The sequence below is a fragment of the Yersinia rochesterensis genome (assembly GCF_003600645.1).
In the GTDB taxonomy this organism is placed as follows: Bacteria; Pseudomonadota; Gammaproteobacteria; order Enterobacterales; family Enterobacteriaceae; genus Yersinia; species Yersinia rochesterensis.
In genome coordinates, this window is record NZ_CP032482.1 from 2476379 (window position 1) to 2591721 (window position 115343).

The following is a 115343-nucleotide window of genomic DNA, read 5'->3' on the forward strand; positions in this document are numbered from 1 at the left end:
GCGTTAGTAGGCCAATTCAACCCCGTCAGCCAAAATATCACTCTCACCTGCACTAAAGGCTCGACCTTTAATACTTATGTCACTGCTGGGGATAACCCCGTGACCAATTGGCGGCAAATGAAACTGAACTCCACGACCGTCACTGACTATTTACAATATCAGTTGTATCAAGGCGCTTCTGGCACCACATTATGGGACTCAACCTCAATGCAACCTGGCTCAGGAACGGGTGCCGCTCAACTTGTTCCTTATCACTCCGCTATTAACGCCAGTCAGAACCAACGAACTCCAGGCGACTATCAGGATAATGTAAGTCTGGTACTTGTGTATTAATTGTTAATTATGGGGATGTCGTATTTATCCTGCATTGCCGTGGAGAGCTATATATTTCCCTTTATTTTTCAGTGCAATAATCGTTAAGAAACAACTTAAAGATAAGAAAATTCCGAATGAGCTGTACTAAATCTGTCCCTGTTATACAATCTGCGGGCTTAAATAATAGCCGAAAGACTTCTACCTAAGGAAAGCCGCGATTAAACAGGAGTGGGCACCATGACTGATTATGATAATCGGGAGAAATCAGCTGACATTACTCTGCTAAAAGAAATGAACAGCTTACGGGATATCATCGAAAATAATTCAGACTGGATCTGGGAAGTTGATGTTGCCGGCCGTTATACCTTTTCATCTGCAAAATCTATCGAGCTGCTAGGTCGTCTCCCGCATGAAGTAATTGGTAAAACCCCATTTGATTTTATGCCCGAAGATGAAGCTAATCGAGTGGGTGCGATATTTGCCAATATCGCGGCTGCGCGTATTCCTTTTGCGGGTATACAAAATCGTAGTATCCGCGCAGATGGCAGCGAAGTATTAGTAGAAAGCAGTGGTATCCCGCTTTTTAACCATAATGGAGAATTCAAAGGTTATCGGGGAATAGACCGTAATCTGAGCAATTTACCTTATGATGCCAATAAACGCCTTTTTGAGTTGGAATCGATTTATTCCAGTGCTCCAGCAGGACTGTGCTTTATCGATACAACCTTATGTTACCTTACAGTCAATGACTATCTTGCTGAATTATTAGATAAAAAAACCGTAGATGTTAATGGCCGTAAAGTGGCTGATTTCTTGCCCAGCATCATCCCTATTCTGAAAAATGCCCTGCTCAAAGCCTATTGTAACGATAGCATCCCAGATGCTGAGTTTCAGATGCCGGATAAACAACGGGTATTTTTCATGCGCATCAATGCCGCCAGATATCCAAATGGTCAGGTCAGTGGCCTGTCTGTCGCGATGATCGATATCTCTGCACTGAAAAAGATGGAAGAAAAGCTGCGCAGCAGTAAACAACATTATCGCAATATGGTGGAACTGAACCCACAGATCCCCTGGACAGCCTCGCCAGATGGCATGATCACCAATATCAGCTCTCGCTTTGAAAAAATCACGGGGTTAACCCGCGAAGAAGCACTGGATGACAGATGGCTGCGAAGTATTCATGTGGATGACCGCCACCCCACATTAATAAGTTGGGAACATTCTCTGCAAACACAGGAACCACTCGACGTCGAAATACGTTTTTGCCATGTAGAAAAAGGCTGGAACTGGATGCGTATCCGCGCCGTCCCCAGCACTGACGATCAGGGTAATGTGGAGTGCTGGTACGGCACCGCAGAAGATATCCATGAACGTAAGCTACTGGAACTTAAGCTGATTAAGGCTAACCGACGTCTGGAAATTCAAGCCAGAACTGACTCGCTAACCAAATTACCTAATCGCCGAGAGTTCAAGAAAGTATTGGCCCATGAATTTATGCGGGCAAGGCGCTCAAACTCGCCATTGGCCATTTTAATGATTGATATAGATTATTTTAAGAATTTCAATGATTGCTACGGCCATATTTCTGGTGATGCATGTCTGCGGTTGGTCGCCAGGACATTGCGTAAATCATTGAAACGCAGCACCGATATTGTCGCCCGTTATGGCGGAGAAGAATTCGCCGCTATCTTGCCAGACACGGACCAAAAAGGTGCCAGTTTAGTGGCAGAACATATTCTGCAATCTATCAGGGCGATGGGTATCAAACACGGCGAAAGCAAATTCCGCAAAGTGACCATCAGCCTGGGGGTCACCGTCTATCAATCTCAACTGCACAGCAATATTACTGATCAGGCTGATTTGGTGCAGACTGCTGACCAGGCACTTTATTATTCTAAAAAGAATGGTCGTAATCAGTTTAATTTGGCCGAGCTTCCCCGCTAGCGGCTAGCGGCATTTTTTTCGCGCCACCTTCTGGCGCTTTTTTTTAGCTCGGCTATTCTCAATAAGGCGACCAGTCTGGTCATACCTCATACCACTCGGTAAAGAAGGAGTCTTTATGGGAAAAACCGTGGTAAAAATCAGAAGTTTCGAAGTGGATGACGCGGTATTATCCGCACCATTGGAGAAAGGCGAAAACACGCTCAGTATCCCGTGCAAGTCAGATCCTGAATTGTGTATGCAGCTAGATGGATGGGATGAAAATACCAGTATTCCTGCAACATTAGACGGTAAAGATAAGCTGCTCTACAAAAAACATTATGACCGACATCAAGACGCCTGGGTGATGAAGGTCACTTGACGGTTTAAAGATCCGTCACCCATAGCTAAAATTTATGAGTGGCGGTTTCTTCATTTTACATTCGATAAAGCTGGCTGCTAAACAGCGCTTGCTGCTTGCATCACAAACTCTGCTATCAGAATGTTTCCAACAGTTTGAATTGCATACAAATCAGCATCATATCTGGGGAGAATAGTTCGTATTCTTCAAAAAACCGCTGATGCTCTTTACGCCAATAAGCCAACGAACGATCGCCCTCACCTTCAGCAAAAGCATGCGCCTCATCAACCTGGGCAAAAGTTTTCAGCTCAACATCCGTCAACTCGACTGCACAAACTGGTTCATTACGGCCATTGACCACAACAAAAACATCACCCGCCTGCGGGACACCTTCTTCATCTAATGCAGCACAAGTTGCCGTTTTAGTACCATTGAGAACCAATGCCAATAAATCATCCGCGACTTGTTCAGTATCACCAAAAGCCCAACGTTCAGCGTTTTCATATTTTTGTGGAATTGCAGCCATAGTTTCATTATTCCTATTCGTAATATTATTGATGCAGCGCATATTATACTTTAACGCTACGAACTCACTCTCGCATCAACATAAATTTTCGCTACTATACCTAAATTGTGGTAAAAAAATAAATCCCGTAAAACAATTTCAAATCAAACAATTTCAAATCAAACAAATCTATTGAGGTAAAAATAAAGGCCGATGGTGACCAAACGCTTACATACAAAACATTGGAAAATGTTTTTGGTGTTACTTTGCATCTGTGGCGCATTAATGCTGCTGCGGTGGGCGTCTATGATTTTTGGCTGATTGAACCGCCACTACTGTTTGTCTTTAGGCAAAAATAAACAGCCACATTTTGGGCACACTAACGCTGTATTTTTATGCACTTTTTCTGTGCTTTGTTCAGATGCTGCGCCGCAATCTGGGCACTTAATGTTCACTTTGGCACTGCTAACCAGTTTTCTGATGCTATCAAGAAATGACATATACTCGCCTCTCAGTTGTACAACCTCATTAGATTACGTTAACCAACGCCCCTAAACCGTGGCGTGGTCAGCGTTACTCAGATTATCTTTACCGGATGAGATCTCACTCAGTGGAAATAACCGGTTTTGCAGGAGACAATGGAAAGAAACAAGCAGAAAATGGAAAGATACGAGGGGGAAACATTCACCACGCTGCATGGCTGGCATGCTTGGCGTAGTGAAATGGTAGGCAGGTTATTGGAAACCCTTGGTCTGGGATCAGTGATTCCATAATTCTTGGATCAACCCTCTGACCCGAACCTTGGAAGCACCAGCAACCAGGCTGATAATACGGTTCGCACTCAACGTAGAAACATCCGTATTCCATTCATCAAACGAATGATCGGAATAACTGTCGTTGAAAACCTTTTTTATCGAGGATTCAGCTTCGGACATCTCACTGAAACTCTTAGCGTTTATTAAGCACTGAGCAATGATTGAGACTTTTTTCATGTTTTATCCTTGATTATCGGTCGCATAGTGTAGCACAATCTCACTCTCTCTGCTCGTATGCTGCTTAAATTGTTTTCTATTTAGGCTAACCGATTGATAAAAAACGAAATCCAACAAATATTATCAGTGACTCTTACCTCTAGCTCGTTTGACCCATGCGCTTATTGGCCCGAAAAGTCTGATCTGCAATCTCGATATTTTCTAAAAAAAGTCGATTTTGTCGCAAATCAGTCACAATAAATTCATTATTTATTCATTTGCTGTGCGCTTTTTATTCAATTAAAGTCTATAGTGTAATGGATCTGACATGGTCACATGTTTTACTCGCGTAGGTAACCGAGGTATCAAATGATCAGTAATTTCTTTCTCTATTCACTTTTTATTATTTATATCGGTGCCGCAGTTGTTGATGGCTCGCTGCCTCTATTTAGCCAGATGTAGCCAGATGTCGTTATATTCAGTCTAATGTGAGTCTGTTGCCACGTTCGCGTTAGAGATTGCATCTTGCAATAAGGTCCCCATCTCAATAGCACCCGGCGGCCGTAACGCCCACTTAGGCCCCTGTAAAGCCTCGGCATAACCCGCCTGATATAAATGCTCCATCTTCACCGGATCAAAAATCTCTGCGCCGTTAATATCAATATCCGGTGGAATAGTTATCCAGTGAAATCCTGATTTTTCAGCCAATGAGAAAGCATAAATTCGGTATAAATCGCCGACTAATGCCGCTTTACTGGTTGAATCCAGCGTGCGCAAAGCAATATTTCGGACCAATCGCGGGGTGGGTGCCGGTTGTGGGCCTAGCTGACCATTGTGAATAATATAAATATCTTCTTTACTCTCGGCTAAGCCCGCTCTGGCACGCACCACTTTGGAACTGTATACCCCACCATTGTAAAAAACTCGCGCCGCAACACCGCCATCGACATGCATTTCATCATAATGTTTACCTTTAGCCACCACATCAAAAAATACGGGTGAAAAAGCGACGGGGACGGAGGAGGAAGCAAGCATCACTTTACGGAATAATATTAAAGCTTCCGGAGTCCCTTTCGTGGCAATCATCCCCATGTTCCACACAATAAAGCGCTGCGAATCAAGATCAACCGTGCCCATATACAACCGCCGCCCTTGTTGATGGGCCTTGGCTATTTCACTCAGTAATTGAGGTGTTATATGACCATCAATGAGCTGAGATAATGGACTGGTATCCGCCAATGACTCGCGGAAAAATAGACGAAAGAGCAGATTATCCAAATGGAAAATATCTTGGGTGGTCGTCGTAGTATAAAAGTCATGCAGCGCCTGGTCATAATCACTGCCTAAAAAGGCAAAAGGCGCGATCAGGGCGCCGGTTGATACCCCACTCACCACTTTAAAAACCGGCCGTTTGCCCGTTTTAGTCCAGCCATTCAAAAAACCGGCACCGAAGGCGCCATTAGGGCCTCCGCCTGATAAAGCTAAATGAGGATAAACATGAGTTCCATCAGCCACGTGGAACATCTCTTTCGGCTCATCTTGATAGGATTGCAGTAAATCAGCTTCAAATATTGGGCTAATATGCCCGGCTCCCGCGCGAATATTGGGCATTCCAGGGATTTCGGCCTCCGGCATTAGCGCCACAGGTACTGGATTTCTGGGTAATTGACTACAAGCGCCTAATAAAAAAAAGCCCGTCAGTAGCACCGAGACACGTATTAACTTCCCACTTTTTATCATTATTTTTTCCAGCAACTCGGCCATAGGTAACTCACTAACTTTATATTATTTTCATGACAATCGCCTAAAACCGAGCTACCGATTAAGCCACTGTTACTGTGAGGGATTAGAGTAATAACCAGCCGTACTATGCTGGTTTCAAGAGTTTCTCCCCACCGTCTGGGATTCACTATTTTTGTGACAACGCACGCCATTGCTGTACTGAAGGCCGTTGCCATTGATAACTTGCATACTTACGCAAATATGCCGGCAGTTCGTCACTATTGAGCGCCAGCCGGTTAAGCATTAACGCCAAATCAGTATCTGCAATGCACCATTCACTGAATAAATTCTTCCGACCATCCTAAGGGCTGAAAAAATCCGCACCTGTATACAACGTAATGGCTTGCTGATTCATAGTGGCTCCACCAGGTTATTACTAAAAGATGACGTTAATCGATTTTACTGTTCGCTGAAGTTTCCGGTTGCTCTGTATTATTTTCGATATAAAGTGTTCGGCTGGGAAAAGCAAAGTCTGCGCCATGCTGATGCACTATATCGATAAATTTCAAATAACAGTTTTGCTGAACTGCCAGCCATTCAGCCCATACTTTGGTCTTAGTAAAGCAATAAACCATAATATTGAGAGAAGACTCGCCAAACCCATTGAAATAGACCAATAAGGTCTGTTGCTGATCAATATCATCATTATTGGCTAAAAAATTGTGCATTTCATCCACAATTATTCCTATTTTATCCGCATCCTCATAACGCAGCGCCAGAGTGGTTTTTATTCTGCGGTTGGTCATGCGTCCGGGGTTTTCAACACTAATATCGGTGAATATGGAGTTAGGAACATACAGTGGACGATTTTCAAACGTCATTATTTTTGTCAGCCGCCAACCTATTTCAACAACAACACCCTCAATATGGCGATCAGGTAAACGTATCCAGTCTCCAATATTAAAAGGGCGATCAAAATAAAGCATCACGCCAGAAAAGAAATTACTCAAAATATCTTTTCCAGCCATACCGACAGCAAGCCCCCCAATACCGCCAAAGGTAACTAGCCCGGAAAAACTCATGCCCAGATGTTCACCATAGAGTAGAACGACCACCACCACGAAGGTAATTTTCAGCATGCGCGAGATGATTTTAGCGCTGGTGATATCACTCCCTTTTGCCACCTGTCGCTTTTCCAATACATCAAATAATACAAACATCCTACGCATCAACATCAGCAGGATAACTGACATACAGATAAAATTAACTGTCTTGGGCGTGATAAAGTTTATCTTTATGTCAACAAGTACATTATTGATGATCTTTCCCACCACAATTACCATGACAGACCACAGCAGGAAGCTTACAAATTGTAATATAAACCTATAACGAGAATGGTGCCGTCTCATTCCCCACACTGAGACAATTAATAAGGCAATGATGCAACTGATGACCAAAATCAGCCCGACAATGTTTTCCATAGTAAATTGAGCAACCATATGCCTTATGCCCTCAAACCTATCTCATGTGCTACTTCTCGCCTGTACATAGGCTGCGAATAACATTTATATCGCAGCCCAGAGCCGAAAAACACACTAACGAAGATTAATCTTCTGCGGGTGTATCATCTAAAATCGTCAGCAAAATATCCGCATCCGGGGTTGTGATATGTTTCCCTTCCAGGAAACCTGCGAGTTTAGCTTCAGCATTATGCTCGTACACTTCATAACCTGCAATTCGATAACCCGGCACACCATCCTGACCACGAATATACTCATCGCCGTCAATATAGTACTCAACAACACCGTTGGCATCTTCAATCTCGTAACGTTTATCAAACGGGAACTGTTTCATCACTCATCCTAAAAAACACTGCATACCGATATAATGCCAAAATACCGCTTTTTTAGGAAGCACTAGCCGCAACGCTATTCAGTCTCATTTTCAATACCTTTTTATATCGAGGATGCTCGGCATATATACTCCTTTTCATTAAATCTTAAACGCCTCTAATCCTAATGTTAAAAATCCTATTTGATTTTACACCACTAATTTTCATGCCAAACAAAGCCATCCAAGGTAAACTAATACGCCTAAATAAGGGGATGGGATGAGCACGGAAATATTTATTGCGGTATTGGGTGCGGCGTTATTGCATGCTAGCTGGAATGCTTTAGTCAAATTTGGTGCTGACCGTTTAGTGGCCATTTCGGTAATGGCTTTTTTTTCCGGTGTCATCTCATTTTTTGGTATTTTCTTTGTTGGTTTACCCTCACTTAGCGCGATCCCTTGGTTACTCCTGTCTGTCGCTTTTCACACCGGCTATTGCCTCTTTCTCAGTAAAGCCTACGAGCAAGCAGAGTTTGGGCAAATTTATCCGATTGCCCGCGGTGTGGCACCATTATTAAGCGCCCTGCTGTCGTGGTTAATTTTGTCTGAAATCCCACGAACAATGGCTTTATTAGGGGCCGTTATTTTGGTTTCTGGGGTCATCATGATGACATTTGATGGTCGCCATGGCCCAAATAAACTTAATCTCAGGGCCATCCTCTACGCATTAACAACTGCGGTATTTACCGCCTGTTATACCCTATCCGATGGAGCAGGAAGCCGTGCCAGTATTGAACCGCTCAGTTATATTTTATGGCTATTTATGTTCAATGGCATGACCATGTTTGGGCTACTTTGGGTTCTGCATCGCAATGTGGTTTTTCGTGAAATCCGACAACATTGGCGTCACGGCATCATCGGGGGGGCCATGCAATTACTGGCTTATGGCATTGTCATTTGGGCCATGAAAAGTACGCCAATTGCCTTGGTAGCCGCACTCCGCGAAACGAGTGTCCTCTTTGCAATGATTATTTCTATCTGGATGTTAAAAGAAAAACCCTCGGTGTTACGGCTTATAGCCAGTGCCATTATTATGGCTGGAGTGGCTATTACCAAATTTGGTTGATTTTTCATCTCCCAAGGAAACGCCTATTGCCTCGATAAAAACGAGTGTGCGACCTCTTCTGTAAATACGCTATACTCATATAAATCCTATAAATAAGGAGAATATATGCTCATAGGATTTGCTTTACTGGTTAGCACCTGCGGAATGGATGCTTGCGAGGCTCTGCCCGTCACTGACGATATTTACGCAACACGCCATGAGTGTATGGCTGTAGCTGCTCGTCTTCATCAAAGAAGACCCGATGTAGTATTGATTTGTGGTGAAGTCTACCGCCACTCTGATAGTGATAAATCTGAGTAATACATGTAGAGTTAGTTTTACTGCCTAAATTTAACTCTCCCAACAGTCATAACCCCGCGTGCTCTCTTCATTGTGTAAACAGTCTGTTATGCGAAAAAAAATTATTGCGACAGGAGTAATCAAATAGAAAGTCCTGCTACGCTTTAATTAAGTATCAAAGGCAATATGAGTATTAAATTATGGCATATAAACACTTATCAAAAAATAGGCCATAACAATGAGTAAACATCCGTTCACCAGGAGATTTACAATGAATCATCCTTCATGCGATATCTGAATATGTGTAAAGAACACCGTAAATAACGGGTTATTGCTTTTACATATAAAGGATTCCAAAAATGCTCCAATTCGATGCTTATAGCACACTCGTCGCTGCAAGCCTGGTTCTATTACTAGGAAGGCAGTGCATCAAAAAAATTCCTTTATTACAAAAACATGCCATTCCTGACCCCATCGCTGGCGGCTTACTGGTTGCATTAATATTTCTACTTATACACCAAACCACAAGTTGGGAAGCTCACTTTGATACGTCATTACGTGACCCATTGATGTTGACCTTTTTTGCCTCAATTGGTCTTAACGCTAATCTCGCCAGTTTAAGGGCGGGTGGAAAGGTATTAATAAAATTTATCGTCGTCGTTATTGGTCTGTTGTTATTACAAAATACAATTGGCATTGGTATGGCTAAAATGCTCGGGCTGGAACCTTTAATGGGATTATTGACCGGGACTATTACTCTGTCTGGCGGACATGGTACTGGGGCCGCCTGGAGCAGTGTGTTTGTTAAGAATTATGGGTTAGTTAATGCTACTGAAGTTGCGATGGCCTGCGCGACCTTTGGTTTGGTATTAGGTGGGTTAATCGCCGGGCCTGTTGCACTTTATCTAATTAAACATTCTGCGACACCTAATGGAAGACCAGAGGATGCGTTGCAACCGACAACTTTCGAAAAACCTCAGTCAGGGCGAATGATCACCTCATTGGTTTTGGTCGAAACCATCGCCATGATTACCATTTGTCTGATGGTCGGTGGCTATATTAGAGAACTGCTGGCGGGATCAGTATTTGAATTACCTGTATTTGTTTATGTCCTGTTTGTTGGGGTTATTCTCAGTAATATACTCGCTTACACTCGGTTTTATCAGGTATTTGACCGTGCAGTCTCTATATTGGGTAACGTCAGTCTTTCCCTTTTTCTGGCAATAGCGTTGATGAGCTTAAAGTTATGGGAGTTAGCCTCACTGGCCCTCCCAATGTTGGCTATTTTACTGGCGCAAACACTGCTGATGGTATTATACGCAATATTTGTAACTTACCGGGTTATGGGGAAAAATTACGATGCTGCGGTTCTTGCCGCTGGGCATTGTGGTTTAGGTTTAGGTGCTACACCCACGGCAATTGCCAATATGCAGGCGGTTACCGATCGTTTCGGGCCATCTCACGTAGCCTTTCTTATTGTTCCGATGGTCGGGGCATTCTTCCTGGATATAGCCAATGCTATCGTAATTAAGTTGTCTTTATTACTCCCTATGTTTATCCCATTAAGTTGATTTAATTAAGCGCCCGACTAAAAATAACTCAAAATTTGGCGTTGTTATAAAATACAACGCCATTAGGTTCACAAAAAATACGATTAATTAACCACAAGGAGAGTAAAAATCACGCGTAATTAGCGCCCTTTCTTCTTACGTCCTGGTTGAGTGAAACGCTTACGGGCAGCAGAGTTACCTTCTGATTTCTCAGTGTTTTTAGCTCGGACAATGACGGTTTTTTTATCTGCAGCAACTTTAACTTTCGGCTTTTTTGACGGTTTTTCATCAGACGACGAATTCTCAATCAGCTTGAATAATTCTGTCAGTTCATCGTCGGTCAAATCTCTCCACTCGCCTTGCGGCAAGCCTTTCAGATTGACGTTCATAATACGGGTGCGCTCAAGCTTGGTCACTTCATAACCGAAATGCTTACACATACGGCGGATTTGGCGATTAAGACCCTGCACTAATGTGATGCTAAACACAAAGGCGGCTTCTTTTTTCACTTTACATTTTTTGGTCACAGTTCCCAACATCGGCACACCCGCACCCAAGCCGAGAATAAACTCGTCAGTCACCGGTTTATTAACCGTCACCACGTATTCTTTTTCGTGATCATTCCCAGCGCGCAGGATCTTGTTGACTAAATCGCCGTGATTCGTCAGGAAGATCAATCCTTGCGAGTCTTTATCGAGACGCCCGATAGGAAAAACGCGTTTACTATGGTTAACGAAATCAACGATGTTATCGGATTCACCATCCTCCGTGGTGCTTATGATGCCAACTGGTTTATTTAATGCGATCAATACTAAGTCGTTTTCGTCACGCGGTTCGATAAGTTGGCCATTAACTTTCACCACATCCCCGACATATACCTGATCGCCAACCGCAGCCCGCTTGCCATTAATAAAAACATTTCCTTGTTCGATGTAACGATCAGCATCGCGGCGCGAGCAGACACCGCTCTCGCTAATGTATTTGTTAAGACGAATGGATGAGTTAGTCAGCATAATTTTCCATAAAAATCGGACTATACCACGATACGTTACAAATTCTACAAGACTGCTTAGCTGGGAGACAGCGGAGTAATACCAACATCACAGATAGTCCTTAAAGGTTGGCGCTAACAACGCATCCATTACGTGGTAACTTGAATTCAGTTATTCTTTTTCTGACCAGTGGTCAACGGCGTACAGTGCGTTATAATATACAAGCTAAACTAGTTACGGACAGAAGTGACTGTTTGCCATTTAATAACCCATGGAAGATATCTTCACAATGAAAACCTCGATTATCAGTTCTTTTATTTTTACCACTCTTGCAGCATCGCCTCTTTATGCATCTGAACAAAAGATTCTCACACAACAGCAGATAGCGACTATTGTCAATAACACCCTGACTCCATTAATTGAAAAACAAGATATTCCCGGCATGGCCGTTGCTGTGTTTTATGACGGCAAACCCTTGTTCTTTAACTATGGCTTTGCCGATATAAAAAATCGCCGCCCGGTAACGGAAAATACCTTATTCGAACTTGGCTCAGTCAGTAAAACTTTCACTGGGGTAGTCGGTGGATATGCTGAGCAAACAGGTATTCTTAACCTAAGTGATTCTGCAACAAAATATAGCCCAGAACTAACTGGCCTTCAGTGGAAAGATATTAGCATGCTGAACTTGGCGACATATACCGCAGGTGGTCTGCCTCTTCAAGTTCCTGATTCTGTCACTAGCATGAAACTATTGTGGCAATACTACCAGCAATGGCAGCCACAGTGGGCACCCGGTGTGATGCGAAACTACTCCAACGCCAGTATTGGATTATTCGGCACACTGGCAGTGAAAAAAAGCAATTTGTCGTTTGAAGACTATATGACCCAAAATGTTTTTCAACCTTTAAAGTTAACACACACCTTTATAACTATTCCCGATTACATGCAATCAGACTACGCGTGGGGATATAAAGACGGTCAGCCGGTTCGTGTCACTCCAGGGGTACTGGCGGCTGAAGCCTACGGAGTAAAATCTACTGCACAAGATATGGTAAAGTTTATGCAGGCAAATATTGAGCCTGAAAAACTTCTGGCTGATAATGATAAATTAAAGAAAGCCATCATCGCCGCCCAATCACGTTATTACCGATCAGGGAACATGTTCCAAGGGCTGGGATGGGAAATGTATGACTGGCCTATTAATTCACAAGAAGTCATTGCTTCCAGTAGCAATGAAATTGCCTTGCAACCTCATAAAATTAACGCATTGATGCCTCCATATTCTGCTGTTCCAGCATCTTGGGTACACAAAACGGGTAGTACTAATGGTTTTGGCGCATATATTGCTTTTATTCCAGAGAAGAAGATCGGAATAGTGATGTTAGCTAATAAAAATTACCCTAATCCTGTCCGAGTGGAAGCAGCAAATCATATTCTTCAGTCATTGTATTAATAATACTGCCGAATAGCTAAATATAAAAATTGTCTCTTGATACAGTGTTCTGTTCAAGAGACAATTTTCACCTTTTTCCCAAAAACCAATACACGGCTATTTAAGTAAAATATTATCCCAAGCACCTTAATAAAGCCGGAAATTCATTGGCTGGTCTAATTGCCAACCTTACTCCCAAAGTGCGAAATGTTTGCCCAGTTGCGCACCGCGCTATATCAAAACCAACAGCAGACGTGATGAGGCCATAGTCGAACTTGCCGGGCGCGTAGGTTATTGACCAAATCATCCAGCTTTGCTGGCCATCATTTTATGATGCCAGTTCACCAATAACCGGTCACTCTGCAACAGCTCAAACCAAATACGGGTGAAATTAAGAAATGATTTTTCCGATCGGGATTTCAGGGCGACACGCGACGGGAAATCCAGATTTTCCCATTCGAGAATATCGCTCATGTGGTGATCCTGCTATCGCGCCATGGTTGGGTGATTTATCGCCATTATTCCCCTTGCACTTTTTGCCCGATAGGGACAAAATGACATTTGTAATTACAGATGTCATTACATAAGTGAGGTTCAAAGATGGGTAACATTAATATTCGCATTGATGATGACTTAAAAGATCGTTCTTATGCGGTACTGGAAAAGCTGGGGGTCACCCCCTCTGATTTGCTGCGCCAGACACTGGAATATGTGGCACAAAGTGGCAAACTGCCCTTTAAATCCGTGTTGCTGACCGATGAAGATCAAGCACTGGTCGCCGTAGTCAGAGAACGTTTAGCCAATCCACAACCGGTCAGGGTGTCACTGGATGACTTATAATCTTGATTTTGATCGCCGGGCGCTAAAGGAATGGCATAAGCTCGGCGATACCGTACGCCAGCAATTTAAGAAAAAGTTGCTCGAAGTGATTAAAAATCCACGCGTTGAAGCCAATAAACTGCGCGACTTACCTGATTGTTACAAAATAAAACTACGCAGCGCCGGATACCGCCTGATTTATCAGGTGCAAGACGAAAAAATCACGGTTTTTGTGGTTGCCGTGGGTAAACGGGATCGTGAAGAAGCCTACAGTGAAGCTGGCAATCGCGTCTGATTGTCAGTTTTCAATCCAACCCCGGCAATTTACCCTCTAACATCTGCTGTACTTTTGCATAATCTTCTGGCGTGTAACTCACCTGGCTAATGGCACCACCATCAGGGCCGCTGATTTCGGTCTTATTTTTCAGCATACCCAAATGCTGACCCACCATTTTTAGCGCGTCGTCCTGATTTCGAGTAATGACTTCTAAGCCAAACTTGCCTTGCTTAACACCGGCATAAAGGCGGCGTGCCGAAATCGATAAATCCCGCGAATCATGAAAATGCGCCCTGCCTTCCCTCACCATTACAACGTGGGCAATCTGGATTAGGATCGAGCGTACTGTCAAAACCGTAACCGCCATCATCCAGTGGTGCAGGTTTTCCGTTATTGGTTCTTTTCTCTGACTCTTCCTGATATTCCTGCTCGTTAATCCACTGGTATTTATTTTCAATCCCCCAGCAATGACGGCAACATAAACGACGAAACTCTGAAATTTCGTTGGCGTTGGCCGTGGCAATATCCCACCACCAATTTAACACAGCATCTTGCGTGATATGCGTCCGTTTCTCTCTGGCTTCCATAGCATCGCGTATGGCTTTGTTTACCGATACATGGCGATACAACCGACGGGCAGCGGCAGCACCGGTTAGCCAATATCTGACTAACTGGCGATATGTGCTGACGTAATGCCACACGGGTAAAAGACACCTTAGACGGCCTTGGTGGAATGCTTGAAGATAAATTCGACGCCACTATGTCATTTATCAGAACTCTTGATGGTCATGCAGACGTTTGTGATAAAGAAGCTAAACGCTATACGTGATGCTATAAAAGACCGAATATCAAAATTCGTGTAATTTTCGTGTATTTTCGTTTTTACTAAAAAATAACCATTAAAATCAACAAATTAAAAATAGACCGAATACGATTCCTATATTCGGTCTAGGGAAATGGCTCTTGGGAGAGAGCCGTGCGCTAAAAGTTGGCATTAACGTAGGCTTACTCAGCCATACTCTTTAAGAATAGTCGAGTACATGTGTTTCGCCAACTTAGCAACAGAAGTAATTAATCACAGTTGCAAACTAGTTTGGATGATAAAAGTCAGTTCATAAAATGAACAACGTAATTATCTGTTAAATAGAGACAAATATCTGTGTCCGCCAATATTCTCGAGTTTACTTTTGACATAAGGTCGTGGCGCGCTGCTGGAAAGGCTCCAGACTCATCTTTTGGCCCGGTTTCTCACTGTCATCCAATAATAAAATATCTAACGGTTTTGCCAGGACATGCCCCGCTTTCATCTGTTCAGTCGCAACATCATTGAGTGGATATTGTGCTAATGTGCTTGGATTTATCACAAATAAAGCCCCGCCTGAGCGGCACTCCAACATCACTTCTTCTCGATTAAATGCCCATTGTTTGCCAAACTCAAACTTACTGACGGTCACTATCTTCCCGGCAGCAATAGCGTTTACCGATAACATCAGTAATGATAATGTCAGCACAAAACCTTTCATTCTAATTATCCTCAATTAACTGATTGCCTTGATTTTCTCGTATATCGAGGCGTCGATGCAAGCTTACTGCCACTATCTATCAGGTATAACTTCACATTATATCGGTGCCATCGTCGCAAAAAAACTCACCAAAAGCAGTACCGTTGCACCAAGGATAATTTCAGCACAGCTGTTTACAACCAACCAATAATGGGCTTTTGTGGGCAATTTTCGCAACATAGGGACAATGAGGTAGCGGTTAATCACAGCAATAACAATCATAAACAGCACCAATATTACTTTACTGAGTAATAGCATCTGATAAACAGATGTCAGTGTTAAAGAAGTCTCACGCAATATAATAATGCTATTAATAATTCCGGTGGACAATACCAATGCCACGGCCAAATGACCCCAACTTGAAAATCGAATTAACGTAGTGATAGCTTCGCGTTTAACATCACCATGGCGGGTATATGCAAGGCAAACCAGCAATGCGGGCAAACATCCTATCCAATAACCTGCACTGAGCAGATGTATAACTTGATTGATCTGATGAATCCATCCCAGCACACCCTCGTGCATCGCCGCGTGCCCGATAAAGGCCAGACTGGCTAATAGCAACGTTGAACAGCCTACCATCAGCCGATAATAAACACGGATTGTGCCGAGCAAAGCTATCCACATGCTCAATATGGATAAACCGAGATGCCATTGCCATATCTGACCAAAACGGGTGCCCAATACCGCCCACCACACGTTTAGTCTGTAGGTATCAGCCCAACCATCACCCATCATGCCAGCTTGGATAGCTAGCAGCCCGATAGCGGAGGCTAATCCCACAAATGTACTGAAGACAAGGAGAGGCGATAAGCGGTTTTTGAGTATCGAAGAGAAGCGGTCTGGTGCTAATAAGGCGGTGAAAACACTGATGCCAAACATCAGCATCACCGCCAAAAAATGCAGAAAGCGACACAGAACGAATAGAGTCGCCAGAGACATATTATTTCACTGTGAAGCTGTAAGTGCCTTTGGTTTTATGGCCATCAACAGACACCACATGCCATGAAACGTCGTATTTCCCAGCTTTCAATGCACTATCGATCGGCAAGATTAATTGTGTGTTATTGACCGGGTCCAATTTAAGCTCGCCTGTTTTGACAACATTTTTATCTGGGCCAGTCACTTTCACTCCACTGAAACCCAATTCAATTCCTTCAGAGAAACCCAGTGTCACGGCTTCTGGCGCTGAACCAATGGTCGCATCGGCAGCAGGAGATTCAATTTTCAGGTGGGCGTGAGCCAAGGCTTGCTGGCTGGATAACCCAACAAATAACACAATAAGTGCCGAAAGCATGCGGCATGAAGAACGTACTTTGCGAATAAACATAATATCCCTTAATCGATGGGGGAGAAGAATCTGTCTGCTACCAACCATATCCTATATTGGCAGCGCGAACCCCTATCACTTCCAGTCAATTGCACTACCTGTGAGGTAGGGCACAAAATAAAACGCCAAATTATGAATGGCGATTGAAATATCACCAATAGTTGAGTAGCAATTAAGCTCAGCTAGCGCTTTTAGCTTGGTTGCAAATGATAACGATTTCAATATGGCAAGTCGAGAAACCATAGCTAAACAACATGTTGTTAGCACGAAACAATAAAATTAAGAGAAAAGGGAGGGACGAGTATGGCGAAGAGACAATAAAAAGCCGCAATTTCTATTTCCACTAAGAGTGGATAGAAACTGCGGCGAGTTCAAATCAAGCCAAAAAATTACGCCTGAACGTGGCTCTGTGCAGCCATGGTTTTCAGATCTTTATCGACGAAGAACAATGAATTGCCGCTATTACCCACCAGCGCCAGTTTATCCAGAATAGATTTGAACAGTTTTTCTTCTTCATGCTGTTCAGACACATACCATTGCAGGAAGTTGAATGTAGAGTAATCGTGAGTGGTCATTGCGACATGGGCAAGCTCATTAATTTGAGTCGTAATAAGTTGCTCATGCTCATAAGTCAGTTTGAATACATCAGCCAGTGATGCGAAATCTGTCGGCGGCGCACTGATTGTACCCAATACCGGCATAGCGCCCGTTCCGCTCAGATATTCAAATAAACGCTGCATATGCTGCATCTCTTCTTGAGAATGCTCTTTTAAAAATGCTGCCGCGCCTTCAAAGCCTTTATCACTGCACCAAGCACTCATCTGTAGATAAAGATTGGCAGAGTAAAATTCCAGATTCAGTTGCTCATTAAGCTTCTGAGCCATTTCTGTTTTCAACATGATAATTCCCTAATTTTTATAATGCAGGTAAGCAACGATTAACTTAGCTTATTATGCCAAGTTAAAAACAAAATAAGAACACCCTATTCACATTAATATTTAATAAAATCACAAAATAACTTAACCAACTGATTATTAATGATATTTTTTAAATTTAAACATGAGATTAATTATTATAAGAATCATTTACATTAACACCAGAATACTAAAAAGAATGATTCTTATTTGAGGTTTATTTCAATAAATAATAACCTTATGACTTTGAGGTCATATTATCTCACTGCAAAAACGTTTAATTAGATATTATTAGGGTACATTAGCCTCTTGCCAATATCTGCCAGCTGCATTACCTTTTGCGCCATAACTGCCGATGCGCCACGAAGGAGAGGAAAAATGGGATATAATCTGGCTGAGTTTTCTGATGAAGAAACAGCAAAAATGAATGTCGATCTGGCCGCTTCTGGGGTTGCATTTAAAGAGCGCTACAATATGCCGGTGATCCCTGAAATGGTTGCTCGAGAACAGCCGGATGAGCTACGTGAATACTTTTTACAGCGGTTGGCACACTACCGCAGTGAATCAAATAAATTCTCTCGCTTGCCGTATGAACCCAAAATGAAGTCATGAGTAAGAGACTCCCGCACCAGGGTCTGCGGGAGTTTGGCGATGAGAATCGCTAGGATTTTCGAGCAAATTTGTCGGTTGCAAGAATTAGTTGGTGCAAGATTCCTGGTTCGTCAAAGGAATGTCCGGCACCTTCGACAATATGCAGTTCAGCCTCTGGCCATGCTTTTGCTAAATCCCACGCATTCTGTGGCTGACAAGCCATATCATATCGGCCATGAATAATTACCGCAGGAATATGGCGAATGCGCGTGACGTTATCGAGCAGTTGGTTATCGCTATCCAAAAAGCCCAAGTGGGTAAAATAGTGATTCTCAATGCGGGCAAATGCCAGAGCAAAGTCATCCTCACCGAAAGAAGCCGCGCTTTTGGTTGGCAGTAAAGTGACTGTTTCTCCCTCCCACAAGCTCCAAATTTTTGCGGCCTCCAATTGTACCGCTTTGTCCGGTGAGGTCAGCCGCTTGCGGTAGGCCGCAGTGACATCGCCCTGCTCTTCTGGCGCTAACAGGGATAACACGCGCTGCCATTTATCGGGGAAGAAGCGGGAAGCCCCGTCCTGATAATACCAATCCAACTCTTTTTTACGCAGAGTGAATATCCCACGCAAAACCATTTCACTGACCCGTTCGGGATAGGTTTCACCGTAGGCCAATGCTAGTGTCGAACCCCAAGAGCCGCCAAATATCAACCAGTTATCTACGCCAGCCATCTCACGCAGCCGTTCAATGTCATCAACTAAATGCCAGGTTGTGTTGTTATCCAAGCTGGCATGGGGCGTCGAACGCCCACACCCGCGTTGATCAAAAAGTAATACTTTGTATTTCTTTGGGTTGAAAAGTTGCCGGTGATAAGGCGCGATCCCGCCACCAGGGCCACCATGAATAAATACCGCGGGCTTACCCTCAGGGTTGCCACAGAGTTCCCAGTAAATCTGGTGACCATCACCTGTGTCTAGTAAGCCACTATCGTAAGGTTCATACGCTGGATAAAGCCCACGTAATTGTTCCATTATTTTTCCATGTTTGTTGAGACAATAAAGTTATCAAAGCTTATACAGCCCGCAGGGTCAACGATAAAACATTACATTTACGCCAATCAGCACATTAATTCCATCAACCGGTGATAAATACACCATAACTTAATTAATTTTCAGGTCTTAGCTCAAAACATGGCGCGTGCCAGAACATAACAAGAGAGATTAATATTTAATAATATACTTATTAAACAATGAATTAAGTATATTCATGTTTTCTTCCCTTGCAACTCCCCCCCATTAGGTGGTTAATAGGTGGGCGTACCAACCTAACCGAAGGTAAAGAGAGGCAAGCCATGAGTAAGGGAATGGACAGCAAAAAGAACGCGAAGAAAAAGCCACTAAAAACACCAGCTGAGAAAAAAGCTGAGAAACGCGCTAAAAAGTCATCTTCCACTAGCGCAGAATAACGGACTTTTCGTCTCGTCAGTCAACCCGCCACGATAGGCGGGTTTTTTGTTGCTAATATTTAGGTATTACGGGGAAGAATAAGAATGTATTTTCGTGTCATCGATACAGAAACTTGTGGTTTGGAGGGGGGTATTGTCGAAATCGCGTCTGTCGATATGGTGGACGGATTATTGAGCAACCCTATGAGTGACTTGGTTAGCCCAGACAGGCCAATCAGTCTCGATGCCATGGTAATTCACCATATCACGGAAGAAATGGTGGAAGGTAAACCGCGAATTGCCGTTGCAGTTAGAAAATATCAAGGGAGCCCGTATTATGTCGCTCATAACGCCCCCTTTGACCGCGGTGTGTTACCGGAGATGGGTGGTCAATGGATTTGCACCTTAAAGCTCGCCCGTATGCTCTACCCTGATATTAAGCACAGTAATCAATATCTGCGTTACGCTTTGCGCCTGAATGTTTCAGTGCCAGATAATCTTTATCCACATCGTGCTTTGTATGATTGTTATGTCACCGCCGCACTGTTGCAACGCATCATACGAGACTCTGGGTGGAACGCCGAGCAGATGGTGGAAATGACGCAACAACCGCTGTTGTTACAGACATTTAAGTTCGGGAAATATCGTGGAAAAAGTATTGAACAGATAGCCCGGCAAGATCCGGACTACCTGCGCTGGATGCTGACCTCAATTGCCGACCTTACGCCAGATATGCGCCATACCCTGACACATTATCTGACATAACCGATTTTGTGAATCAAGCTAGAGAGAGAATAAAAGCATATTCCAAAGCAATATCTTCATAAGCTTTGAAGCGCCCTGATTTACCCCCATGGCCCGAATCCATATCGGTATAAAGCAATAATTGGTGGTCATCAGTTTTCATTTCTCGCAGTTTCGCGACCCATTTTGCGGGTTCCCAATATTGAACCTGAGAGTCATGCAACCCGGTAGTTACCAGCATGTGCGGATAATCTTGAGCTTTAACCTGATCGTATGGGCTATATTGCTTCATGTAATCGTAATAGGCCTTATCATTTGGATTGCCCCACTCGTCATACTCGCCAGTCGTCAGAGGGATAGATTCATCCAGCATAGTGGTGACCACATCAACAAATGGCACCTGCGCCACAACACCTTTGTATAATTCAGGCGCCTGATTAATAACAACGCCCATCAACAAGCCGCCCGCACTACCGCCCATAGCGAAAACACGATTAGCATCGCCATAACCCTTGGCAACCAATGTTTTGGTAACATCGATAAAGTCATTGAATGTGTTTAATTTCTTGAGCAACTTGCCATCTTCATACCATTGCTGCCCCAGTTCCCCACCACCCCGAATATGCGCCAGTGCAAAGACAAAACCACGATCTAACAGACTTAAACGGCTACCACTGAATACCGGATCCATGCTGCTGCCATATGAGCCGTAGCCATAGACCAACAGCGGGTTACTGCCTGGGGCAAAATGATCACGATGATAAACCAATGAAACTGGCACTTTGACACCATCCGATGCGGTGACCCAAATCCGCTCACTACGATATTTTTCTGGTGTGAAGTTTTTGACTTCCTGCTGCTTGAGCAACTGACGAGCGCCGGTATCCATATTAAGTTCATACATGGAGCTTGGCGTGGTCAGGGAAGAATAACCATAGCGCAACAGTTCAGTTTCTGGCTCTGGGTTATATGCCAACCAAGTGACATAGGTAGGGTCATCAAAAGTCACCGACTTCTGTTCATCGGTGACCCAGTGAATTTGCCGCAAATGCGTCAATCCCTCACTCCGTTCTTCCACCACCAGCCAATCGCGGAATAGGCTAAAGCCTTCCAACATAACCTCTGTTCTTGGCGTAATTAAGGGTAGCCACTGAGATTCATCAGCGAAATCAACGGGCACTTTAGCTGCATCGGCGATTTTATATAGACCGAAATTTTTGCCATCTTTATTCGAACGTAAATAAAAATGCTGCTTATAGTGATCTAAACCATATTCATGGTCTTTGCGGCGTGGCGCGAACATTTGCGGCAGCGGCTCGTGCTGATCGGCATCCAACAGTAAAATTTCAGATGTTGTGGTGCTACTGAGATGGATGACAATAAAGCGCTCAGATGTGGTTTTTTCCAACCCGACATAGAATGTATCGTCCGCTTCCTGATAAATCAGCTGGTCCGATGCAGGGTCAGTGCCCACGACATGGCGATAGACTTGATAAGGCAGCAACGTTTTTTCATGCTTACGCACGTAATACAGTGTTTTTGAATCATTGGCCCATTCAAAGCTACCCGACGTATTGCTGATAACTTCCTGCTGCCAGCTATCACTTTGTAAATGTTTTACCCGGATATCATATTGACGCCGTGATAAGAAATCCTCAGCCACTGCCAGTAGTTGATTATCTGGGCTAACATCCAGGCCCCCCAAGGTGTAGAACTCGCTTTCCGCCGCGCGTTGATTACCATCAAGTAAGGTTTCCCAACTGCTATCCGCCCAAACCGGTTGGCGAACGTAAATGGCATATTCATTACCCGGTTCAAAACGTGTTTGATAGCGGTAGCCATTGCGGGTATAGGGGACGGACTCTTCTTGGGGCGGAATGCGGGAAACCATTTCCTGATACAAAGTTTCGCGAAGCGGTTGCAGCGGCTTCAACACCGACTCGGTGAACTCATTTTCAGCTTGCAGATAGTTCAGGACATCAGCATCAGTGCGCTCATCATCACGTAGCCAATAATAATCATCTGTACGGATATCACCGTGCATCGTCATCGGATAAGGGCGTTTATCTGCCTTTGGAGGTATGGTCATTAGTTGAAGTGTCCATCAGTGTTCGTTATCGCGAGAGTGACACGATTACCTGTCGATGCCAAGCGGCAGCATCTGCTTAAATTTGAGTTGAAAGAGTGTAATTCAATGATAAGCAACATGATAAACAGGTGCAGGATACCTTTACGCCAGCACCTGTTGTGATTAGCTTAATTCCACCCCTGCGGCCTCAAGCACGCAAGGTATAGGCGATAGTGCCAGCTTTACAATCAAGCACCACTTGGTAGTTTTTATCGCCTTTTTTACCACGAGCGGTCAATGGAACCTGCCAGATATCATCTTGGCCTGTAATGTCTACCGCGCTAATCCAGACAACCGGGCTATCAGTACCCAACCCTTTTTTATCCGCTTCCCAACGTGTTATACGATTTTGTAGAAAATCACGTTTAACTTGAGTCGCAACCTGAGATTGATTTAACCCAGTACAAGTAGGGACTTTTGCTACCCGCGGTTCCTGGGCCTGTACACTACTGATGGCACCGGCTAAAGCGACGGCCACTACTAAGGCGAGTCCTGTCTTTCTCATCATTCCTCCAGATATTATTATTTCTATCCTCTGGCTGGAACAATGATTGAAAGGGGGGTTACAGAACGAATAGCGCTAAAAATTAATATGTTAACGCTATTTAATTAACACTGAGTAAATTCAATCACGTAAAACTGTTCCAACCCCGGATAGATCTCCTTAATCACTTTTTTCAGTTCATCCAGCGACATATTTTCTTGCTCGGCATGGTGTTGCGTCAGTGTATCCAAGGTGATTGGAGTGACGGATTTAACCAAAATATGGCAGAAAAATACGCCGTCTTCATTGCGACATACACGCAGGGTTTCCCTTGGGCGAAAATCGGATTCACTGCTATCCCGGATAGTGATCGTTTTGCGATCGGCCAGAATATCCGCCTCAAACCGGCGAAAGAAGGTGATTTCACGATTCATTTTAGATCCCTTTTTCACTTCCTGCCGAAATCAGGCAGATTAAGCCGCTTGATTTTCATCAGGTTTGGATTTTTTCTCTGATGCGATTTTTTCAACTTTCGCTTTTGGCTGCCCCTCGGCGGAGGCCGCTGGCTGGGCACCCCGCAGAATTTGCCCTAATGCATCTTTGTTCTCTGCAAGGAAGAAGCTCAGAGCCTCGCGTTGATCTTCTTCAAGTGTTAAAGGTGACTGTGCCAACCATTCAGACAAATTGTCAGCCAAATCCAGCATTTTATCGTAGGCATCGGCTTCTTTTTTGGTTGTGAAAGTCATTTTTTCCTCACCCTGTCTTACCACGACGAATTTTATTTCAACGGCCATTGATACGCGTCCTCTTCACTTACAGATTACTGTACATAATCACAGTATAATGTGATTTGTCGGGGCGATGCAACCACCATCGCCCTCTACTGTGATTATTTTAATAAACGGGCTTTGCAGTTTTTGCCTTTGATCTTGCCTTGCTGTAACTGCTGAAGAGCCCGTTTGGCACTCGCCTTGCGAATAGCAACATAGGCATGAACCGGGAACATATCGATTTTACCCACATCCGCGGCGGTCAGACCGGCTTCACCCGTTAAAGCCCCCAAAATGTCGCCAGGGCGAATTTTAGCTTTACGGCCACCATCAATACATAAGGTGACCATTTCAGGTTCCAGCATGGTGTTAGCACTGCGGCTTACCTGCTCGGCTGGCGTCCATTTCAGTTTCATTTGCATATAATCTTCAATGGCATGGGCGCGGGTCATTTCCTGTGGGGTACACAGGCTCACCGCCAGACCGCTCATCCCTGCCCGCCCGGTACGGCCGATGCGGTGCACATGAATTTCGGGATCAAATGCCAGTTCGAAATTGACCACCAGTTCCAAGTCTTTAATATCCAGACCCCGCGCAGCAACATCAGTTGCGACTAACACCCGGCAACTGCGGTTGGCAAAACGCACCAGCACTTGATCACGGTCGCGCTGTTCTAAATCGCCATGTAAGGCCAACACGCTGATGCCACGGGACTCCAGCGCCTCATAGACACTCTGGCAATCTTTCTTGGTGTTACAAAACACCACACAAGAAGCGGGCTGATAATGACTGAGGGCGGAGATCAACAGCGGCAAACGTTTTTCGCGTGTGGTTTCGAAAAATACCTGCTCAATCGCGGGCGCTTCATCACCATCATCAACTTCAACATTGACTGGCTGGCGCTGAACCCGCGCACTGATTTGCTCAATACCCGCCGGATAAGTCGCCGAGAACAGCAATGTCTGGCGCTGCGGTGGGGTATAGGCAATGACATCATCAATGGCATCGGTAAAACCCATATCCAGCATGCGGTCGGCTTCATCCAGCACCAGAATTTTGAGGTCATCCAGCACCAGCGTTTTCTTGCGCAAATGCTCCTGAATACGGCCCGGAGTGCCGACGACAATATGCGGGGCATGCACCAGAGAATCTAACTGATGGCCCATCGGCTGGCCGCCACACAGGGTCAGGATTTTAATATTTTGAGTAAATCGCGCTAACCGGCGCAATTCTTTACTGACCTGATCAGCCAGTTCACGTGTTGGGCACAGCACCAAAGCTTGAGTCACAAACTCACCCACAGCAATTTTGTCCAGCAAACCAATGCCGAAAGCCGCAGTTTTACCACTGCCAGTTTTGGCCTTTGCCCGAACATCCTGCCCATTGAGGATGGCCGGTAATGCTGCGGCCTGTACCGGTGTCATCTCGGTATAGCCAAGTTCATTAAGATTGGACAACTGCTCAGCAGGCAGTGTCAGGGAAGAAAAGGACGTTGTGCTCACGGCAGTAACTCTTATAACGGAATGGAATGGCAGCGATGGCCTGAAGGCGAGCGCAAGATTTTGGCGCGATAATACCAGATATAGGGCTATTGCCGGAACTATACCGCATCAATACCGATAAAATGGTCTGATTCTCTGCTTAAGAGCCAATACGCAATCGTTTTCGTCGCCATTTTGCCTTATACTCATGCCCGTAAAATTCATCGCGTGTCAAAATTTCCCACTGATGTAGGTACCTAACTATGCTGACTATTGGAACCGCTCTGCGCCCGAATGCCACCCGTGTCATGTTGCTTGGCTCTGGAGAGCTGGGTAAAGAAGTGGCAATTGAATGCCAAAGGCTGGGGCTGGAAGTGATTGCGGTTGATCGCTACGCCGATGCACCCGCGATGCATGTTGCTCATCGCAGCCATGTGATTAACATGCTGGATGGCGCAGCGCTCAAGCAGTTGGTCGAGCAGGAAAAACCGCACTATATCGTGCCGGAAATTGAAGCTATCGCCACAGATATGCTGGTTGAGTTAGAGAATATGGGCCAGAAGGTTGTGCCCTGCGCCGAAGCCACTCGTTTGACCATGAACCGCGAAGGTATTCGCCGTCTGGCTGCCGAAAAGCTGCAATTGCCCACCTCCAGCTACCGCTTTGCCGCTACCGAGAGTGCATTCCGCCAGGCGGTCAGTGAGATAGGTTACCCGTGCATTGTCAAACCGGTGATGAGTTCCTCTGGTAAAGGCCAGAGTTTGATTCGTAATGAACAGCAACTTCAGGCCGCATGGGATTACGCGCAGCAAGGTGGCCGCGCGGGCGGCGGTAAAGTGATTATCGAGGGATTGGTACACTTTGATTTTGAAATCACCTTGCTGACCATCAGCGCGGTTGATGGCATCCACTTTTGTGCGCCTATTGGTCATCGTCAGGAAGATGGCGATTACCGTGAGTCCTGGCAGCCACAAATGATGAGTGATATTGCAGTGGCGCGGGCGAAAGAGATTGCTTCCCAAGTGGTCACGGCGCTAGGTGGCTACGGGCTATTTGGGGTGGAATTGTTTGTCTGTGGCGATGAGGTTATTTTCAGTGAAGTTTCACCGCGCCCTCACGATACCGGCATGGTGACGTTGATTTCGCAAAATATGTCTGAGTTTGCCTTGCATGTGCGCGCATTTTTGGGCTTGCCCATTGGCACCATTCGTCAGTATGGCGCAGCGGCATCGGCGGTTATTTTACCCGAATTGACCAGCCATAATATTGCTTACCATGGGTTGGAAACCGCCTTGGTCGGTGACACGCAAATTCGTCTATTTGGTAAACCCGATATTGCGGGTAAACGGCGGTTGGGTGTGGCGTTGGCGGTAGCAGATGATATTGATAGCGCGATTGAAGTGGCAAAACGTGCCGCAAGCGCAGTCGTCGTGACTGATAAATAGTTGTGACAGGTAGATAGTTGTAACAGGTAGATAGTTGTGACAGGTAAATAATCTGGCACTGATGAATAAACCCGCCATCACGGCGGGTTTATTGGCATTGAACAGCACAAAACCGGAGCTTACCCTTCGTACGGATCTTCTATTTCGTCCGCATCCTGCTCATTATCACGACGATAATCAGACTCATCACTCTCATCAAAGTCAGAATCTTCAAAGATAGGCATGGCTTGTGGATCATTCTCGTGCCGCTCGCGAATTTCTGCGGCGACCAAAGCAATCGCCTCACCACTGCTCATTCCTTCCGACATGAATTGGTGAATACGTTCGACAGCTTCTTGCTGTTCCTCATGAGAAAGTGAAGGCATACCCGCTAACATTGATTTATCTCCTGCATATAATTGATTCAGTATACCTGTTTATTGTTATTTAAAGTGAATAGCTATTTATGGTGGATTGACTGCCACTGGTGAACAGCCCCCAAACACTGGGTAATTTATGCTAATCTTGCCCAACTTTGGTGGTGAAAATACCTTTCTACCGCCTAATATGTTCAGCCGAAAGAAAAGAATCGTGACTCATGAGTGTGAAAACCCTGACCTGCAAAACCTTGCCTTATCAACCAGATGCCCTGCTCCAGCAATTCGCCCCCCTTGCCCATCAAGCTTGGGCCATGTTGCTGCACTCCGGATTTGCTGAACACACCCATAACCGTTTTGATATTCTGGTCGCCGACCCGCAAGTCACTCTCACCACGCGGGGCGAGCAAACAGAAATTATCAGTGCGCAAGGCCAGGAGCTTTCCCTCGAAGATCCATTCTCTTTATTGCAGCAGCAATTGGATAAGTTTTCTCCCGCTATTTCGCCCCACCCTGACCTACCTTTTTTGGGCGGAGCATTAGGGCTATTTGGTTATGATTTGGGCCGACGGGTTGAGACACTACCGGTGCTGGCCGAGCCAGATATCGCCTTACCGGACATGGCCGTCGGCCTGTATGACTGGGCCTTGATTGCCGATCATCATTTGCAAAAACTGACACTGGTCTGTCATGGCGATGCTGAACAGCGCTTGCAGTGGTTGCTGCAACAAAGAAACCCCGAAGCCACTTTGCCATTTAAGTTAACCAGCCGGTGGCAGGCCAATATGTCGCGAGAGCAATATGGTGAAAAATTCCGGCAAGTTCAGGAATATTTGCACAATGGCGACTGTTATCAGATTAATTTGGCCCAAAGATTCAGTGCGGAGTATCAGGGTGATGAATGGCAAGCTTTTCTGACATTGAGCCGCAGTAATCAAGCGCCTTTTTCGGCTTTTATTCGCTTAGAAAAAAATGCAATTTTGAGTGTGTCACCGGAGCGTTTTCTATGGTTGGAAAATCATCATATTCAAACCCGCCCGATTAAAGGTACTTTGCCGCGGCTGGATGACCCCGAACAAGATCGTTTGCAAGCGGAGCGGTTAGCTAATTCCACTAAAGATCGCGCTGAAAACCTGATGATTGTTGACCTGCTGCGCAATGATATTGGCCGAGTTGCACAGCCGGGCACCGTGCGGGTTCCGGAGCTGTTTGTGGTCGAGCCTTTCCCGGCGGTGCATCATTTGGTCAGCACCATTACCGCAATTCTGCCCACCGAATCACCGCCAACCGCATTATTGCGCGCCTGCTTCCCCGGCGGCTCGATAACGGGTGCGCCGAAAATTCGGGCCATGGAAATCATCGAACAATTGGAACCCCAGCGCCGCAACGCCTATTGCGGCAACATTGGCTATATTAGTTGCTGTGGCACGATGGACACCAATATCACCATCCGCACTCTACTGACTGAAAACGGCAAAATATATTGTTCTGCCGGCGGCGGAATTGTGGCTGACAGTCAGGAACAAGCTGAATACCAAGAGACATTTGATAAAATCGCCCGAATATTACCCTTACTGGGAAAGAGTTAATTTATGAATGAGTGGATTCTGTGAGTGCTATGTCTGTGAATGATAAGTTGATGAATGACCCGCTTGTGAATGACAAATTTGTCAGCCAATCGGGGCAAACTTTGTCTGACTTTATTAGCCGATTCCAGCTGCAACGGCCTCAACCTGGCAGTTTTTCTGCCAATGGCCGCCATGCTGCGGTATTAATCCCTATTGTTTGCCGACCAGAACCTACATTGCTGCTCACCCGGCGCTCCGATCATTTACGCAAACATGCAGGCCAGGTCGCCTTCCCCGGAGGCAAAGCCGACCCACAAGATTTTTCACTGATTGATACCGCGCTACGAGAAGCAGAAGAGGAAGTGGCGATCCCTACCTCCGCGGTACATGTTTTAGGGCAATTGGCTCCGCTCGACAGTTCCAGCGGTTATCAGGTTACACCGGTCGTCGGTTTGGTTCCCGCCAATATCGCCTTTCAGGGTAATGAAGAAGAAGTCGCCGGGTTATTTGAAATTCCCTTACGTGAAGCTCTCAGATTGTCGCGCTACTATTCACTGGATATTCATCGCGGGGGAATCAATCACCGGGTCTATCTTTCATGGTATGAAAGCCAATTTATCTGGGGGCTGACTGCGGCAATTATTCGCCGTCTGGCACAGCAGGTCAGTATTTGACACTAATAGGCATATGAATAGCACGGGTAATGAGTGAACTGCTTCACAGCATGACGGTTAAAAAAGCTGAATTACAGCATAAAGCGATCCCTATCACCCCATCATCTCGATTTTTACTCTACTTTCTCTGCACAACCATTTTAAAAAAACTGTAAACTGACCTGTCAGCGTTATGAAATATCTGTAAAATATCTTTCATCACTATAAACCACTAAAAATGTAAGGTTAAAAGCTGATAGTGATAATGATTCATTGGTAGCGAAATGTCATGGTTGCGATATCAAATTGATAGCGCCAACACCAGTAGAAACCCAATTTACAGGGCCCGGTGATAGCAATACTTAATACGAAGTAACCTGCAGCTATCTACAGGCTCTTTACTTAATACAGATATTCTCGGCCGTCCGGGAATAACAAAAAGCGTTGTTAAGGAGTTTTAGCGTGATTAGCGTTTTTGATATGTTCAAGATTGGTATCGGCCCCTCCAGTTCTCATACTGTTGGGCCAATGAAAGCCGGCAAAGAGTTTGCTGATTTGCTGGTCACTCAAGGGTTAATGCCGTCGATCACGCGAGTAGCCGTCGATGTTTATGGCTCACTGTCACTGACTGGGAAAGGCCACCATACTGATATCGCCATTATTATGGGGTTAGCGGGCAACATGCCCGATACCGTGGATATCGACAGTATTCCAGCGTTTATTCGGGATGTGGAATTACGTCAAAAACTGATGCTGGCCAATGGGTTGCATGAAGTTGACTTCCCGCGCGAAGGCGGGATGGTATTCCGCAGTGATAATTTACCATTGCATGAGAATGGTATGCAGATCCACGCCTATGCCGGTGATGAAAAGGTGCTTAGCAAGACCTATTATTCAATTGGTGGTGGTTTTATCGTTGATGAAGAGCATTTCGGTAAAGCCGCGGTTAATGCCGTTAGCGTGCCTTATCCATTCAATTCCGCTGAAGAAATCCTGGCTAACTGCGAGCAAACCGGTATGTCGATCTCCGGCATGGTAATGCAGAATGAGCTGGCGATGCACAGCAAAGAAGAGATTGAATCCTACTTTACGGCGATTTGGCAAACCATGCGCGCCTGTATTGATCGTGGCCTGAATACCGAAGGGGTTCTACCAGGCCCGCTGCGGGTGCCGCGTCGCGCCTCAGCATTACGCCGTCTGTTAGTTTCCTCGGATAAACTGTCCAGCGATCCAATGAATGTTATTGACTGGGTCAATATGTTCGCACTGGCGGTTAACGAAGAAAACGCTGCGGGTGGCCGCGTGGTTACTGCGCCGACCAATGGTGCCTGTGGCATCGTGCCAGCAGTCTTGGCCTATTACGACCACTTTATCGAGCCTGTTACCCCTGAAATCTTTATCCGCTATTTCCTGTCATCCGGCGCTGTCGGGATTTTGTACAAGATGAATGCGTCGATTTCTGGTGCTGAAGTGGGCTGCCAGGGTGAAGTGGGCGTTGCCTGTTCAATGGCGGCTGCCGGCTTGGCCGAGCTGCTGGGCGCAAGCCCGGTTCAAGTATGCATCGCCGCTGAAATTGGCATGGAACATAATCTAGGTCTGACCTGTGACCCGGTTGCAGGTCAGGTGCAAGTGCCGTGTATTGAGCGTAATGCGATTGCCTCGGTAAAAGCCATTAACTCTGCACGGATGGCCATGCGCCGCACCAGTGAACCGCGCGTTTCACTGGATAAGGTTATCGAAACCATGTTTGAGACCGGTAAAGATATGAATGCTAAATACCGCGAAACCTCCCGTGGTGGTTTAGCCATTAAAGTGCAATGTAATTAATTTATTGTATTGAAAAGACGTTTTCATTAAGGGGAGCTACGGCTCCCCTTATGCACAGTGAAAGATGAGTAATGATTTTTATGTCTAGCAACCAGCACACGCGGGATTGCAGCATACCTCACAGCACCAATCAGAGGGCGGCAATTCAGTATCGCACGCTTTTTTGTTTACCTCAGCGGCGATAGGTGTCGAGAATGCATCACCAAACTGCCTCGAAGCTGTCTCTTGGCCGAATGTTCCAAATGAAGACAGCATTAACACAAGAACAAAAACTATCTTTTTCATAAAACCTCCATCACTAATAGGTAGAGTGCTACAAAAATATAGGTTGTGCGGTGTCAAAAGCAGAAAATGAATTTCTATTTTGAATAACAGACCAAACAAAATAGATCAGAGCAATATTAGGATTTTTAGATGCACCCAAGCTCACGGTAAATATTAATATGACTGTTTGAGCACCTCCTTACTTAAGTGAATTTAAGCATAAACCAAACTTATCAAGTTGGCATTTCCATTTTGTATAATTATATTTTTATTTTCCAATTCATACGAAAAAAAACAACACAACATTTTGATTATTAAGCAATTTAACTGCATTTCATGTTTATGATAAATATCATTATTTACTGTTATTCTTATCACTGTGATTTTTATAGTTTTATATATTTATTTAATTTAAATTATGTGAAATATAAATAACTGAATATTCGCACATTAAACAATAAATATAACAAACATTATAATGCGTGTTATTTGTCTGAGTAATTATTTCAAGCTGATTATTATGAAATGAAAATAAACGGATGACAAAGCGTTGGAATATCCATTAAAAAATGCGGGCCACCTTAAGATGACCCGCATTAGCTGAAACTCTTTTAGTTGTCAGAGTGTTACTCTTCCAATTCATTACTCAGCTTGGTAATACGCACTAATTCAATGCGGTAATCTGAGACTTCGATAATCTCAAAGCGCAGGTTATGCAGTTCAACCACATCCCCCGCCGTTGGCATATGCCCGGAGTGAGACAGCAACATGCCCGCTAATGAAGCATAATCAGCCGTCGGGCTGACCAACTCCTGGCAATCCAGCGCCTGCTCCAGAGAGTGCAAATCAGCCCCCCCTTTCACTAACCAGCCATCACCATCGGCAATAATATCTGGCGTTTCATCTTCATCAGGGAATTCACCGGCAATAGCTTCCAGCACGTCCAGCGGTGTAACCAGCCCTTGCACCACACCAAATTCGTCATTGACTACCACTAAGCGCCCTTTTGCTTTGCGCAATACGCCCAGTAAATTAATCACGTCCATGGTATCAGGCACGACTATTGGTGGTGTCTGTGCAGCAAACTCACAGATAGAGCCACCGCGTTCAATCGCTACTAACAAATCTTTAGCTCGCACCACACCGATTATCTGATCCAATGAGTCACGACAGACAGGGAACAGGCTGTGTGGCGTATCTAATAATTGTTCACGGATTTCAGCTTGTGAACGATTACAATCTACCCAAGAGATTTCTGTGCGCGGAGTCATCACACTGCGCAATGATCGGGAGGCCAATGTCAGCACGCCGCTAATCATATAGCGCTCTTCTTCAGCAAAGGCCTCGGCTGGCAATGCCAACTGCGCATCACCATGTTGCGGCTCTTGCTGACGACCGCCCATCAGACGGATAATAGCTTCCGCCGTGCGCTGACGCCGTGGCAAGCGGGACTCCTGCTTAATGAAGTTACGGCGCGCAATCTGGTTAAACAGCTCAATCAGGATAGAGAATCCGATGGCGGCATACAGATAGCCTTTCGGAATATGGAAACCAAAGCCTTCCGCAATCAGGCTCAAGCCAATCATTAACAAGAAGCTCAGACACAGCACCACGACTGTCGGGTGTGCGTTAACAAACTGCGTCAGTTTTTTCGATGCCAGCAGCATCACGACCATGGCGATAATGACCGCCGTCATCATGATGGCCAAGTCGTTGACCATCCCCACGGCAGTAATCACCGCATCAAGGGAGAAGACCGCATCCAGCACCACAATCTGCGCAACCACTGCCCAGAAGCTGGCATATCCGCGGCTTGCACTGTCATCGTGCTGGTTACCCTCCAGCCGTTCATGTAGCTCGGTGGTGGCTTTAAATAGCAAGAACAGCCCCCCCACCAGCAAAATTAGATCTCGCCCGGAGAAGCTAAAGCTGCCGACACTAAACAGTGGCGTGGTCAGCGTGACCATCCAGGAGATAACCGACAACAGCCCCAAACGCATAATTAATGCCAGAGATAACCCGATAATTCGAGCTTTATCTCTTTGTTTAGGCGGTAGTTTGTCGGCCAGAATGGCAATAAATACCAGGTTATCGATACCCAGAACAATTTCCAGTACCACCAACGTCAATAACCCTGCCCAGATTGAGGGGTCCATTAGAAATTCCATGTCAGACTCCGATAATAAGAACACGATTTAGGTGATGTGCGACTGGCAACAGACGCAGCAAAACGCCGCAGTACGGTTGTCAGTATAGATACGCAGAAAGATCGGGTGAAATTATACGCAGTAAATGTGCGTGATTGGATAACCAGATTTAAACCCACTGGTTGGGTGTTAACGCTAGAGAAACAGTAACTTCGGTGACAGTCCATAGGGAGAGCTGAGGCCCTTAACTCCTGACAATTAATAGAGCCGTTAACTTTATCAGGAATCTTTTTAACAGCATAGTCGGATTTAGGGCCTGACACGCGATAAAACCAAATTTCAGCAAGTTAAGTGATGTCAGCCATCAGAATACTTATTTTTATGGCTAAAATTTGTTCCCTGCCAAAAGTAGATTATCAGTCAAAATTCACACGGATCGCACAAATATTAAGCACAATAATCATACTGCTATGAATGAGTTAGCGGATAACCTATCAATATCATTGATGTGATTGTTTAATAATTATCCAAACAAGTAAAATCATTCATAACATGTCTCAATAACTGAGCAACGTCACATAATTTATTTTTTCACTGACTAAAATAAATCACATCCAGCACATTTAGATATGTTCCTGAATCGATTCATTGTCGTTACGAATAAATCGTCAGCAGTACGCTGATATTGTGACTATCATAATAGATTCAATATGTACTGAAGTGTGGTTGGTGATTACTGGTTTTCTGTTACGTGCGAGAACTCAATTCTGAGTTAACAGAGGGGGTAGCGAGTGAGTATAGCTATTATCATTGGCACACATGGGGCTGCAGCAGAACAACTGCTGAAAACAGCTGAAATGATTTTAGGCGAACAAAGTAATGTCGCTTATATCGATTTCGTCCCAGGTGAGAATGCCGAAACGTTGATTGAGAAATACAACGGTAAATTGACCGGGCTTGATACCAGCAAAGGTGTCTTATTCCTGGTTGATACCTGGGGTGGTAGCCCGTTTAACGCCGCCAGTCGAATTGCTATTGATAAAGAGAATTATGAGGTCGTCACCGGGGTTAACATTCCGATGCTGGCTGAAACCTTTATGGCGCGTGATGATGATCCATCATTTGCTGAACTGGTCGCAGTCGCCGTAGAAACCGGTCGTGAGGGCGTAAAAGCACTAAAAGCGCCTGAAATTAAGAGTGATAAGCCCGAGACGCGACAAACAGCTCCAGCACCCAAAGCCAAGGCCCCGACCGTCGCTTTAGGCCCGAATGATCATATGAAAATCGGGTTGGCGCGTATTGATGACCGCTTAATTCATGGTCAGGTCGCAACGCGCTGGACCAAAGAAACCAACGTAAGCCGCATTATTGTTGTCAGTGACGAAGTCGCTGCTGACAAAATGCGTAGCACCTTGCTTAAACAGGTTGCTCCTCCCGGCGTAACCGCACACGTAGTTGATGTTGAAAAAGCTATTCGCGTTTATAACAACCCGAAATATGCCAAAGACCGGGTCATGCTGTTATTTACCAACCCAACTGATGTCGTGCGTATGGTTGAGGGTGGCGTGGATATTAAGTCAGTCAATATCGGTGGTATGGCCTTCCGTCAGGGTAAAACCCAAGTGAATAACGCCGTCTCCGTTGATGAAAAAGATATTGAAGCTTTTAATAAATTAAATGCTCGCGGTATTGAATTGGAAGTTCGAAAAGTCTCTTCGGATAGCCGGCTCAAAATGATGGATTTAATTAACAAACTTAATAAATAGCTTTACTGAAAACTACGGACACCTTAAATAATTTGAGTTGCAGGATAGCGGCAATCGAATGAGTCCCGATGAGTGGGCAGCCAGTCAATGATTCGGGTGAGTGAGAGCAGCCAACCACATGCAGCTTGAAGTATGCCGGGTATAGAAAGGTTATGCCCTGTTCTGTTTCAGGACTCGGTTATCTTTGCACAGCTTTTTTGGTCATAGGAGAAGTACAATGGAGATCACAACTCTTCAGATTGTGCTGATTTTCATCGTTGCCTGTATCGCCGGGATGGGTTCCATTCTGGATGAGTTCCAATTTCACCGCCCCCTCGTCGCCTGTACCTTGGTAGGTTTGGTTTTAGGTGATATGAAAACCGGTATTATTATCGGTGGTACCTTAGAAATGATCGCGCTTGGCTGGATGAACATCGGGGCTGCTGTAGCACCTGATGCCGCGCTGGCGTCAATTATTTCGACCATTCTGGTTATTGCTGGTGGTCAAGATATCGGTGCCGGTATTGCACTGGCTATCCCGCTGGCCGCCGCCGGTCAGGTATTAACCATTATCGTGCGTACCATTACCGTGGCTTTCCAGCACGCCGCCGATGGTGCTGCCGAACGTGGCAGCCTACGAGCGATAACTTGGATCCACATTTCTGCCCTGTTCTTGCAGGCGATGCGTATCGCTATCCCTGCCCTGATCGTTGCTCTGTCTGTTGGGACATCCGAAGTTCAGATGCTGCTCAGCTCGATTCCTGATGTGGTTACCAGTGGCTTGAACATCGCCGGTGGTATGATCGTCGTAGTCGGTTACGCCATGGTTATCAACATGATGCGTGCTGGCTACCTGATGCCATTCTTCTATTTAGGTTTCGTGACCGCCGCTTTCACCAACTTCAACCTGGTAGCTCTCGGTGTTATCGGCGTGGTTATGGCACTGCTGTATATCCAGCTCAGCCCGAAATACAACAAATCTCAGGTTGTACAGTCTGGCCCGTCCAATAACGATCTTGATAACGAATTAGACTAGGAAAAGGTGAGAGAAATGGTTGATACAACGATTGTTGATAAAACAACTACAGGTGAAAAGAAACTCACGCCCGCCGATATCCGCGGTGTGTTTATCCGCTCTAACCTCTTCCAAGGGTCGTGGAACTTCGAACGTATGCAGGCGCTGGGTTTCTGTTTCTCAATGGTACCGGCAATTCGTCGCCTGTATCCGGAGAATTCAGAAGAGCGCAAGCAGGCAATCAAACGCCATTTGGAATTCTTCAACACCCAACCCTTCGTTGCCGCCCCGATTTTGGGTGTCACGCTGGCGATGGAAGAGCAGAAAGCCAATGGTGCTGAGATTGACGACGCGGCAATAAACGGGATCAAAGTTGGTCTGATGGGGCCGTTGGCCGGTGTGGGTGACCCGATATTCTGGGGTACTGTGCGCCCGGTATTGGCAGCTCTTGGTGCCGGTATCGCGATGAGCGGGAGTTTACTTGGCCCATTGCTGTTCTTTGTTCTGTTTAACCTGGTACGCTTGCTGACCCGTTATTACGGTGTTGCTTATGGCTACAAAAAAGGCGTCAATATCGTCAGTGATATGGACGGTGGTCTGCTGCAAAAACTGACGGAAGGGGCGTCTATTCTCGGCCTGTTTGTTATGGGGGCCTTGGTTAACAAATGGACGCACGTCAATATACCGGTGGTGGTGTCCAAGATAACCAACCAAGCGGGTGAGACCACAGTTACCACAGTGCAAACCATTCTGGATCAGTTGATGCCGGGCTTGGTACCTTTACTGTTAACTTTTGGTTGTATGTGGTTGTTACGCCGCAAAGTTAACGCGCTGTGGATTATTATGGGCTTCTTCGCCATCGGTATCTTCGGTTACTGGATTGGCTTCCTGGCACCATAATTTTCTGATTAGATTTAACGAAAACCGGGGGTTTACTCCCGGTTTTTTATTTCGGGAGTGTTTGCATGTCGGTCACAGATATTATTCTTATTGTTTTTATTACCCTACTGCTTGCTTATGCTATTTATGATGAATTCATCATGAATATAATGAAAGGCAAAACCCGGCTACAAATTCACCTGAAACGTAAAAACAAAATCGACTGCGCAATTTTTGTCGGGCTGATTGCCATTCTTGTTTACAATAACGTGATGGCGAATGGCGAGCCTTTAACCACATACTTATTAGTGGGTTTAGCATTAATCGCATTTTATATCTCTTATATTCGCTGGCCAAAATTGCTGTTTAAAAATACCGGGTTCTTCTACGCCAATGCTTTTATTGAATATAATCGAATAAAAAGTATGAATTTATCTGAAGATGGTATTTTGGTGATTGAGCTAGAGCAGCGTAGATTACTTATCCAGGTTAACCAATTAGATGATTTAGAAAAAATTTATAACTTTTTCCTTGAAAATCAATCATAAAGAATATTCCGGGGAAATGAATCTTTTGATTATTCAGTTAACTGATTAATTTCCCGACACATCTTCTCTAATCGTCTCCTGCTTATTTCCACACCATTACTGATGCTTATATCGGCTATTCCCACTAAAAGTCCGATAATGAAAATCATTATCAACAATAGTGGGTCGCCATATTATTTTTGGGGTTGTCTGTTTTGGAATATATATGTTAAGGTTGCGCCGTTCATGGGGAGTAGCCGGTTTTTGTGCAATATGTCAGCCGATATATTGATAAGCAGAAACGCCCGTATCAACATACTCGTTTCGTTATTAGAAACGTGGTACGGGTAGCCAGGTAAGGTTGGCGAGACCATAGACACGTAGCTCCGTCGTTAGGTTGGGGGTGGGTTACGTGTATATGGAGCCGCCCGGCCGAGACTATTTCTATGAATTTATCTGCAACATTAGTGCTTGCTTTTGCTATGTCTATGGATGCCTTTGCTGCATCTATTGGTAAAGGCGCCAGTCTACATAAACCCCGTTTTCGAGAAGCGCTGCGCACCGGTCTTATCTTTGGTGTGATAGAAGCAATTACCCCGCTAATTGGTTGGTGCATTGGCCTATACGCCAGTCAATATATTCTGGAGTGGGATCACTGGATTGCCTTTAGTCTGCTGTTCATTCTGGGCTGTCGGATGATTTTTGAAGGTGCGAAGCAGCAAGTCGAAGAAACCGAAAAAATGCGCAGTCACAGTTTTTGGGTTTTGGTCATGACCGCTATCGCCACCAGCCTTGATGCCATGGCCATTGGTGTTGGTCTGGCATTCTTGCAAGTCAATATTATTCATACCGCCATGGCTATTGGGTTAGCCACCATGATTATGGCCACGCTCGGGATGCTGATTGGCCGTTATATTGGCCCGCTGTTAGGTAAACGTGCAGAAATAATCGGCGGTATCGTGCTAATAGGTATCGGCTTTAATATTCTTTACGAGCATATGTATCGCGTCGCGGCATAATAAGCGGCCAATTTTATTTTCTCGTGAAATAAAGCCGTCCAGATTAAAACGCAAAAAAAAACCGCATTCAAAAAGAATTGCGGTTTTTTTTTGGTTTAAATACCACTTAGCGGGCGGACATCAACCGCTGATTAGAAGTCCATTGAGACGGATAGTTTCAATGCCCGTGGGTCGCCCTGATACATATAGACACCAGCGTCCTCAACCGACTCCCAGTAACGTTCATTAGTGACGTTCTCTACATTTGCTCGCCAGATCAGAGTGCTATCTTTCATTGGCATGGTATAACGCACGCCCAGATCCAAACGAGTCCAAGGTTTCAGCTTCAAGGTATTGGCTTCATTGGCATACTGTGAACCCGAACGTACTACAGTGCCGGTCGCCGTCAAGCCTTCAACTGTTGGGATATCATACTCGCCACCGAAGACTAACTGATAACGCGCCACCCCCACTGCATCATTACCATTATGGGTGCCATTCTGAGTTTGCGTCAGTTTAGGATCCAACCAAATGGCGCTCCCTAACAGACGGGTACCAAAGACCGGCTCACCAAACACATTCAACTCAACACCGCGGTTACGCTGCTCACCATAGAAACCATAGACGTTAGTGACAGGATCAACCGTGCCAGTCGGGCGGGTTATCTCAAACAAAGCCAACGTGCCACCATAGCGCTGGTTATCAAACTTCACGCCAATTTCATTCTGTTTTGAATGAATAATTCCTGGAATTTGGCCTTTGTTAACCACAGGTTTGCCATTAAATTCACTCGGTGCAGCCTTACCCGGCCCTAATGCTTCAATGTGGTTGGCATACAGAGAAACCTTTTCCCACGGCTTCACCATCACACCGTAAATCGGCGTGACTTTCATTGCATCCAGTGAACCCGCACTATTCGGCACCCCACTGTCGAAGTTACGAATGCTCACTTCCTGACGGCGTACCCCTAACATGACCAACACTTTGTCATCCATCATTGATAAGGTATCAGACAATGAAAGGCCGGATGCCCGCACTTGGCTGGTCAGTTGTGGATCTTGGCTAGCGCTAGCAGAATATGGGCCACTCCCAGTTGGTGGGAAAGGGATTACGCCCGGATTATAAATATTTGTATTGACGGAATCTGAGTAATTATAGGCCGATTTGGTCGTACGGTAATTAGCCGCATAACCCAAGTTCACTTTATGAGTAATAAAACCGGTATCAAAGTGGCCACGAACCCCTCCTAAGCCAGCAATAGAATCGGCCACATACGGCACATACATACGAAAAATGGTGGCATCACCATTATTGGCGCTAGTCAGGGTTGGCGAACCATACTGGCCCGTTTCTTCATTACGGCTGGCACCAATGGAGCCATATACTGTCCAATCCTGACTAACATCATATTCACTGCGCAGCATACCAAAGGTCGTTTCCAGATCGGTATACACCCACGACTGACCATAATTCAGAGTAGATGATGGCGGTTCTGGAATCTCAGTCGCGCTACCAATACCAACGCTAGTCCGCATATGATGAATAGTTTGCTTCTGGTAGCCGATATCCAATGAGGTACGAGCGCGGTCACCACGGTAATCAAGCCCAGTGGAAAGTGCGGTTAGGCGATTCTTCTCATCTTTAATGGCCGTTTCACCTTCACGATGCAATACGTTAACTCGAGCACCGAATTGATCCTCATCACCGTAACGGCGACCCACATCCAGCGCCCCGCCCACTTGTGATGCTGAACCATAATCTACCGTAACGCGAGTCAACGGAGTATCACCGGCACGTTTAGGTTCGAGGTTGATCATGCCGCCGACACCACTGCCGCTCGGGGAAATACCGTTAATAAAGGCATTTGCACCTTTAAACACTTCAACCCGCTCAACCATGCTGGTAGAAACAATCTGACGTGGCAAAACGCCGAACAGACCACCAAATGAGATATCATCGCCATCAAGGTTATAGCCGCGAATGCGGTAGTTTTGTGATGGATTGCCGAAACCGCGCACATTTTGTACTGAAGCATCGTTTCTGACCACATCAGCAATAGTATTAGCCTGCTGGTCTTCAATCATTTTTGAAGTATAGCTAATCACGTTGAATGGCACATTACGCGCATCTTGCTGCCCAAGGAAACCGATGCGGCCCCCATTAGCGACCTGACCATCCAAATAGGTTGGGATTAAATCATTACCACCGGCACGGAAAGTATCCTGCGTCCCAACGACCGTGATGGTGTCATTTTTTTTGCTCTCATCGGTGTTTGCAGTGTCAGTGATTGTGCTGGTTTTTTTGACGTTTTCAGCTGCCGTATTGGTTGCGGTGGCCGCCCATGAGGAAGCAGATAAAGTCCCTAATGCGACACCGATCATGACGAACAAAAGACGCGGGGCAAGCCGGTTCTGATGCCCGCAAGTGGAGGTTATTTTATCCATTGTATTGATACCCCTGATTTTAACAAATCATTTACTAATGAGAATGCTTATTATAAGGATTCGGAATTATCCGGATAACCCTTGTCGATGCAAGCATTTCTGTACTTCGAGGAGATTATTTTTTATCTCGTAAAAAAATCAGGTGGATTGTGTGATAAATATGATCTCTGGTGGTAGCGTTATTGTCCGAGGCGTAGAGAAAGAAACTAAAGTGAAATTATTCTGAGAATTTATTTATATAACGCGGGATTAATTCTGAATTCCCTACTTAAGTCATTTGTTTATACAATTTACATACTGATTCCCCCTATTATTAATGAGGTAAACCATTATTCATCACTGTATAGCACTCTTCAAAAAGACCGCCACAAGGCCCATCAACCGCGGCCTTACTGAAAATAGGCGCTACTACTATTAGGCTTTTGAATTCCTTAGATTTATTAATAATAATAAAAATCTTATTACCTAATTTTCGATGTTAGCGATAAACTAGCGCATCACATTTATCGCGATAACAGATTAAACCGTCTGGGTTGTGCAGCGACAGACTACTCAATAAAAAATTCAAGGAATACAGGAATGGCTTTGCATCCGGCATCATTTGATGATCATCTTTTTCGGCTATTAATCGAAGCCGTAGATGACTACGCCATATACATCATTGATGCCCAAGGACATATCCTCACCTGGAACAATGGCGCTGAACGCAATACGGGTTATAAAGCCGAAGAGATCATTGGCCAATCTTTCGAACTGTTTTACACCCCCGAAGATTTAGCCAATGAATTACCCGCAAAGGGCCTGCGCCACACCAATCAGTTTGGCCATTATGAGATTCAAGGTTGGCGAGTTCGCAAGAATGGTAAACGCTTTTGGGGCCACCTCACCCTCAGCGCATTGCACGATTCAGACAATAATTTGCAGGGTTTTGTACATGTTACACGCGACCTGACCGACAAATGGCAGCGGGAAAATGCTTTGCGCAAAAGTGAAGAGCAGTTTCGCCATCTGATCAGTGAAGTCGAAGATTACGCCATTTACATGATAGACACCAATGGGCGAATTCTGACTTGGAATAAAGGTGGAGAGCGCCATGAAGGCTATACCAGTGATGAAATCATTGGTGAACATTTTGCCCTGCTGTTTACCCCCGAAGATATTTCTGCGGGCCTGCCAGAGAAATCACTGGCGAAAGCTATTGCAGAGGGCAATTTCCAGACTGAAGGCTGGCATGTGCGTAAAAATGGCATCCGCTATTGGGCCAGCGTAGCCATTAACCCCATGCATGACGATAGTGGGAAGCTGCTGGGGTTTACTAAAATTGTCCGTGACTTAACCGAACGGCGTCAGCGCGAAGAAGCTTTACGGATCAGTGAAGAACGTTTTCGCCTTATGGTCGATACCGTCGAAGACTATGCCATTTTAATGCTTGATCCCTGGGGTCGGGTAACCACCTGGAACCACGGCGCAGAACGCAATATTGGCTATGCCAGCAATGAAATAATTAGCCAGCATTTCGGCTGTTTCTTCTTACCTGAGGATATCGCCGCTGGGCTACCGGAAAAACTACTGAAAACGGCAGCCTCCTCCAGCCGAGTGGAGCGCGAGGGCTGGCTGGTTCGTAAGGATATGACCCGTTTTTGGGCCGTCACCATCATTACTGTGGTGCATGACAACAGCGGAAAACTGCTGGGGTATGCCAAAATAATCCGGGATATGAGCGAGCGGAAACAGCGCGAAGATGCTCTGCGAGCCAGTGAAATTGCGCGCTATGAAGAGCGCGAGCAACTGCATCGTGTGCTGTCATCCATTCAGGAGGGAATTATTTCTCTCGATACTGAGGGGCGCGTTGTATTAATGAACCCCAAAGCCGAAGAGATGACGGGCCGAAGCCAGAATGAGTCCTGCGGCTTACCCATTGAAGAAATTTTTATTTTATGGTCCCCTTTACAGGATAAAAATCAATTAGTTGCTATCAATCAGTGCCTAACTCAAGGGCGTAATACCTTATTGCCCGAGGGCAGTCAGCTGTTGTCGAGTCAGGGGGAACGCCAAGAAATTCGCTGTTCTATTTCACCGATTCGCGATCGTGACAATCTACTCACGGGTGCCGTTGTAGTCTTCCAGGATGTCACCCGCGCGCGCCATGAACAAAGGGAACTGCAATATCAAGCCAATCATGACATGCTGACCGGTTTGATTAATCGGCGAAGATTGGAAGAGCGGCTTAATCAGGCTATCACCCAATTGGGCAAGGATGAGCAGCATATTCTCTGTTATGTCGATTTAGACTATTTCAAGGATGTTAATGACAGTGCGGGTCACGAAGCTGGCGATATGGTGCTGCGAATGGTGGCGCAAACCATGCAACAGGCCGTGCGTGAAAATGACATTGTGGCGCGTTTAGGCGGGGATGAATTTGCTATCGTGCTGTTAAATTGCCCAAACAAGGCCGCGACAGAGGTACTCGAAACAGTGGTCGCCGACATAGCTTCAATCCAATTCCATTGGCACGGTCAATCTTATTCCTTTACCGCCAGTTTAGGGGCCGTATCATTGACCCAAAAAACAGAAACGGCGGCACAAGCTATGCGTCAGGCCGATATTGCCTGTTACGCGGCAAAACATTCCGGCCGTAACCGCTTATCTCTTGCCCTATAACCCGCGTTCTTTCGCAGGTGACCTCCGCCGTCACCTGCTCCTCTAATGATACAGACAACGTTATATTAGCGGTATGTCCAGCAATTAGACCCCGGTCAAAATATCGGCATCAACAGTATGATATATAAATAGCATCATCTGGTTAACTGGAAAAATAACTATGCCGTACTTTACGGTCAGTGTCGTTTTGCACAATGCGGTGGAAGGCGATTACGAGACCCTTAATAAGAAAATGATTGATGCAGGGTTTACTCGCCATATCGGCAGGGAGAAAATTTATAAATTACCTGAAGGAGAATTCAATTACGGGAGTGGTATCTTGAATAAGCAGGAAGTTGCTGATTTAGCGCTACAAGTTGCTGAAAAAATACGGTTTATCCCCTCTATTTTGGTGACTGAATCAGGTGGAAGAACCTGGCGAAACTTAGATCTAAAATGAATTTTTTCATTATAAATATAATACTCTAAAAATTTGACTTAAGTTAACTATCAATCCCACACCAGGGAATTATTACAATATCTATTAAAATAACATTCCCCTCAGGGGAGTTATGCGCTCGTCATTTATTTGAATATTATTAAATAACGAGCGGCCACTTATATTTCTTTCTCGTCATTGCTTAACACCAGACTCTCAAGATCTTCTCGGCGGCGATGAACCGCGATAACAAAATCTGTTTCACAGACAAAGGAGTGCAGTGCGGCAAGCCCTTGTCCGGTTTCAATTGATGCGCGCCAGGCAAAAGGTGTCATTTGCAATAAATTAAAGCTCTGTTTACCGGTTAACTTCATGTCGTAGGCCAATTTTTCACTGCTGACCAGAGAGAAACCGTCTAAATGCTCGGGCGTATCGTCATGAAGTTGTACTTCAGCATAAATCAGTGCTTTTAACTGATAGAGATGACGTGGGCCAGGAGAGACAGTGACCACAATTCCACCGGGCTTCACGGTGCGAGCTAATTCGGTGGCTTTGCATGGGGCATAAATACGCAATACCGCATCCAAGGCTTGATGGGAAAAAGGCAACCGATGGCTGGATGCAACACAAAAGCTGACCTGAGGATAGCGTTTTGCTCCGTATCTTACCGCCACTTTGGCGACATCTAAGCCGAAAATAGACATCTGCCGCTGCCGATTTAACCGGTCTGCCACTGCGGCGGTATAATAGCCCTCGCCACAACCAATATCTAACAGCATGGTGGCATCCAGTGGGAGCGCCTTATCCAGAATTTCACAGATCCGCTGCTGCAAAGGTTGGTAATAACCCGCATCCAGAAAGGCCCGCCGGGCCTGCATCATCTCAGGGCTATCACCGGGTTGCTTCGAACCTTTATGCTGCACCGGCATTAAATTGACGTAACCCTCTTTGGCACAATCAAACTGGTGATTATTGCTGCAACGCCACTGTTGCGGACTTTGCTGCAAGGCTTGATGACAAAGGGGGCACTGATAAGACATGGTTGGATCCCAGATAACTGATTAATAACCGCCAGAAATGCCGGCAGACGCGGCATTAGTCTAAAGAAGCGCTGATAGGGTTGCAAGCCACGGTTTAACTCCGCGAATTAGCTATGCCGAATCACATTGGCGGGGATTGCATCCGGCTCCACATTCATAGTTCGCAAAATTTGCCCCATAATATCGCTAAAGACCGGGGCTGACACCGCGCCCCCATAATATTTGCCGCCCTGCGGGTTGTTAATCACCACCACTAAAGCAAAGCGCGGTTGGCTAGCGGGAGCAACACCGGCGGTGTAAGCCACATACTTATCAATATATTGGCCATTTGGCCCAATCTTCTTAGCTGTCCCGGTTTTAACCGCCACCCGATATCCCCGCACCGCCGCTTTTACCCCCCCACCACCGGGCAATGCCACGCTTTCCATCATATGCTCAACTTGGCGCACCAGCACTTCAGGGAATACCCGCTGCCCCAGCACTGGTGGGTCAACCTTGGTAATCGATAATGGCCGATAAATACCGAAACTCCCGATAGTGGCGTAAACGCGGGCCAATTGCAGCGGCGTCACCATTAAACCGTAGCCGAACGAGAAAGTTGCGCGGTCTAAATCACTCCAGCGCTGCCGATGCGGCATCAGCCCGCTGCTTTCCCCCGTTAGCCCTAACTGAGTCGATTGGCCCAAACCAAACTTGGTGTAGGTCTGTACCAATGCAGAGGCGGGCATCGCCAGTGCCAGCCGCGACACCCCCACATCACTGGATTTTTGCAACACGCCGGTCAGTGACAGCGCAGGATAAAGCGCCACATCTTTGATTAAATGCCCACTTAATATATAGGGGCGAGTGTCCAGCACCGCATCAGGTTTAACCAAGTGACGTTGTAACGCAGTCATGACTACCATAGGTTTGACGGTCGAACCGGGTTCAAAAATATCGCTAATTGCCCGATTGCGAAAATTCTCTTCCGGAGTGTCAGCCCGATTATTGGGGTTAAAGGTCGGATAATTGGCCATCGCCAAAACTTCACCCGTATTAACATCAATGACCACGGCAGAGCCGGAATCTGCCTTATTGAACACCACTGCATTGCTCAACGCGTGGGAGGTTTCCACCTGTAGCCGCTCATCAATACTGAGTTCAACATTTTGCCCTGGATGGCTATCGGTCGAGGAAATATCCTCAACCACTCGGCCAAAGCGGTCTTTCCGCACCACCCTGCTGCCGGCAGTCCCGCAGAGGAGTGAATTAAAACTCTTTTCAACCCCTTCAATGCCCTGATCATCAATATTGGTGAAACCCACCAGATTCGCGGCAATATCTCCCGAAGGATAAAAACGCCGTGATTCCTCTTTTATGGCAATACCGGGCAATTTCAGCCGTTGAATATATTCAGCGACATCCGGCTCCACTTGCCGGGCAAGATAGATAAAACGGGCGCTAGGATTTTGATGAATACGGCGATTGAGTTGGTCAAGTGGTATGTTGAGTTCCTGAGCCAATGCCTGCCAACGCGCCGAAACACTGACGCCACCTTTCTCCAGCACCCTGGTGGGATCAGCCCAAATAGCCTCAACCGGCACACTGACCGCCAGAGGATGTCCATTTCTGTCGGTTATCATGCCGCGTGTATTCGGTGTGGCCACCACCCGCACTGAGCGCATATCTTCTTCTTTTACCAATGGATCAGGTTCAATAATTTGCAACCAAGCAACCCTGGCGAGTAAACCAAAAAATGAAAGTAAAATACCGCCGCATAGCAAGCTAAAGCGCCAACGAATAAAGTTGCTGGCGTCATTTTTGGGTTTAGAAATCACGGAGATCAATCCTGGATGGTCGCTTGAGTTATAGCAGCCATTAAACCCTATCCATTACATCAATAGGTGCCAAAACAATGATACAAGATGCATTATTTTGCAACAATTCGCTAACAGCAATTTAAAAGAAAAGGCGGCTGGTCAATAAGTTAAAAAACGGCTTACACTGAACAGCATCTTTTTTCCTTAGGTAAGCCCTATGACTGACTTTTCACCACAACTCAGCCGAATTTCCGCTATTTGCCATGGTTTTGGCAATAAATCGGCCCTATTACCTGATAACCTCCGGCCCTATCAAACATCACAAGCTAACAAAAAACAGGTTCATGGCACGGCAATTGTCGATGTAACACATCCGGGACAAGAGTGTGGCGAAGCTGACGGGCTCTACACCACTCAATCTGGCATTCTATTAACCGTTTTGACGGCGGATTGTTTACCCGTGATTTTCAGTCAACAGCACGGAAAAGGCATTGCAGTGGTTCACGCCGGTTGGCGCGGTTTGTTAGATGGCATTATCTTAAGGATGGTTGAGCGCATTGCCCGCGATGACGACCCGGCAAATTGGGTTGCCGCCATTGGGCCAGCCGCCCGCTCCTGCTGTTATGAGGTCAATGAAGAACTGGTGGAACGGTTTGTTAGCGAATTGCCACTGGCAGAAAATATTATTTCACCCCGATTTCGCCACCTTAATTTGGCCGCTATAGCTGAGCACCAATTGCGCGGCGCGGGCATTCATCAAATTGATAGGGTCGGCAGTTGTACCATCTGTACTGCCGCACCACATGGCGGAGATGATGCTCAGCATCATTTCAAATACACCAGTTTCCGCCGTACCAGCCAACAGCAGGCAATTGATCCCGCCCACCCTGGTATCAAAGGCCGTAATCAGTATTCGGGATTAATTATTTTACCTTAGCTTACGGTTTGGTCGGAGCGGCATCTGAAACAAAAAAACCCGCACAAAGGCGGGTTTTTAACAGCAAAAGAGCTGATTAGATTGCAGTAACGTTTACTGCAGACGGACCTTTCTGACCGTCTTGGATTTCGAACTCTACGTTCTGGCCTTCAGCCAGGGTTTTGAAGCCATTACCCTGGATTGCAGAGAAGTGTACGAACACATCTTTGCTGCCGTCAGCTGGAGTGATGAAACCGAAACCTTTAGACTCGTTGAACCACTTAACTTGACCTTTGATCTTTGCCATCTTGAGTATTTCCTTTGGATTGTTTAACTTGCCCGTAGGCATTTACATAGACAAACTAGAGTCGTTACTGCTTGAGGCACTAAGATAAGGATCGGCAGAGAAGCGGTATTCAACGCTAACGTCTTTACTCAGAACTTCTTTACTGAAAATGCCACACATATACAGAACTGTACCTCGTTTTACCCATATGCGTTATCACATACTCTGTATTCGATGGCAAGCCATTTTTAATGAAGGGTGAACCTGTCGCACATATTTGAAACGGTTGCTCATAAAGAGTGCGTGAATATGCTAAAATTTGTTGAAGGTCATCGTATTTTCTGCTCTATTTTCGTATACTGTCTTATCCCGCTTTCTTACTGGTTTTTAACATTTTGGCTAACTCTTTTTATAATACTTCTTACGCAAAAAATCCTTGGTTTCCATCTCTATCCTGTGACCTAAAGCAGAGTTAGTATAAAATTTATTAGTATTAAATATATAATAATTGAATATACTCACCTTCCGTTTTGCTGCTTTTCCGGCCTCGCCACGATATCATTACCCATTAGATTACGAGACTAACCCCTTACTTAGTCTCAGATTATGTACAAAAAACCATTTGTACATAAAATACATAAACATCTTATTTACTGACTTAATACTTAAGGAGAATGAGATCTAAAAAAACAATAAAAAAATATCAAGATGCTAAAAAAACAAAACCAATATAAATACACATTCATAAGTATGAGAAATGGAAATATTAATAAAACCTCATCATGTCATGTTAAGTAAAATAATATTTTAAACACGAAGCAAAAATCATCGAAGAACTAAAACCTCTCATTCTTCAACGCGGATAAATATAAGAAAAATCGTGCCATTTTAGTCAACTTATGACAACGGAATATCACTCAATCTGATAGAGCATTATGTCATAAAAATAAATTAAGATATTTCTTGGTTTTATGAATTACATTTACACTGCTCTGAAGACAATTTAAAATGCTGTATTACCTCCTCGTTATAGAACTGTTTAGGTTTTAGGCTATAACATTTACGCATTTGAATAACGTTTATTAGTGATTAATTTTGATAGGTATAAGGATTATCTGATGCAAGGAAATCTTATTTCACCTTATCAGCATCAGAGAGTTATACCATGAATTATAAATACATTGTTAACGTGCTCTTTCTGAGTAACCTATGGCTGGGCCAGGCTAACGCAGTTCTGGCAGAAGATAAATCACCCGCTGCCAATACCGGCATCGACCAACAAAGCATAGCGTCTGTAGATAATGACAATCTGTGGCAACGCCTGATGCGCAATATCTCTCTCGCGTGGGATTCGCCCAACCAAGAGCTGTATATCCCATTGAATACGTGGCACAACCGCTGGACTTATGATGATGACAAGATCGAGTCATACAATGAACGTCCTTGGGGCATCGGTTATGGTAAGTATCGCTATGATGAGAATAACAACTGGCATTCAGTATATGCGATGGCCTTTATGGACTCACACAATGAAGTAGAGCCAATTATAGGTTATGGCTATCAAAAGATGTGGATTCCGGGGGAAATGGACGGCTGGCGTTTTGGGGTCGGTTTTACTGTCAGTGTTACCGCACGTCATGAATATCATTACATTCCAATTCCATTACCCTTGCCGCTGCTGTCTATTGAATATAATAAATTTGCCCTACAAACCACCTATATTCCCGGCACTTATAATAATGGTAATGTGTTGTTTACTTGGATGCGTTGGCAGTTTTGATTGAATATATTTCCCAACGCATTTAACCACATTTCTAAAATGGTTATATTGGGTTATTAAGAATTAATCTCAATTAGCTTGGGTGATTCCAGAAAGAAACAATAGTCTCTAGCTATTATAATACTGTCGTTACCTATCTTATTTATTGCTGACAATTTAAACAATAGATAGCGCCATGAGTAATACGAAAGAAAGCAATCGCCGGGCATAATTTGTTTCTGCCCAGCGATTTTAGCGTTATTTCACAGCCTAATCAGACTGTGTCACTGTCGCTGGATTAGTCTTACCTTTGCGGCGAGTCAGCATGAAACCGCACCACAACAGTGCAATCCATGCGGGCATCATCAGCACCGAGATCTGAATCCCATCAGTAAAATACATAATGACCAAAATCAGCATCAGAAACACCAGACACAGATAATTGCCGTAGGGATACCATAATGCTTTGAAACGCGGTTCAACGCCCTCTCGCACTTTAGCCGCTCGGAATTTCAAATGAGCCAGGCAAATCATGACCCAGTTGATAACCAGGGTAGATACCACCAGCGCCATCAATAATTCAAACGCTTTTCCCGGCATAACATAGTTAATCACCACACCGGCTGAGGTCGCCAATGCTGAAAGCGCGATGGATAAAATTGGCACACCACGCCGATTAACCTTGGTGAGCAATTTGGGCGCATTCCCCTGCGATGCCAAGCCAAATAGCATGCGGCTATTGCAGTAAACCCCGCTATTGTAGACCGATAATGCCGCGGTCAAAACCACCACATTCAGGATTGTTGCTACCAGATGGCTATCCAAGGCATGGAAAATCATCACAAAAGGACTCCCCCCGTCCACGACTTTGCCCCATGGATAAAGAGATAAAAGCACCGTCAATGAGCCGATATAAAAAATAAGGATACGGTAGACAACTTGATTGGTTGCTTTAGGAATACTGTGATGTGGGTCTTCAGCCTCTGCGGCAGTAATGCCGACCATTTCTAACCCGCCGAAAGAAAACATAATAATGGCCATCGCCATCACCAACCCACTAAAGCCATGAGGCATAAAGCCGCCCTGTGCCCAAAGGTTAGTCACAGAAGCATTTGGCCCGCCCGATCCCGACGCCAGCAGATACGCCCCAAAGACAATCATACCAATGATGGCAACAACCTTGATGATAGCGAACCAGAACTCAGTTTCGCCATACATACGCACGTTAACAAGGTTGATGGCATTAATCAGGACAAAGAATACTGCGGCTGAAACCCATGTTGGGATTTCCGGCCACCAATATTGAATATAAATACCTACTGCAGTCAATTCGGCCATACCGACCAAGATAAACATCGCCCAGTAGTTCCAGCCAGACAAAAATCCGGCGAAATCACCCCAATATTTATGGGCAAAATGACTGAATGAACCGGCTACTGGCTCCTCAACAACCATTTCACCCAACTGACGCATAATAAGGAATGCAATAAAACCGCCGATAGCATAGCCCAGTATCACTGAGGGGCCAGCCATCTTAATAGTTTGTGCTATCCCAAGAAATAGCCCAGTGCCGATCGCTCCACCCAGAGCAATCAGCTGAATATGTCGGTTTTTTAAACCGCGTTTTAATGTTGAATCCTGCAACTGCTGTTCCATCCTGTCCTCTGCCGCACTTTTACTCACTATCGTGTTAAAAAGCGCCTTTCGTAAATGAATCTGCGGCGTTTTTTTAACACTTAAACCTGATGGCGGCAAGGATTAAGGTCATTAGTGGGCGACAAGATAAAAATCAATCGGCCAGCTATATATATGTAGAATGCATTATTGACTGAAACTATGAATATCTCTCAAAGATGTAATCCCGATATACCACATAACTTGCTTAAATTTCGAGCGCCAATCATTAATGTGGCCACATAAGACTGACGTCGGGTGACCACTTCGACGGCAACTCGATTATTTTTGTAGCGAATAAGATAAGTTGAAGGCCAGCCCTGACGCCGCTCGCCGTAGGATTTTTGATGGTGGTCAATCGCTGCATGGGCAATAACCTAGTGTGACAAATTTGAATCACCTTTAATGATACGTTTCATCATCAGCCCCACGAAAGCAGTCAAAAAACTTCTTACCGTTTATCATTCCCGCTATACGAGTTTCACGGGATATTCACTTTTGCTGAAAATTATCGGGATGGATTATCACACGTCCTGGCTGAGTAGATAGCAGATCATCGCTGCACGCAGCGGGCTTTGGCTATAAGCTTGCCATTCTCCTTGCGGATTGGTAATTTTGGCATTCCACTGATTATTATCATCAATTTCGGGTGAATAGAGGCCAATCTTATTGGCATAGATGATAGGCCAAGCATCAGAGGGGTTCTTGCAGTAATCCTTACCCTTAATGCCTCCATACGGATACCACTTGTCGGGATCTTCACCGCTAAGTAACGCAATACTTCTGTTCACTTCGCTGTCACTTTCTTCACACCATTTAATCATCCGAATCACCGTTCTCCTGTTAAGTTCAGGCTACATTACGGCGAAATTAAGACATATTTATGACAATCAACGTAGTTTATTTTTGTCCAATAAAAGAGTGACCTGGCACCGAGGTGCTAAGCAGAGTATCGAAGGAACTGAGAGAAAAGAAGCATGACAGGTGGAGGTTAGTGTCACTCTGACACTGCAGGACAGCAGCGCCAGAGTCGGTAAGTTTATCTCTCCGGAATAACGCCCTTAAAATCGAGAGGAGAAACAATATCACTGTCACTTTGAAAATCACTGACGCCGGTTGCGTTTGCTAGCAACGCTTTTAGTAATTCTGTTTGCTGTTTTTGTTGTTCGGCGATGTTTTGTAACAAGCGGATTTGTTCATTGGCTCGCACGCTGGCACGGCTCAAAAAGAACCAAACTATCAAGAAAAAAATGACGGTAAACAGCGAAAAAGCAATTGGGACAACACCCATTGCGCCCATATTTGTACCTAACATTGACTACCCTATTACATGCATGACGAAAGCACTATCTTATCACTCTCCACGTAACAAAGATCAACCTGGGTAAACGATTAACAATCAATAAATATAACCAATGTAAATAGTTTTCATTAGTTATTATATATATGAATAATAGGTTATTCTTACCATGGAATAATCGAAGTAATGGTGCAAATACCAGCAGAGAAAGTTCCCCCTTGGTCACAATAGCTATCAAGGGCTAACAGATAAAACAAGCAACAAACGGCAATGACCCCTACCGCTGCAACAAGTTTCTTAATGTTCAAATCAGGCACCTTATTCAACATTTTTTTTAAATTATACTGTATTAAACATCAACCATTTATAGCCAAGATGTCATTAACTTATGTTTGACACCGTGTTAAAAACCTATTTTACTGATTATTTTACAGATTCGCTTTATAAATCAATAATGTTTAGGATTTTTACTATTAAACTGCTCATTATTACAAGTTAAATTGTTAAACATATCTGTTATATAATAAGTAAAACTAATTACAGGAAGTGACCATATGAGTTTATTCAGACTTCTCTTAGTGGTAGCAATCATATACTTAGGTTTGCTCTTTTCAGGCTATGGCGTGCTAATTGGCAGTGAGAAAAACGCTGCGGGCATCGGCTTACAATGCCAATATCTAACAGCCAGAAGCATTTCGACCGCTCAATTTATAAACGGAGAGAATGGCATCATTGGCGTCAGCAATTGCCCATTGGTGAAAAAAATTGGCAATAATGTATTTGAATAACCCACCGCCAGCCCGGCTCGCCCCACAGGATATGGTCTGTGCTGAACGTACAGACCAAAATACAACAGATGGCAATTTATTCCTGTGTAAACTTCATATCAATCAAAGCAATAGCTTTCTCAATGGCGCGCTTAGTGACCGGGTCAGTGCCAGCAGGATGTGAAGAGAAATCAATCGCTTTAAGTTGATGGGACATTTTATCCCGCACTTCAGTTGGCGCAATAATATCAATCACATCAAGAATTTGTTTGATAACCAATTGGCAGGCAACCAGATCAGAAACCAATTCTTGATCATTAGTGAACATTTCAGACATGAATAATTCCTTCACAATAATATTGTGAGAGGATATCACGCTCATAGGCATATTTCTTTAGCCGACCGTGTCATGCCAATGATTTTATTGCTAAGGATTCCGAGCCTTGCCTGTGGCTAATAAACAACCTATATAGACAGGTCAGTGCATTGAATCAGGATATGAAAAGTTTATTGGGATAAGAACAAAGCGTAAAAAAACCAGGTTTGATAGTTATCAATCACCTGGTTCGGGGATATGCTATTACATATATTGATCACAATAATCCTAGTCTCACAGTTTATCACCTCCTACGCTTTTATCTTTGTGCAGAACCATTACTGGCATTTTTAGAAAAACGGTTACACCCACAACCGCTATCAGAGTCATAATCACTGTTATCAACATGCGATCACCTCATCACTTTTAATTTCTATTTTTCCAAACTCAGCCTTTATCTTCGAGATCCCCCTCTCTCCTTTACTATGGCACTAGAAAGCTCTTTTGCAAACACACGCTGAAAAGTCTTTATGATAGATTTTCGACAATCGAAGCCAATTTGGTGTTTTGTGTTGTTAGATTCAAGTTGTGTATACTGCACTACTCCCAACCAGAAAAAACAGACTAAATAATGTCACAAGAAAATCATCTCGCGTTAGTCTGCGCCCTCAGTAAATGGGTCGAAACCCATCTGGGGCGGGTCATCTACCTTGAAGAGTTAGCTGTGTACTCTGGCTACTCGCTTTGGCATATGCAGAAAATATTTAAAGAAGTGACCGGGGTATCATTAGGTAAATACATTCGGGAAAGGCGTTTAGCGGGTGCCGTCTATCAACTGCGCAGCAGTGATAGCACCATTTTTGATATTGCTTTGGATTTTGGCTTTGGTTCACAGTCACACTTTACTTACATGTTCAGAAAACGTTACGGCATAACCCCCTATGATTTCCGGCAAAATACCGATATTGACCTCAATATCGCCTTGCCCTTGCATGCTATTCATCAGAAGTTAGCGTAATCACCACAATATAATTATTCGCCTGAATGCATATGAGCGCTATCCGGCGAATACCTTCTCAATCTTTTTTGTAGCAATTCTGCACATCAATGGTTTGTACTTCGTTGCGTTGGCGATCCGCCATGTAAGTCATCACAAACATCGAGCTAACCACAATCAGCGCCGCCGACAATAAACCAATCAATGCAATAACTTTATTGTCATCAAACAAGCTCTTTTCCATACATTCCCCTATTTTCTATAGCGCATTAAATGAGCCATAGGATCACAATCAACGTTATTGCAATCAGCAAACATGATGTTGTCAGTAAAACTACAAGCGCAAATTGCGCATCGCAAATTCCCGTTGAATAATCACTATTCTGGGTAGTATTTTGTTGTTTTTTCAAATCAATACCTACTGGTGAAAACACACCAGCCGTGACCCTGCATAAGAAAAATCGCGTTTTATTGGGCACAACATTAGCAAAAATCATACTAACGCTAACCTGATAGCAGGCTTTTTCAACGCGATCCTGTCGTAGTCTGTGTTATAGATCAAGCCCATCCATTGTAAAAATAAGGCGCTCGCCCAAACACATTAATATAGGTAATGTATTGCAAGTCATAGTCAAGTCTTAGGGTTCCCAGACTATTATCACTCAATATCGTCACCTTATCACAGGGTAATTATGCCGGTCGCAAGACTGTATAACGCTGTGATAGCGGCAATGAGCGCCACGGCAAAGAAACACTTTTCAAGGGAGGAAAATACTGACCTCTTCTGCTCGCGTTTAGCAATAATGAATAGCAGGGTTCCTGGCCCATATATCACTGCCGACAATAATATGTATTTCAAACCACCCGCATATACCATCAATATGGCATATACCGTGGCAATTAAGGCAATGATAAAATCTTTTTTATGGTCTTTCGAGCCCACAGAGTAAGTCTCGCGGGTCCAGACTAATTTCAATCCATATGCTGCAACCAGGAGATAGGGGATGAGAACCAATGAACTGGTTAACTCAAGTGCAAGTTGGAAAGCATATTCAGTGAAAAGCGTAACAATTAAGAATAACTGGATAAAAATATTCGACATCCACACCGCAGCCGAGGGCACCCCGTGTTTATTCTCAGTAGCCAAGATACTCGGCATAATATTACTTTTTGCTGCACTATAGAGTGCTTCGGCGGCCAGTAGAGTCCATGATAAATAGGCTCCCATAACTGAAATAATCAATCCAATACTGATAAATATGGCACCCCACCGCCCTACAATATGCTCTAACACGCCAGCCATTGACGGTTGACGCAATGCAGCCAGATCAGGGCGCAGCAGCACGCCATAAGAGAGCATAGTGACCAACACCAACAAACATAAAACGCCAATAAAACCTAAAACGGTCGCGATACCGACGTGTTTTCTTTCTTTAGCGTAGCGGGAATAAACACTCGCCCCCTCAATACCAACAAAAACAAATACCGTGACCAACATTGTGCTACGAACTTGAGAAAACAAAGTTTCAGAACCCGCACTTATTTCTAATGCCGCATGTCCGGCATAGCCATAATCGTCCAGATGTGAGAGATCCCCCACAGCCCCTAAAGACTGAGTCCCCCAGAAGTTTAAAGCGAAAGTATCGGTGTGAAATGAAAACGCCAAAACAATAATAAAAATAAATATCGGAATAACTTTAGCAAAAGTAGCAATGGTATTAATCGTCGCAGCTTCTTTGATGCCGCGTAACACCATAAAATGGAAGCTCCATAAGATTAATGAAGCAATTAAAACAGCGGATAGCGTATTTCCGTCACCAAATAGCGGGAAGAATGCACCCAGTGTTGATTTGATCAACACGAAATAAGAAACACTACCAATACACGCCCCAGCCCAAAAACCTATTGCCGACGCAAAACCAGCATAGTCGCCAAACCCGGTTTTAGCATAAATATAAACGCCTGAGTCAAGGTCGGGTTTACGTTGTGCCAATGTCTGGAAAACAAAGGCGAGTGTCAGCATCCCCCCACCCGCAATAATCCAGGCGATTAATGCGCCAAAGCCCCCGGTAGCACGGCCAAACGTCGCGGGCAGAGAAAAAATACCAGCACCTATCATTGAGCCGACGACCAGAGAAGTTAATGACCACAGTGACAATTTTTTATTTGCAGAGGCCGCCATATTCGTGTCCCTTTACATAAGTTAATCCAATGTAAAACAGATTAACCTAATAAAAGATTAAGTCCTATAGAGGTTATTCGACGAAAATGTGAGCTTCCGTCAAAAGCTGAATATTCATCATTTGAGTATAACAAGATAAATAATGCACGAAGTCATTATGAAGAGGGTGCCGTGCATTTGTAGGCGATTGACATTAGTTGAGCCGGGATCTATTCGATAAGTGTTTTAACCGCATGAAAGTTGAACGTTATCACCCTATTTCAATACAATTTAGCTCATTAATTTTTTCGTCAAATAATAGCGATGATACTCATCCACGACATTTTCTAGCGCCATTTGCAATTGATAGCCATGCTTTTCATAGAATGGCCTCGCCTGGAAACTGAATGTATCAACTTGGGCAAATTTACATCCGCGTTGTATTGCTTCCCGCTCTACAGCCTGCATCAATTTACTGCCCGCACCTGAATGACGTAATGTATCTGATACCCATAACAATTCTATACTCAGGTAATTGCCTAATGTATAGGCGGTAATCCCCCCTAACGTTTCGCCGTGTTCACCCGTTATAAAAACAGCTAATGGTTTTCGACCATTATCCCCGACAAATTTGCGGTTAAAGGCCTTTAACCCCGCCATAACTTCTGCCACATTTTCAGCCGCTGGGGTATCCGTCATCATCAACTTCATTGTCATTCCTCCTCGCTATGAAATCACTGACACAACTCGATTTTATCTTTTTTTTGGCATATTCGCACAGATGAGAATTTTATTATCGGTTAATAACTGCAAAATAAATGCTATTAAGAACTATTTAGATTTATAATGCCGAAAATCACTTTTTCTTATTTCGTTTTGTAATTTCCCTCTGTAATTGTAAGGATGCCTAATGCTCCGCCGTTTTTTTTCTTATTACACCCCGTATAAAGGGCTTTTCTATCTGGATTTTGGCTGTGCTATTTTGGCCGGTCTGCTGGAACTGAGCTTCCCGATGGCTGTAAAACTGTTCATTGATAAGCTGCTCCCTAATCAAGATTGGGTGTTAATAGTCTGGGCAGCTACGGGCCTGCTAATGATTTATCTCCTCAATACCGCGCTGATGGCAATAGTCAACTATTGGGGACATGCTCTCGGTGTCGGCATCGAAACCGATATGCGCCGCCAAGCATTTAGCCATCTGCAAAAGTTATCATTTAGCTATTACGACAATATGAAGACCGGCCATATCATCACCCATGTCACAAAAGACCTTGAGGAAGTTGGGGAAATTGCCCATCACGGCCCAGAAGATCTTTTCATTGCGGTGATGACTTTTATTGGCGCTTTTATCCTGATGGCTTCTGTTCATCTGCCACTGGCGATGCTCACTATCTTTATTGTGCCGTTTATGACCTATCTGGTCAGCCGTTATGGCGCACAAATGACGGAAACCTGGCGTCGATTGTTTGGTCAAGTGGGGAATTTTAATGCCCGAATTGAAGAAAGCATTGGGGGGATCCGTGTCGTAAAAGCTTTCGCAAACGAATCCCATGAGAAAAAATTATTCGCCAAAGATAACGAAGATTACCGCACCACTAAACTGCGGGCTTACCGCATTATGACCACCAGTATGACCATGAGCTACCTCAGCACCCGCCTGGTTCAGTTGATCGTGATGGTGGTTGGCACTTGGTATGTGGTTAATGACCAGCTTAGTTACGGCGGTTTTGTCGGTTTTCTGTTGTTAGTCGAAGTCTTTTTCCGCCCGGTGGCAAAAATAACCTCGGTACTGGAAAGTTATCCGAAAGGAATTGCTGGATTTAAACGATTTACTCAACTGATTGATACATTACCCGACATTGTCGATCAGCCCAATGCACGCCCGGTGGGCCACCTGCGGGGGGATATTTGTTATCAAAATGTCAGTTTCGGTTATTCTGCACATAACAAAATCTTTACTGACTTAAACCTGCAAATCCGTGCGGGTGAAACCGTGGCATTTGTCGGCCCCTCAGGTGCAGGGAAAACGACATTATGCTCATTACTCCCCCGTTTCTATGAGCTTGATGGCGGTGCAATTACTATTGATGGGATCAATATCCGTGATATGACCCAACAATCATTGCGCAATAATATTGGTATTGTTCAGCAAGATGTTTTCTTATTCGGCGGCTCTATCCGTGAGAATATTGCTTATGGCAAACTGGACGCCAGCGATGACGAAATTATGGCGGCGGCACAGCAAGCTCGCTTGGATGAGCTGATTGAAAGTCTGCCTGATGGCCTTGATACTGTAGTTGGTGAGCGCGGAGTTAAATTATCGGGTGGCCAGAAGCAACGCTTGTCTATTGCGCGTATTTTCTTGAAAAACCCGCCAATTCTTATTTTGGATGAAGCGACATCTGCATTGGATACGGCCACAGAACAAGCTATTCAGTTGGCATTGACTGAGTTATCACAAGGGCGAACCACCTTAGTCATTGCTCATCGTTTAGCCACAATTCAAAACGCCGACCGCATTATTGTGGTCGATAAAGAAGGTATTGTTGAACAAGGTGACCATCACGAGTTGCTCGCCCGCAAAGGGGCTTATGCCAAACTGCATAATGCGCAGTTCAATGCAGCCTGATTCACAGTAAAAACCCACCCGCAGATGGGCTCGAATGGTAAACTGGAGGAAAATTCAGCCAAAGCCATTCCATCGCGGGCTTAAATAGGGTACAAGGACGCCATGAAAATTCCAAAACGAATCCAACCGCTGGTTGATGACGGCTTGGTTGACGAAGTCATCCGTCGTTTAAAAAGTGGCAAAGAAGCTGATGTCTATGTTGTCCGTTGTGGGCAGGATATCCGTTGCGCTAAAGTTTACAAAGAAGCAGAGAACCGCAACTTCAAACAAGCGGTTCAATATCAAGAAGGTCGTAAGGTTCGTAATAGCCGTGATGCGCGTGCTATGGCGAAGGGTTCCAAATTTGGCCGCAAGCAGCAAGAAGAAACCTGGCAAACTGCCGAGGTCGATGCGTTGTATCTGCTAGCCAATGCCGGTGTTCGCGTGCCACAGCCCTATGCTTGTCTTGATGGCGTGCTTCTTATGGAGCTGGTCACCGATGAAGACGGCCTCGCCGCCCCTCGCCTTAGTGATGTTCCCTTTAGCAAAGAGCAAGCTCTGATTGACCATGAAATAATGATCCGCTATGTGGTTCGGATGCTGTGTGTGGGCCTGGTTCATGGTGACTTGTCAGAGTTTAATGTCTTAATCGACAAAGACGGCCCGGTGATTATCGATTTGCCGCAAGCCGTTAATGCTGCAGCCAATAATCACGCTAAAGCCATGTTGGAGCGAGATGTGGCGAATATGACGCATTATTATGGTCAATACGCCCCTGAATTACTTGACCGTAAATATGCCAAAGAAATGTGGGCGCTCTATGAAGATGGCAAGTTGCATCCTGAAACCCCATTGACTGGTGAGTTTGCAGAAAGCACGCAAGCCGTTGATGTTGATGGTGTACTAGAGGAAATTCAGGCGGTTATCGCTGAAGAGCAAGAACGTCTGCGGGAAGCTCAAGACCATACAAACTAAGCGAGATATCGCTTTTTAATATCAGTAATAATCACATCGGCAATAATCATATCGTCAATGTGTATTTGTGGGGCAGTAATATCTTCCTGCCCCACATTTTTTCATATGTATGTTACGAATCAACTTAGTTCTACCGCTTTAACCTGGTTTTTCCCCGCAGTTTTCGCTCGGTATAGCGCTTTATCCGCAGCATCTGACAAATTTTTCGCCGACAGATGTTCACCCGGTTCAGAAACTGAGGCCACACCAACACTGATAGTCACGCGCCCATGGGGTGACATTCCGTGCGGAATATCCAGTTCCTCAATCGAATGACGCATACGCTCAGCAACCGCGGTCGCATCTGCCAGAGTACTTGGGGCGAGTAAGACAATAAACTCCTCACCACCATAACGAGCCAGAATATCTGAATCGCCACGAATAGACTTTGCCAATGTTTCGACAATAGACTTAAGACACACGTCACCCATGGCATGCCCATACAGATCGTTAAAGCTTTTAAAATTGTCAAAATCAATCATCAAGACTGATAGGCTGCCACCTTCTGTTTGATTTTTCAGCCAAAGACTCTGATAGATGTCATCAAAGTGACGGCGATTTGCTACCCCCGTCAGCACATCAGTTTGTGACAATGCTTTGAGGATCGATTCAGACTGTTTAAGTTCTGTAATATCAAAAAACGAACCATACCAGATAACCGAACCATCATCTTGCCGCATGGGGAAAGACTCACCATGAAGCCAATGTGTTCCTTTCCCTGGTCGCACAACACGGAAATCACAACTCCAAACGGATAAATTCTGCTGGGATGTGATAACCGCTTGTTTTAACATCTCCATGTCATCGGTATGAATACGGCTAAATAATGGATTTTTCTCTTGAGGCACATGCAAAACATCGGCAGGTACAAGGTCAAATATTTTCCTGATTCCCTCACTGCAATAACTAAAATACGATTCTCCATTAGAATTTAAATAATATGCATAGATCATCGCTGGCAAGTTTTTAGTTAACTTGTCCATCATTTGTTGGCTTTTTTCCAGTTCTATCAATAAGGCTTTTCTTTCCGAAACATCCGCAATCACACTGATATAACCCACAATACTGCCACTCTCGGATGTTATTTCATGGACGCTCAGTGCCCCCCAGAAACGTTCACCATCCTTACGTTGATAATACCATTCACTGGCTTCACGGCGGTTAAGTAATAAATAATCCAGCTTAATTTGAAATTCACCATTTTCTGGAATATGTAATATATCAGAAATAGGCTTACCGATGACTTCATCCTTAGAATAACCAAACATTCGTTCTGCGCCCACATTATATATCGTGACACAATTATCTAAGTCGGTTGTAATAATAGCGACTTGCTTCTCGGCATTCAGTAATACATCCAGTTGAAGATTAGATAATTCACTCTTCCCATTCTCTCTCTCCACTGGTTCACCTTCGGGGCGCTTACCAAAGACTTTTTTGGCAAAATAACCCAGACAGTTATGATAAAAAGAAAGTATAGACATAAAGATAAATCACCTGTTATTCAGCATGGAAATAAAACTATAATTAACTTAACTCTCAGTATAAACAGTAACATAGCCAATTATAACACATGGTAATAGCCCAGTGTAGATCTGGCCTAATGTGCTCTACAAGCAGTCTCCATCCTTGTAGGAATAATATGCTTCTATTTACCTGCTTGTTATTAGCCCGCATATTGCAATGCAATAATTTATTATAATGAGATTATTAATAACTTCAACCCACACAACAGAGTAATAATCTAAAAATAACAAAAAACCATATTATCATAAAAATCAGTTAGATAATAAGAGCACCATGAAAATTAATAATAGCATAAATTTTAAATTAAGTTATTAAACAAGACATAAAATTGGCAAGATATAAATTTATAGGCCATGCTAAATAACGAGAAAATATCATCCTTATGCACCAATAACACCCTGTGAAGTATAACAACCCAATAAGGAAATAATCATGCTCTATAAATCATTACCTAACTTAGCCATTGCAACACTGCTACTGACCACCATGACGCCAGTATTTGCCTCCTCCACGACCCCAACAGAGATGACCTGCAAAGAGTTTCTTGATCTTAATCCAAAGAGCATGACTCCGGTGGCTTTCTGGATACTGAATGAGGATACACAGTATAAAAAAGGGGACAATGTAGACTTTCAGGAGGTCGATACTGTATACACCCCAAAAGTCATTGATATCTGTAAAAAGTCGCCTGATAAAAAAGTATCCGCTGTAAAAACAGATATTATGGCAGCGGCCAAGAAATAAATGTCATATCATTCAAAGCCCCGCCTTAACGAGGAGGGGCTGTCTGTTACTTTTGGTTATTCTTATTTTGGAGTCATGATGCTAAAGAAGAAGATTATGTTGGTATCGTTATTGCTATTACCACTCGGTCAAACTTTGGCTCTTAATTGTCAAAACGCGGTAACACAGCAAGATATGAATCAATGTGCAACTTCAGATTATAAAAAAGCCGATGCCGAACTTAATCGCACTTACAAGGATGTTCTTGCCAAAACATCTGTCGGCCAAAGGCCATTATTAAAAAGTGCGCAACTGACCTGGATAAAATACCGTGATGCGGATTGTACTTTCCAGTCATCAGCCACCGAGGGGGGGTCAGTACATCCAATGATTATTTCTGCTTGCTTGACCCATAAAACCGAAGAACGCACCGCACAATTGAAATCATTCCTCAACTGCCCTGAAGGTGATTTAAGTTGCCCGCTGTAATATCACTCAGAGATACACACTCGCTATAATTCACATTGTCGCAAAATGGAACTCACTCAGCCCCGCCTGTTCAGCAAGACCTGATAATAACAGCAGCTGCGCAAGGTGATCGCCGATATACTCCTTTACTCGTTTTAATACTTCCGGGGCTAAACCACCACGAATGCTGGGTATTGCCCACTGCAACTGAGTATAATTTTTGAGTAGATGAGTCATCAGCAAAGTCGCGGCACTGCTGAGCGCCAGTATTTTGGGAATGATAGGTATTGTTGCCCTATTCTGACAAGATCTTACCGCGGCTCAAATAGCACCGGAATTATTGAAAGGAATTGGCCTGAGCTTGCCAGGGACTTACGGCTTTTCACTGGGCAATATGATAAGCAGCCGCCACCATTGGGTAGTTTGGTTATGTTCTCTAAACCCGGCTGGGTACAATCCTGGTTTAAGCAGATATCACTTAATAATCATTCAGCAAGTTAAGGAATTGCCGAGTATGGGAATAATAGAGATTGTATTTAATGATGAATAAATTCAATGCCATATAGCCCGCCAATCGCATTTATTGTTTCCAGTAAGTGCGCCCCATCTGCCTGAGAAAAAGTAGCATCACTCTCAGGCAAAGATGCTAGCGGCCGCCCAGGTAATCCAGTAAGCCATGCAATAATCTTAGCCATTGTCATCTCCACGTTATCGAGCAAACTGAGTCAAACTAATGTATTAAGAGTAAACGCCGAACTACACAATAAATGAAATAATCATTATTACTTTCAATATGCAAAATTTAGCTATTAAAGAACTGACTTCGTGAATTTATCACTTTAGTCATGCTAGCCATGCGCCAAAACGCTATATTGAATGGACATTTATCTTTAACAGATACGCCCTTGGAGGAGCTCCGCATGTTTATTGTTAGCCTAACTTATCATCAACCTATTGACGTAGTTGAAGCATTGACCGAAAACCATAAAGATTGGTTGAAGAAGTATTATGCACAGGGGGTTTTTATTGCCTCTGGCCGTAAAGTCCCGCGTACTGGCGGTATCATTTTGGTGAAAAGTATCGCTCGTGAAGAGTTGGATAAAATATTGTCAGAAGATCCTTTTACTGCGGTAGCTCATTATAGTGTGACTGAGTTTGTCCCCTCTATGGCTATCGAGTCAGTTGATGCATTAAAAACGCTGTAATGGATTGATATCAAATAATAGCAGCCAGAGCCGATGCTATGGCTGTTGTTGAATACCAACGAATGTTGAATACCAGCGAATGTTGAATACCAGCGAATGTTGAATATTATGATGCAGCCTGCTGCTGTCGTTTCGCCATAATGCGGTGAAAATTCTCCTCAAGCCAGAGAGCCAGCCCCTCAACCTGCTCCTGAACCTCTTTGCCCAATGAGGTTAGCTTATATTCCACATGCGGTGGCACAACCGGATACGCGATACGTTCAACAAACCCGTCCTCTTCGAGGTTCTGCAATGTTTGCGCCAGCATTTTTTCACTGACACCACCAATCTTTCTTCTCAGAGCACTAAAACGCAGGGTTTCATTACTCAACGCAATGAGTACCAAAACCCCCCAGCGACTAGTAACTCGCTTGAGCACTTCTCTTGATGGGCAATCTACATTGAGCAACTCTCCCCGCCGGACTTGTTCCGGAAATGAAATAGTGTCAGGCAAATTTGGCGATTCTATTATTTTCATACTAACCTTTTTGTGCGTACTTACTTAAAGTTAGTATATTGCATATGATGATCTCAAGAGCGGTTTTTTAGCGAATATTATCTTTTGTTCCTTAAAACAGCTTGTCACCTGACTACTTGCCCAAAGTCATTAGTGTGGTAGGTAGCCAGTGAATAAACCGCGCAGCTCTGACTCAGGTCAGTGATTCGGGTACGAGAATCTAGCTAACCCCAGCTATTTCAAGTACGAAAGGCATAACATCACATTTGGAGCATCATAATGATCGCAGTAACCGGAGCTACCGGCCAACTAGGCCGCCTTGTTATCAATGCATTACTCAAAAAAGTCCCAGCCAGTGAAATTATTGCCGCCGTACGCAGCCCTGAGAAGGCCAGTGATTTAGCAGCGTTAGGCGTTCAGGTACTTAAAGCTGATTATAGCCAACCCGCGACATTAGAAACTGCTTTCCAAGGGGTTGATAAACTGCTGTTAATCTCATCGAGTGAAGTGGGACAACGTATTGCCCAACATACTGCGGTAATCAATGCCGCCAAAAAAGCAGGCGTCAAATTGTTGGCGTATACCAGTTTGCTGCATGCCGATAAAAGCACTTTGGGATTAGGTGAAGAACACCGTGCCACAGAAGAACTTCTGCGCGACTCAGGCCTGCCGGTGGTGCTCTTGAGAAACGGCTGGTATACCGAAAACTATGCTGCAAGTATTGCACCGGCGCTAGCCCATGGTGCATTCATCGGCGCGGTCGCTGATGGCCGTATCGCCTCTGCCGCGCGTGAAGACTATGCCGAGGCCGCCGCCACAGTGCTGACCCAAGAAAATCAAGCCGGTAAAGTTTACGAATTAGCTGGTGATGACAGCTATACATTGGCCGAATTCACAGCAGAAATTGCCCGCCAATCCGGCAAACCAGTCGTATACAAAAATCTATCTGAGACTGACTTCAAGCAAGCGCTGATTGGAGCCGGTTTACCTGACGGTTTTGCCAGCCTGCTGACCGATTCTGATGCGGGTGCGGCTAAAGGTGGGCTTTTTGATGATAGCCATACCTTGAGCAAACTTATTGGCCGCCCAACAACCCCCTATGCCAAAGTGATTGCTGCAACACTGGCTACACTTTAATTTTTCACCATCATTGTTTCCGCTATGACTCTTGACCGGTACCCTCGGGCTACCGGTCACATTCAGCGTCTGTCTTATGATTTAGCCGCATCCAATGCTTGGGCAAGGTCATTGAGGATGTCATCAATGTGCTCAATACCAATCGACAACCTCACCATATCCCGTGGTACACCCGCCTTAATAAGCTCTTCATCATTGAGCTGACGGTGAGTTGTGGAGGCTGGATGGCACGCCAATGATTTGGCATCACCAATATTAACCAGCCGTACGATCAAATTCAGCGCATCGATAAATCGTCCCCCCGCCGCCTGCCCGCCATGAACACCGAATGACAATATAGCGGCAGGTTTACCACCAAAATAGCGTTGGGCTAATTCATGTTCAGGATGGTCAGGTAAACCGGCATATTTAACCCAGCTAACTTGTGGGTGATTCTGCAAGTAATGGGCAACTTTCAATGCATTTTCAGTATGGCGCTCCATGCGCAAAGCCAGAGTTTCTAGCCCTTGTAAGATCAGAAAGGCATTGAATGGCGACAGTGCCGCGCCGGTATTTCTCAGCGGTACCACTCGGCAGCGACCAATATACGCAGCCGCGCCAAATTGCTCGGTATAAGTCACACCGTGATAAGACGGATCGGGCGTATTCAATTGAGCAAAACGCTTCGGATATTGTGCCCACGGGAACTTACCGGAATCCACCACTATGCCACCAATGCTGGAACCGTGGCCGCCGATATATTTGGTCAATGAATGCACCACAATATCCGCGCCATGTTCAAATGGCCGACAAAGAATAGGTGTCGCGACCGTATTATCGACAATCAATGGCACCCCGTGCCGATGGGCGGCATCAGCCAATTTTTTCAGATCAACAATATTGCCCGCTGGATTACCAATTGATTCACAAAAAACCGCTTTTGTCCGGTCATCAATCAATGCTTCTAATGCTTCAATATCATCATGGTCGGCAAATCGAGTTTCGATCCCGTAACGCGGCAAAGTATGGGCCAGCAGGTTGTAAGTCCCGCCATACAACTTCGCTACTGACACGATATTATCCCCGGCTTCAGCAAGTGTCTGGATAGCATAGGTGATCGCGGCCATACCGGATGCAACTGCCAGGGCAGCAATCCCCCCTTCCAGCGCTGCAACCCGTTGTTCCAACACATCATTGGTGGGGTTCATGATTCGTGAGTAAATATTGCCCGCGACTTTTAAATCAAATAAATCGGCACCATGCTGGGTATCATCAAAGGCAAAAGAGGAAGTCTGATAAATGGGAACGGCAACCGCTCTGGTGGTGGGATCTGGTGAATAGCCGGCATGAATAGATAATGTTTCTAATTTCATTTTTAATCCTTGTTATAGATACAATATCAATAGCTATGAACTGGTCGATAGCTACGGACTGGCGCTTTATGATGCTGCGCCTCTGACTAGACCAACAATTTACTTGCGATAGACGATATTAAGGAATTCACAATAGAGGAATTAATGAACGATACATATATGAAAAAAACAATTATTTAGTTATTAATTATAATTAAAAATTATCGACTTCCCCCGACTAAGTCCTCCATCACTCTTCGCCGTTTCCCTGTATTTTTCTATCCCACTAACTTTCTCTTCTTACAAACCAATCATCTGATTAAAAAAGCAGATTGGTGTCTTGCTGTCTGTCTTCATTGTTAAATACTGTATATATAAACAGCATTGGATGGCAAGTTATCTTTTCTTCTTGTTCTCGCATTTAGGAGCATTTACGAGGGAATCTAATCATGTCGGGCTGACACGATGAATTTGAAGGATAATTTAAACCTAAATGTCATTATGCGGAGTGGGTTTGTCACAACAAAGTGGTCATTTTCACTTAGGGAGTATTGCCCCCTTAACTAAATAGATAGAGCATCAACCTATCACTGTCCGCTATTTACAACCATGTCCACTCCAGTGATACACTTGTCTCATATCATGCTAACTGAACAATTAATGCCATGCACACTTTCTTGATTATCATCCCTAATGGGGGAATGCTGTTTGAAGCAATAGGGGTCACCGATATTCTTATGCATGCTAATCGCCTGCGAACAACGGATACTCCTAACCCACCCTATCAGGTCACTGTTGCAACAACACAACCGCATCGCGTGGTAAACGGCATTTCAGGTCTAAACTTGCTTGCTGACCAGCGGCTTTCCGACCTGGATCCGACACTTTCCCGCAACACAATAATGGTCACTGGCAAAGGGCTGACAGAGGATGAAAGTAGCAATGTTGTCAGTTGGCTTAAGCTGGCAGAGCCACATGCCGAACGAATAGTTTCGATCTGTGGGGGCGCACTTCTACTGGCCAAGGCCGGTTTACTGGATGGGCGGCATGCCACTACACACTGGCGGTTGCTTGATACCCTGCAAACCCAATACCCACGGATAATGGTGGAACGCGGTCCTTTGTATGTTCAAGATGGCATGGTCTGGACATCTGGGGGGGTCAGTTCAGGTTTTGATCTGACTCTCGCTTTGGTCGAAGACGACCAAGGATTTAATATCGCCAGAGAGATTGCGCAAGACCTCGTGATGTTTCTGCGCCGTCCTGGCGGACAAATACAGTTTAGTCGGTATTTACTGAATCAAGCCAATGATGGGGTGATCCGTGATCTTCAAGCATGGTTGCCTAATAATCTCACCCATAATTTGTCCGTCGAAAATCTGGCAGAACGAGCTGCCATGAGTCCGCGTAACTTTACTCGAGTATTCACTCGGGAGACCGGTCTTACACCAGCAAAGTATATTGAAGAAGTCAGGTTAAATGCTGCCAGACAGCACCTTGAACAGACAACCAACAGTATTGAGCAAATTGCGGTGGTCACTGGGTTTGGTCGCGGTCTAAATCTACGCAGAGTTTTTGAACGCAACTTACAGCTGACGCCAACAGAATATCGTGAACATTTCCATTCTCGCAAAATGGCATAAATTGATCTTTTGTTGTCATTTACGCCCCCCTTTTCTGAGAGCTATTATTAATTCAATTCAGTCAATAAAGGGGTTTTTATCATGGTTAAAGTGGGTATTAACGGATTCGGCAGAATTGGTCGAAATGTCCTTCGTGCAGCATTGGGACGTCATGATTTTCAGGTGGTCGCCATTAATGACCTCACTGATAGCAAAACTCTCGCTCATCTCCTTAAATATGATTCACTCTCCGGTACGTTAAATGTTGATATTAAAGCGAGTGAAAACCAAATTTTGGTTGATGGACATGCAATTCGCGTCTTTTCAGAAAGAGACCCAGCTGCAATTCCGTGGAGTAGCGTCGGTGTTGATATTGTCATAGAAGCCACCGGATTCTTTACTGAAAAGGCCAAAGCAGAAGTCCATATCACCCAAGGTGGAGCAAAGCGTGTCATCATTTCCGCTCCAGCTAAAAACGACGACATGACCATTGTGATGGGTGTCAATGATGACAAATATGATGCAGCCAAGCACAAAGTCGTCAGTAACGGTAGCTGCACCACTAACAGTCTTGCTCCTGCGGCACAAGTTTTACATCAGGTATTTGGCATTGAACATGGGCTTATGAATACCACCCATGCATATACCAACAGCCAAGCACTCCATGACCAACCAGAAAAAGACTTACGAGGAGCACGTGCAGCAGCTGTTTCTATTGTTCCTTACTCCAGCGGTGCTGCTAAAGCAATCGGCAAGGTTATTCCTGAACTTGAAGGTAAAATGACCGGCTATTCCCTGCGCGTTCCTGTGCCAGTGGTCTCTATAGTCGATTTAACCGTAAACCTTAAACGTGAAGCGACAGTTGAAGAAATTAATGCTGCATTTCGTCAAGCTAGTGAATCTGGGCCGTTAAAGGGTATTCTGGGCTACAGCGAAGAACCTCTGGTATCAAGTGATTATCGCGGCGATCCGCGGTCATCTATTATTGATGGCCTTTCAACACTGGTCATTGGTGGCAAACTGGTCAAAATCTTGGCTTGGTATGATAACGAATGGGGATTTTCGAATCGCCTCATTGACCTTGCTTTGTTAATGGAAAAACGCGGTTTATAACCCCTTCTTGGCTATATTATCCGGGAGCATAACAAGCTCCCGGAATAGGCCAGACTCATTTTGCACTGTAACGTCTGGAACAGTTAACAACATCGACGATGGCGGCTTAATCAACTCTTCCGCCCAAAATTTTCGTGCAACTGCTTGATATTTTGAGCAAAGACTTTAACCGACTTTCACCTATCTATGACTTTCTGATGAAAATAGAAAGCTTAAAAAAGAGTCATTTAATTTTAAATGATTTTTGATTCAGCCATCATTATCGCTTTTTAGCTTTTCTAGCTCTGCATCTGCGGGGATTTTTATTCCTAATTAATATTACTCAGATTGATATGTCGGGCAACTGTAACAAATAATTATTGTGATATTCATAATTAACAAATATTGCAAATCAAACCACCAAAAAACATCACATCGTGTAACCTTTAAATAAAAATCATACATATTTAATTTCAATTACAGGCAAATATAAAAGCAAACAAACACTCATTTAAAAAACTCACCAATTGAACATTAAGCAACTCAACAAAAATAACATAACTAACTGTTTTATATGATATATATTTACAATTTAGCTATTTTAAATACCAAATTAATATTAAGGTTAAATAATGAATTAAGTAAAATTCATATTTTTCATAAATAGTGAAACGCACTAAATATGAGCAATGAGACGAATAAAAGCACCTTTATAGGGAATTGATGTTTTATATTAAGAATGCCATAAAGTTTTCTCTGCGACTGCCGATGACTCTCAGTAATTATTGTATTCCATTGTTATATCTCCTAAATAATTCGAGTTACAGGAAGGCGGCAATTGAGTAAATCCCGATGAGCTTATTCAAGTAAGTCATTCGGGTGAGCGAGAACAGCCAACGCACATGTAACGCTGAAGTATGACGGTATAAATGAACTCCCCCATTTACTGAGGTTATTATGCGAGTGAACAAACCTGTCAGCCGGCAGGAGTATCCTATTGATCGCGATACCACCTTGCAGTCTACCACTGATATTCAAGGTAATATCACCTATGCCAATGCTGCCTTTGTGCAGGCCAGTGGCTTTGAATATCAGAACTTGCTGGGTCAACCTCACAATGTGGTGCGGCACCCGGATATGCCCCCCGCGGCCTTTGCTGATATGTGGCGGACTTTGAATGCGGGTTTATCTTGGTCATCATTGGTCAAGAATCGTCGTCAAAATGGTGACTATTACTGGGTACGCGCCAATGCCACCCCGCTGCTCCATAAAGACCGTTTGACCGGCTATATTTCAGTGCGAATTGCGCCAACCCGCGAAGAAGTTAAACAAGCGGAAGCACTGTATGCCGATTTTAACTCTGGCAAAGCTAAGCAACGCCGCATTGCATTGTATCGCGGGCTAATTGTCCGCACTGGCGTGTTATCTTTCCTTTCATTGTTTCAAACTCTGCCCCTGCGTTGGCGTTTGCGCGGTGCATTATTGACTGCCGCACTGCTACCGACTTTGGCGGCGATGGGGATAGGAGTGACCGGCTTGCCCTTGCTGGAGCTAGGAATAACCACCCTTTTCAGTAGCTTGATCACCTCATTTTGGTTGGAACGCCAGGTCGCCCGCCCAATTGCCGCGATTTTGCAGCAAGCACAAGATGTCTCCTCAGGACAAGCCGGTGATTATGTGCAACTGAACCGTGTTGATGAAATTGGCTATTTAATGCGTAGCGTCAATCAGTTGGGATTGAACCTCCGCTCTCTGACAGACGACGTCAGTGGCCAGGTTGATGGTATTAATACTGCCAGCAGTGAAATTGCGGCAGGGAATCGTGAGTTAAAAGTTAGGACCGAACAAGCTACCGCCAATCTACAACATATTGTCAGTGCGACTGAACAACTCGTCGCAACCGTCCAAAACAGCGCCAATAGTGCCAATGAGACGACATCATTAGCTGCTATGAGCAGCCATGCGGCGGAACGTGGTAGTGAGTTAATGCACCAGGTGATTAATACCATGGGCACGATTAATGATTCCAGCCATCGTATTGTCGATATTATCAGTGTGATTGAAGGCATTGCTTTCCAAACCAATATTTTGGCACTCAATGCGGCGGTTGAAGCGGCAAGAGCCGGTGAACAAGGCCGTGGCTTCGCCGTGGTTGCCAGTGAAGTTCGCCATTTAGCCCAACGCTCCTCCACTGCGGCAAAAGAAATTAAGCACCTCATTGAAACTAGTGTAGAGCGGGTTCGCGATGGGAGTAAATTAGTCCAAAACGCCGGGGCTACCATGGATAATATTGTGCAACAGGCCGGTCAGGTTTCTACTTTAATCCGTGAAATTAGCACCTCAACCCATGAACAGACACAAGCTCTTGGCCAAATTAGCCAGTCGATTGGTCAATTAGACCAAATGACGCATCAAAATTCCGCCATGGTGGAACAATATGCCGGTGCGGCAGAAGAGCTCGCTCATCGTACCTTGCGCCTAACTGCGGCTGCCCGTATTTATCGCCCGGTAAAATAAGGGCCTTATCCATAATATCCCTTTGAAACAGCACGAATAAATTGAACAATTGAGTACCACCAGCACATTATCTGTTATGGATGCTATGACAAAGTATTCATCTGTCATAGCAATAAACAGAAACCCCGCTATAGTGGGCGGGTGGTTATTCAATTATTAAATAAGGAGTTTTATGTCATCACTTAATCAAACATCTGTTCGCGCCCAGCAAGGTAGCACTGATGCAAACTTACCTGGTGAAGATCATTTGATCGCCCATGAAGCTTTGCTTATCGCATTAATGGTTGAATGTGCTAACGAGTCAGACAATGATCAATTTTTGTTCAGTGTTCGAGAAACACTTAATCAGATTTTAAGTTCTTCCCGTTATCTTGATGCGAGCAAGATAGCCAACGGTCTGATTGATGAGGCTGATGATAAAGCCAACTGTTAGCCTCTAGCCCTCACTCATGAGGGCTTTTTATTGATAGAACCAGCCAATACCGCCGCTCCTATTAATCAATAATGACAGGTAGCCATCATCAACCAATCAAAGCGGTAATATAATCTATCGAGGAAAGTAATGGTTTCGCTGAAAGAAGTGGCAAATCTGGCGTCAGTTTCATTAATGACGGTTTCTCGGGCAATCAATGCCCCAGAACAATTGCGACCAGAAACTTATCAGCGAGTCATGCAAACCATTGAAACTCTCGATTATGTACCTGATTTCTTTGCCCGAAAAATGCGGGGCAACACCACCAAAACCTCGACTCTCGCCGTGCTTGCGCGCGATACCGCCACCACTCCGTTTTCGGTCGAGATATTACTGTCCATTGAGTTGACGGCACGCGAATTTGGCTGGAATAGCTTTCTGGTCAATCTAACTTCACACGAAGACAGCGAACGCGCGGTCAACCAACTGCTGGCCCAGCGCCCCGATGGCATTATTTTTGCCTCAATGAGGCTACAACAGGTCACTGTCCCTGAATGTCTTCGGGATAAGAATATTGTGCTAGCTAATTGTGTCAGCGAGAATAATACAATCCCCAGCTACATTCCTGATGACTTTGATGGTCAATATCAGGCGCTGAAATTGCTGCTGCGCCGAGGTTATCAGCGGCCATTGTGTCTCTATCTTCCTGAGAGTTCGCTGGCGGGAAAAGCTCGGCGCGCGGGCGTGGAAAAAGCATGGCGAGAATCTACCTTACCACTGGAGCAGTTACGTCAGCACCACTTGGCGTGGGGAGATGAGCATTATCAGGATGTTATTTCTCTCTTAGAGCGCAACTGCCCTAACGGGAAACCTGATTTTGATGTGCTTATTTGTGGTAATGACCGCATCGCTTTCCTGGCCTACCAAGTGCTTTTAGCGAAAGGTATTACCATCCCACAGCAAGTTGCGGTAGTGGGGTATGACAATATGGCCGGTATCGGAGAGCTATTTCTACCGCCACTGACTACGGTGCAACAGCCTCATTATGATATTGGTCGGGAAGCTGCTCTTCATTTAATTGAAAGGCGGGAATCACGATTAATACACCGATTGCCTTGCCCATTACTGGAGCGAGCATCCACTTAATGCCAACGCAGCTCTGTTATGCCCATAACAGAAAAGTCGTTTTGGTTTCGGCTCTTTTTCATCCTCTATATTGATACAATATCTCGTGTATTTCGTGATGTTAATCACCAATGTTAACGTTAACAATTCAATTTCGTGACGAAGATCACTTAACATTCGTTAACCCTGCCCATGCGTTTAATATGGTTTTACGTTATTGTTATGCAACAGTGCGCAGTTGACATAATGAGTCAATGTGACAAGTTTATTGGCTCAAATAATATAAGGAGAAAAAGTGCTACTTGATAAAATCCTACTGGTTGTCATTATGATTTTATTCTCACTTTTTGCCTGGTTGTTTTTTTCGCCCTATCATATGTATTCAACGGCTTATGAGTTGTTTGAGTTGTTTGGTTTTCAAGAGGGATACAACAACTTAAACTTTAGCTCGCCGCAGGAAGTATCAAACTAAATGGATAAAAAACAGGTGCCACTGTGGGCACCTGCTCTCTAGATTTAACACACTCTTTATTCCGAGTTTTATTCTGTTTGCTCTATTTCTTCGCGTTCTTTAGGCGGCAGTGCTGAATAACTGGCCACAATCGCCGTAAGGATGATAAATAAGTGCCCTTCTGAAGAGTCGAGTAAGAAGGAATTAAATAGGTGACAAGCCAAATAAGCACAGAGCAAAGCCACCAACACATTTCTAATGTGTGTTGGTAAACGCCAGGCAGAACGGAAATAACACCACATCCACCCGAGGAATAAAGCTAAACCGACGATTCCGGATTGCACAGTTTGCATTAAATATTCATTATGCGGATTTATGCTATATTCGCTTTGTGAAAGACTGAGCCAAAAGCCCCCAGCGCCATGCCCTAAAACAGGCGCTGACTCTATCAACCTTACAGATTCAAGTATGAATGACGTGCGCATTCCCATCGAACTGTCGCAAGATTTTTTATCCTCCTCGTGGGTGGCCGACAAGCAGGTTTGAACCTCGGTGACACCTTGCTGTAGCCGTTCAACTGCACGGTTTGGCACCACAAGCACGATCGCTGCGATGATAAATGCGCCCACCAGCATCCCCAAACGCTGACGGGTTGATAATGACAGCAGCGCCCACACCCCAAAAGCAGCCACCAAGGCAACATAGCCGGTTCTGCCCTGCACCATAAACACAATGTTATAGACCGCCAGACACACCAGTAGCGCATAGCCCCAGCGCTTAAGCCCATGGCTGCGGAATGCTAAAGAAAGCCATATCACCGCAGCTAATGCCATAAAGAAGTTATGTGTGATTTGTAACTTAAATACTGTCGGATTTAAGGGGTCAATATGACCCAACGGCATATGAAGGACACCGACCCAGAGACTGGCGGCCAGGATCACGGCATTGGCCAATAAAAAACCTTTGGCAAAATAGCGGGAAAGTGAGCGAGAAAGAATAAAAAACATCGCTAATGGCAAGATATACAACAGCTTGGAATATTTTCCGACCATCACTTTACCGTACAAATTGTGCTGCCATAGCAAAGATACTGCCAGCAGCAAAAACATAATTGCCGGTAACCAAATCAGCGGGTTTTTGACTAAAACTTTCACATAACGTGTATCGCGGCTCAGCAGTAAACAGATTAAAGCCAATACCATCGACAAGTTCATTATAAAATTAGAAGTGGGTACACCAATACCTAATAAAAATGCAGTTACACAAGATAACATGCCAACATAGCGATGCGCTGGCGGTGAACTGGGCAAGGTAGCAGGAGAAATCATAAGTCACTCACTTCAGATTAATAACCAAGAGAAGCCGCGTGACACACTGGTACCCAGTATCGCAGCCCTAATCTATGACATAGCCAATCAGTATACACTGACTGGCTATGAGAAATATTTTAGATAAATGCCGTTATGCCGCGAGTGAACGGAACAGGTAACGGAACCACCATAATGGCCGCCACCAGCCCTTACGTTCGGGGACTGTTGGTGGGCGTGAATGCACTTTTTTGATTTCCCAATTAAAGTTAAGGAATATTCGGCTATGACCATATTCCGCACCAAAGAGAGCAATTTCATTCTTCTTGCGATCATCAATAGGCGCATTGTGCGTCAAATCACGATCCAGAGAATGGTAGCTTTTCTTCCTATCAACATTACGCTCAATACAGCGATATTGCTTCGGCAGATAGCGAGGTGTGGTGCCATGATCTTTATGGAACTTCACAAAACGATAATCTTCTGAACCATAATGGCCGGCAAACTCTTCGTCATAGCCATAAAGTCTGAAGAATCTAGCTCTGGACATGAAGAATAAATTGGGATGACCGCGGTAGGCTTTGCCGGTTTTTTCATCTGTACGGTAGATGCGATACAGTGAGCGCCCAGGATTACGCGCATTAATCAGATAACGCAGGGTATCTTCTGGTAGCAAACAGTCTAAATCAGTAATGATGATTTTATCGGATTTAGCGTAAGTCACACCCAAATTACGGGAACCCGCTTGGTTCCACGGGATATCAGTGGTTATTCTTAACCACGTGAAATTCAAATCATAATCTTTTACTTCATACTCTAAGGGAGAGCAATCATCGACAATGACAAACTCTACCGCATCCTTAATATCGTCAGGGTAAGATTCATATTCCTTCAACAAAGACTCAACGGAATCCATATTTCCCTGATTACAGTAAAAATGGGTTACATAAGTCAGTTTGATGTGCTGCTTATCTAACGGATGCCGTGCTTTAACGATTTCTACATCCTTCGTCACAATATAAACCTCTGTTTTAAGAGAGAAAATAAAAAAAATTTATAATTTCTTAAGTTCTGGTGATTAAATGAAATACATATGCTAGATAACTTTGCCGTAAAGGATAAAGAGTTAACCTGACCAGTCAAATATTTTCTTCATATTATTATGGCGGGTCACAGCTCACTCATTGATTTATCCACAAAGTTGCAGAATTAGCTGAATTTACTGCAGCAGAGTTTGTGAGGTAATTGAGGGGGAACAAAAACTCACGGAAGCGGACGCCCCCGTGAGATATAGCTTAACTTGCTGAATTACATGTGTTGAATAATGGCATCGCCAAATTCACTACATTTCAGTAACTTAGCGCCTTCCATCAGACGCTCGAAATCATAAGTCACGGTTTTGGCCTGAATTGCGCCCTCGGTGCCTTTGATAATCAAATCAGCAGCTTCGAACCAACCCATGTGACGCAGCATCATTTCTGCGGACAGAATGATAGAACCTGGGTTCACCTTATCCTGACCCGCATACTTTGGTGCCGTGCCGTGGGTTGCTTCAAACAAGGCGCATTCATCACCAATGTTAGCGCCAGGAGCAATACCGATACCGCCGACTTGTGCAGCCAAGGCATCAGAAATGTAATCGCCGTTCAGGTTCATACAGGCGATGACATCATATTCCGCTGGGCGCAGCAAAATTTGTTGTAGGAAAGCATCGGCAATAACATCTTTAATAATGATGTCTTTACCGTTGTTTGGATTCTTAATTTTAACCCATGGGCCACCATCGATCAGCTCACCACCAAATTCCTCACGCGCTAACTGGTAACCCCAGTCTTTAAATGCGCCTTCGGTGAATTTCATAATGTTGCCTTTATGAACCAGAGTGACTGATTCACGATCGTTGGTAATCGCGTACTCAATGGCAGCACGAACCAAGCGCTTAGTCCCTTCTTCTGAACAAGGTTTCACACCAATACCACATTGTTCAGGGAAACGGATTTTCTTCACACCCATCTCTTCACGCAGGAACTTAATCACTTTTTCAGCTTCTGGTGAACCCGCTTTCCATTCGATACCCGCATAGATGTCTTCAGCGTTTTCGCGGAAAATCACCATATTGGTCAATTCAGGATGTTTTACCGGGCTTGGTGTCCCCTCGTAATAACGCACTGGGCGCAGACACACATACAAGTCGAGTTGTTGGCGCAAAGCAACGTTCAGAGAACGAATGCCGCCGCCCACTGGCGTGGTTAATGGACCTTTAATAGCAACGCGATATTCGCGAATCAGATCCAATGTTTCTTCTGGCAGCCAAACATCTTTGCCATAAACATGAGTTGATTTCTCACCGGTATAGATTTCCATCCAGGAGATTTTACGCTCACCTTTATAGGCTTTCTTAACCGCAGCATCTACAACGTTGATCATGGCTGGGGTCACATCGACGCCAATACCATCACCTTCAATAAATGGAATGATCGGATTATGCGGAACAACCAGTTTACCCTGAGCATCGACAGTAATTTTATTACCTTCTGCCGGAACCACTACTTTGCTTTCCATCAACCTCTCCTTCAGCGCAATTTTGTTAATGCCTTGTAAGATTCGTGTCAATACTACTTGAATATTCGTTCCACGCCAATCCGAAACAGATTGAGGTATAATGCGCTAATCATTCGGAATCGCAATAATCATGAATAAATTCTCTGTTAAAAATCACAAAGTTAACCGATTCAGCACCAAGACACTGGCGAAACAAGTCAAGCCTATTGCCCCACATCGCGTACTGTTATTCAACAAGCCTTTTGATGTGTTACCGCAATTTACTGATGAGTCTGGGCGCTCAACTTTGAAGGAATTTATCCCTTTTGGTGATGTTTATGCGGCGGGCCGACTCGATCGTGATAGCGAAGGTTTGCTGGTCTTAACCAATGATGGCAAATTGCAAGCCAGGCTCACCCAGCCCGCCCAGAAAACCGGTAAAGTTTATTTTGTACAAGTCGAGGGGGTGCCGGGCGATGGTGCGCTCAATCAGCTAAGGGCCGGGATAACCTTAAAAGACGGCCCCACTTTACCCGCAGGTGCCGAATTAGTCAGCGAACCCGAGTGGTTATGGCCGCGTAATCCGCCGATTCGAGAGCGCAAAGCCATTCCCACTAGCTGGCTAAAAATAACCCTCTTTGAGGGTCGCAACCGGCAAGTTCGCAGAATGACCGCCCATATTGGCTTCCCTACCCTGCGTCTGATACGTTTTAGTATGGGAAATTTAAGCTTAGGCGACCTACAGCCCGGCGAATGGAAGGAGATAAACTATGTTTAAGCCTCATGTTACTGTGGCTTGTGTCGTGCATGCTAACGGGAAATTTTTAGTTGTTGAGGAAACTATCAACGGCAAAAAGTTATGGAATCAACCGGCGGGTCATTTAGAGGCCGATGAAACCCTGGTGCAGGCCGCAGAAAGGGAACTGTGGGAAGAAACCGGCATTCGGGCCAACCCGCAATCTTTTTTGCGTATGCATCAGTGGATTGCGCCGGATAAAACCCCGTTCCTCCGTTTTGCTTTTGTGATTGAGCTGAAAGAGCCCGTAGCCACAGCGCCGCAAGATGACGATATCGACTGCTGCCACTGGCTCACTGCGGATGAAATACTGCAATCAGATAATTTACGCTCGCCACTGGTTGCTGAGAGTATCCGGTGTTACCAACAGCCCGAGCGCTATTCGCTTGATCTGGTTGGCTCATTTAACTGGCCACTATAAACAGCAGATTTGATTTACTCAGCTAATTTTGTTCAGGCTGAGGATCAACTATGCTGTGAAGCAAACAACCATGCAGTGAAGCAAACAACGTGATAAAATCCGGCGCTTGTTTTTATAATGCCTCACCCGCGCTGAGCAATGAGTCGGATAATATCATCCGCCACCGCCATCGCAGGGGCTTTAGGTATTTACGTTAGTGAGACTCCCATGTCAGATAACAGCCAGAAAAAAGTAATCGTCGGTATGTCCGGCGGTGTCGATTCTTCCGTTTCCGCCTACCTGCTTCAGCAGCAGGGCTACCAAGTTGCCGGCTTGTTCATGAAGAACTGGGAAGAGGATGATGGCGAAGAATATTGCTCTGCAGCGACCGACCTGGCCGATGCTCAAGCAGTATGCGACAAACTGGGCATGGAGTTGCACACCGTCAATTTTGCCGCAGAATATTGGGATAACGTGTTCGAATTGTTCCTTGAGGAATACAAAGCCGGGCGTACCCCCAACCCCGATATTCTGTGTAATAAAGAAATCAAATTTAAAGCCTTCCTGGAATTCGCCGCCGAAGACTTGGGCGCGGACTATATTGCTACCGGTCATTATGTCCGTCGTCAGGATGTTGAGGGTAAAAGCCGTTTGCTACGTGGCCTTGATGGCAATAAAGACCAAAGCTATTTCCTCTACACCTTAAGTCACGAACAGCTTGCTCAGAGCCTGTTCCCCGTTGGGGAATTAGAAAAACCTGAAGTTCGCCGCATTGCTGAACAACTTGACCTGGTCACCGCCAAGAAAAAAGACTCTACCGGCATCTGCTTTATCGGTGAGCGCAAATTCCGTGATTTCCTCGGCCGCTACCTGCCCGCTCAACCCGGCCCAATCATGACCGTAGATGGCCAACATGTGGGTGAACATCAGGGTTTGATGTATCACACGCTGGGCCAACGCAAAGGTTTAGGTATTGGCGGTACCAAAGAAGGTGGCGATGACCCATGGTATGTTGTGGATAAAGATGTTGCCAATAACATCCTGTTGGTAGCACAGGGGCACGAACATCCGCGTTTAATGTCTGTCGGTCTGATTGCTCAACAGTTGCATTGGGTGGATAGAGAACCGGTCACCGCCGCTTTCCGCTGTGTGGTGAAAACCCGTTATCGTCAACAGGACATTCCTTGCACCGTTACACCTTTGGATGACGAGCGTGTTGAGGTTCGGTTTGATGAACCCGTGGCGGCAGTAACACCCGGTCAGTCGGCTGTTTTCTATCAAGGCGAAGTTTGCCTCGGTGGCGGTATTATTGAAGAGCGTTACCCGCTGATTGGTTCAGCCGCAAACTAATTCAACCCATACGTGAACCAGAATGTTTACAGGAGTAACCGTGGCGAAAAACTATTATGATATTACGTTGGCATTGGCAGGAATCTGCCAGTCAGCTCGCTTGGTTCAACAATTGGCTCATGAAGGCCAATGCGATAATGATGCATTGAGCACCATGCTGGGTGGGTTGTTGCAAACCAATCCACCGTCAACTTTGGCGGTATATGGCGGTAATGAGCAATCCCTAAAAATGGGGTTGGAAACACTGCAAAGTGTGTTAAACGCCAACCGACAGGGGCCGGCAGCTGAGCTGACTCGCTATACCCTGAGCCTCATGGTGCTTGAAAGAAAACTCAATGCCAATAAATCGGCCATGAATACCTTAGGTGACCGTATCAGTCAGCTTGATCGCCAACTGGCGCATTTCGATCTCGAATCTGAAACCATGATGAGTTCGCTGGCGGCTATTTATACCGATGTTATCAGCCCTCTCGGCCCACGCATTCAAGTTATTGGCTCTCCGGCTATTTTACAAAGCACATTGGTGCAGGCAAAAATTCGTGCCACCCTGCTGGCGGGGATCCGCTCAGCCGTGCTTTGGCAACAAGTCGGCGGAAGCCGCTTGCAGTTAATGTTCTCGCGAAATCGTCTGTTTAAGCAGGCGCAGAGTATTCTTGCTCATAATTGACATTCTTTATCAGGAGTTGCCACCAATGGAATTATCCTCACTGACTGCCGTTTCCCCTATTGATGGGCGCTACGGCGATAAAGTCAGCGCACTGCGCCCAATCTTTAGCGAATTCGGTTTGCTGAAATTCCGTGTGCAGGTCGAAGTACGTTGGCTGCAAAAATTGGCCGCCTGTGCAGAAATCAAAGAAGTCCCGGCTTTTGATGCCGACGCAAACGCTTACCTCGATAAGATAGTGCAAGATTTCAATGAACAGGATGCACAGCGCATCAAAACCATTGAGCGCACTACGAATCATGATGTAAAAGCGGTCGAATACTTCCTGAAAGAGAAAGTGGAGAGTGTTCCAGCGCTGCATGCAGTGTCAGAATTCATTCACTTTGCTTGTACTTCAGAAGATATCAATAACCTGTCGCACGCCCTAATGCTGCAAACCGCCCGTCAGGATGTGGTGTTGCCGATGTGGCGTCAGCTTATTGATTCGATTAAAGCGCTGGCTCACCAACATCGTGATTTGCCGCTGCTTTCCCGTACTCACGGCCAGCCGGCAACACCGTCCACCATCGGTAAAGAGTTTGCGAACGTAGCTTACCGTATGGAGCGCCAGTTCCGCCAACTGTCACAAGTGGAAATTTTAGGCAAAATCAATGGCGCAGTGGGTAACTATAATGCTCACATCGTGGCTTATCCTGAAGTTGATTGGCACCAGTTCAGTGAAAGTTTTGTCACTTCACTGGGTATCAATTGGAACCCCTACACCACACAAATCGAACCGCACGATTACATCGCTGAACTTTTCGACTGTATAGCGCGTTTCAATACCATTCTGATCGATTTTGACCGTGATATCTGGGGTTATATTGCCTTGAATCACTTCAAACAAAAAACCATCGCTGGCGAAATTGGTTCCAGCACCATGCCACATAAAGTGAACCCTATTGATTTCGAGAATTCCGAGGGCAATCTGGGCCTGTCCAACGCGGTACTGGGTCATTTAGCCAGCAAACTCCCGGTTTCGCGCTGGCAGCGTGACCTGACAGACTCTACAGTGCTGCGTAACTTGGGTGTTGGGCTGGGCTATGCCGCCATTGCCTATCAGGCGACGATGAAAGGCATTAGTAAGCTGGAAGTCAACGAAGCGCATCTGTTGGAAGAACTGGACCATAACTGGGAAGTGTTGGCTGAACCTATCCAAACCGTCATGCGTCGCTATGGCATTGAAAAACCTTATGAAAAATTAAAGGAATTGACTCGCGGAAAACGTGTTGATGCTGCTGGTATGCAAACATTTATCGACAGTCTCGCACTGCCGGAAGAAGAAAAAACCCGGTTGAAAGCCATGACCCCGGCTAATTATATTGGCCGCGCCACGACGATGGTTGATGAATTGAAGTAATGCTTTAATCTCAAATACAGGTGGTGAATCAACGCCACCTGTATAACCCCCTATTTTTCTTATTCCCCGCGTACTGCCCCTGTTTAGCCCCGGTTTAGCTGTTGTCATTGATAATACTGATGATGTCAAAAGGACGTTACAATCACTGGAGCTATTCTCATTATGTTGAAGAAAACACTACTTTCTCTCGCCCTGATAGGGACTTGTACTACCGCTATTGCCGCTGATTACACTTATGTCGCGGGTGGCCTGCAGTATGGTTCAATCAGTAGTAATGAACGTTTTGATAAGCAATTTAATCAGAGTAATTACAGCCAGATCGGCGACCGTGACATGGGTGGCATTTATCTTAATGGTGGCTATGGTTTTGATAACGATTTGTTTATTGATGGCCGTATAAGCAGCATTGCCAATAGTGATCGGGGTCTTGCGGAGGCCGTATTAGGCCTGGGCTACCATTGGACATTCTCACCTAATATTGATTTTTATACTTTGGTCGGCGGCAGTCGCCGCGCCATGGTATTTGATGCCAGCAAAAACGGTGAAAAAACTAATAGTTACAATAGCGCTACCGGTGAAGTTGGAATCAAAAGTCAATTATCACAAGATATTAGCCTGGACATTGCCTACCGTCTGGCCAGATATGACGACCGCGCCTTCCATGAAGCACGGGTAACCACAGGCTATGCTCTAACAAAAAGCCTCGCGGCTGAAGTGGGTTATACCTACCATAACTGGAAAGTCAGTGATCAGGCAATGCAAGTAGGTTTGCGTTACGCTTTCTAACTTACTGTTTTAATTTTTATTTGTCGGGTAATATTAAATTACCCGATTAATGTCTTATCGAGGAATGTGGTATGCGAGTTTTAGTTGTCGAAGATAATGCTTTGTTGCGTCACCATCTTACCGTGCAAATGCGTGAGATGGGCCATCAGGTAGACGCCGCAGAAGACGCCAAAGAAGCAGACTATTTCTTGCAAGAGCATGCTCCTGATATCGCCATTATTGATCTTGGTTTACCGGGTGAAGATGGGTTGAGCCTTATCCGTCGCTGGCGCAGCCATCAGACGAACCTGCCGATTCTGGTGCTAACAGCACGGGAAAGTTGGCAAGATAAAGTTGCAGTGCTGGAAGCTGGTGCCGATGATTACGTGACCAAACCTTTTCATCTGGAGGAAGTCATTGCGCGAATGCAGGCATTAATGCGGCGCAATATTGGTTTAGCCTCTCAGGTGATTGAATTCCCTCCGTTTCAGATTGATCTCTCACGGCGAGAGTTGTGCGTCAATCAGCAACAGATTAAACTCACCGCTTTCGAATACACTATCATTGAAACCCTTATTCGTAATGCTGGAAAAGTCGTCAGCAAAGATACATTAATGCTGCAACTCTATCCTGATGCAGAACTACGTGAAAGCCACACTATTGACGTATTAATGGGGCGTTTGCGTAAAAAAATGCAGGCAAAACATGAAGGAGAGGTGATTACGACCATCCGTGGTCAGGGATACCGTTTTGACGCCAACTAGACATCATGCTCAGGAAAAATAACAAACCCTTCTCTCTTCGCGCACGGTTTCTTATGGCGACAGCGGGCGTCATTCTGGCGCTGTCGTTATCTTATGGTATGGTCGCCGTCGTCGGCTATATTGTCAGTTTTGATAAAAATACATTCAGAGCACATCGCGGCGAAAGTAACTTATTTTTCAGTCTGGCCCAATGGCAAAATAATAAGCTTAGTATCTCAGTGCCACCAGAGCTTGAGCTGAATATCCCAACGCTGGTTCTGATTTATGATAAAGATGGCAATATTTTGTGGCGTCAGCGGCATGTGCCAGAACTTGAGTCTCATATCGAAAAAAGCTGGTTACAAAAACCGGGATTTTATGAGTTGGATACCGGAACACATATCAGTAGCATGATGCTGGGTGATAATCCGAAAGCGCAAGACCAACTCAAAAAATATGACGATACTGACAGCAGCGCGTTGACTCACTCCATATCCGTTAATACTTATCCCGCGACATCCCGCTTACCGCAACTCACCATTGTAGTTGTCGATACTATCCCGCAGGAATTACAGCGCTCAGACTTGGTTTGGAACTGGTTTAGCTATGTCTTACTGGCGAATTTACTGTTGGTTGTTCCCTTGCTTTGGCTTGCTGCCTATTGGAGCCTAAGACCGATTAAGGCGCTGGTCAGCCAGATCAATCAGTTAGAGAAAGGTGAACGCGAACAATTAGATGAGAATCCTCCTAGTGAATTACTAAGTTTGGTGCGAAATCTTAATATCTTGCTCACCAATGAACGCCAGCGTTATACCAAATACCGCACTACACTCTCAGACCTGACTCATAGTCTAAAAACGCCTCTGGCAGTATTGCAAACAACTTTGCGCTCTTTACGCACCGGTAAGCAAACAACCATTGAAGAGGTCGAACCTATCATGCTCGAGCAGATAAGTCGTATCTCTCAGCAAATTGGTTATTATCTGCATCGGGCCAGCATGCGTTCTGAACATAACGTATTGATTCGTGAAATTCATTCTGTTCCTGCCCTACTCGATAGCTTGTGCAGTGCGCTGAATAAAGTGTATCAACGCAAAGGCGTGGTATTGACGTTGGATATCTCGCCTGAAGTGACTTTCCTGGGCGAAAGGAATGACTTCATGGAAGTGATGGGCAATGTTCTGGAAAACGCCTGCAAATATTGCCTGGAATTTGTCGAAATAACCGCCCTCCACTCAGAGAAGCAGCTCACTATTGTCATTGACGACGATGGGCCGGGCATCCCTGAAAGTAAACGGCAATTAATTTTCCAACGAGGCCAACGTGTGGACACTTTACGCCCGGGGCAAGGGCTTGGATTGTCTGTTGCAGCTGAAATTATTGAACAGTATCAAGGTAAGATAACCATCACTGAAAGCCACTTAGGTGGAGCACGGATGATGGTGACCTTTGGCCAGCAAAATGATTATCACGCTGATTAATAAAATTTGCCCGTCAACCCCTGATACTAATGGCAGGCATCCGTTATAATCACAGGCAAGTTCACCCCCTATCCTGGAATAAACATGGATTACCAACTCAATCTCGATTGGCCCGATTTTCTGCAGCGCTATTGGCAGAAACGCCCCGTCCTCCTCAAACGTGGCTTTACAAACTTTATTGACCCTCTTTCGCCTGATGAGCTTGCTGGTCTAGCAATGGAAAATGAAGTCGATAGTCGTCTGGTGAGCCATGAAGAGGGTCGCTGGCAAGTGAGTCATGGCCCATTTGAGAGTTTTGATCACTTAGGTGAAACTAATTGGTCGCTGTTGGTACAGGCGGTTGATCATTGGCATGAACCCGCAGCCGCCTTAATGCGCCCATTCCGCAAGCTTTCTGACTGGCGAATGGATGATTTAATGATTTCTTTCTCGGTCCCTGGTGGGGGTGTTGGCCCGCATTTTGACCAATATGACGTTTTTATCATTCAAGGCACGGGCCGTCGTCGCTGGCGGGTCGGTGAGAAAACGGAAATGAAGCAGCATTGCCCCCATCCAGACCTGCTGCAAGTCGGCCCATTCGACGCCATTATTGATGAAGAAATGGAACCGGGCGATATTCTCTATATCCCACCGGGCTTCCCTCATGAAGGCTATGCTCTTGAAAATGCATTGAATTATTCGGTCGGTTTCCGTGCACCTAATGGCCGTGAACTGGTCAGCGGTTTTGCTGACTATGTGCTTTCTCGCGAGTTGGGCAGTTACCGTTACAGTGATCCGGACTTGCAATTGCGGGACCACCCTGCTGAAGTGCTGCCACAAGAAGTCGATAAACTTCGCACTATGATGCTCGATTTAGTCCAGCAACCGGAAGAGTTCCAAAACTGGTTTGGCGAATTTATTTCTCAATCACGCCATGAGTTGGATATCGCCCCACCAGAACCCCCTTATCAAGCAGGGGATGTCTATGAATTACTCCAACAAGGTGAAGAATTACAACGTCTTGCCGGCCTGCGTGTTCTGCGTATTGGTGACCAATGTTTTGCTAATGGTGAATTGATTAATACACCGCACTTATCAGCCGCCGATGCATTATGCCAACACTTCAGTGTTGATGCGCAGAAGTTGGGTGATGCGCTGGAAGATCCGTCTTTCCTCGCCATGCTGACCACACTGGTGAACAGCGGCTATTGGTATTTTAACGACTAATATTTCGGTCTTATTACACAAAATGCCCCGATAAACGGGGCATCAGACTGCTGACAAAGTCAAATGAAAGGGAAACGTGCTGTTGGGGTCGTGGCGACGTAAGTTGCCGGAGAGCTACGAGGTGCGGTTACCCTTTCACTCATTGCGTGATCTATAGCTTTGTCATTAATCTCAACATTTTTGTGTGATGGATAATCTTATGACTCTTTAGCCCGTTTTGCTGTCAATTCAGCAATTCTCATGATAACCGCCACCGCTTTTTCCATTCCTTCCAGGGTTATAAACTCATGTTTACCATGATAATTATAGCCACCGGTAAAGATATTGGGGCAAGGTAAGCCCATGAAAGATAACTGAGCGCCATCAGTGCCACCGCGAATTGGCTTCATAATAGGCGTGATATCGCAATCACGCATCGCCTGTTGTGCTATCTCAATGATATGTGGATGCTTAATAATATGCTCACGCATATTGTAATAACTATCATCCATAACGATTTCGATATAACAGTCACGGTGTAAACCTTTACCAACCCGCTTGGCGATATCCACCATATTTTTCTTGCGAGCTTCAAATCCATCGAGGTTAAAATCGCGCACGATATAGTGCATTTCTGCCCGTTCAACCGTGCCCTTAATGCTTTGCAGATGATAAAATCCGTCATAACCCTCTGTACATTCAGGGGTTTCATTCGCCGGTAATTCCTGATGGAAACGGGTTGCCAGCGACAGTGCATTCACCATCACCCCTTTAGCACTCCCAGGATGAACATTGTTACCGACAATTTTTATTGTCACCGAAGCCGCATTAAAATTCTCGAACTCAAGTTCGCCGACACCGCCGCCATCCACGGTATAAGCCCATTGGGCATCAAATTCAGCCACATTAAAGAAACGCGCCCCTTTCCCCACTTCTTCATCTGGCGTGAATGCGATCCGGATATCCCCATGAGGAACATTATTGTGCTTTAAGCGCACCATGGCGGTGATAATTTCTGCAATACCCGCTTTATCATCCGCACCTAATAGGGTCTTGCCGTCAGTGGTAATCAAGGTGTGCCCAAGCAATTGATGCAGGACGGGGAACATGACCGGGGACAGAACCTCATCACCGATTCCCAAAGCAATATCACCACCACGGTAGTTTTCTACAATCTGTGGATTAACATTTTTCCCCGAGAAGTCGGGTGAGGTGTCGAGATGAGCAATAAAGCCAACCGTGGGGACCGACCAGGAAACATTTGCGGGTAATGTTGCCATCACACAGCCGTGGTCACTCAAATTAACCTGAGAAAAACCCAGCGACTGCAACTCCTGTTGCAACGCCAGAGCCAGCTTGCGCTGCCCTTCAGTGCTCGGCACGGATTTTACATTGGCTTTTGCTTGAGTATCAAAAGAGACATAGTTGAAAAAGCGGTCGAGTAATTTGTCCATGGTTCCCACCTTCATAATAGTGAATATCATTATGGGGAAGTGATCACCATCAAATATTGCGTCAGGTCAGTTTTAGACAAACTTAAGTCAGAATAAAAAAGCAATATAGGTACGACACTGAGTGTTTGAATTAATGATTAAGTGCCGCTAGCAACGCTGCGGCACCAATTAAGCAGGGTAATTAGTCGCCTTCGCGATTCTCGCCACGGGTGGTTAAAAATTCGCGCACATATTCTGGCACCACTTTGCTGGCTAAACCGTAGTGTTTTTCATCAAACTGACTCTCAACCTGGCTAGGCTCAAGATTCAACTCGACAGTATGAGCACCGTGCAAGCTCGACTCATGGACAAACCCGGCGGCAGGGTAGACATGGCCGGAGGTGCCAATTGAAATAAAGAAATCAGCCTCAGCCAGCGCTTGATAGATTTCATCCATACCCATTGGCATCTCACCAAACCACACAATATGTGGGCGCAGTGGCGATGGGAATTGGCAACAATGGCAGCGCTCATCCGCACTGAGATCACCCGGCCAATCCAGTACCTGGCCTGACTGGGTGCAGCGCACTTTCAATAACTCGCCATGCATATGAATAACGCGCTTGCTACCCGCTCTCTCATGCAAATTATCTATGTTCTGAGTCACCAGTACGAAATTATCACCCAGCACTGCTTCCAAATCAGCTAATGCAAAATGAGCGGCATTTGGCGCAATATCAGGCTGCTGTAACTGGCGGCGACGTGCATTATAAAAAGCCTGAACCAGTTCAGGGTCACGACGATACCCCTCAGGGGTGGCAACATCTTCCACCTGATGCTCTTCCCACAAACCATCTGCCGCACGGAAAGTACGAATACCAGATTCGGCCGAGATGCCGGCCCCCGTCAGAACCACCACAAGCGGCTTCTTCATTTCGGAAGTTGCAGCACTGTCTCGATGAAAAATACGGGAGCGAAAACGTTGATGGCGCAAGTGCTTATTCTTGCGAAACCGACACAACCGATGGCGAATGCGCATAACCTTTTGCCTCTATTTTAGATATTGTTATACCCGTCATACTTCAAGCTGCATGTGCGTTGGCCGCCTTCCTGCAACTCGAATTATTTAGGGTATTGGGTATTACTTAGACAAATGCAGGAACGCCGCCCCACGAACACCGCCCGCATCACCATAACGCGCTTTTTCAATGCGCGGCAATCGGGCTACTCGCAATAAATGCTGTGGTAGCCGTTTCGGCAGTTCTTGATAGATATGCTCGAAATTAGATAATCCACCACCGATTACAACGAGATGGGGGTCCAGCATAGTCAATAAATTACCTAAGCAAACAGCCAGTACATCCATAAAACGCTCAACATGAGCTACAGCCTTGGATTCACCGATGTTATAGTTTGCAATAATTTCAGTTGCAGGCAAAGATTGCTGGTTGAAATGTTTGTACATCCATTCAAAACCACGTCCTGAAATATAATTCTCAATACAACCATTATGGCCGCAACCACATGGTACTCGTGGAATATCTGCGCCCAGAATATCCAGCGCATCTACTGGCAAACGAAAATGACCAAATTCGCCAGTAATATGGTTTCGCCCACTGACAATATTGCCGTTCACAATTAGCCCACCACCGACGCCAGTACCAAGAATCAGCCCTAATACTGTTGGATAGCGGCGAAACTCAGGATCCCAGGCTTCCGACAATGCAAAGCAGTTAGCATCATTATCGATTCGAACTTCGCGCCCGATTAACCCGGAAAGGTCACCTTGTAATGATTGCCCCATTGCCGCCGGCACATTCGCCGTGAATACCGTACCATCATCGGCGTTGGGCAAGCCGGGAATGCCGATACCCACACTGCCTTTAATACCACAAAACTCATCGGCTTCCCGTGTCAGGTCATGTAATGTTTGCAGTAATAGCGAGTAGTCTTCGCGCGGTGTAGGGACGCGCTTATGCCAGATTCGTTGCAGATTAGCATCAAAAACGCCTAACTCAATTTTGGTGCCGCCCATATCAAAACCGTAATACATAAAGTTATCCTTATATACCCTAAATAATTCGAGTTGCAGGAAGGCGGCAACTGAGTCAATCCCCAGGAGCTTACATGAGTAAGTCACTGAGGGACAAATCTGTCGGGAGCAGATATGTACGCTGTGTACAGCGGCCTCGTAGAAGCGAGGCCCATGGACGAGCCGAGTAACGAAGGCAGCCAACGCACATGCAGCTTGACGTATGACGGGGATAATTATTGCCCACTCAACACCCGCGCCGGATCAATACGACTGGCACGACGAGCCGGATACCAACTGGCAATTAAACTCAACACCAATGCGGTCGCCAGCACACAAGCCACATCAAACCAGTGTAATTCTGACGGTAAAAAGTCGATGAAGTATATATCGCCCGACAAAAATTGATGCCCCACCAGCTTTTCTAGCCCACGGATAATATTGGTTAATTGCAAAGAAACAATCACCCCCACCACCGCCCCGCTAACACTGCCGATAAGCCCCGCTAGCAAGCCATACCACATAAAAATGGCGCGAATGAGGCCATCTTTAGCCCCTAATGTGCGCAGAACTGCAATATCGCTGCTTTTATCTTTAACGGCCATGACCAGTGTGGAGACAATGTTAAAACTGGCCACACCAATCACCAGCACCATAGCTAAGTACATGATAGTACGGATCATTTGAATATCGCGATACATATAGCCATAGGTGCCAATCCAACTGCTGATATACACATAAGCATTGGAAGCCTCACCGGCGCTGCGCACCAGTTGGTTGGCGTTGTAGACATCATCGACCTTGATGGCTATACCAGTGACACTGTCACCCATATCCAGATATTGCTGGGCATCAATTAAAGGCACCAATGCCAAGCTATGATCCAGTTGCCCGCTCAATTGAAAAACGCCCGCTACCTGCAAGCGAATGCGCTTAGGTTGCAGCAATTTCATCTCAGGGTCGCTATTGGGGATCATCACCGTCAGCCATGACCCCTGCTTCACGCCCAGCGCATCGGCCAGACCTTTACCTAAAATAATCTGCTGCTGGCCGGCCTTGAAATTATCCCAAGCATGGTCAAGGACAAAACTGGGTAATGCACTGAGATGCTGCTCGCTTTCAGGATCAACCCCTTTGACTTCTACCGCACGTAATTGAGTGGCATTTTCAATCAAGCCGGTGAATTTGATATAAGGTGCCGCCGCCACAATGCCGGGCACTTTTTCAATCCGCTGTAAAGTTTGTGCCCAGCCGCTAAATGGCTGATTGACGACAGCAATTTCACCATGAGGCACCACCGCCAAGATACGATTTTTTAGCTCACGTTCGAAGCCGTTCATGGCACTTAAGCCGACTACCAATACCGCCACGCCCAAGGCAATGCCCAAGGTGGAAATCACCGAAATGAGTGACACCATTCCGCCGCGACGGCGGCCACGGCTAAAACGTAAACCGATTAACAGTGAAAGTGGCGAAACGCCCATCCCAATTGCCACTATTGCGCCCCCACCAACGTCAAGTGCTGCTGTAGCTGGCCGTCACGCATTTCCAACTGACGGCTCATGCGCTTGGCCAATTGCAAATCGTGAGTGACAACTAAGAAGGCGGTTCCTTGACGAACATTCAATTCACCTAGCAAATTAAAGATGCTATCGGCATTCCGTTGATCGAGGTTACCGGTCGGCTCATCAGCCAACACTAACGACGGGTTGTTCACCAGTGAGCGCGCTATCGCCACTCGCTGACGCTCACCACCGGATAGTTCGGACGGGCGATGTTTGCTACGCTTTTCCAACCCCACAGCCACCAGCATCGCGCGGGCTTTATCCTGCGCTTCACTCGGTTTGGCACCGCCGATAAGTAGTGGCATAGCAACATTTTCTAATGCAGTAAAATCCGGTAGTAAATGGTGAAATTGATAGATAAAACCTAACTCACGATTACGTAACTCAGCTTTTGCCGTGGAAGACATTTGATTCAGCGAGCGCCCTTGATATATCACTTCGCCGGAAGTCGGTGAATCCAGCCCGCCCAACAAGTGCAATAGGGTACTTTTACCTGAACCGGAACTGCCGACAATCGCCATCAGTTCACCAGCTTCGATAGTGAACGACACATTACGTAAGACGTCGGTATGTAGTTGACCTTCCTGATAGCGTTTGCACAGGTTTAAACACTGTAATAAAGGATGATTACTCATAGCGTAAGGCCTCGGCAGGTTGTGCGGCGGCAGCGCGCCAGGAAGGATAAAGCGTAGAAAGCAAAGCAATCGCCATTGCCAACAGGGCAATCACGGTCACCTGAACCGGATTAATCTCCACCGGTAAGGTCGCGCCATCAATCAATAAACCGAGAACCGGGATAATGGTATTCAATTGACTGGCAAGCAAAATACCCAAGCCGGCACCGAGCAATGCGCCAATAACCCCTGCGCTGGCGCCCTGCACCATAAACACCAACATAATTTGACGACGACTTAAACCCTGGGTTTGCAAAATAGCCACTTCGCCCTGTTTTTCCATCACTAACAGGCCCAAAGAGGTAATAATATTAAAGGCCGCAACAGCGATAATCAGGCTAAGCAGCAACCCCATCATGTTCTTTTCCATCCGTACAGCCTGGAAAAGCTCGCCTTTACGCTCACGCCAATCTTTCCATACCGTGCCTTCTGGCAAGTTTTGTTGACTCAAACTATCAACGGACAGCGGTTGTGAAAGGAATAAACGCCAACCGGTAATATTGCCTGCCGGATAGCGCATCAGACGTGATGCATCCTGCTGATTAACCAGCATTTGGTAGCCATCGACTTCACTGTCGGCGGCAAATGTGCCGATAACATTAAACAGGCGTTGGCTAGGGATGCGCCCCATCGGGGTGAATTGACTGGCACTTGGCACCATTAGACGCAGTGTCTCGCCGCGCTTCACCCCCAATTGACCGGCCAGTTTTTCACCGAGGATCATATTGTAGCTACCCGGCTGTAAATCTTTCAGGTGCACATTAACCAAGTAGTTGGCCAGAGGTTCATGCTGATTGGGGTCAACCCCCAACATCACTCCGGCGGAGAGATTGCGCGCGCTTTGCAGCACCACATCAGCGGTGGTTAACGGCACAATATCGGTAACGCCAGTCAGTGATTTCAGCGATGAAGCAGGAATTTTATTTGGATCAAGGGAGCCTTGTGGCGTGGTAATCAGCGCCTGCGGCATCATCCCCAAAATATTATTCTGCAAATCGCGCTCGAAACCATTCATCACGGATAGCACTGTGATCAATGCCATCACGCCGAGTGTGATACCAATGGTTGAAAGCCATGAAACAAACCGACCAAAACGGTCAGATGCACGCCCACGCATATAACGCAGGCCAATAAATAATGCGACAGGTTGATACATGAAATCTGTTTAGATCCTGTTGCTAAAGCAAAGTGATCGAGGATAATAAAGGGTACTACCGCTTTATGGAACCATTAACCGCCTATATCCTCGGCTTTTATTCCAAATCAAAGCGCCAATCTGTGGCTATACCCTAAATAATTCGAGTTGCAGGAAGGCGGCAAGCGAGAGAGTCCCGATAAGCTTACATAAGTAAGTGATTCGGGTGATGAGCGCAGCCAACGCACATGCAGCTTGAAGTATGACGGGTATATAGCTGTTCGCGTGCTAGGATATCCGCCGAGATAATTCGTCCTGATAAAGAGACTGTTTAACTGCTTATGTCCCAACAACATCGTTATTCATTGCCGACGCGCCGTGGCGACACCCGCCAGTTAGGCCAGTTGACTGGTTCCGCATGCGCCGTCGAGTGTGCAGAAATTATTGAGCGTCATGATGGCCCGGTAATGTTAATTACCCCGGATATGCAAACGGCACTGCGACTGCGTGATGAAATTCAGCAGTTTTCCCCTCGTCCGGTGAATACCCTCTCCGACTGGGAAACGCTGCCTTACGACAGTTTCTCACCCCATCAGGATATTATTTCGGCCCGCCTTTCTTGTCTGTACCACCTTCCGACAATGGAACGCGGTGTTATTATTCTCCCGATTAATACTCTGATGCAACGGGTTTGCCCGCACGAATTCCTGCACGGTCATGCGCTGGTGATGAAAAAAGGCCAGCACCTGTCGCGAGATAAATTACGCGCTCAGCTTGAGCAAGCGGGATATCGCAGCGTCGATCAGGTTATGGAGCACGGTGAGTTTGCTACCCGCGGGGCCTTGCTTGATCTGTATCCGATGGGCAGTGAAGAGCCTTATCGCATTGACTTTTTTGATGATGACATTGATAGCTTGCGCGTATTTGATGTGGATACACAGCGCACCCTGTCCGAAGTTGATCAAATAAACTTACTCCCCGCCCATGAATTCCCGATAGATAAAAACGCTATTGAATTATTCCGCAGCCAATGGCGTGAACAGTTCGAAGTGCGCCGTGATGCGGAACATATTTACCAGCAAGTCAGCAAAGGCATCTGGCCTGCCGGGATTGAATACTGGCAACCGCTATTCTTCAACCAGCCATTGCCGACACTGTTTAGCTACTTGCCTGCAAATACCTTATTGATTAACACCGGCTCGCTGGAAAGCTCAGCGGAGCGTTTCTGGCAAGATGTTAACCAACGCTATGAAAGCCGTCGTGTTGACCCAATGCGCCCATTGCTGGCCCCGGAAACATTATGGCTGCGGGTTGATTCACTTTTCAGTGAGTTAAAAGAGTGGCCGCGGGTTCAGTTCAAGACCGAAGAATTACCGGCTAAAACCGCCAATACCAACTTACATTATCAGCCGCTGCCCGATTTATCCGTACAGGCGCAGCAAAAAGCGCCACTGGATAATCTGCGGCGCTTTATTGAGTCATTCAGCGGTAGTGTCGTGTTTTCGGTGGAAAGTGAGGGGCGACGCGAAACCCTGCAAGATCTGCTGGCACGGATAAAAATCAGCCCAACCCTGATAAGCGAGCTATCTCAAGCCACGGCACCTGGCCATTATCTGATGATTGGTGCTTCAGAACGAGGTTTCCTTGATACAGATAAGCAATTAGCGCTGATTTGCGAAAGTGACTTACTGGGCGAGCGCGTGAACCGCCGCCGCCAAGACAATCGCCGCACCATTAATACCGATACCTTAATCCGCAATCTGGCGGAATTGCGCCCCGGTCAACCAGTGGTTCATCTGGAGCACGGTGTGGGCCGCTATCTTGGTCTCACCACCTTAGAAGCGGGCGGTATTAAAGCTGAATACCTGATATTGACCTATGCCGGTGAAGATAAGCTGTACGTGCCGGTTTCATCACTGCATCTTATCAGTCGCTATTCCGGCGGTGCTGACGAAAATGCACCACTGCATAAACTGGGTGGCGATGCCTGGAGCCGTGCGCGGCAGAAAGCCGCCGAGAAAGTGCGTGATGTGGCGGCTGAACTGCTGGATATCTATGCGCAGCGCGCCGCCAAATCTGGCTTTAAATTCAAATTCGACCGCGAACAGTATCAGCTGTTTTGCCAAAGCTTCCCGTTCGAAACCACACCGGATCAGGAACAGGCCATCAATGCGGTGCTCAGTGATATGTGCCGGCCACTGGCCATGGACCGCCTGGTGTGTGGGGATGTTGGTTTCGGTAAAACCGAAGTGGCTATGCGAGCGGCTTTCCTGGCGGTGGCGAATAATAAGCAAGTGGCGGTATTGGTGCCGACCACCCTGCTGGCGCAACAGCATTTTGACAACTTCCGCGACCGTTTTGCTACCTGGCCGGTGCGGATTGAAATGATGTCCCGCTTCCGCAGCGCCAAAGAGCAGCAAGTGATTTTGGAACAAGCGGCTGAAGGGAAAGTCGATATTATTATCGGCACCCACAAATTGCTGCAAACTGACTTGCGCTGGCAAGATCTTGGGCTGTTGATTGTCGATGAAGAACACCGCTTTGGGGTGCGCCACAAAGAGCGAATCAAGGCGATGCGCGCCGATGTCGACATTTTGACACTCACCGCCACGCCAATTCCGCGCACACTGAATATGGCAATGAGCGGCATGCGCGATTTATCCATTATTGCCACCCCGCCCGCGCGCCGTCTGGCAGTAAAAACCTTTGTCCGTGAGTATGATAGCTTGGTGGTGCGAGAGGCGATTCTGCGCGAAATTCTCCGTGGCGGGCAGGTTTATTACCTGTATAACGACGTGGAAAATATCGAAAAAGCCACCCAGCGGCTCGCGGAATTAGTGCCGGAGGCGCGCATTGCCATCGGCCACGGTCAGATGCGTGAGCGGGATCTGGAGCGGGTGATGAATGATTTCCATCATCAGCGTTTTAACGTGTTGGTCTGTACCACCATTATTGAAACCGGTATAGATATTCCGAGCGCCAATACCATTATCATCGAACGCGCCGATCATTTTGGTCTGGCGCAGTTGCACCAATTGCGCGGCCGGGTTGGGCGTTCCCACCATCAAGCCTATGCTTACTTGCTCACGCCGAATCCGAAAGCCATGACTACCGATGCCAAAAAACGGCTGGAGGCTATTGCGTCACTGGAAGATCTCGGTGCTGGTTTTGCCCTGGCAACTCATGACCTTGAGATTCGTGGGGCCGGTGAGCTATTAGGCGAAGATCAAAGTGGCCAAATGACCACCATCGGTTTCTCTCTGTATATGGAGTTACTGGAAAGCGCGGTGGATGCGCTGAAAGAAGGCAGAGAGCCGTCGCTGGAAGATTTGACCAGTAATCAGACTGAAATTGAAATGCGTATGCCGGTGCTGCTGCCGGAAGACTTTATTCCTGATGTGAATATCCGGCTTTCGTTTTATAAGCGAATCGCCAGTGCTCGCAATGAAACTGAACTTGATGAGTTGAAAGTCGAGCTGATTGACCGCTTTGGTAAACTGCCCGATGCCGCCCGCTATCTCTTACATACTGCAGAATTGCGCCAACAGGCCCAGAAGTTGGGTATCAAGCGCATTGAAGGTAATGAGCGCGGTGGTTTTATCGAATTTGGTGAGAAGAACAAAGTGGACCCGGTTTATTTGATTGGTTTGCTGCAACGCCAACCACAGATATACCGTCTGGAAGGGCCAACCAAACTGAAATTTATCCAGGATTTAAGTGATCGGACACAGCGGTTGAAGTTTATCAGTGAACTGCTGGCGGCATTTGCTCAGCATCGAGTGGCTTAATATCAAAATGTTAGCGCGGGTTTCAGATGTGAGAAACCCGCGCTAATGTTAATGCCACTCGCTTAAAAATCATGTTAAGCGATCAGAATTAACACTATACCGCGGGTTTTTGATACAAGGTCTTGGACAACAGATTTTGTATTATGCTTGTTTGTTCAGTATCAGTTGACCATTTTTATCGATTGGAATCTGCGTGCCTGGATCACGATCCATGCGAATTTTTCCCTGCTGATTACCAATTTTGTAGGTTACGTCATATCCCAACATTTTCTGTGACTTATCGTAAACAGTTTGGCAACGTTGTTGGGTGGTGGTGTAAGTATCACTGTCCTGCATATTACTTTGGACGCGGTTACCGGCATATCCGCCTGCCAGCGCGCCAGCAACTGTCGCAATATCTTTACCCCGGCCGCCACCTACCTGATGGCCCAGAACGCCACCCGCAACAGCACCCAAGACTGAACCCGCAATTTGATTTTCGTCCTGCACCGGCTTACGGTGCGTCACTGTCACATTACGGCATTCCTGACGAGGCGTTTTAATCGTCTCTTTAATCGGTGTCGCAGCAAGAACTTGTGCATATTGCGGTGCGCCGGAGAAGACATTCATACTCGCGACAGCGGCAATTCCCAGAGCAGCCGCAATACCGATACCCACACCTGCTAACATTGATTTGTTCACAGGACATCCTCCTGAAGGTCAATAACGAATTAAAAGTATTACCACGCAGCTTTTGCCCCAGACGCCCACATTAACAGCGAAAACCTGACAGCATCCTCCATGAGGGTTGCCCCTTATTTGCGGACGACGGCGTGCGTGACTCGCCGTCTGTAAACATTGATCTGTAAACATTGATCTGTAAACATCGAGAAGTCTGCACAATGTCCGGCGAACGAGCAATAAGATAAATGGACGAAACATTCAGATAATAGGTGTGAATGGATGTGTTTAGGAGGAATCCGACTAGCGAGATTGATTGCTACAGAATTTTATACTGTAAATTTAGCATTACGTGCGAATGGCTTGAGCAAAACGTGCGCTAGATTAGCGCCAAAAAAAACCGCCACCCGTATTAACGGGCAGCGGTTTTTAGTGGGGGGAGTATTCGCCAAAGTCATTGGCGTTTCAGCAAGGCAGCAAGCGAGCAAATCCCGATGAGCTTACATAAGTAAATGATTCGGGTGACAAATCGGTCAGGAACCGATTTGAACGCTGCTTGCAGCGGCCTCGCAGAGGCGAGGCCCATGGACGGGCCGAGTAACTAGCGCCGCTAACACAGCTGCAACGTCAAGGACGAAGGAGAATTAGTGGAGCTTCAGACGCGGGCGTATCACGCGGTTAATCCCGCCCACCAGCATCATCAAGCCCGTCTTGGTATAGCCATGCAATGCCACTTGATGCATCCGATACAGCGAGATGTAAACAATACGGGCAACACGGCCTTCCACCATCATAGAACCGCGCATCAGGTTACCCATCAAGCTACCGACAGTGCTAAATTTAGACAGCGATACCAGTGAACCATGGTCTTTATAAATGTATGGTTTTAAAGGTTGCTCATTAAGCAATGCCAGAATATTACTGTAGCAGCGGCTGGCCATTTGATGGGCCGACTGCGCGCGCGGCGGTACAAAACCACCACTAGGTTGTGGGCAAGAAGCACAGTCACCAATAGCAAATATATTCGGATCACGGGTGGTTTGTAGTGTCGGCTCCACCACTAACTGATTAATTCGGTTGGTTTCCAGCCCGGCGATATCTTTCATAAAGTCAGGTGCTTTGATACCCGCCGCCCAGACCATCAGATCTGCATTAATAAACTCGCCGTCTTTAGTATTCAGGCCCTTTTCATCAGCGCTGGTAACCATAGTTTTGGTCAATACCCGGACGCCAAGTTTAATCAGTTCCTGATGCGCAGCAGCCGAAATACGTGGCGGCAATGCTGGCAAAATACGTTCACCCGCCTCCACCAATGTGACATTCAGCGCTTGATTGTCCAAGCCCTCAAAACCATAGCTATGCAACTGTTTGACCGCATTATGCAGCTCAGCAGACAGTTCCACACCGGTGGCCCCGCCGCCAACAATCGCGATATTAACTTTGCCTTTGTCACCCGGTTGCGCTGAATACTTCAGGAACAAGTTAAGCATTTCATTATGGAAACGGTGCGCCTGATGCGGGTTATCAAGGAAAATACAGTTATCTTTCACACCCGGTGTACCGAAATCATTCGAGGTACTGCCCAGCGCGACCACTAAAATGTCATAGGTTAATTCGCGTTGGGTCACCAGCACATCGCCGTGTTCATCGCAAATTTCCGCCAGACTAAGGGTTTTAGTTTCACGATTGATGTCAGTTAACGAACCCAACTGGAAATTAAAGTAATGGTTACGCGCATGAGCCAGGTAGCTCAATGCATCAACACCATCATCCAGAGAACCGGTCGCGACTTCATGCAGCAGTGGTTTCCACAGATGGCTGTGGTTGCGATCAACCAGCACAATCTCGGCTTTTTTGCTGCGGCCCAGTTTATGGCCCAGACTGGTCGCTAACTCAAGACCGCCAGCACCACCACCAATAATAACGATTTTTTTCTTCGGCGTTGTCAAAATGACCCCCTAAATGTGAACCAATTGTTAGCTAAGGGTAAATGAATAATATCCTTAGATAACATAGGGTTCACTGATGCTAATTCAATAAACTAACCTCAGAATATCATGCAGGGTTATTTGGTCATACCAAAATTGATATATATCAATTTTTTTTGATTAAAGTGCCAGCATAGGGATTTTTTCTGGAATAAGATTCAAATAGTTAGCGCTTAGTCACAATTTATAAATTTTCTATTGGAGGGGCGATAAAGCGCTATTTTGCGATTTTTAGTCATAAAAATGGCCTGAAAAAAGCAGATGACACTCTTTTTTCAGGCCAAATTGCACAGAATCATGAGTTTTTCAATTAACCAATCTTTAACAAAACACCGGTTAATGAGGTTATCATTAACCCAATGTTTTAAATGCTTTGACCCGCTGAAGATGAGGAGAAAGATCTTTAAACTTGTGGCTCTGTTTCTCATCCCAGACAATTTCATAATAAGGGTGCAGATCGCCAGCGGTCACTTGGCTATCGAGCATTTCATCATTGCGCGACAGCACCACCAGGCACCGGTCACGGTTTTTCTCACGGAAATCACTGACACACTTACCAGCAATATCCACATACTCTTCCGGGCGATCAATTTTGCCGTTCATATTGTTTTGCGGATAAAGATTTGGATTAAATGCAACCTGGCGGATCCCGCACAAGAAACCAATACGTTCAGCCCAAAAGCCCCCTAACCCCACGCCACAAATCAATGATTTGGCATCTCCGCCCTGCTGAATAGCTTTATCCACTTCTTTCAGTAAATGCTGCATATCATGGCGAGGATGCAAAGTGCTGTAGCTGATAAAACGCACATCCGGGTCAATGAATTGTAATTGCAGGACTTTCTCGTGATTGCCAGGGCTGTTGGAATCAAAACCATGTAGATAAATGATCATTTTTATCCTCGCGACTTATGTGCATCCCAACGTTCGCTGAGTGCCGTTAATGCCTTATTCGCCTGCCGCCAACGCGATGATGCCATCAACGCCTGACGGTCAAACTGTCCAGAATGATACAAGCGTATAAGTTGGTCTGCTTTGACTGGAGACAGGTTATCTAACACACTCACTGCGCCCTGACGGTTATTACAAACCAAAATCATATCGCAGCCAGCATCCAGAGAAGCTTGCCCACGCTCGGCGTAGCTGCCCATGATAGCCGCCCCTTCCATCGACAAGTCATCAGAGAAAATGATGCCCTCAAACCCTAACTCTTGACGCAATATATTTTGGAGCCAATAGGCCGAGCCACTAGCAGGGCGCGCATCAGCTTCAGTATAAATCACGTGAGCGGGCATGATGGCGTCCAGTAATCCCCGCGCGATCAGCTCGCGAAATATAACCATATCATGTGTGCGGATTTCTGCCAGTGGTCGATTATCCCGCGGTGTTTCTTTATGTGAATCAGCCGCCACCGCCCCATGTCCGGGGAAATGCTTACCGGTGGTTTTCATACCTGCGCTGTGCATCCCACGAATAAAGCACTCGGCCATATTCTGCGCTTGCTGCGGGTCACTGTGGAATGAGCGCTCACCGATGGCGGCGCTGACATGGCCAATGTCCAGAACCGGGGCAAAGCTAATATCAATATCCATTGATATCATTTCAGCGGCCATCAGCCAGCCCGCTTCTTGCGCCAACTGCGCCGCCGTGGCGGCATCATTCAGCTCAGCAAAAGACTGGGCTGCGGGCAGACGAGTAAAACCATCACGAAAACGCTGTACCCGGCCCCCTTCCTGATCAACGGCCACCACCAACCGCGCGTGGGATGCTGCCCTTATCTGGCGGACTAACTCACGTAATTGCTCGGCATCATGAAAATTGCGGCTGAATAAAATCAAGCCGCCCACCAGCGGGTGCTTTAAAATCTCACGTTCTTCTGCATCCAGCTCATAGCTGGCAACGTCTAACATTACTGGACCCACGACAACCTCATCAACTTTATAGCGTTGGAAATAAAATCAAAATGATAAATTAAACCTTTGGCGCAACGGTGCGGCCCATTGCAAAAACTCAGTGTTCCCGCTCTGCTGCCAACGCACCTCAAACCACATCAACATCAGGTAATCAACCCATGGCAACCAGCGCCGTACCTGGCGAGATAGGCGGTCGATATCATGGTAGCCCAGTTTATTGCTGCAATAGTGCTGTAAAAAAGCCTGTTGCTGCGGCGCGGACCAATCATTGCCGCAAAATAAGGCAGCAATATCAAGGGCGATATCGCCATCAGCAGCATATTCCCAATCAATTAGTTTTAGACCGGTTGATGTTGCTAATAGATTGCCTGGGTGAATATCCATATGCAGAGGAGCCAATTTCACAGGTTGGGGCTGTGGCCGGTGTAAAAAATCCTGATGCAGCCGCAACCAACTGGGCGAGAGGCGTTTGGCATCAATCTGCCGGGCATAACGGATAAGCTGAGCACAGAGATCCAGACGATAACCACTGGGAGGTAAATGATGCAAACGGGTTAATAGCTGTGCTAACTGACCATTAGCTGATAATTCAATGAATTGCTCGTTAGTGACAACGTCACCCTCAAGCCAATTGACCACTAACCAGCGCTGATTTGCTGCAATAATCGTCGGTGCTAAATAGCAACCCGCGACATGCTGCAATAACTTACGCTCGCGCCGCCGGTTCACACCTAACTGAGTTTTCTGGACTGATTGCTCACGCGCCAGCCAATCAATATTTGGCCCAGTGTTTAGCGAATGAATGTTTGATGGATGAATGTTTGATGGATAAACAATGCGCCAACTTTCACCGGTCAGACCGGACACCGGGCTAATATACCAATCTGCCTTAATAAAATCGGCTGGATTAAAAACACCGCCGGCGGTGTTCGCCGCCGGTTTGATGCTGTCGATGAGCGCATACAGAGAAGGATCAGCGATGAACTGGGCCATTACCTGACCAGATGATTTCGCCGGTTTGCGCCTGCATCAGTTGCATTTCAATGGTCGGTGACTTCACATCACCACTGACATCGCTGTACAACACATACTGAGCACCGACATAGCGAGCCAGGCCAATAGCTTTGCTGCGCGAGCCGAGACTATCTTCTTCCGATAACCCTAAAGTTTGCTTAGCGACAGCTAATTGCTGCGGCGAGATCAATACAAACTTTTTATTTGATGACAGCACTTGATGTAAGGCCGAGGTCGCTTTCGCCGTTTGCAACGCGCCATTGGTGTTATTTTTGACGCTATCGAGGAGCAATATGCTGCCGGTTGCTACATCATTGCTGTTCACCATTTGCGCAACTAAGGGTTCTACGCTGGCGGCCCAATCAGTCGGCTGCTGCATTTTGGGCGGTGGCGGCACGGTGTCAACTGGCGGAGGCGTTTCAGTCACAGGGGGCGTAACGGGTTCGATGGTCACTGGTGGCGTAGTTGGCTCAACCGGTGGCTGAGTTATACACCCCGTCAGCACCAGTGCCGCCAGAGCCACAGATAAATACCTTTTCATTGTCCCACTCCAAAGTGTGGCTATAAGAATAGATAAACACGCGCACTGCGTGCATTAAAATTATTATTAACTGATTGAATTTCAACATCACTGTCTGGCGCGATAATAATAGACCGTGGCGCTTCCAGTGGCGGCACGTCTAAACCCTGCGCATCATACCAATAAAAGCGGTAGTTTATTTTTATCGGTTTATTCTGGCTATTGGTAATCACCGAGCGCGTCACATTATCGCCATCGGATGTTGAAATTGCCGGTTGAGAAGCCAAAATACCCGCCGTTAACACTGACGAATCCATTACCACCGTTTGCTGCTTATTCACCGCAATCCCTTTCGGGCTGCTGCACCCCAGCAATGTCGCTATACACGCGAACACAATTAGCGGTAATAAATGCGTCTGCGGTAATAAAAACGCCTTTACAGGGCGCATAGGCTTACCTCAATTACTTATGTGACAGCAACGAACCCAAATCACGACCGCCCACCAAATGCATGTGGATATGGTAAACCACCTGCCCTGCATGGCGATTGCAGTTGATAATCAGACGATATCCATCTTCAGCAATACCTTCCTGCTCTGCAAGTTTAGCAGCCACAGTGATCATTCGACCCAGAGTTGCTTCGTGTTCTGCTGTGACATCATTCACAGTTGGGATAAGAATATTAGGAATGATTAAGATATGGGTGGGAGCCTGTGGGGCGATATCACGAAACGCGGTTACCAGTTCATCCTGGTAAACCACATCAGCAGGGATTTCACGGCGAATAATTTTGCTGAAAATCGTTTCTTCGGCCATAACGCATTTCCTTGAAAGTGATAAAAATGGAGAATGGGTAGTATGAGCGACAATTTCTATTGATTTCAACCTCAATCATTGAGCGCGGGCATAAGCCGCTGCTTTTTCAAACAAAGCTTGGTCCGGGCGAATGCCAGTATACAGCACAAATTGCTCAACTGCCTGAATAGCAAAGACTTCAGCACCAGTAATAAGGGTTTTTTCTTGTGCTTTAGCATAACTGATTAGTGGGGTAATAGCGGGCATGGCCACCACATCAAAAATCACCTTAGCCCGCTCCACCTCAGCTTCAGTAAACGCCATGCTATCAGCATCTTTCCCCCCCAGCATCCCCACAGGCGTGGCATTGATCAACATAGTGGCCGGTACGCCCTGCATATCGGGCTGATAAATATAACCAGATTGCTCGGCGAGTTTCTGACCGGTTTTTTCATTAGTCGCAATAATAAACCCTTGCTTAAAACCCGCATTTTTTAGCGCAAAAGCCACCGCCTTCGCCATCCCACCACTGCCACGCAGTGCAAAAACGGTTTCTGCCGGCACCTGATAGCGCTGTAGCAATTTCGCGATGGCAATATAGTCGGTGTTATAGGCTTTCAGATAACCCTGCGTATTCACCAAGGTATTTACTGAATTAATCGCTGCCACCGATGCATCCAGCTCATCAACCATCGGGATAACCGCCTCTTTAAACGGCATCGAAATGGCGCAACCTCGGAATCCTAATGCCCGCACACCGCCAATCGCCGCGGCCAAGTCAGTGGTGCTAAAGGCCTTATATAGATAGTCGAGGTCTAGAGCATCGTATAAAAAGTTATGAAAACGGGTGCCAAAGTTACTGGGTCTGGCGGCCAGAGAAATACACACTTGGGTGTCTTTATTTAAGTAGCGGGTCATTTTCTTACCTCAAATAATCATGGCGCTTTGCCTGCGGCCTTTTCCTGACGAAAAGTGCTAAAGCACAAACGCTTGCTGTAGTGAAAATTATCGGCTAAAAAGATGATATATAAAACTGCTGAGTTTGACTCAATTAGGTTCCTCTTTTATGACCAGCCGCCGCCTTGAACAACAATATTTGCGATTACTTCATCAGGTTGGGGTACAACCGGTTGAGATTACACTGCAAGAACTCGCGGATAAACTCAGCTGTACCAAGCGCCATATGCGGACATTATTGGTTCAGATGCAACAAGCCGGCTGGCTGATATGGCAAGCAGAAGCGGGTCGTGGCCGCCGGTCACATTTGCAGCTATTGCGGAATACTCATCAACTTTTAATGGAAAAAGCGGAACAGTTATTGGATTCCGGTGATTTTAATGAGGCGATTGCCTTATTAGGGGAGGATAAACAGCTAATTACCCCCCTGCTGCGGGCCAAGTTAGGGTATCGGATACGTGATGACTATCAAGCCCTGCGCATCCCCTACTACCGCACTATGTCAAATCTTTACCCCGGCACCCCCTTACGCCGTTCTGAATTGCACTTAGTCCGGCAAATTTTTAACGGACTGACACGGATAAAAGAGGAAGACGGCGAGGTCACAACCGATTTAGCCCACAAATGGCGGATGCTCGATCCATTACACTGGCGTTTTTATTTACGCCCTGCGGTGCAATTCCATGATGGTCGAGAGCTTTCCAGCCGTGATGTGGTCAGCTCATTAACCCGCAGTGCAACTTTGCCACTGTTTTCGCATATTCAAAAAGTCAGTCAGCACGGGCCACTCAGTGTGGTGATTGAACTTAATCAGCCGGACTCCCGCCTACCCCAGCTACTGGCCCATCACAGCGCCCTGATTTTGCCAGAGAATCATGCTACGCAGCCGGATTTTGCGTCTCACCCGGTGGGAACCGGGCCTTACCGAGTGGCTGAAAATGATGACTGGCACTTACAGATGAAATCCTTTGACCACTATTTTGGTTTTCGTGGCCTGCTGGATGAAGTTGAAGTGCTTATCTTCCCGGATTTAGCCCGCCCGCCCTCTGGCACGCCCACCGTGTTATCAGAGCAATTGAGCATGGCAAATATCCAAAGTGCCACCTGGCTGAGCTCCAGTATCAGTGATATTGATTATGTGTCTGGCTCTGCCGCCAGCCTGACCGGTAAACCCTCAGACTCAACGCAAGAGATGTTTCTGGAACGCGGCGGGTATTTTTTGCTGTGTGACAGCCGCTCACCGCACTGGCACAGCATTAAACAGCGCCGCTGGTTGCGAAAAACACTCAATCCTTATCATCTCATCCAACCTCTAATTGCCCCTATTCGCCCCTTCTGGGTACCCGCTACCAGTGTTTTACCCACCTGGTTTCACGGCATAGACTCAGGGGAAGAATGCGCTCCTTTCCCCATTGACCACGCGGTAGAATCAGAGGATATGCCGGTGCTAACTCTGGCTTATCATGCTCAGCACCCAGAATACGCGATGCTGGTAACTGAAATGACTCATATTCTGGCAGCTCAGGGGATTAAATTGGCGGTAATAGAGCTGGATTACATCACTTGGGCCAAGGGCGAGGCCCATGTCGATTTATGGCTAGGCACAGTGAACTTTGCGGTTCCCGAAGAATGGAATGTTGGCGCATGGTTATTGGGCTCCCCACTGCTGCGTCAATGTATGACTGGCGGTGATGGCGCTCAGTTGCAAACCTCGCTACACAATTGGCGCAATCAATCCCTCGGTAGCGAACAATTGATCAGAGAGGTTATCGGCAGTGGGTGGTTACAACCTTTATTCCACCATTGGATGCGCTTAAAAGCCCCGGAACAAGCCCAAGGCGCACACTTGAATAATTTAGGTTGGTTTGATTTCCAGACAACCTGGCTGGAACCGGAATAACTATAATTAATATAAAACAAATTCAAAATAAATATTAATTACATAGCGGATAAAATTTAACTCTCATATGGATATTTAATTTGTATTTCCATGCAACAGTACAGAGAAACTCTAATGTATTTAATTAACTCTATCATTTTATGATGTTATTTACCTATAACCATTAATCCAATAAAAATTTAAAAGTTATTTCTTGACGATGGGTTTAATTAAATGATATTCATATTTCAAGGAAAGTTAAAGGATACAAAATTACATTAATCCATAATATTAAATTTATATGGTTAATTTATTTTGATAATTTTAAAACAAAGACGAATGTGAAAATACGTTCCTTAATGGACATGTCAGGAGGTGGTTTCCTGGCATTCAGAATCAATGGAGGAATAACCTATGTCTCGTTTACAAAAAGAAATCATTGAAACTAAAACCGTCATTGATGTCAGTGGCGCAAAAAAAAAGCCAGCCTCAACGTCTGACTGAAGATGTTCTTGAACAGATAGCTGGGATAAAAGCGTTTGGGAACTGGTCAAGAAGTTTTTAATCCCCCAGTGGGGCCACCGCAGGTGGCCCTTTTGTAAACTCATCCACTGTCCAGTATGGAAGTAATCACTGGAAGCGAGGGTAGAGTTATGCTTAATTTATTAATTGAAAAGAACATTCGACATCTTGAAATAATATTAAAAATCAGCGAGCGCTGTAATATAAATTGTGATTATTGTTATGTTTTTAATAAAGGAAACTCAGCCGCTGACGATAGTCCGGCCAGACTCTCAAATAAAAATATTCACCATTTAGTCTGTTTTTTACAGCGAGCGTGTCAGGAATATAAAATTGGCACAGTACAAATTGATTTTCATGGTGGTGAACCGCTACTGATGAAAAAAGAAAATTTCACGGATATGTGTATTCAATTGATTTCAGGGAATTACTGTGGCTCAAATATCAGACTTGCTTTACAAACCAATGCCACGTTAATTGACAATGAATGGATAGCGATATTTGAGAAATATTCCGTGAATGTGAGTATTTCTATTGATGGCCCTAAGCATATTAATGACAGGCACCGCCTGGATACCAAAGGGCGCAGCACATATGAGAACACCGTTCGTGGCCTCCGTATACTCCAAAACGCCTATCAACAAGGGCGACTCCCCTCAGACCCCGGTATTTTATGTGTCACGAATGCTCAGGCAAATGGTGCCGAAATATATCGACATTTCGTTGATGAGTTAGGTGTTTATAGTTTTGATTTCCTAATACCTGATGACTCTTACAAAGATGCTCATCCTGATGCTGTCGGTATAGGGCGTTTTCTCAACGAAGCGCTGGATGAGTGGGTGAAAGATAATAATGCCAAAATTTTTGTCCGACTCTTTCAAACCCATATCGCCAGCCTATTGGGGCAAAAAAATTCGGGCGTCTTAGGCCACACACCCAATATTACCGGTGTCTACGCCCTGACCGTCAGTTCCGATGGCTTTGTCCGGGTGGACGATACCTTGCGGTCAACATCAGACAGAATGTTTAACCCCATTGGTCATCTTTCTGAAGTCAATCTATCTAATGTCTTCGCTAGCCCGCAGTTTCAAGAATATTCATCAATCGGACAATCATTACCCACGGAATGCGAAGGTTGCATTTGGGAGAATATTTGTGCCGGTGGGCGCATCGTAAATCGTTTTTCCACCGAGGATCGCTTCAAACACAAGTCTATTTATTGTTATTCCATGAGGGCTTTCCTGAGCCGCTCATCTGCCCACTTACTCAATATGGGCATCAAAGAAGAACGTATTATGGCAGCAATTAGGGCATGACTTTTGAAATATAGGGTGAGGGAGCGCCAATAAATTGATCGAAAAAACCGCGATTTTCAGACAGGAAGCGCTAGAGCACAGAGCACATCATTGGCTGGGTAGCCCACAAGTTATTATCCCAGTAGGTGCTTCTGTTTGGGCCATGCTGGCGCTGGTGTTGATTACCAGTTTGATAGCATTCTTGGTGGTGGGGACTTACACCCAAAAAGCCCGCCTCGCCGGATCTGTTGTTCATCACCCTGCAGTGGCACGGATAACCGCCCCACGGGATGGGATTATTATTAGCAGCCTGGCTGAAGAGGGGAAAATCGTTCGTGCTGGCGAAGTGATTTATATCATCAGTATGGAAACCCAGACCGAGTTTGGCGCAACAAACCGTGAAATAACCGCAGCACTGAAATCGCAGAAAACGGCTATTGAACAGGAGATAAAACTCAAATCTGCAGCAGCAGACATCGAGAAAAGCCACCTTCTGCAGATGTTAAAAAATAAAGACGCCGAACAGCAAAAAATGGGCCACTTGATTGCCAAATCGGTGCAACAAACCTCATGGTTACTGGAAAAAGCACAACATTTCAAAACGTTGGTTAGGCAAGGAATAGCTCTTGAGACGGAGCATATGGCACGCCAGTCCGAGTATTACAGTGCCGCTGTCCAGCTCGAAGCTTACCAGCGGGAAAAGGTAAAGCTACAAGGAGAAACCATCAGCATTAAAGCACGGTTAGCGGCTATCCATAGCGAAGTTGACGTTTCACTGGAAAGGCTACGCCGGCAAACGGCACAGTTGGATCAAGATTTAATCGCGACGGAAAGAGAGCGAGAACTGCATATTACGTCTCCGATTGATGGCACCTTAACCGGCATTACAGGGTTTGCCGGCAACACCATTCGAGCCGCGCAAGAATTGGCCAGTATTGTGCCAACATCAGGGAAAGCCGAAGTGGAAATTTTTGCCACTGCGGATACCATCGGCGAATTACGTGAAGGCCAAGCAGTGAGACTACGGTTCGATGCCTACCCCTATCAGTGGTTTGGGCAATATGATGGCATTGTAAGGTCAATATCCACTGCGTCCGTCGAACAGCGTTTAGACATAAGCGAAAAGCAAGCTCATCAACCATCGCGACATTATTTTCAAGTGCGGATAGTCCCTACGAACAATAATGTCGTTATGGCCGGTAAAACCTACCCCTTGCGGCCGGGAATCGGTGTTAAAACAGATGTTTTCATCAGAAAACGGCCTCTCTATGAATGGCTCCTTTTACCTCTAAAAGGGGCTCGCAACATACCTCAAGAACACTCTGGAGAAGCCGCATGATAGTCGCTATGAAAGGTTACTTTGAAGCCCTGCGACAGCGTTTGCCGGTGATGATGCAAACAGAAGCAACAGAGTGCGGGCTGGCCTGCATGGCGATGGTTGCCGGATATTACGGCCTTAATATGGATCTCCAGGCACTGCGGAAGCATTATCAAGTTTCTCTGAAAGGCATGAGTCTGCGCGATCTTATCGTGTTGGCAGACCGGTTATCCTTAGGTTCACGTCCGGTGCGGGCGGATTTAGGCTCAGTCCGCCAACTCAAGACACCTTGCATTCTGCATTGGTCGTTTAACCATTTTGTGGTGCTAAAGAAGTTTTCTCGCCACGGGGCCACTATTATTGACCCAGCTAAAGGTGAGAGAAAAATCTCTCTGACTGAGCTATCTCAACACTTTACCGGTATCGCATTGGAAATTTGGCCTAATCAGCACTTTCAACGCCGGACTGAAAGAGAGACTATCCGCCTACTGGATATGTTCAAAAACGTATCCGGCCTGCCACGCGCTTTAGCACATATATTGGCCCTCTCATTGTGCATCGAACTTCTTGCTATGGCCGTTCCATTAGCGGCTCAATTTACTCTCGATATGGCGTTAAGGTCTGGCGATATTCATTTAGTCTCGCTGATAGCTTGGGGGGTGATTGTTTTATTAATCTTTAGAGCCTTGCTCAGTCTGGTGCGCGCCTGGATGGTGATGTCTATTAAATACACCTTGGGGATTCAATGGAACTCCGGGCTTTTTAGCCATTTAATCCGCTTGCCCGTTTCCTACTTTGAAAAACGCCATATTGGTGATGTCAGGTCGCGTTTTAACTCCCTGTCAGTGGTACAAGATGCTTTTACCGCCGAGATGGTTGCGTCGCTGTTGGATATTGTGGTGGTCATCGGGCTGTTATTTTTGATGTGGGCCTATGATGGCTACCTCGCGGCAATCGCCGTGTTGATATCCATTATTTATGCAGCTATCAAATTTTTTCTTTTCGGTGCCTATCGCTCTGCCAATTTGGAGGCCATTGCTCACGAGGCAAAACAACAATCACATTTCCTCGAAACCGTGCGCGGCATTGCCTGCGTGAAAATTTTCAATTTGGCGGAGCGCCGCCGATCCGACTGGATCAATCTCGTGATCAATGAAGCCAATGCAAAAATCTATCTGTTCAAAATAGACTTGGCGACACAGACAGTGGGCTTGTTATTAATCGGGCTGTCTTCGGCAATAATACTGTGGTTAGGGGCAAAGCTGATTGATGGCGGGACTCTCACCACCGGCATGCTATTTGCCTTCTTAATTTACTCGGACATGTACGTCACTCGCGCTATTCGGGTTGTTGATTCAATTATCCGGCTCCGCTTGATTGATATGCACAGTGAGCGCTTGTCAGAAGTCGCGCTAGCCACACCTGAACAGGATACCGGCGAGGCCGATTTGACTCCCGCCAATTCCCTTGCTGCCAGCATTGAAGTTAAAGATCTAAGCTACCGTTATGGTGACGGCGAACCTGCCGTATTTGAACATGTGAGTTTGTCTATCAAAGCCGGTGAAAGCATTGCCATCATTGGGCCATCAGGCTGCGGCAAATCGACACTCCTCAAAGCACTAGGTGGTTTAGCTCCACAAAAAAGCGGTTTTATCTTACTAGACGGTGTCGATGTTCGGCAATTAGGCCTTACTGCCTACCGCAAACATATCGCCTACGTGTTGCAAGAGGACAAACTATTTGCGGGGTCTTTGCTCGATAACATCAGCTCGTTTGATATTCATCCTGACAATGAATGGGCGTGTGAATGCGCGCGCCTCGCTTCAATTCATACTGAGATTGACGCCATGCCGATGAAATATGAAACCATGGTCGGCGATATGGGCAGCGCCCTGTCAGGTGGGCAGCGCCAACGCATTTCTCTGGCCCGCGCTTTATACAAACGCCCGCGAATATTATTTCTCGACGAAGCCACCAGTGACCTGGATATCGACAACGAAGCCCGAATTAATGATTCGCTGCGCGCATTGAAGATAACCCGAATTTTTGTCGCCCACCGCCCAACAATGATTGCCATGGCGGATCGGGTGTTTGACCTCAGCAAAAATGCTGAAATGGAAAAGGAAAAGGAAAAGGAAAGCCCTTATGCACTTTTTACCCAATAAAAACATTACCGCGATGACGTTCGTTCTCTTCTCTGCTCTCGCCACTCCGACAGCACTCCATGCCATCACTTCGGAAAAAGTCATGCATATGCCGTTTAAGTGGGATGATACCGCAACCCCCATAGTCAATATTGAAATCAATGGGATGCGCCAAAATTTCATGATCGATACCGGGGCCTTAATTGCTCTGCACTTATTCAAAGATGTTATCGCACAACTTCCGGGCTTGATACCTGAACCAGGAAAACATCGCACAACAGACCTGACCGGCAAAGTATTTCTTAACGATAAGTTCTACATTCCAAAACTTTCAATCAATGGCATGGAATTTAAGAATGTAAAAGGGATATCGGTAAACACCCCTCAGGGTATGGTTCTCAACTCTGATAGCACGCCCCCTCATTCAATGATGATTGGGCTAGATTTATTCAAAGGTAAGGCAGTACTGATTGATTACCAAAAACAGCGTTTGTCTGTCGCGGATAATACTCATGTATTGGGCATTAATATGGCTGATGGGTGGACATCACTGCCACTGAGGTTGACGCCAGAAGGGCTTGAAATCAAAGTCGTAAAAAATGCTAAGGAATACAATATGCTTTTGGATACCGGCGCAACAGTGTCTGTATTTTTTAAAGAACGGCTTAAATCGCCAGCTGTTAGCCTATCCTGCCAAACAGTCATGAAAGAAATGGATCATAAAGGCTGCGTGGCATCAGATTTTCAGCTTAACGAAATAGGTGCAACAGAGATTGGTTTTAATGCAGTGCTGCTAGATGGGCAGTTCAATCAGATGGATACCGATGGATTAATTGGCAATAACTTCCTGAATGAATTCGCTTTAGCCATTGATTTCCCCAAGCAGAGATTACTTATCAAGAAGTTTAAAAATGAATAAGTAATATATTAGAAACAGTAAACTGTGGGCCATGCAAAGCTTTTCTGAATACAAAAAAAGGGCGGCTTTCGCCGCCCTTTTGCACTCCCCAGACCTGAATTAATGGTTACGAATGTATTCGTCCATATCAGTTTTCAGGTTATCAGATTTCGTCCCGAAGATAGCTTGAACACCTGAGCCTGCGACCACTACGCCCGCAGCACCCAATTTCTTCAGACCCGCTTGGTCAACCTTGGACACATCCGCCACGCTGACACGCAGACGAGTGATGCAGGCATCCAGGTTAGTAATGTTTTCTTTACCACCAAACGCATTGACCAGTGCCGCTGACATTTCAGTGCCACCCTGTACAGTTTGCTCTGTTGTCATGTCTTCACGACCCGGCGTTTTCAAATTCAGTTTAGCGATCAGCACACGGAAGATGGTGTAGTACACCAGACCGTAGCAGATACCCACCAGCGGGAACAACCAGATACGGCTGCTGTTGCCACTCAGTACAATGAAGTCAATCAGACCGTGGGAGAAGCTGGTACCATCGCGCATCCCAAGCAGGATACAGATTGGGAAAGCCAGACCGGCCAGAATCGCATGGATAACATACAAGATTGGCGCCACGAACATGAAGGAGAATTCGATTGGCTCGGTGATACCGGTCAGGAATGAGGTCAGTGCTGCGGAGATCATAATCCCGCCCACTTTCGCCCGGTTTTCCGGTTTAGCAGAATGCCAGATGGCAATGGCTGCGGCGGGTAGACCGTACATCTTGAACAGGAAACCACCAGACAGTTTACCCGCAGTTGGGTCACCGGCCATGTAACGTGGAATGTCACCGTGGAATACCTGGCCCGCTGCGTTGGTGTATTCACCAATTTGCATTTGGAATGGTACGTTCCAGATATGGTGTAAACCGAATGGAACCAACGCA

The 115343-nt window shown here is 45.7% G+C and carries 113 protein-coding genes, 4 pseudogenes and 1 riboswitch (2 of these 118 running past the window's edge); of the genes and pseudogenes, 55 read left to right on the forward strand and 62 right to left on the reverse strand.

Going from position 1 to position 115343, the window contains the following annotated elements; translation table 11 throughout:
* From DXZ79_RS11615 to DXZ79_RS11625, 3 genes are all read left to right on the forward strand, one after another.
* Positions 1-333, forward strand: the final stretch of a protein-coding gene (locus tag DXZ79_RS11615; RefSeq protein ID WP_120011285.1) for a Csu type fimbrial protein. Its footprint begins 672 nt before the window's first position; the window shows 333 of its 1005 coding nt (coding positions 673-1005); its start codon lies beyond the left edge, outside the window; the stop codon is at positions 331-333.
* Positions 334-552: 219 nt separating this feature from the next.
* A complete protein-coding gene (locus tag DXZ79_RS11620; protein ID WP_038632482.1) occupies positions 553-2262 on the forward strand; it encodes a sensor domain-containing diguanylate cyclase in 1710 nt (569 codons plus the stop codon).
* A gap of 115 nt (positions 2263-2377) precedes the next feature.
* Positions 2378-2620 carry a YebV family protein gene (locus DXZ79_RS11625; RefSeq protein WP_038632480.1) on the forward strand — a complete coding sequence of 81 codons (243 nt, stop codon included), beginning with the start codon at positions 2378-2380 and terminating at the stop codon, positions 2618-2620.
* A 115-nt stretch (positions 2621-2735) separates the two neighbouring features.
* Here the strand turns inward: DXZ79_RS11625 and DXZ79_RS11630 are convergent, their stop codons facing one another.
* A complete protein-coding gene (locus DXZ79_RS11630) occupies positions 2736-3125 on the reverse strand; it encodes an ASCH domain-containing protein (protein WP_038632479.1) in 390 nt (129 codons plus the stop codon).
* Positions 3126-3317: 192 nt separating this feature from the next.
* Here DXZ79_RS11630 and yniD point away from each other — a divergent pair, with 192 nt between their 5' ends.
* Positions 3318-3425, forward strand: coding sequence for a small membrane protein YniD (gene yniD, locus DXZ79_RS20965; protein WP_086019094.1), 108 nt, complete (start codon positions 3318-3320; stop codon positions 3423-3425).
* Positions 3426-3436: 11 nt separating this feature from the next.
* Here yniD and DXZ79_RS20835 read toward each other — a convergent pair whose 3' ends face one another.
* From DXZ79_RS20835 to DXZ79_RS11655, 6 genes and pseudogenes are all read right to left on the reverse strand, one after another.
* Positions 3437-3604, reverse strand: a complete 168-nt coding sequence (locus DXZ79_RS20835; RefSeq protein ID WP_215624503.1) for a YnfU family zinc-binding protein — start codon at positions 3602-3604, stop codon at positions 3437-3439.
* A 258-nt stretch (positions 3605-3862) separates the two neighbouring features.
* Positions 3863-4096 (reverse strand): hypothetical protein, encoded by a 234-nt coding sequence (locus DXZ79_RS11635; RefSeq protein ID WP_038632477.1) that lies wholly within the window; start codon positions 4094-4096, stop codon positions 3863-3865.
* A gap of 462 nt (positions 4097-4558) precedes the next feature.
* Entirely contained in the window at positions 4559-5815 is a 1257-nt protein-coding gene (locus DXZ79_RS11640) for a patatin-like phospholipase family protein (RefSeq protein WP_042562619.1), read from the reverse strand.
* 169 nt (positions 5816-5984) lie between these two features.
* Positions 5985-6158: pseudogene (locus DXZ79_RS11645) on the reverse strand (glutathione transferase); the annotation flags it as partial.
* Positions 6159-6246: 88 nt separating this feature from the next.
* Positions 6247-7296, reverse strand: coding sequence for a mechanosensitive ion channel family protein (locus tag DXZ79_RS11650; RefSeq protein ID WP_038632473.1), 1050 nt, complete (start codon positions 7294-7296; stop codon positions 6247-6249).
* Between the two features lie 106 nt (positions 7297-7402).
* Positions 7403-7651: a hypothetical protein gene (locus tag DXZ79_RS11655; protein WP_038632472.1), complete on the reverse strand. Its 249-nt coding sequence runs from the start codon at positions 7649-7651 to the stop codon at positions 7403-7405.
* 256 nt (positions 7652-7907) lie between these two features.
* Here DXZ79_RS11655 and DXZ79_RS11660 point away from each other — a divergent pair, with 256 nt between their 5' ends.
* From DXZ79_RS11660 to gltS, 3 genes are all read left to right on the forward strand, one after another.
* Complete coding sequence (locus DXZ79_RS11660) at positions 7908-8753, forward strand: DMT family transporter (RefSeq protein WP_038632471.1); 846 nt, start codon at positions 7908-7910, stop codon at positions 8751-8753.
* 105 nt (positions 8754-8858) lie between these two features.
* A complete protein-coding gene (locus DXZ79_RS11665) occupies positions 8859-9053 on the forward strand; it encodes a hypothetical protein (RefSeq protein ID WP_038632469.1) in 195 nt (64 codons plus the stop codon).
* A gap of 338 nt (positions 9054-9391) precedes the next feature.
* Entirely contained in the window at positions 9392-10603 is a 1212-nt protein-coding gene (gltS, locus tag DXZ79_RS11670; protein ID WP_120011286.1) for a sodium/glutamate symporter, read from the forward strand.
* Between the two features lie 119 nt (positions 10604-10722).
* Here gltS and rluF read toward each other — a convergent pair whose 3' ends face one another.
* On the reverse strand, positions 10723-11595 hold the full coding sequence (rluF, locus tag DXZ79_RS11675) for a 23S rRNA pseudouridine(2604) synthase RluF (RefSeq protein ID WP_038632453.1): 873 nt from the start codon (positions 11593-11595) through the stop codon (positions 10723-10725).
* A 268-nt stretch (positions 11596-11863) separates the two neighbouring features.
* Here rluF and ampC point away from each other — a divergent pair, with 268 nt between their 5' ends.
* Positions 11864-13027: a class C beta-lactamase gene (gene ampC / locus DXZ79_RS11680; RefSeq protein WP_072088959.1), complete on the forward strand. Its 1164-nt coding sequence runs from the start codon at positions 11864-11866 to the stop codon at positions 13025-13027.
* Between the two features lie 282 nt (positions 13028-13309).
* Here the strand turns inward: ampC and DXZ79_RS11685 are convergent, their stop codons facing one another.
* Entirely contained in the window at positions 13310-13480 is a 171-nt protein-coding gene (locus tag DXZ79_RS11685; RefSeq protein ID WP_187142909.1) for a hypothetical protein, read from the reverse strand.
* A 126-nt stretch (positions 13481-13606) separates the two neighbouring features.
* Here DXZ79_RS11685 and DXZ79_RS11690 point away from each other — a divergent pair, with 126 nt between their 5' ends.
* The gene (locus DXZ79_RS11690; protein WP_012105237.1) at positions 13607-13846 is read left to right on the forward strand and encodes a type II toxin-antitoxin system RelB/DinJ family antitoxin; all 240 of its coding nucleotides are present in this window, start codon (positions 13607-13609) and stop codon (positions 13844-13846) included.
* The gene (locus tag DXZ79_RS11695) at positions 13836-14120 is read left to right on the forward strand and encodes a type II toxin-antitoxin system RelE family toxin (RefSeq protein WP_038632447.1); all 285 of its coding nucleotides are present in this window, start codon (positions 13836-13838) and stop codon (positions 14118-14120) included. Before DXZ79_RS11690 ends, DXZ79_RS11695 begins: the two co-directional genes overlap by 11 nt.
* Before the next feature lie 10 nt (positions 14121-14130).
* On the opposite strand, the pseudogene DXZ79_RS11700 reads toward DXZ79_RS11695, so the two are convergent.
* The 5 genes and pseudogenes from DXZ79_RS11700 to ftnA all read right to left on the reverse strand — a co-directional run.
* Positions 14131-14746, reverse strand: a pseudogene (locus DXZ79_RS11700) (terminase small subunit); the annotation flags it as partial.
* A gap of 537 nt (positions 14747-15283) precedes the next feature.
* On the reverse strand, positions 15284-15625 hold the full coding sequence (locus DXZ79_RS11710) for a YebY family protein (RefSeq protein ID WP_038632445.1): 342 nt from the start codon (positions 15623-15625) through the stop codon (positions 15284-15286).
* 96 nt (positions 15626-15721) lie between these two features.
* On the reverse strand, positions 15722-16606 hold the full coding sequence (gene copD, locus DXZ79_RS11715) for a copper homeostasis membrane protein CopD (protein WP_038632443.1): 885 nt from the start codon (positions 16604-16606) through the stop codon (positions 15722-15724).
* Between the two features lies 1 nt (position 16607).
* Entirely contained in the window at positions 16608-16994 is a 387-nt protein-coding gene (yobA, locus tag DXZ79_RS11720) for a CopC domain-containing protein YobA (protein WP_038632441.1), read from the reverse strand.
* Between the two features lie 389 nt (positions 16995-17383).
* Entirely contained in the window at positions 17384-17893 is a 510-nt protein-coding gene (gene ftnA, locus DXZ79_RS11725; protein WP_038632439.1) for a non-heme ferritin, read from the reverse strand.
* Between the two features lie 393 nt (positions 17894-18286).
* On the opposite strand from ftnA, the gene DXZ79_RS11730 reads away from it, so the two are divergent.
* Complete coding sequence (locus tag DXZ79_RS11730; protein WP_038632437.1) at positions 18287-18520, forward strand: DNA polymerase III subunit theta; 234 nt, start codon at positions 18287-18289, stop codon at positions 18518-18520.
* A 49-nt stretch (positions 18521-18569) separates the two neighbouring features.
* Here DXZ79_RS11730 and pip read toward each other — a convergent pair whose 3' ends face one another.
* Positions 18570-19526: a prolyl aminopeptidase gene (pip, locus tag DXZ79_RS11735; protein ID WP_038632429.1), complete on the reverse strand. Its 957-nt coding sequence runs from the start codon at positions 19524-19526 to the stop codon at positions 18570-18572.
* Positions 19527-20044: 518 nt separating this feature from the next.
* On the opposite strand from pip, the gene exoX reads away from it, so the two are divergent.
* Positions 20045-20704, forward strand: coding sequence for an exodeoxyribonuclease X (gene exoX, locus DXZ79_RS11740; RefSeq protein WP_038632427.1), 660 nt, complete (start codon positions 20045-20047; stop codon positions 20702-20704).
* A gap of 13 nt (positions 20705-20717) precedes the next feature.
* Here the strand turns inward: exoX and DXZ79_RS11745 are convergent, their stop codons facing one another.
* From DXZ79_RS11745 to dbpA, 5 genes are all read right to left on the reverse strand, one after another.
* Positions 20718-22772, reverse strand: a complete 2055-nt coding sequence (locus tag DXZ79_RS11745; protein WP_038632426.1) for a S9 family peptidase — start codon at positions 22770-22772, stop codon at positions 20718-20720.
* A gap of 187 nt (positions 22773-22959) precedes the next feature.
* Positions 22960-23316, reverse strand: coding sequence for a protein YebF (yebF, locus tag DXZ79_RS11750; protein ID WP_038632424.1), 357 nt, complete (start codon positions 23314-23316; stop codon positions 22960-22962).
* A 104-nt stretch (positions 23317-23420) separates the two neighbouring features.
* A complete protein-coding gene (yqfB, locus tag DXZ79_RS11755) occupies positions 23421-23729 on the reverse strand; it encodes a N(4)-acetylcytidine aminohydrolase (protein ID WP_038632422.1) in 309 nt (102 codons plus the stop codon).
* Positions 23730-23768: 39 nt separating this feature from the next.
* Complete coding sequence (locus DXZ79_RS11760; RefSeq protein ID WP_038632420.1) at positions 23769-24089, reverse strand: YebG family protein; 321 nt, start codon at positions 24087-24089, stop codon at positions 23769-23771.
* Between the two features lie 95 nt (positions 24090-24184).
* Positions 24185-25567: an ATP-dependent RNA helicase DbpA gene (gene dbpA / locus DXZ79_RS11765; RefSeq protein WP_038632418.1), complete on the reverse strand. Its 1383-nt coding sequence runs from the start codon at positions 25565-25567 to the stop codon at positions 24185-24187.
* 242 nt (positions 25568-25809) lie between these two features.
* Here dbpA and purT point away from each other — a divergent pair, with 242 nt between their 5' ends.
* Complete coding sequence (purT, locus tag DXZ79_RS11770; protein ID WP_038632416.1) at positions 25810-26991, forward strand: formate-dependent phosphoribosylglycinamide formyltransferase; 1182 nt, start codon at positions 25810-25812, stop codon at positions 26989-26991.
* Between the two features lie 119 nt (positions 26992-27110).
* Here the strand turns inward: purT and DXZ79_RS11775 are convergent, their stop codons facing one another.
* The gene (locus DXZ79_RS11775; protein WP_038632414.1) at positions 27111-27368 is read right to left on the reverse strand and encodes a YoaH family protein; all 258 of its coding nucleotides are present in this window, start codon (positions 27366-27368) and stop codon (positions 27111-27113) included.
* 200 nt (positions 27369-27568) lie between these two features.
* Between DXZ79_RS11775 and pabB the strand changes: the two genes are divergently transcribed.
* The 3 genes from pabB (at position 27569) to DXZ79_RS11790 (ending at position 31395) form a co-directional block, all read left to right on the forward strand.
* A complete protein-coding gene (pabB, locus tag DXZ79_RS11780; RefSeq protein ID WP_120011288.1) occupies positions 27569-28936 on the forward strand; it encodes an aminodeoxychorismate synthase component 1 in 1368 nt (455 codons plus the stop codon).
* Positions 28937-28986: 50 nt separating this feature from the next.
* A complete protein-coding gene (locus tag DXZ79_RS11785) occupies positions 28987-29589 on the forward strand; it encodes a CoA pyrophosphatase (protein ID WP_038639469.1) in 603 nt (200 codons plus the stop codon).
* Positions 29590-30030: 441 nt separating this feature from the next.
* On the forward strand, positions 30031-31395 hold the full coding sequence (locus tag DXZ79_RS11790; RefSeq protein ID WP_038632410.1) for an L-serine ammonia-lyase: 1365 nt from the start codon (positions 30031-30033) through the stop codon (positions 31393-31395).
* A gap of 84 nt (positions 31396-31479) precedes the next feature.
* Here DXZ79_RS11790 and DXZ79_RS11795 read toward each other — a convergent pair whose 3' ends face one another.
* Together DXZ79_RS11795 and DXZ79_RS11800 are read right to left on the reverse strand one after the other, a co-directional pair.
* Entirely contained in the window at positions 31480-31680 is a 201-nt protein-coding gene (locus DXZ79_RS11795) for an ST-I family heat-stable enterotoxin (protein WP_071841716.1), read from the reverse strand.
* A gap of 605 nt (positions 31681-32285) precedes the next feature.
* Positions 32286-33827, reverse strand: a complete 1542-nt coding sequence (locus DXZ79_RS11800) for a TerC family protein (protein ID WP_038632408.1) — start codon at positions 33825-33827, stop codon at positions 32286-32288.
* Between the two features lie 770 nt (positions 33828-34597).
* On the opposite strand from DXZ79_RS11800, the gene manX reads away from it, so the two are divergent.
* The 5 genes from manX (at position 34598) to mntP (ending at position 38991) form a co-directional block, all read left to right on the forward strand.
* On the forward strand, positions 34598-35572 hold the full coding sequence (manX, locus tag DXZ79_RS11805) for a PTS mannose transporter subunit IIAB (protein ID WP_038632406.1): 975 nt from the start codon (positions 34598-34600) through the stop codon (positions 35570-35572).
* A gap of 217 nt (positions 35573-35789) precedes the next feature.
* Entirely contained in the window at positions 35790-36587 is a 798-nt protein-coding gene (locus DXZ79_RS11810) for a PTS mannose/fructose/sorbose transporter subunit IIC (protein WP_004701713.1), read from the forward strand.
* A 15-nt stretch (positions 36588-36602) separates the two neighbouring features.
* Entirely contained in the window at positions 36603-37466 is an 864-nt protein-coding gene (locus DXZ79_RS11815) for a PTS mannose transporter subunit IID (protein WP_038632404.1), read from the forward strand.
* Positions 37467-37531: 65 nt separating this feature from the next.
* Positions 37532-37993: a DUF986 family protein gene (locus tag DXZ79_RS11820; protein ID WP_050291252.1), complete on the forward strand. Its 462-nt coding sequence runs from the start codon at positions 37532-37534 to the stop codon at positions 37991-37993.
* Between the two features lie 215 nt (positions 37994-38208).
* Positions 38209-38408, forward strand: a riboswitch (yybP-ykoY riboswitch).
* 10 nt (positions 38409-38418) lie between these two features.
* Complete coding sequence (mntP, locus tag DXZ79_RS11825; RefSeq protein WP_050291253.1) at positions 38419-38991, forward strand: manganese efflux pump MntP; 573 nt, start codon at positions 38419-38421, stop codon at positions 38989-38991.
* 131 nt (positions 38992-39122) lie between these two features.
* On the opposite strand, the gene DXZ79_RS11830 is transcribed toward mntP, so the two are convergent.
* Complete coding sequence (locus DXZ79_RS11830; RefSeq protein WP_038632398.1) at positions 39123-41414, reverse strand: TonB-dependent receptor; 2292 nt, start codon at positions 41412-41414, stop codon at positions 39123-39125.
* Positions 41415-41993: 579 nt separating this feature from the next.
* Here DXZ79_RS11830 and DXZ79_RS11835 point away from each other — a divergent pair.
* Both DXZ79_RS11835 and DXZ79_RS11840 read left to right on the forward strand, forming a co-directional pair.
* Positions 41994-44075, forward strand: coding sequence for a PAS domain S-box protein (locus DXZ79_RS11835; RefSeq protein ID WP_038632396.1), 2082 nt, complete (start codon positions 41994-41996; stop codon positions 44073-44075).
* Between the two features lie 160 nt (positions 44076-44235).
* The gene (locus tag DXZ79_RS11840; RefSeq protein ID WP_038632394.1) at positions 44236-44514 is read left to right on the forward strand and encodes a hypothetical protein; all 279 of its coding nucleotides are present in this window, start codon (positions 44236-44238) and stop codon (positions 44512-44514) included.
* Positions 44515-44672: 158 nt separating this feature from the next.
* Here DXZ79_RS11840 and rlmA read toward each other — a convergent pair whose 3' ends face one another.
* Together rlmA and ftsI are read right to left on the reverse strand one after the other, a co-directional pair.
* Positions 44673-45533: a 23S rRNA (guanine(745)-N(1))-methyltransferase gene (rlmA, locus tag DXZ79_RS11845; RefSeq protein ID WP_038632392.1), complete on the reverse strand. Its 861-nt coding sequence runs from the start codon at positions 45531-45533 to the stop codon at positions 44673-44675.
* A gap of 107 nt (positions 45534-45640) precedes the next feature.
* The gene (ftsI, locus tag DXZ79_RS11850; protein ID WP_038632390.1) at positions 45641-47350 is read right to left on the reverse strand and encodes a peptidoglycan glycosyltransferase FtsI; all 1710 of its coding nucleotides are present in this window, start codon (positions 47348-47350) and stop codon (positions 45641-45643) included.
* Positions 47351-47549: 199 nt separating this feature from the next.
* On the opposite strand from ftsI, the gene pgeF reads away from it, so the two are divergent.
* On the forward strand, positions 47550-48269 hold the full coding sequence (pgeF, locus tag DXZ79_RS11855; RefSeq protein WP_038632388.1) for a peptidoglycan editing factor PgeF: 720 nt from the start codon (positions 47550-47552) through the stop codon (positions 48267-48269).
* Between the two features lie 76 nt (positions 48270-48345).
* Here pgeF and cspE read toward each other — a convergent pair whose 3' ends face one another.
* Together cspE and DXZ79_RS11865 are read right to left on the reverse strand one after the other, a co-directional pair.
* Positions 48346-48555, reverse strand: a complete 210-nt coding sequence (cspE, locus tag DXZ79_RS11860) for a transcription antiterminator/RNA stability regulator CspE (protein ID WP_002221949.1) — start codon at positions 48553-48555, stop codon at positions 48346-48348.
* 42 nt (positions 48556-48597) lie between these two features.
* Positions 48598-48714 (reverse strand): DUF2627 domain-containing protein, encoded by a 117-nt coding sequence (locus DXZ79_RS11865; protein WP_002211058.1) that lies wholly within the window; start codon positions 48712-48714, stop codon positions 48598-48600.
* Between the two features lie 985 nt (positions 48715-49699).
* Here DXZ79_RS11865 and pagP point away from each other — a divergent pair.
* Positions 49700-50314 (forward strand): lipid IV(A) palmitoyltransferase PagP, encoded by a 615-nt coding sequence (gene pagP / locus DXZ79_RS11870; RefSeq protein ID WP_038632386.1) that lies wholly within the window; start codon positions 49700-49702, stop codon positions 50312-50314.
* A 249-nt stretch (positions 50315-50563) separates the two neighbouring features.
* Here pagP and DXZ79_RS11875 read toward each other — a convergent pair whose 3' ends face one another.
* The 5 genes from DXZ79_RS11875 to mgrB form a co-directional block, all read right to left on the reverse strand.
* On the reverse strand, positions 50564-51949 hold the full coding sequence (locus DXZ79_RS11875; RefSeq protein ID WP_038632384.1) for an amino acid permease: 1386 nt from the start codon (positions 51947-51949) through the stop codon (positions 50564-50566).
* Positions 51950-52140: 191 nt separating this feature from the next.
* Positions 52141-52341, reverse strand: coding sequence for a DUF4060 family protein (locus DXZ79_RS11880; RefSeq protein ID WP_244942327.1), 201 nt, complete (start codon positions 52339-52341; stop codon positions 52141-52143).
* A gap of 150 nt (positions 52342-52491) precedes the next feature.
* Positions 52492-52791: a phage protein NinX family protein gene (locus DXZ79_RS11885; protein ID WP_004389880.1), complete on the reverse strand. Its 300-nt coding sequence runs from the start codon at positions 52789-52791 to the stop codon at positions 52492-52494.
* Between the two features lie 215 nt (positions 52792-53006).
* Complete coding sequence (locus tag DXZ79_RS11890) at positions 53007-53282, reverse strand: YebO family protein (protein WP_038632382.1); 276 nt, start codon at positions 53280-53282, stop codon at positions 53007-53009.
* 149 nt (positions 53283-53431) lie between these two features.
* Positions 53432-53575, reverse strand: a complete 144-nt coding sequence (gene mgrB, locus DXZ79_RS11895) for a PhoP/PhoQ regulatory lipoprotein MgrB (RefSeq protein WP_071841799.1) — start codon at positions 53573-53575, stop codon at positions 53432-53434.
* Between the two features lie 246 nt (positions 53576-53821).
* Between mgrB and DXZ79_RS11900 the strand changes: the two genes are divergently transcribed.
* The gene (locus DXZ79_RS11900; RefSeq protein WP_038632380.1) at positions 53822-54055 is read left to right on the forward strand and encodes a YobH family protein; all 234 of its coding nucleotides are present in this window, start codon (positions 53822-53824) and stop codon (positions 54053-54055) included.
* Positions 54056-54131: 76 nt separating this feature from the next.
* Here DXZ79_RS11900 and DXZ79_RS11905 read toward each other — a convergent pair whose 3' ends face one another.
* Positions 54132-54371: a DUF2766 family protein gene (locus DXZ79_RS11905; RefSeq protein WP_038632378.1), complete on the reverse strand. Its 240-nt coding sequence runs from the start codon at positions 54369-54371 to the stop codon at positions 54132-54134.
* 610 nt (positions 54372-54981) lie between these two features.
* Between DXZ79_RS11905 and DXZ79_RS11910 the strand changes: the two genes are divergently transcribed.
* Entirely contained in the window at positions 54982-55368 is a 387-nt protein-coding gene (locus DXZ79_RS11910; RefSeq protein WP_038632374.1) for a helix-turn-helix domain-containing protein, read from the forward strand.
* Between the two features lie 58 nt (positions 55369-55426).
* Here the strand turns inward: DXZ79_RS11910 and DXZ79_RS11915 are convergent, their stop codons facing one another.
* From DXZ79_RS11915 to DXZ79_RS11930, 4 genes are all read right to left on the reverse strand, one after another.
* Positions 55427-55591: a hypothetical protein gene (locus DXZ79_RS11915; protein ID WP_038632372.1), complete on the reverse strand. Its 165-nt coding sequence runs from the start codon at positions 55589-55591 to the stop codon at positions 55427-55429.
* A gap of 25 nt (positions 55592-55616) precedes the next feature.
* On the reverse strand, positions 55617-55844 hold the full coding sequence (locus DXZ79_RS20810) for a hypothetical protein (protein WP_120011289.1): 228 nt from the start codon (positions 55842-55844) through the stop codon (positions 55617-55619).
* Between the two features lie 182 nt (positions 55845-56026).
* Complete coding sequence (locus DXZ79_RS11925) at positions 56027-57529, reverse strand: amino acid permease (protein ID WP_038632368.1); 1503 nt, start codon at positions 57527-57529, stop codon at positions 56027-56029.
* Positions 57530-57799: 270 nt separating this feature from the next.
* On the reverse strand, positions 57800-58219 hold the full coding sequence (locus DXZ79_RS11930; RefSeq protein WP_038632366.1) for a GNAT family N-acetyltransferase: 420 nt from the start codon (positions 58217-58219) through the stop codon (positions 57800-57802).
* A 199-nt stretch (positions 58220-58418) separates the two neighbouring features.
* Between DXZ79_RS11930 and DXZ79_RS11935 the strand changes: the two genes are divergently transcribed.
* A complete protein-coding gene (locus DXZ79_RS11935) occupies positions 58419-60137 on the forward strand; it encodes an ABC transporter ATP-binding protein (RefSeq protein WP_038632364.1) in 1719 nt (572 codons plus the stop codon).
* 102 nt (positions 60138-60239) lie between these two features.
* On the forward strand, positions 60240-61091 hold the full coding sequence (locus tag DXZ79_RS11940; RefSeq protein WP_038632362.1) for a PA4780 family RIO1-like protein kinase: 852 nt from the start codon (positions 60240-60242) through the stop codon (positions 61089-61091).
* Between the two features lie 119 nt (positions 61092-61210).
* Here the strand turns inward: DXZ79_RS11940 and DXZ79_RS11945 are convergent, their stop codons facing one another.
* The gene (locus tag DXZ79_RS11945; protein WP_038632360.1) at positions 61211-62614 is read right to left on the reverse strand and encodes a sensor domain-containing diguanylate cyclase; all 1404 of its coding nucleotides are present in this window, start codon (positions 62612-62614) and stop codon (positions 61211-61213) included.
* Positions 62615-63089: 475 nt separating this feature from the next.
* Here DXZ79_RS11945 and hdeB point away from each other — a divergent pair, with 475 nt between their 5' ends.
* A complete protein-coding gene (hdeB, locus tag DXZ79_RS11950; protein WP_038632358.1) occupies positions 63090-63401 on the forward strand; it encodes an acid-activated periplasmic chaperone HdeB in 312 nt (103 codons plus the stop codon).
* Between the two features lie 78 nt (positions 63402-63479).
* On the forward strand, positions 63480-63869 hold the full coding sequence (locus tag DXZ79_RS11955; protein ID WP_038632356.1) for a lysozyme inhibitor LprI family protein: 390 nt from the start codon (positions 63480-63482) through the stop codon (positions 63867-63869).
* Between the two features lie 33 nt (positions 63870-63902).
* Here DXZ79_RS11955 and DXZ79_RS20970 read toward each other — a convergent pair.
* Positions 63903-64115, reverse strand: a pseudogene (locus DXZ79_RS20970) (AraC family transcriptional regulator); the annotation flags it as partial.
* Here DXZ79_RS20970 and DXZ79_RS20975 point away from each other — a divergent pair.
* Positions 64102-64260, forward strand: a pseudogene (locus tag DXZ79_RS20975) (DMT family transporter); the annotation flags it as partial. The pseudogenes DXZ79_RS20970 and DXZ79_RS20975 sit on opposite strands and share 14 nt — an antisense overlap.
* A gap of 124 nt (positions 64261-64384) precedes the next feature.
* Here DXZ79_RS20975 and DXZ79_RS20685 read toward each other — a convergent pair.
* Positions 64385-64543, reverse strand: coding sequence for a hypothetical protein (locus tag DXZ79_RS20685; protein ID WP_162928745.1), 159 nt, complete (start codon positions 64541-64543; stop codon positions 64385-64387).
* Between the two features lie 225 nt (positions 64544-64768).
* Here DXZ79_RS20685 and DXZ79_RS11970 point away from each other — a divergent pair, with 225 nt between their 5' ends.
* Positions 64769-65053 carry a YciI family protein gene (locus DXZ79_RS11970; protein WP_038632352.1) on the forward strand — a complete coding sequence of 95 codons (285 nt, stop codon included), beginning with the start codon at positions 64769-64771 and terminating at the stop codon, positions 65051-65053.
* A 106-nt stretch (positions 65054-65159) separates the two neighbouring features.
* On the opposite strand, the gene DXZ79_RS11975 is transcribed toward DXZ79_RS11970, so the two are convergent.
* Positions 65160-65570: a winged helix-turn-helix transcriptional regulator gene (locus DXZ79_RS11975; RefSeq protein ID WP_120011290.1), complete on the reverse strand. Its 411-nt coding sequence runs from the start codon at positions 65568-65570 to the stop codon at positions 65160-65162.
* A 258-nt stretch (positions 65571-65828) separates the two neighbouring features.
* Here DXZ79_RS11975 and DXZ79_RS11980 point away from each other — a divergent pair, with 258 nt between their 5' ends.
* A complete protein-coding gene (locus tag DXZ79_RS11980; protein ID WP_038632350.1) occupies positions 65829-66686 on the forward strand; it encodes an SDR family oxidoreductase in 858 nt (285 codons plus the stop codon).
* Positions 66687-66760: 74 nt separating this feature from the next.
* Here the strand turns inward: DXZ79_RS11980 and DXZ79_RS11985 are convergent, their stop codons facing one another.
* Positions 66761-68038 carry a bifunctional O-acetylhomoserine aminocarboxypropyltransferase/cysteine synthase gene (locus DXZ79_RS11985; RefSeq protein WP_038632348.1) on the reverse strand — a complete coding sequence of 426 codons (1278 nt, stop codon included), beginning with the start codon at positions 68036-68038 and terminating at the stop codon, positions 66761-66763.
* Between the two features lie 644 nt (positions 68039-68682).
* Here DXZ79_RS11985 and DXZ79_RS11990 point away from each other — a divergent pair.
* From DXZ79_RS11990 to DXZ79_RS12010, 5 genes are all read left to right on the forward strand, one after another.
* Positions 68683-69660 carry a GlxA family transcriptional regulator gene (locus DXZ79_RS11990; RefSeq protein ID WP_038632346.1) on the forward strand — a complete coding sequence of 326 codons (978 nt, stop codon included), beginning with the start codon at positions 68683-68685 and terminating at the stop codon, positions 69658-69660.
* A gap of 81 nt (positions 69661-69741) precedes the next feature.
* The gene (gene gap, locus DXZ79_RS11995) at positions 69742-70752 is read left to right on the forward strand and encodes a type I glyceraldehyde-3-phosphate dehydrogenase (RefSeq protein WP_120011291.1); all 1011 of its coding nucleotides are present in this window, start codon (positions 69742-69744) and stop codon (positions 70750-70752) included.
* Positions 70753-71688: 936 nt separating this feature from the next.
* Positions 71689-73248 (forward strand): methyl-accepting chemotaxis protein, encoded by a 1560-nt coding sequence (locus DXZ79_RS12000; protein WP_120011292.1) that lies wholly within the window; start codon positions 71689-71691, stop codon positions 73246-73248.
* A gap of 172 nt (positions 73249-73420) precedes the next feature.
* Positions 73421-73681, forward strand: a complete 261-nt coding sequence (locus DXZ79_RS12005; protein ID WP_038632340.1) for a hypothetical protein — start codon at positions 73421-73423, stop codon at positions 73679-73681.
* A gap of 129 nt (positions 73682-73810) precedes the next feature.
* Positions 73811-74806, forward strand: coding sequence for a LacI family DNA-binding transcriptional regulator (locus tag DXZ79_RS12010; protein ID WP_038632338.1), 996 nt, complete (start codon positions 73811-73813; stop codon positions 74804-74806).
* A gap of 519 nt (positions 74807-75325) precedes the next feature.
* Here DXZ79_RS12010 and DXZ79_RS12015 read toward each other — a convergent pair.
* The 3 genes from DXZ79_RS12015 to icd form a co-directional block, all read right to left on the reverse strand.
* Entirely contained in the window at positions 75326-76546 is a 1221-nt protein-coding gene (locus DXZ79_RS12015) for an O-antigen ligase family protein (RefSeq protein WP_120011631.1), read from the reverse strand.
* A 151-nt stretch (positions 76547-76697) separates the two neighbouring features.
* Positions 76698-77558, reverse strand: a complete 861-nt coding sequence (locus DXZ79_RS12020; RefSeq protein WP_038632334.1) for a glycosyltransferase — start codon at positions 77556-77558, stop codon at positions 76698-76700.
* Between the two features lie 293 nt (positions 77559-77851).
* Positions 77852-79105: an NADP-dependent isocitrate dehydrogenase gene (icd, locus tag DXZ79_RS12025; protein WP_050291258.1), complete on the reverse strand. Its 1254-nt coding sequence runs from the start codon at positions 79103-79105 to the stop codon at positions 77852-77854.
* A gap of 130 nt (positions 79106-79235) precedes the next feature.
* Here icd and rluE point away from each other — a divergent pair, with 130 nt between their 5' ends.
* From rluE to DXZ79_RS12070, 9 genes are all read left to right on the forward strand, one after another.
* Entirely contained in the window at positions 79236-79862 is a 627-nt protein-coding gene (rluE, locus tag DXZ79_RS12030) for a 23S rRNA pseudouridine(2457) synthase RluE (RefSeq protein ID WP_038632330.1), read from the forward strand.
* A complete protein-coding gene (locus DXZ79_RS12035; protein WP_038632328.1) occupies positions 79855-80301 on the forward strand; it encodes an NUDIX hydrolase in 447 nt (148 codons plus the stop codon). Before rluE ends, DXZ79_RS12035 begins: the two co-directional genes overlap by 8 nt.
* A 207-nt stretch (positions 80302-80508) precedes the next feature.
* Positions 80509-81630, forward strand: coding sequence for a tRNA 2-thiouridine(34) synthase MnmA (mnmA, locus tag DXZ79_RS12040; protein ID WP_038632327.1), 1122 nt, complete (start codon positions 80509-80511; stop codon positions 81628-81630).
* Between the two features lie 40 nt (positions 81631-81670).
* Positions 81671-82297 (forward strand): high frequency lysogenization protein HflD, encoded by a 627-nt coding sequence (gene hflD, locus DXZ79_RS12045; RefSeq protein ID WP_038632325.1) that lies wholly within the window; start codon positions 81671-81673, stop codon positions 82295-82297.
* A 25-nt stretch (positions 82298-82322) separates the two neighbouring features.
* Positions 82323-83693 (forward strand): adenylosuccinate lyase, encoded by a 1371-nt coding sequence (purB, locus tag DXZ79_RS12050; protein ID WP_050291259.1) that lies wholly within the window; start codon positions 82323-82325, stop codon positions 83691-83693.
* Positions 83694-83855: 162 nt separating this feature from the next.
* Positions 83856-84479 carry a YPO1635 family putative outer membrane beta-barrel protein gene (locus DXZ79_RS12055; RefSeq protein WP_038632321.1) on the forward strand — a complete coding sequence of 208 codons (624 nt, stop codon included), beginning with the start codon at positions 83856-83858 and terminating at the stop codon, positions 84477-84479.
* Between the two features lie 71 nt (positions 84480-84550).
* A complete protein-coding gene (gene phoP, locus DXZ79_RS12060; protein ID WP_004389792.1) occupies positions 84551-85222 on the forward strand; it encodes a two-component system response regulator PhoP in 672 nt (223 codons plus the stop codon).
* Between the two features lie 5 nt (positions 85223-85227).
* Positions 85228-86682, forward strand: coding sequence for a two-component system sensor histidine kinase PhoQ (gene phoQ / locus DXZ79_RS12065; protein ID WP_038632319.1), 1455 nt, complete (start codon positions 85228-85230; stop codon positions 86680-86682).
* Between the two features lie 84 nt (positions 86683-86766).
* Complete coding sequence (locus DXZ79_RS12070) at positions 86767-87888, forward strand: ribosomal protein uL16 3-hydroxylase (protein WP_038632317.1); 1122 nt, start codon at positions 86767-86769, stop codon at positions 87886-87888.
* Between the two features lie 197 nt (positions 87889-88085).
* Here the strand turns inward: DXZ79_RS12070 and pepT are convergent, their stop codons facing one another.
* The 6 genes from pepT to lolC all read right to left on the reverse strand — a co-directional run bounded on the left by pepT (position 88086) and on the right by lolC (position 94727).
* Positions 88086-89321, reverse strand: a complete 1236-nt coding sequence (gene pepT / locus DXZ79_RS12075; protein ID WP_050291260.1) for a peptidase T — start codon at positions 89319-89321, stop codon at positions 88086-88088.
* A 181-nt stretch (positions 89322-89502) separates the two neighbouring features.
* On the reverse strand, positions 89503-90339 hold the full coding sequence (cobB, locus tag DXZ79_RS12080; RefSeq protein ID WP_120011293.1) for a Sir2 family NAD+-dependent deacetylase: 837 nt from the start codon (positions 90337-90339) through the stop codon (positions 89503-89505).
* 102 nt (positions 90340-90441) lie between these two features.
* Complete coding sequence (gene nagK / locus DXZ79_RS12085) at positions 90442-91353, reverse strand: N-acetylglucosamine kinase (RefSeq protein WP_075337083.1); 912 nt, start codon at positions 91351-91353, stop codon at positions 90442-90444.
* A 215-nt stretch (positions 91354-91568) separates the two neighbouring features.
* The gene (lolE, locus tag DXZ79_RS12090) at positions 91569-92816 is read right to left on the reverse strand and encodes a lipoprotein-releasing ABC transporter permease subunit LolE (protein WP_120011632.1); all 1248 of its coding nucleotides are present in this window, start codon (positions 92814-92816) and stop codon (positions 91569-91571) included.
* An 11-nt stretch (positions 92817-92827) separates the two neighbouring features.
* Entirely contained in the window at positions 92828-93532 is a 705-nt protein-coding gene (lolD, locus tag DXZ79_RS12095; RefSeq protein WP_005158007.1) for a lipoprotein-releasing ABC transporter ATP-binding protein LolD, read from the reverse strand.
* The gene (gene lolC / locus DXZ79_RS12100; protein WP_075337082.1) at positions 93525-94727 is read right to left on the reverse strand and encodes a lipoprotein-releasing ABC transporter permease subunit LolC; all 1203 of its coding nucleotides are present in this window, start codon (positions 94725-94727) and stop codon (positions 93525-93527) included. Before lolC ends, lolD begins: the two co-directional genes overlap by 8 nt.
* A gap of 320 nt (positions 94728-95047) precedes the next feature.
* Between lolC and mfd the strand changes: the two genes are divergently transcribed.
* Complete coding sequence (gene mfd, locus DXZ79_RS12105; RefSeq protein WP_120011294.1) at positions 95048-98494, forward strand: transcription-repair coupling factor; 3447 nt, start codon at positions 95048-95050, stop codon at positions 98492-98494.
* Positions 98495-98635: 141 nt separating this feature from the next.
* Here mfd and DXZ79_RS12110 read toward each other — a convergent pair whose 3' ends face one another.
* The 9 genes from DXZ79_RS12110 to DXZ79_RS12150 all read right to left on the reverse strand — a co-directional run bounded on the left by DXZ79_RS12110 (position 98636) and on the right by DXZ79_RS12150 (position 106302).
* The gene (locus tag DXZ79_RS12110; protein ID WP_038632304.1) at positions 98636-99175 is read right to left on the reverse strand and encodes a glycine zipper 2TM domain-containing protein; all 540 of its coding nucleotides are present in this window, start codon (positions 99173-99175) and stop codon (positions 98636-98638) included.
* Positions 99176-99798: 623 nt separating this feature from the next.
* Complete coding sequence (locus tag DXZ79_RS12115) at positions 99799-101103, reverse strand: NAD(P)/FAD-dependent oxidoreductase (protein WP_038632302.1); 1305 nt, start codon at positions 101101-101103, stop codon at positions 99799-99801.
* Positions 101104-101493: 390 nt separating this feature from the next.
* A complete protein-coding gene (ycfP, locus tag DXZ79_RS12120; protein WP_038632300.1) occupies positions 101494-102036 on the reverse strand; it encodes an alpha/beta hydrolase YcfP in 543 nt (180 codons plus the stop codon).
* A gap of 2 nt (positions 102037-102038) precedes the next feature.
* On the reverse strand, positions 102039-103064 hold the full coding sequence (gene nagZ, locus DXZ79_RS12125) for a beta-N-acetylhexosaminidase (RefSeq protein ID WP_038632298.1): 1026 nt from the start codon (positions 103062-103064) through the stop codon (positions 102039-102041).
* 36 nt (positions 103065-103100) lie between these two features.
* Positions 103101-104048 carry a thiamine kinase gene (gene thiK, locus DXZ79_RS12130; RefSeq protein ID WP_038632296.1) on the reverse strand — a complete coding sequence of 316 codons (948 nt, stop codon included), beginning with the start codon at positions 104046-104048 and terminating at the stop codon, positions 103101-103103.
* Complete coding sequence (gene lpoB / locus DXZ79_RS12135; protein ID WP_038632294.1) at positions 104029-104610, reverse strand: penicillin-binding protein activator LpoB; 582 nt, start codon at positions 104608-104610, stop codon at positions 104029-104031. Before lpoB ends, thiK begins: the two co-directional genes overlap by 20 nt.
* A 20-nt stretch (positions 104611-104630) precedes the next feature.
* A complete protein-coding gene (locus DXZ79_RS12140; RefSeq protein WP_038632292.1) occupies positions 104631-105038 on the reverse strand; it encodes a YcfL family putative periplasmic lipoprotein in 408 nt (135 codons plus the stop codon).
* A gap of 13 nt (positions 105039-105051) precedes the next feature.
* Positions 105052-105405: a purine nucleoside phosphoramidase gene (gene hinT, locus DXZ79_RS12145; protein WP_005273079.1), complete on the reverse strand. Its 354-nt coding sequence runs from the start codon at positions 105403-105405 to the stop codon at positions 105052-105054.
* A 75-nt stretch (positions 105406-105480) separates the two neighbouring features.
* Positions 105481-106302, reverse strand: a complete 822-nt coding sequence (locus DXZ79_RS12150) for a shikimate 5-dehydrogenase (protein ID WP_038632290.1) — start codon at positions 106300-106302, stop codon at positions 105481-105483.
* A gap of 148 nt (positions 106303-106450) precedes the next feature.
* On the opposite strand from DXZ79_RS12150, the gene DXZ79_RS12155 reads away from it, so the two are divergent.
* The 6 genes from DXZ79_RS12155 (at position 106451) to DXZ79_RS12180 (ending at position 114418) form a co-directional block, all read left to right on the forward strand.
* Positions 106451-108241, forward strand: a complete 1791-nt coding sequence (locus tag DXZ79_RS12155; protein WP_038632288.1) for an SgrR family transcriptional regulator — start codon at positions 106451-106453, stop codon at positions 108239-108241.
* A gap of 445 nt (positions 108242-108686) precedes the next feature.
* On the forward strand, positions 108687-108785 hold the full coding sequence (gene xyeA / locus DXZ79_RS12160; RefSeq protein ID WP_230852357.1) for a XyeA family cyclophane-containing RiPP triceptide: 99 nt from the start codon (positions 108687-108689) through the stop codon (positions 108783-108785).
* 88 nt (positions 108786-108873) lie between these two features.
* Positions 108874-110058 carry a cyclophane-forming radical SAM/SPASM peptide maturase XyeB gene (xyeB, locus tag DXZ79_RS12165; protein ID WP_162928747.1) on the forward strand — a complete coding sequence of 395 codons (1185 nt, stop codon included), beginning with the start codon at positions 108874-108876 and terminating at the stop codon, positions 110056-110058.
* Positions 110059-110092: 34 nt separating this feature from the next.
* Positions 110093-111376 (forward strand): HlyD family secretion protein, encoded by a 1284-nt coding sequence (locus DXZ79_RS12170; protein WP_050291265.1) that lies wholly within the window; start codon positions 110093-110095, stop codon positions 111374-111376.
* Entirely contained in the window at positions 111373-113520 is a 2148-nt protein-coding gene (locus DXZ79_RS12175) for a peptidase domain-containing ABC transporter (RefSeq protein ID WP_120011296.1), read from the forward strand. The genes DXZ79_RS12170 and DXZ79_RS12175 overlap by 4 nt, the downstream gene beginning before the upstream one ends.
* Positions 113501-114418, forward strand: coding sequence for an aspartyl protease family protein (locus DXZ79_RS12180; RefSeq protein WP_038632280.1), 918 nt, complete (start codon positions 113501-113503; stop codon positions 114416-114418). Before DXZ79_RS12175 ends, DXZ79_RS12180 begins: the two co-directional genes overlap by 20 nt.
* Positions 114419-114517: 99 nt before the next feature.
* Here DXZ79_RS12180 and ptsG read toward each other — a convergent pair whose 3' ends face one another.
* A protein-coding gene (gene ptsG / locus DXZ79_RS12185; protein ID WP_038632278.1) for a PTS glucose transporter subunit IIBC crosses the window boundary here: on the reverse strand, positions 114518-115343 show its 3' portion. 608 nt of this gene lie beyond the right edge of the window; only the last 826 of its 1434 coding nucleotides appear in the window; the start codon falls outside the window, past its right edge; its stop codon occupies positions 114518-114520.

Coding starts and splice junctions, on each gene's coding strand:
- DXZ79_RS11620 (WP_038632482.1), top strand. CDS start 553: ATGACTGATTATGATAATCGGGAGAAATCAGCTGACATTACTCTGCTA.
- DXZ79_RS11625 (WP_038632480.1), top strand. CDS start 2,378: ATGGGAAAAACCGTGGTAAAAATCAGAAGTTTCGAAGTGGATGACGCG.
- DXZ79_RS11630 (WP_038632479.1), bottom strand. CDS start 3,125: ATGGCTGCAATTCCACAAAAATATGAAAACGCTGAACGTTGGGCTTTT.
- yniD (WP_086019094.1), top strand. CDS start 3,318: ATGGTGACCAAACGCTTACATACAAAACATTGGAAAATGTTTTTGGTG.
- DXZ79_RS20835 (WP_215624503.1), bottom strand. CDS start 3,604: ATGTCATTTCTTGATAGCATCAGAAAACTGGTTAGCAGTGCCAAAGTG.
- DXZ79_RS11635 (WP_038632477.1), bottom strand. CDS start 4,096: ATGAAAAAAGTCTCAATCATTGCTCAGTGCTTAATAAACGCTAAGAGT.
- DXZ79_RS11640 (WP_042562619.1), bottom strand. CDS start 5,815: ATGATAAAAAGTGGGAAGTTAATACGTGTCTCGGTGCTACTGACGGGC.
- DXZ79_RS11650 (WP_038632473.1), bottom strand. CDS start 7,296: ATGGTTGCTCAATTTACTATGGAAAACATTGTCGGGCTGATTTTGGTC.
- DXZ79_RS11655 (WP_038632472.1), bottom strand. CDS start 7,651: ATGAAACAGTTCCCGTTTGATAAACGTTACGAGATTGAAGATGCCAAC.
- DXZ79_RS11660 (WP_038632471.1), top strand. CDS start 7,908: ATGAGCACGGAAATATTTATTGCGGTATTGGGTGCGGCGTTATTGCAT.
- DXZ79_RS11665 (WP_038632469.1), top strand. CDS start 8,859: ATGCTCATAGGATTTGCTTTACTGGTTAGCACCTGCGGAATGGATGCT.
- gltS (WP_120011286.1), top strand. CDS start 9,392: ATGCTCCAATTCGATGCTTATAGCACACTCGTCGCTGCAAGCCTGGTT.
- rluF (WP_038632453.1), bottom strand. CDS start 11,595: ATGCTGACTAACTCATCCATTCGTCTTAACAAATACATTAGCGAGAGC.
- ampC (WP_072088959.1), top strand. CDS start 11,864: ATGAAAACCTCGATTATCAGTTCTTTTATTTTTACCACTCTTGCAGCA.
- DXZ79_RS11685 (WP_187142909.1), bottom strand. CDS start 13,480: ATGAGCGATATTCTCGAATGGGAAAATCTGGATTTCCCGTCGCGTGTC.
- DXZ79_RS11690 (WP_012105237.1), top strand. CDS start 13,607: ATGGGTAACATTAATATTCGCATTGATGATGACTTAAAAGATCGTTCT.
- DXZ79_RS11695 (WP_038632447.1), top strand. CDS start 13,836: ATGACTTATAATCTTGATTTTGATCGCCGGGCGCTAAAGGAATGGCAT.
- DXZ79_RS11710 (WP_038632445.1), bottom strand. CDS start 15,625: ATGAAAGGTTTTGTGCTGACATTATCATTACTGATGTTATCGGTAAAC.
- copD (WP_038632443.1), bottom strand. CDS start 16,606: ATGTCTCTGGCGACTCTATTCGTTCTGTGTCGCTTTCTGCATTTTTTG.
- yobA (WP_038632441.1), bottom strand. CDS start 16,994: ATGTTTATTCGCAAAGTACGTTCTTCATGCCGCATGCTTTCGGCACTT.
- ftnA (WP_038632439.1), bottom strand. CDS start 17,893: ATGTTGAAAACAGAAATGGCTCAGAAGCTTAATGAGCAACTGAATCTG.
- DXZ79_RS11730 (WP_038632437.1), top strand. CDS start 18,287: ATGGGATATAATCTGGCTGAGTTTTCTGATGAAGAAACAGCAAAAATG.
- pip (WP_038632429.1), bottom strand. CDS start 19,526: ATGGAACAATTACGTGGGCTTTATCCAGCGTATGAACCTTACGATAGT.
- exoX (WP_038632427.1), top strand. CDS start 20,045: ATGTATTTTCGTGTCATCGATACAGAAACTTGTGGTTTGGAGGGGGGT.
- DXZ79_RS11745 (WP_038632426.1), bottom strand. CDS start 22,772: ATGACCATACCTCCAAAGGCAGATAAACGCCCTTATCCGATGACGATG.
- yebF (WP_038632424.1), bottom strand. CDS start 23,316: ATGAGAAAGACAGGACTCGCCTTAGTAGTGGCCGTCGCTTTAGCCGGT.
- yqfB (WP_038632422.1), bottom strand. CDS start 23,729: ATGAATCGTGAAATCACCTTCTTTCGCCGGTTTGAGGCGGATATTCTG.
- DXZ79_RS11760 (WP_038632420.1), bottom strand. CDS start 24,089: ATGGCCGTTGAAATAAAATTCGTCGTGGTAAGACAGGGTGAGGAAAAA.
- purT (WP_038632416.1), top strand. CDS start 25,810: ATGCTGACTATTGGAACCGCTCTGCGCCCGAATGCCACCCGTGTCATG.
- DXZ79_RS11775 (WP_038632414.1), bottom strand. CDS start 27,368: ATGTTAGCGGGTATGCCTTCACTTTCTCATGAGGAACAGCAAGAAGCT.
- pabB (WP_120011288.1), top strand. CDS start 27,569: ATGAGTGTGAAAACCCTGACCTGCAAAACCTTGCCTTATCAACCAGAT.
- DXZ79_RS11785 (WP_038639469.1), top strand. CDS start 28,987: ATGAATGACCCGCTTGTGAATGACAAATTTGTCAGCCAATCGGGGCAA.
- DXZ79_RS11795 (WP_071841716.1), bottom strand. CDS start 31,680: ATGAAAAAGATAGTTTTTGTTCTTGTGTTAATGCTGTCTTCATTTGGA.
- DXZ79_RS11800 (WP_038632408.1), bottom strand. CDS start 33,827: ATGGAATTTCTAATGGACCCCTCAATCTGGGCAGGGTTATTGACGTTG.
- DXZ79_RS11810 (WP_004701713.1), top strand. CDS start 35,790: ATGGAGATCACAACTCTTCAGATTGTGCTGATTTTCATCGTTGCCTGT.
- DXZ79_RS11815 (WP_038632404.1), top strand. CDS start 36,603: ATGGTTGATACAACGATTGTTGATAAAACAACTACAGGTGAAAAGAAA.
- DXZ79_RS11820 (WP_050291252.1), top strand. CDS start 37,532: ATGTCGGTCACAGATATTATTCTTATTGTTTTTATTACCCTACTGCTT.
- mntP (WP_050291253.1), top strand. CDS start 38,419: ATGAATTTATCTGCAACATTAGTGCTTGCTTTTGCTATGTCTATGGAT.
- DXZ79_RS11830 (WP_038632398.1), bottom strand. CDS start 41,414: ATGGATAAAATAACCTCCACTTGCGGGCATCAGAACCGGCTTGCCCCG.
- DXZ79_RS11835 (WP_038632396.1), top strand. CDS start 41,994: ATGGCTTTGCATCCGGCATCATTTGATGATCATCTTTTTCGGCTATTA.
- DXZ79_RS11840 (WP_038632394.1), top strand. CDS start 44,236: ATGCCGTACTTTACGGTCAGTGTCGTTTTGCACAATGCGGTGGAAGGC.
- rlmA (WP_038632392.1), bottom strand. CDS start 45,533: ATGTCTTATCAGTGCCCCCTTTGTCATCAAGCCTTGCAGCAAAGTCCG.
- pgeF (WP_038632388.1), top strand. CDS start 47,550: ATGACTGACTTTTCACCACAACTCAGCCGAATTTCCGCTATTTGCCAT.
- cspE (WP_002221949.1), bottom strand. CDS start 48,555: ATGGCAAAGATCAAAGGTCAAGTTAAGTGGTTCAACGAGTCTAAAGGT.
- DXZ79_RS11865 (WP_002211058.1), bottom strand. CDS start 48,714: ATGTGTGGCATTTTCAGTAAAGAAGTTCTGAGTAAAGACGTTAGCGTT.
- pagP (WP_038632386.1), top strand. CDS start 49,700: ATGAATTATAAATACATTGTTAACGTGCTCTTTCTGAGTAACCTATGG.
- DXZ79_RS11875 (WP_038632384.1), bottom strand. CDS start 51,949: ATGGAACAGCAGTTGCAGGATTCAACATTAAAACGCGGTTTAAAAAAC.
- DXZ79_RS11885 (WP_004389880.1), bottom strand. CDS start 52,791: ATGATTAAATGGTGTGAAGAAAGTGACAGCGAAGTGAACAGAAGTATT.
- DXZ79_RS11890 (WP_038632382.1), bottom strand. CDS start 53,282: ATGTTAGGTACAAATATGGGCGCAATGGGTGTTGTCCCAATTGCTTTT.
- DXZ79_RS11900 (WP_038632380.1), top strand. CDS start 53,822: ATGAGTTTATTCAGACTTCTCTTAGTGGTAGCAATCATATACTTAGGT.
- DXZ79_RS11905 (WP_038632378.1), bottom strand. CDS start 54,371: ATGTCTGAAATGTTCACTAATGATCAAGAATTGGTTTCTGATCTGGTT.
- DXZ79_RS11910 (WP_038632374.1), top strand. CDS start 54,982: ATGTCACAAGAAAATCATCTCGCGTTAGTCTGCGCCCTCAGTAAATGG.
- DXZ79_RS11915 (WP_038632372.1), bottom strand. CDS start 55,591: ATGGAAAAGAGCTTGTTTGATGACAATAAAGTTATTGCATTGATTGGT.
- DXZ79_RS20810 (WP_120011289.1), bottom strand. CDS start 55,844: ATGATTTTTGCTAATGTTGTGCCCAATAAAACGCGATTTTTCTTATGC.
- DXZ79_RS11925 (WP_038632368.1), bottom strand. CDS start 57,529: ATGGCGGCCTCTGCAAATAAAAAATTGTCACTGTGGTCATTAACTTCT.
- DXZ79_RS11930 (WP_038632366.1), bottom strand. CDS start 58,219: ATGAAGTTGATGATGACGGATACCCCAGCGGCTGAAAATGTGGCAGAA.
- DXZ79_RS11935 (WP_038632364.1), top strand. CDS start 58,419: ATGCTCCGCCGTTTTTTTTCTTATTACACCCCGTATAAAGGGCTTTTC.
- DXZ79_RS11940 (WP_038632362.1), top strand. CDS start 60,240: ATGAAAATTCCAAAACGAATCCAACCGCTGGTTGATGACGGCTTGGTT.
- DXZ79_RS11945 (WP_038632360.1), bottom strand. CDS start 62,614: ATGTCTATACTTTCTTTTTATCATAACTGTCTGGGTTATTTTGCCAAA.
- hdeB (WP_038632358.1), top strand. CDS start 63,090: ATGCTCTATAAATCATTACCTAACTTAGCCATTGCAACACTGCTACTG.
- DXZ79_RS11955 (WP_038632356.1), top strand. CDS start 63,480: ATGCTAAAGAAGAAGATTATGTTGGTATCGTTATTGCTATTACCACTC.
- DXZ79_RS20685 (WP_162928745.1), bottom strand. CDS start 64,543: ATGGCTAAGATTATTGCATGGCTTACTGGATTACCTGGGCGGCCGCTA.
- DXZ79_RS11970 (WP_038632352.1), top strand. CDS start 64,769: ATGTTTATTGTTAGCCTAACTTATCATCAACCTATTGACGTAGTTGAA.
- DXZ79_RS11975 (WP_120011290.1), bottom strand. CDS start 65,570: ATGAAAATAATAGAATCGCCAAATTTGCCTGACACTATTTCATTTCCG.
- DXZ79_RS11980 (WP_038632350.1), top strand. CDS start 65,829: ATGATCGCAGTAACCGGAGCTACCGGCCAACTAGGCCGCCTTGTTATC.
- DXZ79_RS11985 (WP_038632348.1), bottom strand. CDS start 68,038: ATGAAATTAGAAACATTATCTATTCATGCCGGCTATTCACCAGATCCC.
- DXZ79_RS11990 (WP_038632346.1), top strand. CDS start 68,683: ATGCACACTTTCTTGATTATCATCCCTAATGGGGGAATGCTGTTTGAA.
- gap (WP_120011291.1), top strand. CDS start 69,742: ATGGTTAAAGTGGGTATTAACGGATTCGGCAGAATTGGTCGAAATGTC.
- DXZ79_RS12000 (WP_120011292.1), top strand. CDS start 71,689: ATGCGAGTGAACAAACCTGTCAGCCGGCAGGAGTATCCTATTGATCGC.
- DXZ79_RS12005 (WP_038632340.1), top strand. CDS start 73,421: ATGTCATCACTTAATCAAACATCTGTTCGCGCCCAGCAAGGTAGCACT.
- DXZ79_RS12010 (WP_038632338.1), top strand. CDS start 73,811: ATGGTTTCGCTGAAAGAAGTGGCAAATCTGGCGTCAGTTTCATTAATG.
- icd (WP_050291258.1), bottom strand. CDS start 79,105: ATGGAAAGCAAAGTAGTGGTTCCGGCAGAAGGTAATAAAATTACTGTC.
- rluE (WP_038632330.1), top strand. CDS start 79,236: ATGAATAAATTCTCTGTTAAAAATCACAAAGTTAACCGATTCAGCACC.
- DXZ79_RS12035 (WP_038632328.1), top strand. CDS start 79,855: ATGTTTAAGCCTCATGTTACTGTGGCTTGTGTCGTGCATGCTAACGGG.
- mnmA (WP_038632327.1), top strand. CDS start 80,509: ATGTCAGATAACAGCCAGAAAAAAGTAATCGTCGGTATGTCCGGCGGT.
- purB (WP_050291259.1), top strand. CDS start 82,323: ATGGAATTATCCTCACTGACTGCCGTTTCCCCTATTGATGGGCGCTAC.
- DXZ79_RS12055 (WP_038632321.1), top strand. CDS start 83,856: ATGTTGAAGAAAACACTACTTTCTCTCGCCCTGATAGGGACTTGTACT.
- phoP (WP_004389792.1), top strand. CDS start 84,551: ATGCGAGTTTTAGTTGTCGAAGATAATGCTTTGTTGCGTCACCATCTT.
- phoQ (WP_038632319.1), top strand. CDS start 85,228: ATGCTCAGGAAAAATAACAAACCCTTCTCTCTTCGCGCACGGTTTCTT.
- DXZ79_RS12070 (WP_038632317.1), top strand. CDS start 86,767: ATGGATTACCAACTCAATCTCGATTGGCCCGATTTTCTGCAGCGCTAT.
- pepT (WP_050291260.1), bottom strand. CDS start 89,321: ATGGACAAATTACTCGACCGCTTTTTCAACTATGTCTCTTTTGATACT.
- cobB (WP_120011293.1), bottom strand. CDS start 90,339: ATGCGCATTCGCCATCGGTTGTGTCGGTTTCGCAAGAATAAGCACTTG.
- nagK (WP_075337083.1), bottom strand. CDS start 91,353: ATGTATTACGGTTTTGATATGGGCGGCACCAAAATTGAGTTAGGCGTT.
- lolE (WP_120011632.1), bottom strand. CDS start 92,816: ATGGGCGTTTCGCCACTTTCACTGTTAATCGGTTTACGTTTTAGCCGT.
- lolD (WP_005158007.1), bottom strand. CDS start 93,532: ATGAGTAATCATCCTTTATTACAGTGTTTAAACCTGTGCAAACGCTAT.
- lolC (WP_075337082.1), bottom strand. CDS start 94,727: ATGTATCAACCTGTCGCATTATTTATTGGCCTGCGTTATATGCGTGGG.
- mfd (WP_120011294.1), top strand. CDS start 95,048: ATGTCCCAACAACATCGTTATTCATTGCCGACGCGCCGTGGCGACACC.
- ycfP (WP_038632300.1), bottom strand. CDS start 102,036: ATGATCATTTATCTACATGGTTTTGATTCCAACAGCCCTGGCAATCAC.
- thiK (WP_038632296.1), bottom strand. CDS start 104,048: ATGGCCCAGTTCATCGCTGATCCTTCTCTGTATGCGCTCATCGACAGC.
- lpoB (WP_038632294.1), bottom strand. CDS start 104,610: ATGAAAAGGTATTTATCTGTGGCTCTGGCGGCACTGGTGCTGACGGGG.
- DXZ79_RS12140 (WP_038632292.1), bottom strand. CDS start 105,038: ATGCGCCCTGTAAAGGCGTTTTTATTACCGCAGACGCATTTATTACCG.
- hinT (WP_005273079.1), bottom strand. CDS start 105,405: ATGGCCGAAGAAACGATTTTCAGCAAAATTATTCGCCGTGAAATCCCT.
- DXZ79_RS12150 (WP_038632290.1), bottom strand. CDS start 106,302: ATGACCCGCTACTTAAATAAAGACACCCAAGTGTGTATTTCTCTGGCC.
- DXZ79_RS12155 (WP_038632288.1), top strand. CDS start 106,451: ATGACCAGCCGCCGCCTTGAACAACAATATTTGCGATTACTTCATCAG.
- xyeB (WP_162928747.1), top strand. CDS start 108,874: ATGCTTAATTTATTAATTGAAAAGAACATTCGACATCTTGAAATAATA.
- DXZ79_RS12175 (WP_120011296.1), top strand. CDS start 111,373: ATGATAGTCGCTATGAAAGGTTACTTTGAAGCCCTGCGACAGCGTTTG.
- DXZ79_RS12180 (WP_038632280.1), top strand. CDS start 113,501: ATGCACTTTTTACCCAATAAAAACATTACCGCGATGACGTTCGTTCTC.